The organism is Rhodopirellula sp. MGV (genome assembly GCF_002251265.1).
GTDB classification, from domain to species: Bacteria; Planctomycetota; Planctomycetia; order Pirellulales; family Pirellulaceae; genus Stieleria; species Stieleria baltica_A.
The window spans coordinates 57,672-173,014 of record NZ_NPDI01000053.1; the positions used below are offsets into that span (position 1 = coordinate 57,672).

Sequence of the window (115,343 nt, forward strand, 5' to 3'; positions counted from 1 at the left end):
TCGTTCTTCGAAGACCTCACACCGTTTGCCGAACGTGGCGATCTGTCGATCTACAGCCAAGTGGATGTCAGTTCGCAGGAGCTGAAAGACAGCTACGCAAAGAACGACGAAGCGCGACGAGAGTTGGAAAAACAGATCTACGACCTGGAGCAATCCGGGATCGTGAAAATGTCGGCACCCGATCAGCGCGCCACCGAAGGCTCGCGTCGTGACCGAAACCGAGTCTTGCGTGCGAACCTTCGCAAGCACCTCAGCGAAGCCGACTGGGACCAATACCAGTCGCTGCGAGAAGAATTGAAGGCGAATCAGGAAGCTCTCAAGCAACTGCCGCCTCGTGAATCCGTGATGGGCTTGGCCAAGTATCGCAAGATCGAAGAGCCAACCTACGTGTTGTTCCGAGGCAACCCACACTCGCCAAGCGATGAAGTCACGCCACGATTCCCGTCGCTGTTCGATCCCGAATCGCCTTCGCTGCCCGAGTTCGAACCGAGCACAGATCAGCCATCGGGCCGTCGCCGAGTCTTGGCAGATTGGATCGCAAGCACCGACAACATGTTAACCGCTCGCGTGATGGTGAACCGAATTTGGCAATTCCACTTCGGTCGTGGAATCGTCCGCAGCACTAACAACTTTGGCCAGCTTGGCACACCGCCAAGTCACCCTAAATTGCTTGACTACTTGGCAAACCGTTTTATGGAAGAGGGCTGGAGCGTCAAAGCGATGCACCGCCTGATCATGTCCAGCAAGGCATACCAAATGTCGACCGCTGGCAACAAAGAAGCGTTGGCCAAAGATCCCGACAACGAGTTGTTCTGGCGGTTCGATCCACGACGTTTGAGCGCCGAAGAAATCCGCGATTCGATTTTGGCGGCAACTGGCAAACTGAACCGCGACACCTATGGCCCAAGTATCTATCCGGAGCTGTCGCCCGAGGTGATGGCCGGACAATCCAAGCCAGGTGACGGTTGGGGCAATTCCAGCCGCGAGGAACAAAACCGCCGCAGCGTTTACATCTATGTCAAACGTTCGCTGTTGACTCCGATGTTGTCCGCATTCGACTTCCCCGATCCCGACCTGACTTGTGAAGCTCGCTTCATGACGCTGCAACCGGCACAGGCGTTGTCACTGTTAAACGGTGATTTCGCTGGCCAACAGGCGCGTAACTTGGCCGATTCGATCGGAGCGGAAAAATTGGAACGCCCTGACGTCGTTCGTGCGGTTGTTGAAAGAGTGCTGCTTCGTGATGCGACCGAACAAGATGTCGCCGACGGCGTGGCACTGATGGACAGCTTGGAAAGCAAGCATGGCCTGACGGAATCGGAGGCCAAGCGACTGTATTGCTTGAGCGTGCTGAACTGGAACGAATTTCTGTTCGTGGACTGAACTAGGAGTAACGACGATGAATAAACGAAACTTTTGCGGTCGCACACGACGGGAATTCTTGTGGCAATCGGGCGCCGGATTCGGTGCCGCGGCACTGACGTCGATGTTGACCCAAGACGGATTTTTGTCCGCAGCCGAAAGCCTGAACCCTCTGGCGGCCAAGCCACCGCACTTCGCACCGAAAGCGAAGAGCGTGATTTTCTTGTTCATGTATGGCGGCCCCAGCCATATCGATACCTTCGACTACAAGCCAAAGATGAAAGGCATGGACGGCAAGACCGTCGATGTCAAAACCTTCGGACGTGGTGGTCGCAAAGCCGGCGGTCGGATTGTCGAACCACGCTGGGATTTCAATCAATACGGTGAGTGTGGCAAGCATGTCAGCACACTGTTCCCCAACGTCGCCAAGCACGTCGATGATATCGCGTTCCTGCATTCGATGACGGCGGATTCGCCGATTCACGGGTCGGCGATGTTGATGATGAATAGCGGAAAGATCCTCTCGGGCAGCCCGGCGATGGGTTCCTGGGTCAACTACGGCCTGGGGTCTGTCAACGAAAACTTGCCCGGTTATGTCGTGATGTTGGATCCCAAAGCGGGCCCGATTAGCGGTGCGAAAAACTGGAGCAGCGGGTACATGCCGGCGACTTATGCCGGAACCGTTTTCCGCAGCAAAGGCGCACCGATTTTGAACTTGAACCGTCCTGCGGGCATGTCGCAAGCGGTCCAGCGCGAGATGATCGATTCGATCCAAGCGGCCAACGAGCGTCACTTGATTGGACGCCAAGACAACGACGATTTGGCGTCGCGAATCTCCAGTTACGAACTGGCTTACAAGATGCAATCGGCTGCTCCGGAAGCCGTTGACTTGGCCGACGAAGACGAACGCACGTTGTCGATGTATGGCATCGACCGCGAAGAGACGAATGACTTCGGCACCCGTTGCTTGATCGCGCGTCGATTGGTCGACCGTGGTGTGCGTTTCGTTCAGCTTTACAGCGGTGGCGCACACAACGACGACAACTGGGATGCGCACGGCGACTTGGAATTGAACCACAACCGCCACGCAGGCCGCACAGATTTGCCAATCGCAGGTCTGTTAGCCGACCTCAAGCAACGCGGAATGTTAGACGAAACGTTGGTCATTTGGGGTGGTGAATTCGGACGTCAACCGACGGCCGAGTACGCACAGGGCTCCGGACGTGACCACAACTCGTTCGGCTTCACCATGTGGATGGCTGGCGGCGGTATCAAAGGCGGCATGTCGTACGGCACGACTGATGAACTGGGTGCCGCGGCCGTTGAAAACCCGCTCGAAGTCAAGAACATGCATGCGACGACGCTGCAGTTGCTCGGCTTGGATCCAAATCATCTGTCGTACTTCTATGGCGGGTTGGATCAAAAGCTGGTTGGTGTCGAGCACGTCGAACCGATTCACGATATCATCGCGTAAGCGGGACCCCCAGATCCTGTTGCGGCCGGTTGGATTCCAACCGGCCGACATTCCTCCAGGCTGGCCGCATCATCTTCGTCATGGCCAGCATTCTCCTCTGGCTCACCCTCCTCAGGCTCACCGGCGAGATCATGCAGCAGACTTTGAAATTGATCGCGGCAACCGTTCTGTGCATCGGGGCGTTCGCCTCGCAAGCACTCGCGGCAAAGCCCAACGTCCTGATCGTCATGGCCGACGATTGCACGCACAATGACCTGCCGATGTACGGTGGTGAAAATGCGAAGACGCCAAACCTGGATCGTCTTGCCTCGGAAGGTTTGGTCTTTGACCGTGCCTACCTAGCAGAAGCGATTTGCCAGCCCTGCCGTGCAGAGCTTTATTCGGGGCTTTATCCGATGAGCAACGGTTGTGCTTGGAATCATTCGGCAAGTCGTCCCGACATCCAAAGCATGCCGCACTACTTGGGCGCCGAGGGCTATCGAGTCGGAATCGCTGGCAAGGTTCACGTCCAGCCCAAGCAATCGTTTCCTTTCGAAGCCGTCGACGGTTTCGACGACAACTGCGTTCGCGACCCGACTAAGCCGCACCAATTGAACTCGGTCAAAGAGTTCATGTCGCGCGACGGCGGACCGTTCTGTTTGGTCGTCGCCTTGGTCGAACCGCACGTGCCTTGGGTGATGGGCGATGCGAGTGCTTACCCGCCTCGATCGATCAAATTGCCACCGAATATCGGTGACACTCCCGAGACACGACGTGCTTTCGGTCGCTACTTGGCCGAGATCACTTACATGGATTCGCAGGTCGGTCAGATTCTAGAGACGCTGGAAAGCACCGGCCACGCCGAGGACACACTCGTTCTGTTTACGTCCGAGCAGGGATCACAGTTTCCCGGCAATAAATGGACGAATTACAACACCGGTGTTCACACCGCGTTGGTCGCTCGCATGCCCAATGTCGTGCCATCTGGCAAACGCACTGACGCGCTCGTCCAGTACGCCGACGTGTTGCCAACGATCATGGAAATGGCATCGTTGTCGTATGAACGCGATTGGTTCGATGGCGAAAGCTTTGCGGATGTTCTGAAAGGCAAATCGGATCAGCATCGCGAATTCGTGTATGGGACGCATAACAATGTCCCCGAAGGTCCCTCGTACCCAATTCGATCGATCGGTGATGGCCAGTACCACTACATCCGCAACTTGACCAACGAAAACCTCTACATCGAGAAACACTTGATGGGGGTCAAAGGCGACGGCAAGCTGAACAACTTGTATTGGCAAACTTGGGTGTTCGATTCGTTTGACAAGCCAGAGGTCTATCGCCTGGTTCAACGGTACACGCTCCGTCCGGCCGAAGAACTCTACGATTTGGAAAACGATCCTTATGAGTTGAACAATTTGGCCGGCAGCCAGAGTGTTGCCGAAGTCCAGCAGCGTTTGTCAGGTGAACTGGATCGGTGGCTCGAATTGCAAAACGATCCGGGAGCAGAACAAGACACCGTCGAATCGCTGCGGGCAGCTCGTCAAGGCAAACATCGGTTCGGTCCAGCAGCCGACTGACGGAGGGGATAGAATGGCGGGTGCAAATTCTTCCTTTGCTCCCTCCTTCCTGCCTCCCCACCATGCCCTCTCGATTTTTAGCACTGCTTTTCATCCTCGTCGGTAGCGTTTGTTCTGCCGGCGAGTCTTGGCCCGAGTTCCGTGGCCCGCATGGCAACGGTGTCGCCGATGACGCCCATCTGCCCAGTACCATCGACGCCTCTGTCGTGCGCTGGCAAACGCCGATCCACGGAAAAGGTTGGTCGTCGCCAGTTGTCTGGGGCAATCAGATATGGTTGACGACTGCGACTGAAGATGGCAAATCCATGTCAGTGATCTGCGTCGCACGTGACACCGGCAAAATCGTTCACGATGTCGTCGTGAAGACAAACGAGTCACCTGCGTTCTGCCATCCGATGAACAGTTACGCCTCGCCAACGCCGGTGATCGAAGCCGGTCGGTTGTACGTTCACTTCGGCAGTTACCTCACCGCGTGCTTGGATACCAAAACCGCCGAGATCCTTTGGCAACGGACCGACTTGGAGTGCGATCATCATCGCGGTCCAGCTTCGTCGCCGATTGTGTATGACGGCAAGCTGTTTGTCGCGTATGACGGATTCGACGTTCAGTACGTAGTCGCATTTGACAAACAAACCGGATCGACGGTTTGGAAGCATCAACGCGCGATAGATTATGGAACGGACAACGGCGATGCGAAAAAAGCCTACGGCACCGCTCAGATCATCAAGGTCGATGGCCAAGCCGTACTTGTCTATCCAAGTGCTGTCGCGACAGAAGCATTCGACCCGACCAGCGGCGAGTTGCTGTGGACGGTCTACCACGGCGGCATGAACGCTTCGGTCCGGCCACTCTACGAAGACGGCTTACTGTTGATCACCAATGGCATGGGCTCGATGGTGGCCGTTGATCCACAGGGGCGTGGAAACCTGACCGAGACACAGATTCGTTGGTCGTCACGAAAGTCGGTCGCGAAGAAATCGTCGCCACTTTGCGTCGATGGGCTGCTGTATATGGCCAGCGACGATGGGATTTTGTCGGCGCGAGAGATCGAAACTGGCGACGTGCTATGGCAAAAACGTGTGGGCGGTGCTTTCGCTGCGTCACCGATTTTCGCCGATGGACGCATCTATGCGATGAATACCGATGGAGAAATCGTCGTCTTCAAGCCCGGTCGTGACTTTCAACCAGTTTCACAAACACAACTGGGCGACGGCTACATGGCATCGCCAGCGGTTGTTGGCGATGAAATGATTTTACGAAGCAAGTCGACGTTGTATTGCATCGTGGAATGATGCTGCTCGTTTAACTGCAAATCGCTAATCGTGTTAGGCTGCACGGCGCTGGTTCGATTGACTTGGTTCGATGTGATCGCCAAGTGAATCGATCTCCAGTCGGAGCAGCGTTTGCACGACCTTTGATGCTTGTGGACGAAGCCGTGGCGATTCATCAGCCATCTGTTCGACCAACTCACAGACCGGGCTCAGCAATAATTCGTTTGTCGTTTCGACGTTCGCCAACCAGTCCCACAAAATCCTTCCCGCAGCATACAGATCGCTCGCCGATGTGGCGGCGGATGGATTCGACAGTAGCTCCGGTGCCGCATAGGCTGGAGTCCCACGAAATGGAGAGGCCTGATCCAGCGTTCCTTCGAACGCGTAACCAAGATCGACAAGGGTGACATGTCCGTTCGCCGAGATGATCAAGTTGGCCGGTTTGACGTCGCCGTGTACCCAACCCGTTTGATGCATCTTGTCGAGAGCTTGGCAAAGTTGCCGTACGAACCAGAGCGCCACAGGAAGAGGACGCCCCGAGCCTCGCTTCAAATTCGCTTCCATCGACTCGCCAACGATTCGTGGCATCACTACATAGGGCGTCTCACCGATCGGATCGCCGTCCAAAATGGTGATCAGATTTGGATGGGAAACTTCCGATGCGGCGGCGATGCTGCGGTGGATCCCATCTTGCGCCTGCTGCGTTTTAGCGACTTTGATGGCATAATCCCAGCGAGGGCTTCCGGCTGCGTCAATCGGTTGCGCATGACAGACCACGTTGTCGATTCCGTCATGAATTACAGGGCCAAGACGCCAAATACCCAGTTGGCTTGGCAAATCGCTGTGTTGCAAATCACGGTGTGGTTGACGAGTCGGCATCGGTTTCTCTGCTGAAGAGTCAAAGTTGCGGAAGTGTACTTCCAGGGAAGGTTCATCGACCATTCCGCGGTTCGGCTGGCGACTGGCGACCGTAATCCGCAAAGTCGACATGTCTTGCCTAGTCTTGGGGCAGGACGATGGGCGGGTTTGCAACAAGGTTCGATCAGCTTGTCGGCTTGTTCGAAAACCGCCCATGCCTGGGTAGTCGAGGCTTACTAAAATGAACGGACTCGAATCGGGTCAGAGAAGTTCGCTCCCTCTAATGGCAAATTGGGTTCTCCATGCCACAACGCCAAACGTTTCCCCGGTCGCGACGCAACCTGTTGCGGGCCGCCGGAATTACAGTCGCCTTGCCAGCGTTGCCATCGCTTCGCAGGCCTGCCAAGGCGGCGGAGCCGAATCAGCCGGAGCAACTTGATGATGGTCCTCGGCGTATGGTTTGCATCGGAAATATGCTTGGGTTCTACCCGGGAGCGTTCTGGCCGGATGCTCTGGCAGGAAACAAACATCCGTCTGGCGAACGGCGCCCCGGCGGGAATGAACCGATCGAAAAAAAGACGTTGTCGCCGACATTGGCCAGCCTCGAGTCTCGCTTGGCCGAGCTTACGATCATCGGCGGGTTGGATCATGGACTGAAAGGCGGCCACTTTGCGATCCACGGTTTTCTAAGCGGGCTGAAGCATTCTGATGCGAAAACGATGCCTGATGGGAACATCTCAGTTGACCAGTACGCCGCAGAAAAGAGTGGTGGGCAAACCAGATTCGCATCCTTGACGGTTGGCAGTGATTCCGGGATCCATGGCGGTTGTCAGATGTCATGGAGTCGAGCGGGGACACGTGTGCCGCCAATCACAGGTCCTAAAGAGCTGTTCGACAAGCTATTCGTCGGAACAAAAGCGTCCGACAAGCAGCTTGCCGAAGATCGCATCCGATTAAAACAGTCGATCCTTGATTCGGTGAACGGCGACGCAAAGTCGATTGCCAAGTCATTGAATCCACGCGACCGGCAAAAGTTAGACGAGTACTTGTCATCGATTCGCGACGTCGAGAAACGGTTGGACAACCAACGCAATTGGATTGATGTTCCGAAGCCGCCTGCGCCGTTCGACCCGCCGCGCAACAGCAACATGGTGGATGATTTGCCGATGTTGTACGACTTGATCACGATCGCTTTACAAACTGATTCGACCAGGATCGCGACACTCGAAATCGGTGGTGACTTCGAAGCACGTGACTTCGGTTTCAAGTCCGGCTATCACGCTTTATCTCATCACGGTATGCGCGAAGATGCGATTGCCGCACTAAAGGTAATCGATGCTTACCAAGTCGAACAGTTTTCCCGGTTCTTGCAAAAACTGAGTGATCTCGAATCCGGGGAAACAAGTTTGCTAAGCCGGACTTCGGTTTTGTTCGGCAGTGGAATGGGCAACGCCAACTCGCACACCAATTCCAACCTGCCAATCATTTTGGCTGGTGGTGGTTTCAAGCATCGAGGTTTTTTGGCGTTCGACCAAGCGTCTAACGATCGGCCGCCACTGACGAATTTGTTTTTGTCGATGCTGCAGCGTTTTGGAATCGAAACTGATCGTTTCGCAACCAGCACCGGCACGCTGACGGGATTGGAGTTCGTATGATCGACGACGTTTTCCGACGCCTGTCTTGGTCGATCACATCGGTTTTTGTGGGTGTTGTGACTCTCGCCGCGCCGAGTGATAGCGTGGTGGCTGACGAAGGAACTGCACAGGTACATGAGCTGCGTCAGTTCATTACGACGTACTGCGTTGAGTGCCATTCCACTGACGATCCGAGTGGTGAGCGAGACTTCGAATCATTTGATTTGGAGAGTGTCAACGATGACGCGCTGATCCTGACGCAAGAGCTGATCGACCAACTGAACCTTGGTGCGATGCCACCTGACGATGCGGCGCAGCCAACGCTCGCCGAACGCGGCGCGTTTGTCGATGCAGTGACGGAACAATTGGCACAGCGACAACGTTCGGCTCGCAGCACCGGAGGACAAACCGTGCTTCGCCGCCTCTCACGCCGCGAGTACTTGGCGACGATCGGTGATTTGTTTGCGATGGACATGTCGATGTTCGATCCAACCACCCGGTTTCCAAGTGACAACACGGTAGAGCACCTCGACAACATCGGCGACACGTTGGTGATGTCAGGATATTTGCTGGAGCAGTACTTGGATGCTGCCGACGTGATCGTCGAAAAGGCATTGTTTGATCTGGATAAACCTGCAGAACGCAAATGGAATTTCAAAGGCCGCTTTCCCACGCAACCAGAACTCTCGATCGCTCATCGACGAGCGTTTGATTATCGGTATCTGTGTCTGTACGACTGTCCGTTGGCAGATAAACCCGAAGGCGCATACGGATCGATCAAAGAATTCGAGGACGGCGTGCCACATGATGGTGAGTATGAAATCAAAGTACTCGCACAGGCACTTCATCGAGACAGTCCCTATGACGTTTCTCAATTGAAGATTGACCTTGAGGAGCCTTTCCGACTTGGAATTCGGCCCGGAAAACTGGCGGCCGGTGAGCTACACGTGATGCAGCCGATTCAACCGCTGCTCGCCGAAGCGGATGTTGCCGACAATCAGCTTCGTTGGTACACGTTCCGCGTGCATCTGGACCGCGGGATGACACCTCGGTTCACGTTTGAAAACGGCATGAACGGGATGCGATCCTTGCATACGCGATTTCATCGTCAGTACAACGCCATGCTTCCACCGGAGGCACGTGGGGGAGCAGGAATCGTCGCAGGCCGCAATGCGATGCTGAAACATGGTCAGATGCCGCAAATACGGATCCACGAAGTCTCAATCCGTGGGCCTATCACCGATCGCTGGCCCAGTCCAGCGGTCGCATCGATCTTGCCAGATGGTGTCTTTGATGGGCGGCAAGCGGAACAAGTCATCGCAAATTTTGCCGACAAGGCGTTTCGTCGACCGCTTCGAGAAGATGAACTAGAACGGTTGATGGCGATCTATCGAATGCGGATCGATTCAGGTCGTACGTCGATCGGTGCGATGAAAGATTCCTTGAAAGCGATACTTTGTTCGCCTGCGTTTCTTTATTTTGAGTCCCGTGGCGATTCGGGGCAGCTATCGCAGCATGCACTCGCCGAGCGACTTTCGTATTTCTTGACCGGATCGATGCCAGATTCGCGGCTGCGACATCTGGCCGATCAAGGGAAACTTCATCACGAGCAATTGGTCAACGAAACGCGACGATTGATGGATAGCGAGCGAGTCGCGGGGATGGTCAATGGTTTCACCGACGCTTGGCTGGGGCTGCGTGCTTTGGGCGAAATGCCTCCCGATCGGAATGCATTTTGGCAGTACTATGCGAAGGGGCTCGAAGCGGAGATGAAGTCCGAGTCGCGGTTATTCTTGCATGCGATGATCAATGAGAACTTGCCTCTGACGGAATGGTTGCAGGCCAACTATTCGTATTTGAATCGAGACCTCGCGCGACACTATGGGATCATCGAGAAAGTCGATCCCCAAAAAGGGGAAGTGTTCCGTCGTGTCGTATTCGACGACCCACGACGTGGCGGCTTGCTGGGCCAAGCGAGCGTCTTGACCGTTTCGGCAAATGGGATCGAAACGTCGCCAGTAGTTCGTGGCGTGTGGATGCTTGAAACGGTGTTGGGGACGCCTCCGCCTCCTCCGCCCGATGACGTTCCACCTATTGATCCTGACGTCCGTGGTGCGAAAGGTATCCGGGAATTGCTCGACAAGCATCGAACCCTAGAAGCCTGCAACCAATGCCACCGAAAAATTGATCCGATGGGGTTCGCGCTCGAGTGTTTTGATCCCGTCGGTTCGATTCGAAGTCGTTACCCCAACCGTTCCGCGATCGATACATCGGGAAAGCTGCCTGGCGGTCAAACCTTTTCAGGCCCCGCTGAATTAAGGCAGATCCTGGTCGAACAGAAAGCGTTCTTCGCACGAGCATTCACCACCAAGTTGCTCGCCTACGCGACGGGGCGCCGAACGGAGGCCGCCGATCGTGCAGCGATCAATCAGATTCTGGCGGAGCTGGACGCGGACGATTACCCAACTCGCACGCTGATCGAACGGTTGGTCCTGAGTGAGCCTTTCCTCACACGTTAGGCTTCATCACTGTCGACATCACGACAATTGGCAAACTTTGTCGGTCAAATTGAATGTCGTGAAGGAAACGTTTCTTTGTACCGAACTCAACCGATGAGACCCATTCACTGCGCTGAGCCTAGCTCAGTCGCGATGGCAAATGCGCGGTGAAACCATCGGAAGACTAATGAAACGGATTTCATTGCTAGCATTGGCGGGGTGCCAAGCGTTTTGCGGCACCTTGTTGGCAGATCAGCCGCATGAGAACAACCCAGCCCGTGTGCAGCTCGCCGCGGCGCTGCAGCAGGATGACTTGACGCTTCCCGAGATCGTCGTTCGTCCACCCGATACGATGGACGAATCGAATTCGGCCGAGCAACCCACCGAAGGCAGTGGCGGGACTTCATCACTCGGATCGAATCAGTCGACAACGTTCAATCCTTCGAGCAACTTTAACTTCGATTCGGATGCTCCGTTCAGCGAGTCATTTGAATCGTTGTCCGAGCAGATGTTCGGCGGATCGATGAGCAATCCGACCGGCCTGAACAGTATCGATCGCAATCAAACGAGTCTGTTTGATTCGCCACGAATGGGATCGATCGCGGATCGAGCGGAGTTGGACCGCCGCCAAGCGACAACCATGTACCGGGCGCTGCAAAACGAAGTCGGCGTGATGTTGCAGCAAACCGGAAACGGACAATTATCGCCGTTCATTCGTGGTTTGACCGGCCAACAGATTTTGATTTTGGTTGACGGCATCCGGATGAACACCAGCATCCTGCGACCAGGACCAAACCAGTATGCGGCAACGATCGATCCCGGGTCGATCGACCACATCGAGATTATCCGTGGGGCCGATTCTGCGCTCTGGGGCAGCGACGCGATGGGCGGTGTGATCAACGTCGTCACTCGGTCAGCCGATCCGCTGCGTGGCAACTACTTCAGCCCGATGTTCACGCAGACCTACAGCACCGCCGAGGCGTCTTCCTACACTCGGACCGGGTTCAGTGGTTGGTCTGGTGCGACCGGTATCACTGGCGGCATCTCGTACCTCGATGTCGGGCAACTTGATCGCGGTGGCGATTTCGGACGTCAGCCGGGAACAGACTACAAGCAGTATTCCGGCGATCTGAAACTGCAACGGATGTTGACGGAGAATCATCTGTTTACATTTGCGATGCAACACTTCGAGCAATATGACCTCGCCCGCAGCGATCGTTTTTTGCCTTTCGTGCTCGGCCCGGCGAGTGATGGGACCGTTCCCACACAGCGGCCGACCTACTTCGATCCGCAGCAACGCGATTTGATCTATGGCCGATTGGAAGGCTTGCTGCCGGATGATGCGCTGTTGGCAGATTCATATTCCGTCACGGTGTCTGGTTCGCGAACCAAAGAAGCGACGGTTGTTGATCGTTACAGCGGAAACGATCCCGCTGCGACGATCACCCGACGCGAAATTGGTGAGTTTGACGATCTGGGGTGGGGCACGACGGTTTCCTTCGGCAAGAACCTCGACGACTACGGCCGTTTGACCTACGGCATGGATTACTACAACGAGTCAATCAATTCGCAGCGTGTTCGTATCGACAATCCCAACAACCCCGGGGCGACACCGACGACCGTTGATCCACAGTATCCCGATGACGCGAAAGCGGATCGCGTTGGCGTCTACAGTTCTTGGTATGTGCCGCTGACAGAGCGTTTAGATGCGACAACTTCGGTTCGCTACGAGAACATCAACGTTTCGGCGACGCCAAACTTTGACACGATTGGTGAAACCCATTTTCAACGTAGCTACCAAGACTGGATCGCGAACCTGGGATTGTCGTACCGTTTGAACGACGACGTTCGATTGGTCGGTGGGTACTACGAAGGTTTTCGCGCTCCAACGATCGACGATTTGACCGCGAACAAAACGTTTTTGCAGAACGGCCAGTCCACACCGTTGGTTGGGAACTTGAACGTCGAACCGGAGCATAGCAAGACGTACGAAATCGGATTGAAATTCAACTACGACCGATTGCGATTGCAAGTCACTGAATTCTGGACCGACTTTGACAGCTTCATTTCACGTGAAGTGATCGGCGGAGAGCGATTCTTGACCAACCAAGAAGCTTACTTGAACGGTACCGAGTTGGCCGGACAGTACCTGATTGATCGCAACATCGCGTTGTACGGCAATTTCTATTACACGTATGGCGAGATCACCACCGCCAATGACTTCATCTCACGGGTGCCGCCAACACAAGGCATCCTGGGACTGCGTGTGACCGAGCCCAGCAACAACGGCTATGTGGACGTTTACACTTGGATGGTTGATCGAGCGGATCGCTACAGCGAATCCAACCTTGGCGACGTTCGCTTCATCGCCGGAGGCACACCCGGCTATGCGACGTTGAACCTGCGAACCGGTCGAAGTTTTGGTCAGAGCAACCAGCACCAAGTATCCTTGTCGCTGGAAAACATCACCGACAAATACTTCCGTGTCTTGGGAAGCGGTGTTGACGGCCCCGGTTTCAACGCGGTCTTCGGATACCAGTACTCGCTCTAAAACACGCGTTCAATTCTGTCTGTCGCAAGCGGCCGTGATTCGTACCGGATCACGGCCGTTTAACGTGGCTTGCTCATCATCAAGCGGTAACATCCCGATCCCAGCAAGTCATCCAAACGCGTACGCATTTCCGGAGTGACGTGCACTTTCATGCTCGACTTCAAGTGTACCGTTTCGCCTTCGTTGAGACGCATGTTGAACAACACTTCCTGGTTGCCTGGATAGCCACGAAGAATTTCGCGGAGCAGCTTCAACGTTTGTGGCTCGTGTTTGGCTTCTTCCAACAGAATTCGCATTCCGTGCGTGTAGCGGTTGTCCAGGTCGTCGATCGGGATCAGTTCGTCGATCACCAAGTTGGCTTCGTCGCCGCCGCCTCGACGGTCGATTTTTCCTTTGGCGAGCACGACGGCATCCGGTTGGACCTTTTCACCGTGATCGGCAAAGTTACGTGGCCAGAGGATGCAGCGGATCGCGCCTTGCATGTCTTCCAGGTCAAAGTTCGCGTACTTCGATGGCTGTCCCGCTTTTGGGTTTTTGGTGTGCGCGATTTTGATCGAACTGATCATGCCGCCAAGGATGACTTCACCGCGGTCTGGGATATCGGAAAGGCCGTCGGTTTGGTGTGTGCGGAAGGTGGCGAGTCGTTGTTCGAATTCGGCAAGCGGGTGTGAATCGAGGTAGTAACCGAGGACCTCTTTCTCGTTGCTCAGTTTTTCGCGATCCGGCCATTCGTCCATGTCAGGCAAGGTCGGCTTGACGTCTGCCGCCGCGTCTTCTTCGAACGCACCGAAGAGACTCGCTTGGCCGCTTTTCTTATCCGCTTGAACTGCGATTCCGGCTTGGATCGCTTTTTCGATCACCGCAGCAAGCTGGCTTCGTTTTGCACCAAAGCAGTCCATCGCGCCCGCTTTGATCAGCGTTTCGATCGCGGACTTGTTACAGGCCTGCAAGTCGACTCGTTCACAGAAGTCGAAGATGTCCTTGTATGGGCCGTTCTTTTTGCGTTCCTGTTCGATCGTAACCGCGGTGGAACCACCACAGGATTTGATCGCCGAAAGTGCAAAGTGGATACGTCCGTCGGCGACGCTAAAGTCTTTTTCGGAGTGGTTGACGCAAGCGGGAACGACTTCGATCCCCATTCGATCGCAGTCTTCCATGTGCTCGATCAACGCGTCTTTGCGTTTGAAGTTTCGGCCGTCGATATCGCTGCACAACAGCGACGCCATGAACTCGACCGGATAGTGCGTTTTCAGATACGCGGTTTGGTAAGCGACCAGTGCGTACGCGGTACTGTGCGATTTGTTAAAGCCGTATCCGGCGAACTTGACGATCAGGTTCCAGATGTCTTCGGCGTCTTTTTGGCTCAGGCCGGCTTCAACGGCGCCCTTCAAGAAGACTTCTTGGTTCTGGTTGATCAGTGCTTCTTTCTTTTTACTGATCGCCTTAATACAGGTATACGCTTTCGCCAGCGGTACCCCGCCAAGACGGTTCAGAATCCGCATCACCTGTTCTTGGTAAACCATCACACTGTTGGTTTCCGACAGGATCTCTTCGAGTACGGGGTGTTTGTACTCGGCTTCTTGGCGACCGTGCTTGATATTGACATAGTCGTCGACCATCCCGCCTTCCAGCGGTCCGGGACGGTACAGTGCGGCGGTCGCGATGATGTCGTGGAACGAGTCGGGCTTCATCCGCGTCAGAAGGTCACGGATACCTCCCGATTCCAACTGGAACACACCTTTCGTTTCACCACGTTGAAGCAGCGCATACGTCTCTTTGTCGTCGAGCGGGAACTTCAGCGGATCGATCGTTTTTCCGGTCGTCTGTTTGACCAGAATGACCGAGCGGCTGAGCATCGTTAAGTTGCGAAGCCCCAGGAAGTCCATCTTCAACAGACCGCTGGCTTCGACGTCACCCATCGACCATTGCGTGATGACGTCTTGCTTACCAGGGACGCGTGTTAGTGGGACGTATTCGGAGAGCGCCTTGTCGGCGATCACAACCGCCGCCGCGTGCGTACCGACGTTCCTGGCGAGACCTTCGATTTTCATCGCCAGGTCTAGCAACTCGCGGATTTCGGGGTCGCCGTCGTAGGTCTGTTTCAAGTCGGCGCTTTTTTCCAGCGACTTCTTGATCGTGATCTTCAACTCGTCGGGAACCATTTCGGTGATTTGGTTCACGCGGGCAAGTGGGATCCCGAGTGCACGGCCGGTGTCTTTGATCGCCGCGCGGGCAGCCAGGGTTCCGAACGTCCCGATCTGGCAGACATTGTCGGCGCCATAACGCTCTTTCACGTATTCGATGACTTCGACGCGCCGTTCTTTTTCGAAGTCGATATCGATATCGGGTGGCTCCGTACGGCTTTCGTCGAGGAACCGTTCAAACAGCAAGTCATATCGCAGCGGACAGACGTGCGAGAGATACAGCGCGTAACACACTAACGCGCCGACACCGCTACCCCGAGCAGTCGCGGAAATGCCACTGCGGCGGGCGTGGACCACAAAGTCCCAAACGATCAAGAAGTACGTCGGGTAGTTGAGCTTTTCGATGACGCCCAATTCGCGATTCAAACGCGCGATCACCTCTTCGGACAATTCGCCGTCGATGATCCGTGTGTCATCGCCTTCGTACCGCTCCATCAAGCCTTCGATGCAAAGCTCACGCAGGTAATCGATGGGCGGCTTGTTTTCCGGGCATTCGAAATTTGGGAAGTAGTATTTGCCGAGCTGCAGGTCGATGTCGACCGTGTTGGCAATCTCTTGGCTGCGCGCGACAGCATCTTCCATCTGTGGGAAGTGCTCGTACATCTGTTCGGGGCTACGCAAGAAGAACTGATCGTTCTCCATTTTCATCCGTGAGGTGTCCGTACGGAATCGCCCGGTGTTGATGCACAACATGATGTCTTGTGCTTCGGCATCCTCTTGATTGACGTAGTGGCAATCGCTGGTCGCGACGAGTGGCAGGCCCATCTTTTTCGCGATGTCGACGGCGCCTTCCAGCTGCATTCGTTGGATGTCCAAACCGTTGTTCATCACTTCGATGAAATAGCGATCATCGAAGATTTTATGGAACCAACTGGCGATCCCCATCGCCTCCTTTTCGGCCTCTTCGGTATCGGTGCCCTTCATCACCGCGCGGCTGAATTCGCTGCTGACGCAGCCCGAAAGGCAGATCAACCCTTCGTTGAACGTTTCCAGGATCTCTTTGTCGATCCGCGGTTTGAAGTAAAAGCCTTCCAGCGACGCCACACTGGCAAGCTTGATCAGGTTCTTGAAACCGGTGACGTTCTTGGCGAGCAGTGTCAGGTGATAGCTCGCGTCTTTACTGCTGCTCGCACCGCCTTTTTCGAAGCGACTTCCCGGCGCGATGTAGGCTTCGTACCCGATGATCGGGTTGATGCCAGCGTCTTTGCAGGTTCGGTAGAACTCCAACGCACCGTGCAAGTTGCCGTGATCGGTCAAGGCTAGCGCGTTCATCCCATGGTCGACCGCCCGATTGACCAGCCGCTTGATATCGCTGGCACCGTCCAGCAAGCTGTAGTGGCTGTGGCAGTGGAGGTGGACGAAAGGGCGTGTGTTGGCTGGTTCCGTGACGAGATCCGACATGGTGTGGGAAGTCCTCCTTGGTGGCAATTCCGCGCGGGTGAAACGGTGGTTTCATCCTAACACAGACCGGCCCCAAACAGCAGGCACACCCCCGGCATTTCCGGCCTCAAATCGGCCTCCCAGAAACTGGTCAAGACAAGCGTATTTCGGGATCATTTGTACGGATGCCGACAAGCAAACCAATAAAAAACGGACCGACCCACCTGGGACCGATCCGTTGCACTGAAGGTCGCTTGATTGCGATTAGTTGAACTTTTCCGTGATCACTTCGCCGGACGCTCGGGTGCCGAGTGCACCCCACAAGCCATAGGGGCTTTGTGAGCCGACGACGGAACGGCCGGTACCGCCGCTCCAGACGTTGGTGTGGTGGATGTCACCCGCTTCGATCGAATCGGTGATAAAGTTGATTGACCCGTCGCCAAACATCACATGCACACCGCCGACGTGGCGACTGCTTGGCGGAGCGACACCCATCGACGAAGCATCGCCAGTTCCGTCGCCACCGAGACAGATCTCTTTGTTCGGAGGCAGAATCGTGTTCATCCCGGTGAAGGATGTTCCACCGGACGCCCACCGAAAACCACGGCCGGAATCGAAAGCGGCAAGCGTTGGAGCCACTCCATTGGTGCCATCGGACCAAAAACCGGGACGCGATTGGTCCAAGTAGTTTTGGTGTTCACAGTGATCCGGCTCATCCCGAATTTCGACCGATTCGTTTTGAATCGCCGCAATCGTTCGGCGGTCACGGTCACCCAGGTCGGTGGTGATTTCCGCAGCAAAAATCGTGTTGGAAAGTCCGTCGATGATGTCGCGGAATCGAGTTTCTCGCCGCGCGATGAATGGCCCACGACAGCTGGAGTTGGTCTCCATTGCGATCGCAGCCGAAATGTTTTTTACCAGGACAAAGTTGGACTGTTGAAAGTTCCCCTGGTCCATCGCCCAAGCCGAATCGCCAAGACATGTCGCATAGTTCGTGCGGCCATACGCCGGTATCCCCACTCCCGGGTCACTTGGGCAACGCATCGCCGGAATCTCAGTTCGCCATGGCGGGTAATTGGCTTGTGAGGTCGGCGGTCCCATTGGGGGCCACGGCGGCGTGCGAATGGTGTCCGAGTCGTATTGCTTCGTATTGGGGCTGGAGATCTGGTCCCAGAGTCCTTGTTGCTCAAGAAACGGCGTGATGCCAACCCAGACCGACAGATCCATCCGGTTGTCTTTGTTGTCTGAGCCGTCTGAACCGTTGGACCAGGTGCCGCCCTTGTACATCGGCAGTTTTTTGTAAGCAGAGTGGTAGTTATGCAGCGCCAATCCCAACTGTTTGAAGTTGTTGCTGCAGCTCATTCGCCGGGCGGCCTCACGTGCGGCTTGGACGGCTGGTAACAGTAGCCCGACAAGGATGCCGATGATCGCGATCACCACTAGCAATTCGACGAGCGTGAATGCGTTTCGACGGTTTGAAGGACGTCGGGGCGGACGCGCTGAAAAACGAGACATGGTAAAGTGCAGGCTTGCTGGCTGGTGTAGTTGAGTGAATCACGCCACTGATAAGGCGTCGGTCGATCACCGAATCGAACCGATCCTTGGATCTTCAATGGGTCATAGGTCGTAAATTCAATCGCGGCAACCGAGGTTCGCGTCGGGCGACGAATCCTCTTCAAAACGTCGCTTTTACCAGTGGAGATCTGCCCTGGTTGTCGGAATCGGCATGCCTCATGACGGTGCTCCCCGCTTCCCCGCTGATGGAGTGGTGCGGGCTGTAAGGCGACATCAATGGCACCATCGCGGTGGCGTCATCCGCCGCTTCAACTGTAGCCGGATTTGGCTGTTCTGGCGCGTGGCTGCTGTGATCATGCCCAGGTAGATTCTCAATCGCAAACGCGGTCGTGATCCCGAATAGAAACATCGCCGTTAATTTGCCTCGGTCATGGTCGTGGAAAGCGACCTCTGGGAGGATATCCGCCAGGGCGATTCCGATGAAGAATCCGGCCGATACCGTCAATCCCCAGCCAAGCACCCTCGGGTCCCCAGTCAGGTAATCAAAACCAAGGTAAAACACGGCCGCACCGACCGGACAGGCCAAGGAAAACAAGATGCTGGCAATGTCTTGTGCGTTGAAAGACCATTTCTGTTTGTTCATTACTGAGGTGATCGCAAACGCATCGAGCGGTTTGTGCACCAAGATTGCCAGAAACGTCCCCAACCCACTGAGGCTCAGCCACGCGGTGTGTGAGGAGTCAGCGAGGACGCTGCTTGCCAACGCAATGCCGTCGACGAGTGTGTGAAGTGCCATGCCAATAAACACGCCTGCCCAACCGTACGCGTTGCCATGATGGTGATGGCTGTGGTGGTGGGCACAGTGGCTATGCGAGCCGTGGTCGTGGCGATGCAAGTCATGGCTTTCTGGCTCATGATCGTGTCGATGAACATCGTGATCATGGTCCGAATGGTCGTGATCGCCACATTCGACGTGGTCTGCCGGGGTGATCGGCAGTTCGTGATCGTGGGTATGGAACAGTCGGATCAGCAGAAACATTGCGACCATGCCGACCAAGGCCGCGAAACCAGCGTCGCGATGCGAGCCAAGGATTTCACCGCCGTGGGGCAGCAAATGCAGCATCGCGATGCCCAACATCAATCCGCCCACGCCGCTCATCAAAAGCTGCGTGCGGAGGTGCGTCATCTTCAGCAACGTCGCTAATCGTCCGCCGAACAGCGAAGCGAGCGTGATGAGGACGCAGTAGATGATCAGTATGATCGCGGGGGGCATTTAGGTTTCCAGAAGAATTGGCAACGTAAACCGCGAACCATAACTGAATCGAATCGTGATGAAAATCACACGGAGGATTGCTCTTCCATCAATCGCTTGAATTCGTCGCGATAATCTTGGTCATCCGTCGGAAAGATCTTGCGGAAGCTGTCTTGATCGACCGCGCCATGTTGGAAGCGACGTTTTTCGAAGACTGGCATGTCGACGCCGGTGACATGTTTAATACCGGCAGCGACGATCTGGCCTTTCAAGTCGTACAGTTTTTTGTGGTCCCAATCGGTCAACGCGACGAACGGGACGGCCTCGGCAATTTCGATTACGTCGGGTATCGCGTAGGGACTGAATCCCATAAATCCGAACTGTGCCGCTGGCATGCTGGTGCGGCTGTGACCACGGCTTTGTCCGCCGCTGTAGACGAGCGAGTGTTTGACGGCGTCGACTCCCCAACCCTCTTGATACAACATCCGGTTGCCCAGCACGCTGCGGATGGTCAGTTCTGGGTTTTCTTCGATGGGGTAGTCTTTCAGGTTTTCGTCACCGCCATCGCCATCGATCAGGTACTTCCAGTCTGGATATTTCTTGCGCAGCCCACGGAGCAGTGCAAAGCCCATCGTTGCCGACTGGACGTCCAGCGGTTTGTAGTCTTCCATCGCGCGATGCGTCTTGCCAGCGGACTTGCTCGGCCGGGACCTCGATCGGTTCCAGCATCATTTCCAAATTGACCGCTTTCAAGAATCGGCGTGCCTGTTCGATGTCACCGGGTTGGCCCTGAACGGCCAGCGTGAATGCTTTGATTCGCGAGGGGGATTGCCCGCGGCGACGCATTAAATAGTCGACAAGCACCAAGACCGATCCGCTATCAATTCCACCGCTGAACATCACGCCGATCGGTTCTTTCTCGTCGATCGAGATGAGGAACTGGTCGATCACTTCGGCGAGTCGCTCGATATACATCGCACCGATCGCTTCGATGTCTGCTGGCAATCGGTTTCGTTCAGGTGCGAAATAACGCGACAGTTTGGGATTCGGATCCGGGCAACCAACCAATTGAAGTTCAAGCAGGTAATGCGCGGGCACCATTCGTGTGTACGAAGGGTGGAATTGATCCGCCAAGCCTTCTTTTTTGAGTTGATCGATGATCTCGCTGATTCGCTCGGCGATGATCAACGCGGGGCCTTCGGCGCGTTTGGCGAGGAAGTATCGCATCGGGCGGCCAATCGATCGCGCCATGCGAATGGTCTTGCCACTTTGTTGACAGATCGCGAACTGGCCACGAATTTTTCGAACCGCTTCGGGGTCACCGCTCTGCACCGCTTGTTGAGCCTGCTCGGCAGACATGTTCAACAAGATGTCGCCGGCGGGATCCATCAAATTCACGACCCGTTCCAGGAGAGCCGGTGCTTGACCTTCAAATGCCAAATCGGACGGCCGTGGAGTTTGTTCTGACATGGAATTGCGGAGATAGGCGTGGCGATTCGTCGAATCCCAATGATTCGGACATCGCCAGTTTACCGCGTTTCGCCGTGACCGCGAAGCCTGTCGAACTCCTATTTGTCACTTGGCAAATCCAGATCCAGGGGGGGAAGGTTTGGCGCAGCCGCCGTTGGCGATGCCGAGGGATCGACATAGCGAATTTCGGGCAGTGTTTCGGGGCGATTAATCACCTTGGCTTCGATGATTCGATCCGGGGGAAAAGTGATTTCGTTTTTCTTTTTCGCTTTCGACGGATCAACACGTTGTAGTGAACCGAGTACATCGAAGCCTTCAATCACTCGGCCGAATACCGTTTGGCTGCGTGCGATGTGTGGCAGTGGGCTATAGAGGATCGCGAATTGGGTGCCCGCCGAATTGGGAACAAAGTCACGCGAATCGGGGATCGGTAGTTTCGCCATCACCAGCGATCCATAGAGGGGCATGCGAACGGTCGGCCGATCGTCTTCATCGACGATGAATTTCTCCGGCATCGAACTTCCGTCTCCCAAGGGGTCGCCCGAAATCGCAAGCACGTCGTCAACGACTTGAAAGAAATCAAGTCCGTCGTAAAAGCCGTCTTCGACCAAGCGGATAAAGTTTGCGACTGTCGATGGAGCTTCATTGGGATATAGCTCGATCAGGACGTCGCCACGGGTGGTCGACAAGCGGACTTGGGGCAAGTCGGCGGGATCGGAATCGCGAAGCAGTTTTTCGGCTTCGTATTGTTCTTTCAATTCATCGAGTGTGGCGAACAATCGCTTGTCGAGCTCTTCGAGTTCCTTGTCTGGCGTCAGTTTTTCATAGATGAATTTCGCCATTTCGAAATCACCGGTCATAACAGACGCACGTGCGGCGGCTTGGGCGAGGTGCACGTAACGTGCGCCGTAGTTGTAAAACAATTTGGCCGCACCGATCTTCGTTGATTCCTCGTACACGCCATGTTGAATCCGGTTTTGGACCATCGTGTTGACGAATCGAATGGCGTCGGGGAGCGAGAGATAGTCAATCAAGATCACCGCCGAGTCGTACGTATCACGAATTTCCTGGCGAGCGCGATTGCGAAGTTCGTAGTAGAGTGCGTCATCGTCGATCATCTTGTTGCGTAGCTTGGTATGAACTAAACGCATCTCCGTGACCGTTTCCTTCATCTTCGCCGACTTCGTTTTAAAGTCATCGAGTGCCTTGGTCGCCTCCGCATAGATCTCCGGTTCGACTCGTCCTCTGAGGTCCTCGAGCAACTCTTCTTCCGAAGGATCTTCTTCGCGAAGGTCGATCGATTTGCCTTCCCCAATACCCAGGCCTTCTTCATTCGAATGGTCGTGGCCATCATGAGAATGATCGTGACCGGTGTGGTCTTGCTCCATGCCGGATTCGGGGTCCGGGATGGGCTGTGGGAACGGGATCGCCGGCGGGGTGCCAGATTCTGCGGTTTGGGCTTCCGATTGGTCGTTTGACGTGACCTCTTGGGAGAATCCGTTCGATGTGACGCAGCCAATCAGGGTTGCAGCGAGGAAGGTCAAAGATTTCGACATCGGGAAATACGCAGAAGATTGCGGGGAATGGATCGTGGTTGCCGGATGTGCTCGGATCTGCCAAAGCAGACCCAAGGCTTGGTTACGCAGCGACTGGCGATCTGGTTTGGCAAAACTTCAGCCGTTGTCTTGACCGCTGCCTTGTTTCGGACCTGGGCAAACCCTGCGGGCCTCGTATACTTCGGGGATGAATCGCCGCAGAAAAAACAAATCTGACAACTTCCGCCGCTCCTCAGATGATACCGGGGCGTCACAGGACGATCGAAGCAAACCAGGGAAACCGGCCAAGCGTCGCCCCATCAAACTGCGGATCATCGGCGGCCACATGCGTGGCCGAACGGTTGTCTATCACGGTGCAGACTTTACCCGCCCGATGAAAGACAGTGTTCGCGAGAATTTGTTCAATATCCTGGGGCAACGTGTCCGCGGCAGCGATGTGGTGGACCTGTTTGCCGGGACCGGTGCGGTGATGTTCGAGTCGCTTAGCCGTGGTGCGAGTTCTGCGATTGCGATTGAAAGGAGCCGCCATGCTTGCTCGTTCTTGAAATCGAGCGCCGAAACACTCGGCGTCGCGGACAAGCTCCGTGTGATCAACTCGGACACCTTCCGAATCGCTCCCGGATTGTTGGGCCCACCACCTGCAGATGCCCCCCTGAATGACACTCCCAGGGTGGTTTTCTTCTGTCCGCCCTATGAAATGTGGGAATCACGTAACCAAGAACTTCGTGATCTGGTGAACCTGGCGATCGCCCATTCGCCACCATGCAGCGTGATCGTTTGTGAAACGGACAAGCATCAAGAAGAGTCGCTCCTGCCGACGGCCAATTGGGACCATCGATGCTACGGCGGGACCCGGTTGTCGATTCTTGAACCTGAGCTCGTCTGTGGTCTTCAGTAGACAACGATCTGATCGAAAGTGATTAGATCGACGAACGCATGCGATTGACGAAGTTGAGAATCTCGGCGACGGCCTGATAGAGCTCGAACGGAATCATCTTTCCGATCTCGACGTTTTTGAACAAGAATCTTGCCACCGGTTTTCGTTCGACAACCGCGACCCCATTCTCTTTTGCGATCTGAATGATCTTCTTCGCGATGTGATCGGCACCTTTTGCGACGACCACGGGCGCGTCCATTGTTGCGCGATCGTATTTCAATGCGACGGCAAAGTGAGTTGGGTTGGTAACCACGACGTCGGCCTTGGGGATCTCGGCAAACATCCGTTGTCGGCCCATTTCGGCTTGCAATTGTTTGATGCGTGCACGCATCATCGGATCGCCTTCCGTCATTTTCTGCTCGTCTTTCAAATCTTGCCGACTCATCTTCATGTCTTGCAAGTGTTTCCATTTCTGAAAACCGAGATCAATCAGGGAAAGCACCGTGATCGTTGCCGCGACGGCCACCGATGTGTGTAGCAGCAGTCCGCCAAGATAGCCGAGCATTTCCTTGGACGTGCTCGCACCCGTGGTGGTGATCTCTGCGATTCTGCCCCATCCGACAAAAATGGTGATCGCGATAATCACCGTCGCTTTGGCCAGGGCCAGCACACCGCGAACTGCCGCACGGCTGGAGAACATCCGTTTGAAACCCTCGATCACGCTCAGTTTGTCGAGCTTTAGTTCCAATGGTTTCGAACTGATGTTGAAATTCGTTTGCAGCAAGCCTGACGTGGCGGCGACAGCGGCAACCGGCAAAATCAGCGCCAAGACAGCGGCTCCGATCGTGGACGTCTCTTCGATGATGACACGGATGATCATGCGTGGGTCGAGCAGCACGAGTTCGAAACTCGTCAACCGTCGCGAGATCAAACCGGTGATCGTTTCGAAGAACCAAGCCCCGGCGAACCAAAAGAAACCCGTCGCCATCGTGAGGATGACAGCGCTGACCAGTTCGCTACTGAATCCGATTTGGCCATCCTCGCGGGCCTTGCGTAGGCGCTGCGGGGTGGCGTCTTCTGTTTTCTGATCTTTCTCCTGTCCCTGTTCAGCCATCGTCTTGGTTCCTTACCCGGCAAGTAGGGCCAAAATCGATTCGATGTCTTCTTGTACGCGATAGAAATACATTTCCATCGCGCCAAAAATAATCGGGCTAAACACAAACAGCAGCATCACGCCGAAGCCGACGCGGAGGGGCATTCCGATTGAAAACAAATTCAGCGAAGGTGCCGCACGATTTAAAAACGCGAGGACCAGTGTGACCATCATCAGCATCACCAGGACGGGCGCGATGATCAGCAATCCGTAGTCATCCGAATTGCCAAAAGCGGTCACAAACGCTTCGGTCGGAAGCGTCATCATTCCGACCTGCGTCAACATGTAATGGAAAGAAAAGTGCAGCGTCAGGATGATGAAGTGGTGCAGGTTCAGTGCAAAGAAAACCAGGATCGAAAACGATTCAAAGACACGCGAAACCAGTGTGGATGAATCCTGGCTGCTGGGGTCGCTAATCGCTGCCAGCGACAACCCCAATTCCTGTGCGATGTAGGAACCTGCAATACGGCTTGGCCAAAAGAACAAGCCGAGCAACAGGCTGAGCAAGATTCCCGTAAAGACTTCCTTGAAGACGAGAAACGTAAAGACCCAGCCTCCGATGTCGTCGAGCTCGGGAACATCAATGACGTTTTTGGCGTCTGCATACCAAAAGAACGACAGCGCGGCCGCAAGGCCCGCTTTAACATGCGAGGGGAGTTGTCGTTTGGTGAACAGCGGGAAGAACGCTACGAAAACCGAAACACGCGCCATCACCAAAAGGAATAGGGCGATGTCACCGGTCATTTGATCAGGTCAACCATCTGGACAAAGAGGCTGATCGTGTAGTTCTGTAGCGTTTCTAAGTACCACGTCGCCATGAACATCAGGACGCAGACGACGGCGATGATCCGCGGCGCAAAAGACAGCGTTTGTTCTTGAACACTGGTGACGGTCTGGCCGATGCTGATCAGCAAACCGACGATCAAGCTGACCGCAACAACGGGGGCCGAAAGCAGCAGGGCGAGCGCAAAAAACTCGCGGCCGATGTATACGGCGTCTTCAATATCCATGACAAAGTCCAATCCATGGTGCTTGTCAGAGGTTCAACAGCGTCCAATACCACTATCCATAGCGGTTTTGGGGGCCGCATCGCAAACCTATTTTCCGAGCGCGTCGATGAGTTGGTCCACCAAAACTGGATCGTTCATCGCGGCAAGGATTTTGGATTTCTGGCGGTCTGGCATTTTTTGCAGCAATGATGCCGCAAAGCTGAGCTTGCCATTATTGGCAAACTCCCGAAGGTAGTCGGATGCCTGTTCGGGAGCCAGGTTGGCGAACCAACTCTTGACGTCTTCGACGCGGTCATCCATCGGTGCGGTCTCGGCCTTCTCAGCCGATTCGATCTTCGCCTTCGTTTTGTCTAGCTCTTCCTTGCGTTGATCGAGCATTGCGAGAGAGGTCGAAACCTCATTCTTGAGTTGCTCCAAAACGGCAAGCTTTGTCTCGATGCCTTCGCTGAACGCCTTTAGTTCGTCTTGTTCGGTGGTCAGGTCATCGAACATCAATTTGATGCGGGCTTCGTCACGCTTGACCTTTTTCTCACGTTCGGCGAGCTCCTGTTCCATGCGTTTGATCGAGTCGCTCATCTGTAGAACCGCTTCGACCGAAACATCATTGTCTGGGCGAAAGGAGACCGGCATCGGCTCGCCGGGGAGGACTTCTTCGGTATCGCTCGGGGGCATGCTTTCGCCTGACCCATCGGCAAGTTCTTCTGGCGGTTCAGCAGGGTCCGACTGCATCAACATGTGTGTCGCGCCGGCAGATAGTCCAAATATGATGATGCATGTCAGCATCGCTGCGATGATCGCTTTCATCGATTAGCCCTCAGCAAAGTCTCGTATGGCCTGTTCGTCGGCGAGTGTGAATTGTTGTGCTTGTTGCTCGGATTTGACGGCCAGTCGAAGCTGGTCGACAAGGATCTCCATCCCACGCAGTCTCGTACGCTGCTGCAACACTTGTGACTGAAGTTCCTCACGTTGCTTTTGAAGTTCCCGGCAACGCTCGTGTTCGGTGTTGATCTTTTCGTCCAAGCCGTCGATCCACACGTGTGATTGCGTCAGTAGCTCAAGTGTCGGTTTTGTGCCAGAGGCAAATGAGTCTTGATCACGTTGGCGAATCAGTTGAGCAATGTTGTTGCGGATCGCGTTGATTTGGCTGTCGAGGATATTTCGTTTGCCGACCAACGCGTTCAGGCGGTTGGTTTCGACCTTGCAAATCCTTTGTGTGCGTTTCAGTTTTTGCTGCGTACTCATCACGCGGGCCTCGTGATCAGCTCATTCAGACGCGCCAGTTCGGCGGTCGTGTGTTCCAGGTCACTGGGCTGGTTCATTCCTTGACGCAAGAAACGGTTCAGCTCGGGTTGCACTTCGATGGCGCGGTCAGATTCCAACATCGAACCTTTTTGGTAGGCGCCGATTTGAATCAGGTCTTCGACTTCGACATATTTGGCCAGGGCGCGGCGGACTGCGCCGGCGTGTTGACGGTGGTGTTCATTGGCAACCTCGCCGAATAGTCGGCTTGCGCTGCTGAGCACATTGATCGCGGGGTAATGGTTTTGGTGAGCCAGTTTGCGATCGAGGACGATGTGTCCGTCAAGGATCGAACGCGCCGCATCGGCGACAGGTTCGTTCATGTCGTCACCGTCGACCAAGATGGTTAATAGTCCCGTGATCACACCGCGATCGCTGGTTCCGAGTTGTTCCAGAAGCCGAGCCATTTTTTGAAACACGCTTGGAGTGTAACCGCGCGATGTCGGTGGCTCGCCGAGCAGCAATCCGAGTTCTCGCTGTGCATGCGCGAGGCGAGTGAGCGAGTCCAACATGAACAGGACGTTCATGCCTTGCATCCGGAACCAGTTCGCGATGGCTACGGCCGATTCGCTGGCCCGGATCCGTGCGAGTGGCGGTTGGTCGGATGTCGACACAATGACGATCGAACGTTTTAGTCCTTCGGGGCCGAGTGTGTCTTCGATAAAGGGGCGAACTTCGCGTCCGCGTTCGCCAATCATCGCGACGACGTTGATATCGCAGAGCGCGTGTTTTGCGATTTCGCCAAGCAGCGTGCTTTTACCGACACCGCTTCCGGCAAACAGTCCTACGCGTTGTCCCTGCCCCATTGTCAGCATGCCGTCAATTGAGCGGATACCAGTCACAAAGGGTTCGCGGATCAGCGGGCGCGTCAGTGGGTCCGGGGATTCAAAGTGCAGGTCTGCGAATTCGTTGCAATGGATCGGGCCCTTTGAATCAATCGGACGGCCCAGCGCATCGATGACACGACCGAGCAGTTCTCGGCCGACGGGTATTTCTAAACGGCGACGTGTGGAGACAACGACGTTGCCACGCTGGAAGTTGACGCCGGCGTTGTAGGGCATCAACTGTGCCTTTTCGTCATTGAAGCCGATGACTTCGGCGAGCACATGTTGGTTGTTGGACGTCAGGATTTCGACCATCTCGCCGACTGCGGCATCAATGGTCGCGCACATTTTTCCTTCAACACTTTGCAAGCGTCCTGTCGTGCGGATCCAGTCACGGTTCTCGAGCATGCTGGTGGTCATCGGATGCCTCCTGCTTCTTGCCGCAATCGCAAGCTTGCCGCATCCAAGAACGCGTCGAGCGATGCGAGCAGTCCTTTGCCTTCAATTTCAACTCGGCAGTCACCGGGTTGGACGGTCGTGTCGGAAACGATGTCGATCGCGTCGTGTTGACGTAAGGTTTCGTTTTCGGCCAGGGCGTTAACGACGGTTGGATGGACGAAGATCACGGCGTCTTTACTGGATTGCAATTCGCTGAGCAAGCAATCTGTGAAGTGTTTGACGCGGGTGGCGATCAGTTCGTGATCGTCGCCGAGTGCTTCCCGGGCGATCTGGCAAGCTGTCGAAATCAACTTCGCTTCGATCTGTTCGAATTGTTCCTTGCGACTTTGTTGCAGTTCCGCGATCGCGGCGGTCATCACGTCGATCGAGTTCACCACGTCATCGAATGGGTTCTTTGCCGGTTCGGCTTGGATCTGTGTGACGTGACCCGTGGTGGTTGATACGGTTGACAGATTCTTTGGAAAGGGAATTTGAATTGTTGGCATATCAGTCGATGCTCACCTCTCCGGATTCGCAAAGCGTGCCGAGGGTTTTGGCAACGCCGGTACGCGATTCTTCGATATCTTCGTCTGCCGCGTTGGCCTTGAATTCGATTTCTTCTTGCAGCGCTTCTTTGGCACGTTTGGACATGTTGCCAAGCACTTTTTCGAGCAGCTCGGGTTCGACCTGTTGAAGTGCCAGGACCAACTGATCGGTTTGGCATTGTCCGAGCAGTTTTTGCATGTCGCGGTCGCTAAGCCGGTTGAGGTCTTCGAAGCGGTACAGTTGGCTTCGCACGGATTCGCAAAGTGCCTTGTCGCGTTTTTGCAGTTCGTCCAGCATCGGTCCACGGAGTGGCCGCGGCAGCGAACGCATCATGTTGGCCATCTTCTTCGAGCATTCGACTTCGATTTCTCGTTCTTCGACGCTGAGCGCAATCTCCAAGGTCTTGGCGAAGATCCGTTGTTGAATCATCAGCGTGACTTTGGACGGACGCGCGAGCTCCAAGAAGACCTTGGGGCGTACGAGTTCGGGAAGAAACTCCAGCGTCTTGGCCGCGTGTTCGTTGGCGAGCTTTCTTAGCACGATCGCGGACGCCGCCGGCAATTCGTCTTTCAGCGCTTGGGCGACCTGGTAGGGGTGCATCTGGTTCAAGTCACGGATCACGTCGCCGGACAGTTTGGGCCGTTCAAATTTTTTGATTGGCTCCAGTTCGACGTCAAAGGATTCTTCGGCGATTTGAAAGATGCGAAGACCTTCTTCGTCTTCGCCTTCCTGGTCTGGGGTTTGGGCCTTGTTTTGAAGTGCCAGTCGAAAGTAATTTTCAAAGTCGTCGACGACCAATTCGATCTCGTCGTCACTTGGCGGGTAATCCCTAAAGTCTTGCAGGGCTTGGTCCAGTTCCGCGCGTGCCGGACCGGCAATTCCTTGACGAGCCATTTCGGTGGCTTCGTCACCCATTAGATAGAGCAGAAGCGCTAGGCGTTCCTGTCGCGTTAGCATCGTTTTCATCGCGGCAACCTCGCTCCGCTAATCACGCGGCATTCTGTTTACCAGAATCTTTAGCCCCATCGGCGCCAGACCATGCCTTGACGACCTGTGCGAAGACCTCCGGATTTTCTTTGATCAATCTCGACAATTCGCTGACGCTCTCACTGCGAGCGCCCGCGGCTTGCCCCTCCCCGCGTCCGGCGCGGGAACTGCTGCTTGGCCCAAACTTCCGCAGCAACATAAGACCTAGCACAAACGCCAAAAGCGCGGCAATTGCAAGCGACCCCTTTTCGACAATTGAGGTGATCTTCGTCCAGTCAAACGATGCGACCGGTTCAGCCTGAGTGAACAAAGGTTCGGAAAACGGAACAATCTTGACCGAAATGGTATCTGAGTCATCGCGGAATCCGACGGCGTTCTTGACCGTCTGGTTGATCGTCTCTGCCAAGTCTGGCATCAGCGTGCCGTCTTCCTGTTTGACACCGGGGGCTTCCGAGTTCACCAGTACGCTAACGGTCAAAAAGTTTCGAATCGGCGTCGAGTTCGCAGACGTCTCTTCGGTGATCGGAACGAGGTAGGTCGTCTTGATATTTTCTGATTTGCTTTCAACGCCGTTCTTTCCATTGGCGCCTGCGGATGCGTTCAGGTTCGAAGCCACACCGGCTGGCCCGACCGGGGCGGGCTGGACATTCGTCGTTGTTTCGGACTGCAGGTCTTCTTGACTCGGGACGGCACCTTTGGAGTCATACTTGGTGATCTTTTTGGAGCCTTGTGTAAACGTCATGTCCAGGCTGACTTGGACGCTGGCGTTCCCATAGCCGAGGAATTGCAGCAATTGCGATTCGGCCTTTTCGGCGAGCTTACGTTCGGCCTGTGCGATGTATTCGACTTGGCTGGCGATCTGGCCGACCTGTTCGTCTGGAACGGTGTAGCTGCGCCCGTCGCGGTCCGTAATTTGAACGGATTCGGGGGCGAGGTCTTCGACAGCAAAGGCGACGAAGGAAGCGATCGATGACGCCTGTTGGTCGGAGAGTTGGCTGCCATCGCGAAGCGTCAGTAGGACGCTCGCCGACGGTGGGCTGGATTTCCGTTCGAACGGGCCTTTGTCAGGGATGTTCAAGTGGACGTCAGCATGATCGACGATCGCGATCTTTTCGATCGTTGCGGCGAGGCTGAGTTGTTTTTGAATACGAGCGACGTTGTCGCGTTCTTTAGGGCTGCTGAGCGCGCCGCCAAACATAGCGCCGCCTTCTTGGGATGCGTTTGCAACACCATGGGTGCGGGCCAGTCGTCGCGCTTTGGCAAAGTCTCGTTTATCGACCAACAGGTTCCCGCCGGCGCCGGACAGTTGGTACTCGATACCCTCTTTAGCGAGGGCGTCAATGACACGGTCCATTTTGTCGCTGTCGTCTTGACTGACCAGCACAACGAAGTTGGGCTGCACAGACCAGTAGCCGACACCGCCGATGGTGACCGCGCAAAGCACTGCTAACAACAGGATCCCGACGCGAGCGGCGGGAGAGCTCTGATGCCAAATGGACAGCAGTGAGTCGATATAGGGTTGGATAACGTTCAAGGTTCGTCAGTTCTTGTTCGCGTGGGGAGAACAGCTGTGACGCTTAGAATTGCATACGCATCAATTCGTTGTACGAATCAACGATTTGGCTGCGGACTTCCATAAACACTTGGAAGGACATTTCGGCTTTGACAACTTCCATGACGACTTGTTGGACGTCTTGGGTTTGTCCGGTGACCAGGCTTTCGATTGCCTGTTCGCTGCGTAGTTGGTCTTCGTTGGCTTGTGACATCAAGTCCAAGAAGATGTTTCGGTCGCCACCCTTTTCGGTAGCTGGCGCGGCCGGGGCGGCTTGGGTTGGATTGGTAAACCCAGGGGACTGGATATTCACCGATGCAACAGGCGGCAAAGCAGACATCACTGGCCTCCTTGAAGAAGCGTTAAGGTTTGTTCGACCATCTCTTTAAAGACGCTGATCGCTTTCGTGTTCGCTTCATACGAACGACTCGCGGTGATCAGGTCCACCATTTCCTCGGGGATTTTGACGTTCGACAGTCTGACGAAACCGTCCGCATCGGCGTGCGGGTGCGAGGGGTTGTAGACCGTCGGAAATTCGGTTGCATCGGGCTGCACTCCCACGACTTGGACACCGTGGAGTGCCGCGGCCGATTTCGGGTTGGCCATCGAATCTGCGGCGGCGGCGAACACGACCGCTTGGCGGCGATAGGGATCGCCGTTGTCGGTCATGGTGGTCGACGCATTGGCCAGGTTGTTCGCCGTGACTTCCATGCGGAAGCGTTCTGCGGCGAGGCCAGAGGCAGCGATATCGATCGTGGGGAAGTTAACCATGTCGGATGTCCTTATCCTGAAATTGCTCGTCGCATCGTCGAGACACGGGACGCAAGTAGCTGGGTATACGTTTGGAACGCAAGCGCATTCTTCTTCAGCTGTGCGACTTCCTGTTCCAGGTTGACGTTGTTGCCGTCAAGACGTTCTTCCAAGCCTTCTGGCATTTCGATTGCGCGCTCGATGTCACTTTCGCTGACGCCTTGACCGGCATTCTCGGCCGTCGCCGCGTCGGCGTTCGTTTGTTGCATCTCGAGCATCTTTTGAAAATCCAAACGCTTGGTTTGGTAACCAGGCGTATTTACATTCGCGATGTTCTGGCTGACAACGCGATGCCCTTTCTCGCTCGCATTGACTGCAGAGCTGAGTAAATCGATTTGGTAAAATATTCCGTTCATGCCAGTTGTATCGGCCTGAGAAGCTATTCCCGTTAAGGACATCTTTCGGGGATATCCCGCGAAACGCCGTGATTGGGCGATCTGAGCGTGAGGGTGTTCCCTCAATTGCCTCATGACGACCTGCCTTTGCAGGGATGTTCAAGTCGATCTCTATCGATGAACTAAGAATCGAGTGAGGGCCTGTTACGAGACCGCGCCGTGATACCGATGACGATCACACGCGCCCCTTCCAGTTGTCTCGTGGCCAACGGAATGTCGCACGGGTGGGTGCGTATCCTTGCTAGCCCTCGACATTGGTGCATCCCAATTCCATGGTGGCGGTAGCCCGCAAGATACGATTCAGAAATTATGGATATAGCGACAATCATCGGATTGATCATGGGCGCCGGCCTGATCCTCGCGTCGATCGCGATGGGCGGCGGTGGCCTTGGTCCCTTCATCGATGTTCCCAGCGGAATGATCGTTTTCGGTGGAGCGATCGCTGCTTCGCTGATCAACTTTCCCTTGAAAGCCAACTTGGGTGCGTTCGCTGTCGTCCTCAAGGCTTTCCTGTTCAAATTGCCATCCGCGCAAGACACCATCGCGCAGTTCAAAAAGTTTGCCGAGGTGGTTCGGAAGGACGGCTTGCTTGCGCTCGAAGACCAAGCGTCTCAAGTCTCCGACGATTACATGAAACGCGGATTGGAATCATTGATCAGTGGCGTTGCGGCCGAGGACGTTGCCCGGTCGCTCGAAACCGAGTTGGGCTATATCGAACAGCGGCACGCCACCGGTAAGAAAATCATTGATGCCGCAGGTGCGGCAGCGCCCGCGTTCGGGATGATCGGAACCCTGATCGGACTCGTCCAGATGCTTCGATCCCTTGACGACCCTAGTCAGATCGGTGGTGGTATGGCGGTCGCGTTGCTCACGACGCTCTACGGTGCGTTGGTCGCTAACGTGGTCTGTATTCCGATCGCCGGAAAGCTGGAAACACGGAATGCCGAAGAAAGCATGATTCGCGAACTGATGATTTGCGGAATCACATTGCTTGGCGAAGGCGAAAGCCCGCGTGTCGTGGAAGAAAAGCTACTCAGCTTCCTCGCGCCGAAGACGCGAAAGGCTGTCGCGAAGGGATAGTTGAATGGGCAAGGATAAACCGCCAGATCCGCCGGCAGATATCCCAGCATGGTTCATGACGTACAGCGACGTGATTACGTTGCTGATGACGTTCTTTATTCTGTTGCTGACATTCGCGACCACCGAACCCGAGCGATTCGAAAAGGTAACGGTCAGCGTGTTCGGTGCCGCCGGCGCGACCGGTGTCGCGGGGCACAAGCATGAACAGTTGGACAAAGACTCGTTCACGACACGGATCCGTCCGCGTGTTGCCCGACTCGCAGTCCAAGGTGCAGAGATGCCACCGATCGAAAAGGAAGTTGCCAAAGCAGCTGTAGGCAAAGGACTGGAAGGTCCAACCGAGGCCGAAGCAAAACGCGACGTGATGAAGACCTTCGCTTTCGAGTTGCCGATCAAGCGGATGGTCGAAGACAACATGACCGTGAACCGCCAAGGTGCTCAGGCGGCGGCCAAACTTGCCGAGCAACTGCGTTCGCTAAGTATCCATTGCGTGCTGGAATTCGGCGAACGGGATTTAGAGGACCGCGTCTGTGCCTTTGCCGATTACCTGTACCACGTCGAAAAAGCTCGACCCGGTCAGATCGGAACTGCGATCTCCGAAAATGTCACTTCAGGGATGGTGCGTATCGTCATTGAACAATACGAGAGTGGGCGATGAGCAAGAAGAAGAAACCGCCACCAAGTGCGCCAAGTAAGGCGTACCTCGTTTCGTTCGGTGACACGATGACCGCCCTCCTGGCGTTCTTTATCGTGCTCAATTCGTTGGCAAAAGAGCAGACCGGCGCCAACATGTACGCCGGGACTGGATCCTTCGTGAACGCATTTACCACTTCGGGTAAGCCAGGTCGACTGGGCGGTGACCGTTCGGCGGACGTGATTCAAGGCGAAGCGAACAAGCCGCTTTACGCACTCGCTGAGAACTTGGACAAAAATGAGAAGCAGGAGAATGTCGGGCCCGACGAGAACAACAACAACGAGCGAGTGGTTGACCGAGATCGGGAGCAGTTTCAAAAATTCTTAAACGATCTCGAAGAAAAAATCGATCTGAAAACGCTTCCACAAATCGAAGGTCAGGTCGTCTTTGATTCGTTCCAGCCGGCCGACCCCAAGACCGGTAAGCTCAGCTTGCATGCAACTCAGTTGATCTCCGAAGCGATTGCAAAGATGCGCGACGAGAAGATGGTCATGGAAATCGTACTCTGGGCCGACATGCCCAAGGCGTCGAGTTTGAAACGAACGCTGGACAAGTCCGCTGCGATGCGTAAAGAGATTGAGTCCACGTTTTGGATGGATCAATCGACGCGGTCGCGGATCAAGTATCGGGTCAAGCCCTGGCTGTTCGCGGACGCGAAACGTCCTTACCTTTCAGTAATCTTGGGACGGCAAGCGTCTCCTGGCCAAGCGCCGTCGCAGTAGCGTTCGATTATTCGAAGGTTGGCAATTCGAATGCGACACCGCGTTGCAATTGATGCCCGCGCATCCATTGCTCACCAGACATTTGGTTCTTCCCCGCCGGTCGTAACGAGTCGATTCGCAGAAGCCCGTCACCGCAGCAGACGACCAAGTCCTTGCCACCGGTGACTTGTCCTGGCACCAAGCCATTTGAGCCGTCTTCGATGTCGGCATCCTCAACGTTCGAAACCGCCAGCACGGCGATCCGCTGAGCGGGTTTACCCGATCGCACTTCGATCTCCGAGTACGCGATCGGCCAAGGCTGCATGCCACGCACATGGCAATCGATCTTTGCCCGCGGCCATGTCCAATCGATTTGTGCTTCGCGTTTGTTCAGTCGTGGTGCCTTCGTTGCCAGCTCCGGATCTTGGATCTCGCCGATTGTCTGTTCGCCGTCCCATTGGCGAAGCTGGTCGATCGATTGAATCACCAGTTCGACGCCTAGTTCGGACAAGCGTTCTTCGAGTTCGCCCGCGGTCTCGTCCGGCGTAATCGCTGTCGCGGTTTTGGCGATCACCGGCCCACCGTCCAAGCGGGGCGTCATGTGGATGACGCAAACACCCGTTTCAGGATCACCGCTCAGCAGTGCACGTTGGACTGGTGCGGCACCGCGGTAGGCTGGCAGTAATGAGCCGTGCAGGTTGATGCCACCTAGGCGAGCGACACCTAAGGCCTGTGGTTTCAGGATTTGTCCGTAGTCGCAAACGACCAGCAAGTCCGGCGCGAGTTCAACCAGTTTGCGGACCGCTTCATCGTCGTTGATGATCATCGGATCGAAGATCGGCAGTCCGTTTTCTTCTGCCCAGGTGCGCACCGGCGCGGGCGGCGGGCCTTTGCGGCTTTTTACCGGCGGTTCCGGTTTCGTCACGACGGCGACAATCGAGTCACCGGATTTCCGGATGGCTTCAAAGCTAGGGACGGCAAATGGGCCCGTCCCCATAACAACAATTTTGAGTGCGTTCGGTGTGCTCACGATTCAAGCGCTGCGACAAATGGAGAGGTGCGGCGAAAGCTGGGAAGTGGGGCGTGCGATCAGCAGTATTTGTCGGTCCACTTGCTCAGTCTTGCGACCAGTTCTTCGTCGGACGGAATCGCGCCGGTCGATTGTTTGGAGCGAAAGTCCGTTTCGAACTCTTCCAGTTCTGGGAGCAGATCCTGACGCGACTGATCTTTCATTCGGTCGAAGAACATCATGCCGTCCAGGTGATCGATTTCGTGCAAAAAGACGCGGGCGAGGAACCCTTCGATCGTCGTATCAATTGCATTGCCGTTGATATCGTACGCGCTGATCCGGATCGATTTCGGCCGGATCACTTCACCGGTTACGCCAGGGATACTCAGGCACCCTTCGGAGGATGTCTCGTTGCCTTTGGGACGCTGAACCTCTGGATTCAAAATCACGTACTCTTCGCCTTCGCCGCGTTGTCCGGTCGGGTTTGCGACGAACATTCGCAAGGGCAGGTCGACTTGATTGGCAGCCAGTCCGACACCGTTGTGTTCGTACATCAGGTCCAGCATCTCCTGAGCGATCTGTTTCAGCTCGGCGTCGACCTTGCGAATCGGCTTGCTGACGTAACGCAACGTGGGGTGGGGATAATGGATGACTTCGAGCGGCATGACGTTCCAAATGAGAAAGAGTGGTCGGTTTGGGATCGTCTATAATGACCGATTGATGCCGTCTTGTCAGTCGGGTGAAGGCAAGATCGCAGCTTGAAATCGCTTCCCATTTGGTCTTGACCACGGCATAGGTGCCCCCTCGACATTCCGACTCGCATTTGCCAGGATCGGTGCAACCGCATTTTGCCTCGGTCAAGGTCCACGCCCAAGCGTACGATCGGCGGCTATATTGTCGGTTCCCTCCTCCACTCTGCTGATCGACCGCCCGCTTCTCGATTTACCGCTCAGACCGTCCATGCAAGTGTCACCCAACCAAAATGCGATCGGATTGCTGCACCGGCTCGTCGCCGATCCGATCAGCCGGGTGTGCACGCGCGAAATTGGCGGCGCGACGGTCTATGACTTTGGCGTGGAAACACTCGGATCGGCGCGTGCCGGTCGTGATCTCGCAAGGGTTTGTATGGGGGGGCTTGGTCATGTGCGCATCGCAGCCTGTGACTCCGAAGTCTTTGCGTCCTCCAATCAAGTGCTAGTTCAAACCGATGCGCCGCTGATTGCCTGTTTGGGATGTCAGTACGCGGGTTGGCCAGTCCAAGTGGATGACTACTTCGCGATGGGAAGCGGCCCGGCTCGCATGCTGCGTGGGCGGGAAGCCGTTTTGGAAAAATACAATCTTCGCGACACCGAAGCATCGATCGCGATCGCGGTACTCGAATCGGAAACGTTGCCAACCCCTGCGGTAATCGACCATGTCGCCGATCAGGTTGGGATTTCGGTGGAGCACCTCAAGGTTTGCATCGCACCTTGCACGACGCTTTCCGGGTCGATCCAAGTGGTGGCCCGCAGCATCGAAACCGCGCTTCATAAAATTGACGAGTTGGGATTCGACGTCGCGTCAATCGTCAGCGCTTGTGGATCTGCGCCGTTGCCACCGCCAGCCAAGCGTGGTGACATCGTTTCTGGAATCGGCCGCACCAACGACGCAATGTTGTATGGCGCGGAGGTGACGCTTTACGTTGATGCCGACGATGATGCAATCGAAGCTGTTTACCGGCGAGTGCCCAGCGGTTCGTCCGACGACTACGGTCGACCGTTTGCAAAGATCTTTGCGGATTACGATTTCGATTTTTACAAAGTCGATCCATCGCTGTTCAGTCCCGCCGTCGTGACGATTTGTAGCTTGCAAAGCGGACGTTCGTTCCGGGCTGGTAAACTTGCCCCCGAAGTGCTGCGTGAGTCGTTTTTGAAATGACCGATTCAGCTCAGGCGGCCCACCGAATGGTCGCCGTGAAGTCGGCTCGGTTTCTAATGTTGGGCCCGGAATCTGGTTGGCACGTGAATCAGTTGCGTGCCGCTTGTGATCGCCATGGTTGTGATTTTCAATCGGCGACCTATGAATCGCTCCGTTCCTCGATCGATCGACAAACTTACAATCACTGTTCCGCCGGGCGGATCGATACGTTCGATGGCATTTTGACCCGTACGATGCCCGCGGCGTCAATGGAATTGTTGACGTATCGGTTGGCAGTGCTGCATGGAATCGTTGACGGCGAGTGCGGACAACAAGTCGCGATGATCAATCCTCCTCGGGGACTTGAGTGGGCGATCGACAAGTTCGCCACAACGATGCGTTTGGCCGCGGCCGGATTTCCGGTTCCAGAAACTCGTGTCGTACAAAATCGCCAAGACGCGTTGGAAGCCTTCGCTGAACTGGGGGGCGACTGCATCGTCAAGCCGGTCTTTGGTGGCGAGGGGCGGGGGGTGATGCGGGTCCGCGACCGCGAGCTTGCATGGACTTGTTTTTCCACACTCGAGCAATTGAACGCGATCATCATCGTTCAGCGATTCATACCGCCAGGTGGTCGTGACACCCGATTGTTGGTGATTGGCGAACGGGTGCTAAGCTTCCGTCGCAGCAACGACCAGTCTTTTCGAACCAACGTTGCCAGCGGGGCGAAGTGCGAAGCGATCGAAACGGATTCTTTGCTCGCCAGCCAAGCCGTTGAGATCGCCCGAAAGCTTGGCTTGCATTTTGCTTCCGTCGACATCATCGACAATGTGGCAGGGCCGCCGTTATTCTTGGAAGTCAACGCGATCCCCGGCTGGAAAGGTGCCCAGTCGGTTTGTGGCGAAAACATCGCCGAACTGATCGTCGAATGCCTTCGTCACCTTTCCAGTCAAACACGCTAATGGCCAGCCAAGTTCGAGACGGAAATGTTGCTTCGAGGTTAGAAGTGATCGCTTCGCTAGCACCCGGCGGAATCGCGATCGCAGAACCTTGTGGGCCGCGGACCAAAGAGGGGACGCGAAGCTATTCGCTGACAACGTTCGATAATCTTGAAAAACAAAGCGACGCGATCGCGGCGGGATTGGTCCGTTGGGGACTCCGTCCCGGGATGCGCGTCGCGATGTTGGTCCCGTTCGGTGCGCAATTTATCGAGTTGGTTTTCGCGCTGTTGAAATCTGGCGTGACGGTGATCTTGATCGATCCGGGCATCGGGCGGAAACACTTGATCAAATGCTTGTCTGATGCAAAACCCGATGGCTTTGTCGGGATCACCAAGGCTATGGCGATCCGGACCGTTCTGAAACGCAAGTTTCCAGCGGCGAAGTGGAATGTCACCGTCGGTCGGCGATTGTTCTGGGGCGGAAAAACGCTCGATCAAATCAAGCAAATGGGGCAACCCGGCGAAGGTGAATCGCGAAAGCAAGTGCTACCGCGGGTCGAACGTGCTGACCCTGCCGCGATCATTTTTACCACCGGAAGCACCGGTCCGCCCAAAGGCGTGCTGTACACGCACGGGACGTTCCACGCACAAATCGACCGGATCCGCGAGCGGTACGACATCCATCGCGGTTCTCGTGATCTAGCGTGTTTTCCCTTGTTCGGTTTGTTTGATGCCGTGATGGGCGTCACCACGATCATCCCTGACATGGATCCGACGCGGCCCGCCGATGTCGATCCGGTTCGTCTGATTGAAGCAGCCGAGCAATGGGAGGTTGATCAATCGTTCGGTTCGCCAGCGCTCTGGAACACGGTACTCCGTTGGTGTGAGCAAAATGGGGTGCAAGACCCGTTCCCAAGCATGCGGCGAATCCTTTCCGCGGGTGCACCCGTCCCGGCATCAACGATGCAGCGGTTGAGGCGACTTCTGCACGAGGACGCTGACATCTACACGCCGTATGGTGCGACCGAGGCGTTGCCGTTGGCGTCAATTGAGTCGCGTCAGATTATCGAAGAAACTGGCCCAGCGTCGGTGCGCGGTAAAGGCGTTTGCGTCGGGACAAGGTTTGATGACGTGCAGTGGAAAGTGATCGCGATCAACGACGGACCGATCGCGTCGATGGACCAGGTCCAGGAGCTGCCACAAGGCAAGACTGGCGAACTGATGGTCAGCGGCCCAATGGTGACGACGCAGTATGTCGTGCGTGCTGATCAAAATGCGCTTCATAAAGTCACCGATGGCGATCGCGTTTGGCACCGCATGGGTGACGTCGGATACTTGGATCGTCAGGATCGATTCTGGTTTTGTGGTCGAAAAGCCCACCGCGTCACGCAGGGCAAAAAGACGTGGTACACCGTTCCTTGCGAGGCAATCTTCAACGCGCACCCCGGTGTCTATCGCTGTGCATTGGTTGGCCGTGGGACGCCAGGGAATCAAACGCCGGTGGTGTTGGTGGAGCCGGTCCCAGAAGCGTGGCCGAAGACGGAAGCTGAAAAAGAAAAGTTGTGCGAGGAACTGCGTACACTGGCTTCGTTGAACCCGATCACCTGCCGGATCGCTGACGTTGTGATTCGTGACCAGCCTTTGCCAACAGACATTCGGCACAACAGCAAAATCTTTCGCGAGCGTTTGGCGGCGGAATTGAACGGCGAGCAATAGCTTTCGGAAAAAGCAGGTCGATTGCCAAAGTCCCGCGCCAGATTGGTGTACGATAAGTGCCGAGGTGGGGTGCCCGTAGTCCGATCGCTGATGATCGTGGGCGTGGACGCTCCGATACGCCGAGGCCTGTGATGATCATTCCGTATAGCACCGATACGCCGCTTTATCATTGGCCGATCGTCACCGGCAGCGTGATCGCGATCAACGTCATTGCGTTCTTCACCATCACCATCGGCGTTCTCTCGGGATCGCTAAGTTTCGAAGACATCCAATGGTTGATGCTGATGCCGGATCAGATCAACCCTCTGCAGTGGATTACCAGCCTGTTCATTCATGCGCATATCGCGCACTTGATCAGCAATATGTTTTTCCTGTTTGTGTTCGGTTTGATCGTCGAAGGCAAAGCAGGGTCGCTGCGGTTCTCCGCGATTTTCTTCGGTGTGGGCATCGCAGTCGCCGCGATCACTCAGGTCGGCCTTTATGTCACCGGGAGCGAAATCCCTGGTGTGGGAGCTTCGGCCGCGATTGCCGGATTGATGATGGTCGCGTTGCTGTTTGCACCCGAGAATGAAGTTTATTGGTTGCTATTCGTCTGGCGAATCGACACGCCGATCGCGGTGTTTTCGATGTACTTTATCGCGCTCGATGTTTTGGGGGTCGCGATTTCTGGATTCGAAGTCACCGCCGCGACGGGGCACGTTCTCGGCGCCACGCTAGGGTTTCTGGCCGGGGCGTATTTGTTGCGGACCGATCAAGTGGACTGTGAAGGATGGGATGCGGTGTCTCGCAACGATTGGTTGAAGCAGTATCCGATTCTGTATAGCGACAAACAGCGGCAGCGAGACAAGACGCGCACCGTTGACGACTTCGACCCGGTCACCAGTGCGTTGGCACTCGAGGGCGGCGACGTCGAAAACGCTGTTCGATATGGTTCAACCACCATCCCAGAAGTCGCAAAGTCGTACCAGGAAGACCGCAAGAAACGTCAGGAAAAACGCAAGCTGCAACGCGGCAAGCAGCAGCGAAAATACAAGCGGGTGCATCAAACCGTCGCCGAACAGTTGACATTGAAGTGCCAAGCCGATCCCGAATTTAATCGGATGGCGTTTGTGTTTCGCGAAAGTTTGAAAGCCGGCAACATGATCGAGGCGCAACGGCAATTTCGAGCTCTCGATTCGGCCAAGCTAATTCACGGTATCGCTGAGCAAACACTGATTGCCTTTGCGAAACAGCTTGGCAAAGCGAATCAGTGGACCGATGCAATTCGCCCGCTGATGGTGCTGATCGAAAAGCAGGGTCCGATGATGGATGAAGGTCGAATCACGTTGGCACAAATTCAAGCCAAGGTGATGAAACGGTCGGACTTGGCAATCAAGACACTCGAGCAAATCGAATCGCCTCCTCCACCCAGTGAGCCAAATCAGCCAGTTGTGGTTCCTGAAGTGATCCGCCGCCGTGACGAACTGCTTTGCAAGTTCAAGCAGACCGTTTAAGGGGCTGTTTCAAAATAACAAACGCTCGCCGGAACCCAGCGAGCGTTTCGATTGAATCATTTGAAGAAGCGTCGAATCGCTTACTTGCGGCGCCGACGACGGACAGCGCCGAATGCGCCAAGAACGCCCAAAGCCAGCATGGAGCTGGGCTCAGGAATCGCGGTCACATGGGAGACGATCAAGTTGTCAATCGTAACCGATTCATTGTTCGATGAAGTCGATTGACGAAGTGCAAAGGTGTTGATCGGAAGTGCTGCATCGCCAACAAGGCCCGTTACCGTTTCGCCGCCAACCGTCAGCGAAGCGGTGAGCGTGTCCAAGTTGTAGTCGACTAGGACTGATACAACCGAGCCAAATGTGAAGCCCTGTGCAGTCGTGAAGTCTGCGGTGCTTTCGGCACTTGAAATGCCAATTGAAAAGTCGCCCGTGCTTGTTGGAGCGGTGATATCCAGTCGTGCGGAGAAGCTTCCACCGTCAACTGTCGTTCCACCATCTGGCGTGTTACCGAAGTGAGCGAAGTACTCGAAGTCGGTGCCGCTGCCAAACGGTCCACTGGAGTCGACGACCATGTCAAATTGGTAGCTGATGATCCCAGTGCTGAAATCAGCGAAGTTCCAGTTGACGTCTTGTCGTGAACCAGAGCCGTGATTGATCACGGCAGCTCCGCTGACGACATCTAATGGGAGAGTACCGCTGTGGCCAACCCAGTTGCCGTTTCCAGCAAGTGGGCCATCGGCGTAGCTGAAATCGTCACTGAAGACAACTTCCGCGGACGCGCTTGTCTGCAGGAGAGCCGCAGCGATGACCGCGACGCAAATTCGTTTGAGCATTTCTGAACCTGATTGCTGCGTAAAAGGCAGTTATTTTTAGAACAGGATCAGATATTAAAAAGTTGGATTGCCAATTCAATCATTACAATCCAACGAAATTATTTGTTCACTAAATCTTAACGCCAGCCGTGGTCAAGGGGCAGCAAACGTCCCTTGGTTCCCGGGGGAAAGTGGCTGGCATCGAAACTTTGACGGGGCACCGTCACGCTAAACCCAATCTGGGACGCCCGAGTGATTGGGTGGGGCGTCCGGATCCTCTTCGCTCTCCTCAATGATGAGACCAAAAAAGGCTGCCAAAATACGGTGGAACTTTAGGTACAGCGAGTAGAACACCGGGACCAAAAACAGCAGCAACGTCGTGCCCAACGCCAAGCCAAATGCCAATGACGCGGCCATCGGAATCAGCAGTTGGGCTTGGAATGAACGTTCCAGCATCAGAGGGATCAGGCCTGCGATCGTCGTCAGGCTGGTCAGCATGATGGGGCGGAAACGTCGGTGCCCTGATTCGGCTAAGGCTTCGAATGGGGGATCCCCCGCGCGGACACGGGCGTTGATGAAGTCGATGAGAACGATCGAGTCATTGATCACGACCCCGGATAACGCGACCAGTCCAAACATGCTGAAGAACGTCAGCGGCAACCCGAGCAGTGCGTGTCCCCACACCGCACCGATCATTCCGAAAGGTACGATCATCAAGATCAAGATCGGCTGGATATAAGAGCGGAACTGGATCACCAGCAGCACGTACATCACCACGACTGCCACCGCAAAACCCTGCATCAAGCTGCCGACTGATTCGCGGCTTTGTTCCGCTTGGCCTTCCCAACGAACGTCGACACCAGGATAGGTCTTGGCCATCTCTGGCATGTAGTTGTTTTGCAGATCTGCGATGATCAAGTTCGCGTTGGCACGTTGCCAATCCAGGTCGGCGGTGATCGTGATCGAGCGTAATTGATCGACGCGGTTGATTTCGCTGAAGCCGCGTTTCAATTCGACGTGGGCCAGTTCTTCGATTGGGTGTTCGTTTCCGGCAGGATCCGGAACGCGGATCTCACGGAAGTTAACCAACGAGCGTCGTTCGTCTTCGGGGTACCGCACCATCAATTTGACTTCGTGACGTCCGCGTTGCAGTCGCATCGCTTCGGCACCGAAGTACGTATTCCGGACGGTATTGCCCAAGTCGGACGCCGTGATCCCGGTTGCGACCGCGTTGTCCTTGACGCGGAATTGATATTCCCATTTGCCAGGCGTGTTGTCGTCGGCGATGTCGAACACGCCGTCGTATGTCGCTAACTTTTCTTTGACCGCTTCGGTGGCGGCCATCAGGCTTGCTTCGTTGGCGCTATCAGCGAGTAACTTGAATTCGATCGCTTTACCGCCAGGTCCGACGCCGACACTGCCGTAGGTGACACTTTCGGATCCGGCAAAGTCGCCTGCCTCTTCACGCCACATCGCCAGCAACGTTTTGCTGTGGATGTCGCGGATTTCGGTGTCGTAAAGCTCTGCAAAAATCTGTCCAACGTTGCTGCTCGATCCTCCGCCGCCGCTGACTGGGTTTTGCGTGTTGGTTTTGTTGCCAACTTCACGGAATGTCAAACGCACTGGGCCGGCGATCACATCGCTGCTGCTCGGATAAATCTCCTCGATTGTCGTGCCTTCCTCTTTTGCACGAGCCATTCCGATACGACGACTGACGCGGCGAATCGCTTCTTCCATTCGCCTCGTCGCGCGGTCGGTTTCGATGCCCGGCGTGCCATCGGGGAAAGTGATCGTCGCTTGCAAAAAATTGTTGTCGGTTTCGGGGAACAACACCGACGGAACGATGCCGCTACGTACGATCCCGGCGGTGGCGATAGCCAACATGATTGCCGCGGCAATTGGAACGACCGGGTGACGAAGACTAAACCGAAGCGCTGGGACATACAGACGTTCGCAGACCCAATCGAGTGCAGCCGCAAACCGATGTCCGAGCCAACCGAGCAGCAATCCAATCGGTCGCAACGGATAAACCAGGATCGACATCAATCGGAAGAATCCGGTGTGCGTGTGCGAGAGGTGGCTGGGCAGCACAAACATGCTTTCCCAAAGCGAAATCAGCAGCATCGCGATCACGGCAAGCGGAATCACCGCCATGAATTTCCCCATCACGCCGGATACAAAGAACATCGGTGCGAAAGCGATGACGGTTGTCGAAACCGAAGCGGTCACAGACGGAAAGACTTCCAGGGTTCCGTCCAAGGCAGCTTGCTTAAGCGGTTTACCCATCGCTTTGTGCGCGTGGATGTTTTCGCCAATCACGATCGCGTCATCGACAACGATTCCGAGCGCCATCAGAAAGCTAAAGAGCGACAGCATGTTGAGCGTTTGGTCGCCTAACGCAAGGACCGCGCCCGAACCTAAGATCGAAACAGGGATTCCCAACGCGACCCAAAACGCGAGACGCATTTCAAGGAACAGCGTCAGCACCAAAAACACGAGTGCCAGACCTTGCAGGCCGTTGCGTTTGAGCAGGTCCAACCGACCGCGGACTTCGGTACTGGTGTCATTCCAAACTTCGAATCGGTAGCCGGCCGGGAGCTGTTTTTCGGCGGCGTATTTGTAAACATCGTCGACCATCGCCAACAAGTCTTCGCTTTTCGAACGCTCGACGTTGACAACCATCGCCGGCTCGCCGTTGATTTCGCCGACCTTGGTGGAGTCTTCGAATTCGTCACGAACTTGGCCGAGGTCCCCAATGGTCAGGACGACTCCGTCGGCACGCGTGACCAACGGGATTTTACGAATCTCATCGCCAACGCGGCCTTTGCTTTTCGCCCGCAACAAAATCTCTTGGCCTTCGGTTTTCATTTGGCCGCCAGGCAATTCAACATTGCGTTGGCGGATAATGTTGGCGACTCGGTCCAGCGTCAGGCTATGGCTGCGAAGAGTCGCTTCGGGGATTTCGACATCGATTTGGTAGGGACGCGTTCCCATGATCGACGCCGTCGAAACCGTTGGTAGCATCAGCACGTCGTCGCGGACCTGTTCGGCGATTTCACGCAGTTGCAATTCGGCTTCACGGGAGCGGATATTCGGGCCGACGATTCCGATGCGAATCGCAGCATCGCGAAAGGTGATCTGTTGGACTTGCGGATCTTCGGCAAGGTCGGGAAAGCTCGGGATGCGGTCGACTTCACGGTCGATTTCCGACATGACCTTCTGAACGTTGCGCACGTCCGATCGCAACTCCGCCAAGACATACGCGCCGCCTTCGCGAGCGATCGAGGTCACTTTTTTGACGCCGCTGATTGGGCGAATCGCTTCTTCGATCTTTTGACAGATTGCTTCTTCGCTGTCCTTGGGCGTCGCACCGGGATAGGGAACCGAAACCATGACGACTTCGAGTTCGAATTCCGGGAACATTTCGCGGCGCATGCGGAGCAGGCAAATGCCGCCGATCGCCATCAAGGCGACCATCAGGACGTTCATTCCGGGCGCGTTGCTGATCGCCCATTTGACTGCGGTTTTCATTGCGTCAACTCCGCCCTCACGGCAAGTCCGTCTGGTGGGATGGAATCCAGTGGTGACACGACGACGAAGTCTCCGTTGTCGAGGTCCGAACGCTTGGCTTCACAAACCCAGTATCGATCGGCCGTCTGCAGCGATGGCGCTAAGTTCGGGTCGCGTTTCTTCTTTTCAGCTAACCGCAGTGATTCGATGGGGAAAACTGTTTGCGAATAGGCGACCAGTCCGGGAGTCCACTTCTTGGGATCGAAGGCTTCGCCGGCTTCGGGGGCGTCTTCGGCTTCGGGAACTTCGGTGACAGCGGCGGTCGTCGCCGTGTCGGCTTCCGCTTCCTTCGCCTTCTCTTGGGCGGCTAGAACGGCTTCATCCAGGACGCGTGGGTCGGGGCGGAATTTCCAGACACGGTTTCCCGGACGCAGAGCACGCGCCGGTATCACGACGAGCTCCGCATTCGGCCGCAGTTGTAAACGAACGCTGACAAACATCCCACGCAACAAGTTTGACGTTCGATTGGTTTGTTTTTGCTGACCGTCTTCGTCGAAATAGTGAGCCGGGTCATCAACGACGATACGAACGGGAACGGTCCGGGTACTGGGGTCGATCCCAACGCCGTCGTAAGAAACCAGTGTGCCGGACCAGCGATGCGTCGCACCTTCACGCCCCGCGACCGAGTATTCGATGATCGCTTTGGTGTCGGGCAAGTCGTACCCGGTGAGTGTATTTGGGTCGTCGCCAGAAGCTGAGTTGTCAGCAGGCTTTTGATCGATCACCCATTGAAGCTGGTCCATTCGCATGTTGGCGATGACTTCGGACTTGCTCACGTTTTCGATCGTGACAAGAACGTTGCCGCGGCTAACGAAGTTATTCACGTCGGCTTGTTCGCTCACGATCACACCGTCAATCGGTGCGGTGACGTTGCAGCGCGCCAAATTGACTTCGGCGACCTTCAGTTGCGTGGCCGCAAGTTGCTCAGTCGCCTCCAGTTTCGAGCGTCGCCGACGGAGTGTTTCGATTTGGTTTTCGTAGCTGAGCAATTGCTGTGTCGCGGTCAACAAGCTGCTTTTCGCACGATCGAGTTCGCTTTGGCTTCCGAACTGACTCAATCGTTGTTGGCGTTCGACCTCTTGTTGTTGCAAGCGAACTTCTTGGCGGGCAACATCAAGCGTCTTTTGCGTGTTGATGATCTCTTGGTCCACTTCTCCGAGCGCACGATACTCTTGTTCCCGTTGGCGGGTCAGTCGCTCGACATCCAGTTCATAGTCCGTCGAATCGATCTGCATCAGCAAGTCGCCTTTGCGGACCTTTTGACCGGCCTCGCACGTCTCGCTTTTTAAGATGATGCGTCCTGCGACTTCGGCCGAAATCTGTGCTTCTTGATAGGGAACAACCGTGCCATCGATCACCAGTTCCAACTGTTGCCCGGTGGCTTCGAGCGATTCGATCTGTTCGGTCGCTACCATCGGCAGGCTTTCGAGCACAGCGTCCGGCGACGTATTTGGTGGTGGAAGCGGTTTGGCTGTTGCTTCGCCCAACACCTTGAAAACGAATACGCCTCCCAAAATCAGCAAGATTGGGATGGCGATATTGAACAGGACCCATTGGTCGATGCGAACCGGTTTGGTTCGATCGGATTGGTGGGGCGTGTTGATCCCCGGTGTTGTCGGTTCAGACATTGGGGTTGGTGCGTTGTTGTTCGGTTCGGGAGACTCGATCGTGGATCGGTGCCCGGCGTCGGAATCGTTCGTCGCTGGATAGTCCATCCGGTTATCGCTGATGTGCGTCAATAGCTAGAAATTCGTATTCGATGTCGACACATCCCGTGTCGGTCGTTCAAAAGTTCAAGGTAATCGAACCCACCACCGTCTCGGTGATGAGCATCTTTATTCATACAGATTGTTGCCAGTTGTATGGCATCCCAAGTTCGGGATTGCTCGTTAACTTCCCGAGAAACTTTGTTCTGCGATCTGGCGGATATCTTGGCAGGTCAAGCCATTTTCCTCTGCCAAGCGGTAGGCGTCATCGGATTCGACTTTCATGCGTTCGTCACCGTTGGGCAATCGAACAACTTTCGCGGCGATTCGACCAAGTGGTGTTTCGATGGACACGTTCCGTCGCGGCAGGATGTCGCGTTCGGCGATTCGGCGGCGGACTCCGATTGCCGAAGTGTGCCGGAAGATCAGTTCTTCCATCAAGCCTAGTCGATCCGGTTGTGCAATGACCGACAACAAAATGCCACTGCGACCTTTCTTCATCGTGCAAGCGGTTTGGGTGACGTCGAGGGCACCTGCTTGAAGCAACCGTTGTGAACAGTTCGCGATTTGTTCGCCCGTTGCGTCGTCAAGATTGGTTTCCAATACAACCACGTGGTCATGTTGGAGCGACTGGTGAGTTTGCAGCGAGGGTTGTGTTCCGCATTCTCCCACAAGCACCCTCAGAATGTTTGGTTGTCCGTCCAAGTCCATTGTCCCGGCGCCGTAGCCGATCGCCTCGATCGTCATGTCGGGGACGGGGCCGAAGCCAACGCACAACTCCTTCAGGATTGCCGCGCCAGTTGGTGTTGTCAGTTCACGGGCAATCGTGGAACTGGCAATTGGAATTCCTCGCAAAATTTCTGCGGTCGCTGGCGCAGGGACCGAGACCGTTCCGTGGTCGATTGTGATCGTTCCGGTCCCTGTTGGGACGGGCGATGCGAGCGCCGAGCGGATACCAAGCGAGGTGATTGCGATCGAGACGCCGACAATGTCAGCGATTGAGTCAATCGCGCCGACTTCGTGAAAGTGGACCTTCTGAAGGGTCGTCCCGTGAACCTTTGCCTCGGCGACGGCGACGTGGCCGAAGATTCGTTTAGCGAGCGATTTAGCTTCCGCATCGATTTCCCCGGCCCCATCGATCATGTCGTGGATGTGATGGAGGTGCCGGTGGGCCTTTTGGGGTGGGTGCCCGATCGTGATCGATTTGCTGCGGAAACCACATTTCTTCACGTCTTGTGCCGTCAGAGACAGATCGGGAAGTCCCATCGATCGCAGTGACGATTCGATTTGCTCGACCGAAGCCCCCAGGTCGATCAATGCCGCCAAGGTCATGTCGCCGCTAATTCCGCTCAGGCAATCAAAATAGGCCGTTTTGGTCATCGAGCATCCGTTCCAAAAGAGTGCACCGCCAGGTTCTGAAGATGCGGGACAGATTAGAAGCTGTGTCAAAAAGGGGAAGTCCCCCCATGCGACGGAGTATGGGGCAGGTAGGTTCAGGCAAATAAACCGACATTTGCAGTCACTTTGCGCCACAAGACGCGTGTTTGCCGTTGAACCTATTTTTAAGACCGCTATACTCTGCGACCTTCACAATCAGCCAATTGCTGCGATTTTCACCAACGAGGAATGTGGTGAAGGTCGAAATCGATTTCGAAGCGTCCGATTCAATTGCGATGGACGCGATTGACAGGAACCAGGCCCAATGAAAGTTGTCAGCAGCATCGGAGCTCTCAAGTATCGTCACCCCGACTGCCAAGTCGTCAAACGACGTGGTCGCGTCTACGTGATCTGCAAGAGCAACCCTAAATTTAAAGTTCGCCAAGGTGGAGCGAAGGTCAAAAAGACCCGTCGCTAATCCATCGCCAGCGTTCAGCAGAACAAGCAAACCCGGGTGATTGACTGATTCAGTCGTTCACCCGGTTTTTTGCTGCGCTATGCAGTCATCGCCGCGATCGCCTGTTCCAGCATTTTGTCCATGCGGATCCGGCGTTTGCTGAGGGTCGCTTGTTGTCCCAGGAGTGCGATCAGCGTGCTTTGGGCAGCTTGTTCGATTTCGATTCTCGCGTCGCCCTCGGCAATTGAATTCAAGAACGCGATTTGCTGAGCTTCGGTGTTTGCTTTAGGCGTCGACTGAACGTGACTTTCCCAAATCAAGTCACCGTTTCGGCGGTACGCTTTTCCAGCAGCTAAGTCCAGTGTGCCTTCGGTGCAATGGATCGATTCGCCAACTGCGTTCCAGCCTTTGGAGACACGGCGGCATTGGGAAAGCAGCGTAACGTCGCCGAAGTCAAACTCGACCGTTTGGTGATCGAAGACTTCGGTTTGTGCGACCTGCTGTTCGGTTCGTGATTCGGACCAACCGCCTTGGCCTTGTGCGGCGATCGGCGTTCGGCCGAGTGCCCAGTGGACGACATCAAGTCCGGCGACGTGCTGTTCGACCAAGAAATCACCGCCAGCAGCAAGGAAATGATTCCAGTTCTTGAGGCGATAGTCTTCGTCGGATTCGCTCGCTTGGTTCGAGCGTTTTCGCAGAGGGCCCCCGTTGCAGTAGGCTTTGGCAAAAACAGGTTCGCCAATCAGTCCGGCATGCAATTGCCCAATGGTTTCGACGAGTCGCTGGTCGTATCGACGCTGCAAGCCGGCGAAGACCGTTAATCCTTGTCGTTGGGCTTGGGCGGCGAGCGGCGACATCGACAGGACATCCGCAAGGTCACTGCCAAGCGGCTTTTCGAGAAACACGTGCTTTCCGGCACCGATCAACTGGCGAACGACTTGGGCCCGATCGACTGGTGGTGTTGCAACGTAAACCGCTTGGGTGTCGGATTGGAGCAGTTCGTCGAGGCATTCCGGCCCCGATGCACGAACGCAATTCGGGGCGACTGCGGATGCATGACGCCCTTTCAACATACGAAACATCGATTGGGTTTGTGATCCGAAACGGTCAGCTAAACCGGTCACGACAGCGGAAACTTGTGATTGTCCCAGAGCGGCGTCTGCCAATTCCTTCGCCCGACGTCCACAGCCATAGAAACCGATGCGTATTGGCTCAAGCGTTGACGAAGTGTTCGGTGTCTTTGCGGCAGCAGTATCGGGAGCGGAAATCGAGGTTCCGATCGCCCCGCCGGCAATCATCAACCCGCCGTCTTTGATAAAGCTGCGGCGTGCAAAATGAGACGCGTCCTTGTTCGTTGCCATTGGGCCTAAGCACCCTCTCGCATTTTTTGGCGTGCGCGTGTGAGAAGCGGTCCGATCGAGTTTTCTGCGAGCCCCACGACTTGGCTGATTTCGTGGTAGCTCTTGCCTTCCAAGTGATACATGCGGACGACATTCGATTCCTGAGGATCTAGCCTTTCAAGAAGGCGTTCCACTTCCTCGCGGTTTTCGATCCGAGTTGCCAGCGACGCGATCTTTTGATGTCCAGCGTCGACCTCGATCTCCTGATTACCGACCAAATCGAAAAGTCGGCGAGAAATCACACGGCGAGCGATCACGGTCAGGTACGTCGCAAGCGAACTGTTGCGGCGGAATCGACGAAGCACGCCACGGTCGTTTGAAATCAGAACCAAGAAAACTTCTGCGACCAGATCGTCACGCAGCGATTCGTCCAACTTGATGCCCTTCGCTTGGGCGGTGTGGTTGGCGACGTGGATGACCAGACCGAGAAAACGCTCGACAAAGTCCTGCCAGGCGCGCGGAGCTCCATCGATGCATTGTTGAAGCAGTATTCGATCTATCTCTGAAAGACTCACGGTGCCGGTACCAAAGGAGAGGCTCGTCAAAAGCCGGGGTGCTGCGTATCTCTCCGGCGACATCCTTCGCCCAGCAGACTGCTTCTATCCTAGGTACGCGAGGGGCGAATCGCAACCTTTTCGATCGTCATCCGACGGTGATCTGACACCTTGGCACGATCGGGGGGATCCGGTTATTCCGATTAGCGTGTCGGCGAGGGCTAACCCCCAAAAATGAAGCAAGGATTTGGGTGTGACCTATGTTTTTTCATTAGGAAATCCAGCCGCATTGTTCCCTTGTTTGACCCGATGAATCAACCAACCCGACTGCAAAGTACCGGCATGTCCGCTGACGACATGAACCCCGGCGGAGGCAGCCCCACCATCGAACCGTCTGCCTATTCGTCCGCAGCACCGGATATCGCTGCGATGCTCGCAAACCTGCAATTCGCCGCGAATGCCGTGTCGAGCGAGGCGGGCACAGCGCCTGGTGACGACCCGATTTTGATCGCCGAAAATCGTCTGGCGGCAGTCCGACTTGGGGTCGCAACGTCACTGTACTTCGCACTCCGATCAAAGCACTCTGCAACGGCAGCTCACGGTTTGCGAGTGGCGCTATTTTGTAGCAGCTGGGCCGAATCCATGCGGTTGGACTCGGATCAGCGCGACCGAATCGAAGTCGCGGCATTGCTGCACGACATCGGCAAAATTGGCATCCCCGACCGGATCCTGCGGAAGCCAGGAAAATTAACCATCGACGAGCAGCTCGTGATGGACACTTGCCCTGCCTTGGGCTGTCAAATCCTGCAAGGCTGCACCAGCGACGTCGAATTATTGGACATCGTTCGCTACGGAAATGTCTGGTTCGACAGTCGTCGCGACGATGAGGCGCCCCGTGGAGAAGCGTTGCCCTTGGGTGCTCGGATGCTCGCGATCGCGGACGCATTCGACGCGATGACAACTGAACAAGTTTATCGAGCCGCGATGAGCCGTGATGGCGCGTTGACCGAACTCGTCCGCAACAGCGGCACTCAATTTGATCCGACGCTGGTGGCAGACTTTAGCCGTCTCTTGGAACTGAAGCCTGAGATTCTGCAAGGAACGATGGTTCATCGTTGGTTGCAGCAGCTTCGTCCGGAAGTTTCCAGCGAGTATTGGACCGGTTCGACTTCGTTTTCGAGTGAGCCGAAAAAGCGAAACAAAGGCGAGACGGTTCGGCGAGAAACCTTGTTCAATCACCAACTGCACAAATCGCTCAAAGACGGCGTTGCCTACACCGACAACGAAGGCAACATCGAAATCTGGAACGGTGCGATGGAACGCATGACTGGGTTTCCTGCCGAAGCGATGGTTGGCAAACAGCTTTCCGCCTCAGTTTTACGAATGAGAGATGCAGATCGGGATCGCGACGAAGAATCCGTCTGCCCGCTTCAAGAGTGTCTGCAAACTGGCGAGCCTGTTCGCCGTAACATGGTGATCGAGTGTCCCGGCAACGAGCCACTTCCCGTCCATGTCGAGGTTGCCCCGGTCAGCGGGTTGCAACCCGGTTCGATCGGTACCGTTGTCGTGATCCACGACTTGTCCGACCGCAAAAACTTGGAACGGCGGTTGAGTTCCCTGCACATGCAAACACGGCTCGATCCGTTGACGCGTGTCTCCAACCGAGCACACTTTGATGAAACACTCCAGCAGCTCGTTGAGCAGACCGCCAAAGGCGGCGCAACCTTTGCTCTTGTGATCTGTGATATCGATCACTTTAAACGAATCAACGATACCTACGGTCACCCAGCCGGCGACGATGCGCTCAAGGTATTCGCCAATATCTTGCGGGCACATAGCCGCGACGGAGACTTGGTTGCACGTTACGGCGGGGAAGAGTTCCTGTTGTTGGCGGCTTCCTGTGACAACGCGACGGGGGCGAAGCGAGCCGAAGTGATCCGTCAAGCTCTTGAGGAAACCGCTGTCGATTCGCTGGGTGGCGAATGCATCACCGCCAGTTTTGGTGTGACGGAGTTTCAATCTGGCGACAGTCCCGAGACCATCTTGGCTCGCGCAGATCGCGCGCTGCTGAAGGCAAAAGACAATGGGCGAAACCGAGTCGTCCAGCTTGGACTCGGCAAGATGTCTGAATTCCAATCGGAACCGCAGAAGAGCGGCTGGTTTGATTGGTTGACAGGTGCCGACGATAGCACTTCGACGAACGTTGACATCCTGATGCCTGTTCCTGTCGACTTGGCGATCGAAAAACTACGCGGCTTTGTGTCCGATCACCAAGCCGAAATCGTCAACGTTGCTGAAAACCAGCTGTCACTCAAAGTCACATCTCGTCCGGCGCCAGGCGGTCGGCGACGAATGGATCACAAGATCACTTTCCATGTCGTGCTGACGCTTAGCGGTGCACAGCAAGAGAGATGCTGTCTCAGAACGCAAACCAAGCGTGCTTCACAAAAGTGCATATCGAACTGAAGCCTGTACGGAACCGTGATCGTCGACGCCGTGATTTGAAAGACGCCGCAAAAGAATTGATCGCAAGCTTTCGTTGCTACCTCATGGGCGAATTGCTGCCGAGCGAATCCTGATCCAAGCCATCAACAAAAATCGCTGTCATAAGTCAGCGATTTGCGGCTTCAGCGTGCGGCAACCTCAGCGACTAAGTTTTCGTAGCTGTCGATCATCGCATCCCATCCGTAACGCTGCGTGACATTTCGACCTTCGTGACCAAAACGTTCGCGCGTCTCGTCATCCGCGATCATGCGTTGCAGTCCCGCCGCCAAGGCCTCGCTTTGGTCCGGGACCAACAAACCGTTTTGTTCGTGATTGATGATCGCACGGGGCCCGCTTTCGCAATCCACGCTGATACTCGGCACACCGACGGACATCGCTTCCAACAGGACCGACGGGAACCCTTCGTAGCGACTGGACAAACAAAAGATCGACGCTTGTGCGAGTTCGGGGGTTAAGGGCTGAACCCAACCCGGCATTTCGACGCGGTCGATGATGCCAAGCGTCGCGGCAAATTCTCGCAATTCGTCGCGCAGCCGACCGTCGCCATAGATTTTCAAGGTCCAGTCTGGATGCGTTTTTGTAGCGACCGCAAACGCACGGATCAGTCGATCGAAGCCTTTTTCATTTTCAAGTCGCCCAGCACCAACGATACATCGATTCGCTTGTGCCGTTTTGCGATCAGAAACCAAGTCGGGTGCTCGGACCGCCGATGGGATCACGACGACGCGAGGAGCGAACGCTTCCAGGTAGCCAGCGGATGCCTCAGTCAATGCAACAACACAACGAGCTTTCGCATAGCTCTTCCGTCGCATTCGTTCCCAGAAACGCCCCAGCGATTGCGCCGACGGATCACTGCGTTCACAGGCGATCACGGGAGGGCCGTCTGGATGACTGGCAAGCAGTACATCGATATTCGTTCGGTCGCAAAACGAAATCACCACATCGGGTTTGATCCTGTCAATTGCATCGGCGATCGAACGATGCCGTTTTCGTACCTGTCGGATCTTTGCGAACAGCGAACATGCGTTCGAGTCGACATCCAGGCAGTGGCGCTGAACCTGCGCGATTGTCTTGTGGTTCCGATCGCTGTCTGGAGTCAACGTGACGAGCGCCACGTCGTGTCCGCGCAGGGCGAGGTCATTAGTCAGGCCAGCCATCACCCGTTCGGCGCCACCACCGGAGAGCGAGTGGATAAAGCAAGCAATTTTACGAGGCTTCACGAACGAAGAAGGTTCCAAAACTAGATCGGTTCGCTTTCCGTCGGCGTCGGAATTGGTTCGGGCAATAACTCTTCGCCCAATCGGGGATAAGCCGTTGGTGAGGTCGGCGGTTGGGGTTCCGGAGGCACAGTCTCCGTGCCGCGGATGGGTTTCGGCATGGATTGATCTACGGGAGTCGATTCGAGCGGTTCGTAGGCAACCCATTGATTGAGCAGACGGTAGGTCGAATCGAACCCAGCTGTCAGTTGCATCCAACGTAACTCAGGGTTTCTTGATACACCTTCGAACCGATTCACCGTCTCGACGAGTTCTGGAGTGATTCGGCCCACTTCCGCAGCATCAATGATGGGATCAAGACGCAGGTAATCAATCCAAATCTGTCCCTCTTCCCCTCGTGATCCGAGCTTCGATCGCAAGGTCATCGCCGATTGACGAAGGCTATCCAAAGAAGATGCTTCGTTCGGGATCGCGTTCGGTGTCACCGGTTCGATCGGCCCAAGTGGAACTTCTGATGGGACGAGGCTCGGGTTGGTGCCATCATATGGCGGAAGGTCAGTCGAGTAACCGTATTCAGTTGAGTAACGGTAAAACGTATCCGGCGTTCGGTAGTTGGGCGGATACGATGGCGGAACGTGGGTGTATTCGTACCCGTATCGATAGGCCGGTCGGTAGCTGTGATAGCTCGGTGAGTATTGGTACCGCGGCGGCATTGTCGAATCAGGAGCGACGTTCAGTGAGAAAAACGGCGTCTGAACTCGCACGCCGCTTGGCTGCGATGGTAATGGAGGTGACACCGGCAGTTGTCCGAAGTACATCCCGGGGCCAATGTATCCTCGATTAGGTGGTCCGAATCCACGTCGATAACGCTGTGCGTCCGCGTTGGTCGAGCACGCACACAAAATTGCGGCAGCGACTAACAATTTCTTTAGTGACGAAACGTTTGCAAATCCGAATGTAGTTGGCATCAGGGCACCTAACGGTTTGATTGACTGGCCATCCGCGACATGGCCAAAGGCAATTGTAGCGTAAGCCGCCAAAAATCCAGGTGAACGCGAAAAGCTACGCGAATCGAGGCACTGTGGAATTGTCGTCTCGCCCCAACGTTTAAGGCATAAAATCGTTGCATTCCGATCGGGAATTGGCTGATCAAAATTCGCCCGTGTGACGGTCGTAAATTGGCATCGGGAAGTCTGGTTCGACCGTTCGATCCTCTCGGAATGCCGCTTCCAGTCGCTGGACAACGTCTGGGTTTTGCGTCGCCACATTGTCGGATTCCGTTGGGTCGGTTTCCAGATCGTACAGTTCCCAATCACCGGGCTGTTTGCGCAGCAGGTCCTTGCGAATCGCTTTCCACTTGCCTTCACGGATGGCGACGATCCCACCGTAGCCGTTGAAGTTCCAAATCAATGGCTTTGCCCGTTCCATCGGCTGACCTTCGAGCAAGCTGACCAAACTGATCCCATCCAAAAGCTGGGTGTTCGGTAGCGGGGTCGACGCGATCTCGGCGAGCGTTGGGAACCAGTCGGGAAAGTAGCTGGGTAAATTGTTGGTCGTGCCAGGATGCACATATCCGGGCCAACGGACGATACATGGCACCCGAATGCCGCCTTCATCAGCACTGCCTTTGAAACCTTTTAGTCCGCCGTTGGAGTTGAAGAACGTGCACGCCGCGCCACCAATGTGGAACTTTGGGTTTCGCCCTCCGTGGGTTGGGCCATTGTCGGAAGTGAAGATCACGATCGTGTTGTCAACCAGATTGTGCCTCTCCAAGCGGTCGAGCACTTCACCAACGTGCTCGTCCAGATCAGAGATCATCGCGGCGTAGGCGGCGCGTGGTCTGGGGTGTGGCAGGTAACCATTGTCACCTCGATAAACGCCGTTGTCCGCATCCCATTCCTCGGGGTAGCGATCGATCCATTCTTGCGGCGGTTGCATCGAGACGTGCGGCTCGACGAAAGGCAGATACAGAAAAAACGGCTTGGCTTTGTTTTGGTCAAGAAACTTGAGGGCCTCGCGAAGGATCAAGTCGGGGGCATAGTTTGCCGAGCGGTAGTCATCCGCAACAACGTCGCCTTCTGGTTTGGTGTCGTGGCCAGGAATCGCATACTTGTTGATGCGGACTTCGCGTTCATCGCTATCAAGAAACATCGGGTAATAGCTGTGCGCGTTTCGTTGGCAGTTGTAACCATAAAAACGGTCAAAGCCTTGTTTGATTGGTGAACCGCTGGTGTTCGATGGCCCAAGCCCCCATTTCCCAAAAGCGCCGGTCGCATAGCCGGCTTGCTGCAAGACTTCGGCAATCGTCACGACCTCTGCGGTGATCGGGAATTGTCCTGGAAAGATTCTGCCGTTGCCCGAATCTCGGTTGCTGCGGATCTCGGCGTGGCCAAGGTGCTGGCCTGTCATCAATGTGCAACGAGCCGGAGCGCACACGGGCGCGCCCGTGTAGTGATGAAGGAATCGCACGCCTTCGCCGGCCAAGCGATCGAGATTCGGCGTTTTAATTTTCTCTTGGCCGTAACACCCCAGTTCTCCGTAGCCCAAGTCGTCCGCCAAAATAAACACGATGTTCGGTGTTGCGGCATGCAGCTGAGTTCCTGCACATTGCAAAAGCAACAGACAGGCGACGATCGCGGTCAGGCTCGGAACGTGGAGTCGTAATCGTAGGGAGACGTTTCGCATGAAGTGGTCCTAGGGATCAAGCTGCTCAATCGAGTTCGCTGCAGTGTCCGCGTTTGCGATGGAGCTGTCAAATTTTTCACATGCGAAGACAACTCTGCGATCGGACACATCACCCGTCCACTGGTTTCGTGGGTGGTGCAATGCCGCTCTGAAGTGATCTTGGGAGTGGTTCATGGGCAACGCTTTGCGTCATCGTGAAGCGAATCGGAAACTGATTCGAAAAAGTCTGTAGCCCCTTGACGAACCAAAGGAATCTGACGAACGTATGCTCTCTCAACGTCCTTGGTCGGACCACTCTTAAAACTTGCCCTTCCGCCCCCGAATCAAATGATTTCGTTCGGCCGACCAATTATTGTCAGCTTGCTCTGTGGCTTGGCCATTTTCGGCCATGTCCCAGCTTGGCTGCACGTTGGCGGGTGCGAACATGAAGGGCATAGTCACGTCAGCAGTCGTACTGCTTCGATCGAACTCGACGCATGCCAACACCACTGTTGTCATCATGCCAGCGAGCAAACGTCTCACGACGGCGATCAGCAATCAACCGATACGAACACCGCGAATTCCGGTGATGGTCATGACTCTGATTCATGTCCGATCTGCCAATCCTTGGTCGCTCCCAATGGTGTGATCTGGCGGTTGGATCTGCCCGAATTTCAGCAACTGCAAACAGAGCTCGCACAGACTCTGAATGCGACTTCTCCGCAATCGACCGACGCTTCGGTCCATCGACTTCGCGGACCACCCGCGAGCCATCTGTAGTTCGTATCCGCCTGTGTGAATTGGTGTCGCGATTGATCGTGGCGCATCAATGCTCACTGTGCATCGCACTGGACTAACCAAGCCAACGTGTCCTGCCGTTTCGGTGGAGTTGGTCAACGGTCCGACCAAACCTGATTGACTTCAGCGTTGCGGCGGGATGCGTCTTTTTACATCTGCGAAAGCTCCTGTCTGGTTCTGCGCGTACTCGTGATGCAAGCGTCAGTCCTGGGATGTGAGCGTTCGCACTGAACGAAACTTTCGAGAACAAGACACCGGATGGTAGCGGGCCAAGTATTGGTCAACTTGCCTTCGATGCGATCGTGACGGTTCTCGACCGCACGCAGTTTTGCTGGCCGCTGCTGCGCGCGGACTTGGTCAGGCGGCTATCCCTTTTTAACACCCGTTTTTCTACAAGAGAGAAACAATCATGCGTAAGTTGCTTCGTAACAAGAAAGGTCAAGGTCTGGTCGAGTATGGCATTCTGGTTGGCGGTATCGCTTTGGTCGCTTTGGCTGCCACCGCGATCCTCGGTCACAAAACGACCGACCTGATCGCCACGGTTGCCGGTGCTCTTCCTGGTGCTCACAGCGACGACACCGGCCCAATCGTTAGCGGCAAATTGGTCGCCACGACCACCAATGCGGCGGGCGCGCTGATCCTTGATGCAACTTCCCCAGGATCGATTGAAGGCAACCTGGGAATCGAAAACATCAGCAGCCTCGTTGTTGAAGCAGAGTAAGTCTGACGAGACGCCAATCGGCGTCACACAGACGTACCTTTAACGCATTGCCTGCCTTCGTGATTGACGTTGGCGGGCAATGCATTTTAGGAGACAGAGCTTGTCACCTTGGATCGATCTACTCCCGGTTGTGATGTCGGTCATCGCGTCGATCGTTGATCTACGTCGTCGCGAGATCCCAGACACGATTTGGATCGTCATCCTTGTGATGGTCCCAATCCGAATCTGGTTTCTGTGGCCTGCGGTTTCACCGTGGCACCTCGTGATCGGTGCGATCGCCGCACTGTTGCTTGGTTGTTTGGTAGGCCGTGGCGATCGATTCGGTGGTGGCGACGTCAAATTGTTCGCGGCATTGGGAGCATGGTTTGGAATTGCTGCCGTTGTGCCGCTGGCGCTGTGGGCAGCAGTCGCAGGGTTGCCGCTGGCAATCATTGCCGCCTGGCGTGGACAGACGGATTTTGCGTATGGGCCGGCCATCGCCATCGGCGTCCTAACGCATTGGCTCTCGCCGAATTTGCTAGGGCAACTGGGAGGTTGGGCCTAGCAGCAAGTTGAGTTTCAGTGTCACCGTTGACGTTGCGAAACGAGCGTACACAGTGTCGCATTAAACGCCGCGAAAGCAGCGTGCACATTGTCGCCTTTCGCTCCGCGAAAGAAGCGTTCCCAGCACTGCTTCCGCAGAGCAAATGGCGACATTGATTTTATAGGAAGGAGATCGTTGCAAAGGAGTGCGCCGAGATTCATGGATTCAATCCACTGCCGTTTACATGCAAAGCACTTCGGTGCTGATGCAATTGCGGTGGTCAAACCACAACCGTTTTTATCATGGCTCGTTCACGTCGCAACGCTTACCGAAGCTCTTTGTTGCCCACGCTGTTCATCGGCGGGACCGCGATCGGCATGCTTGGGTTAGCCGGATTGTTCGTCGCTTGGTCGATGGGCATGTTCGAGAGCAAACGCGAACTGGAAATTGACCGTACGGGGCAGTTGGCTTTTCCTGCGTTGGCGCAGCCGGTCCCAGCTTTCGAAGCGATCAGTCGGGAGCATTTGATCAATCCGCGTACCGGCCAACTGAACGTCGTTTGGCTTCCAGAAAAAACGGCAGAGGTGGCTTCTCGAAATCTCGGCGACATCGTCGGGCGAGTCCTCGGCCGCGACAAAGGTGCGGGGATGGTGCTGACCGAACATGATTTTCTGCCGAAAGGAACCAGTCCTGGCATTTCCGCCGGCGTTCCGCCTGGCAAGTTTGCGGTCACGATTGCTGCCAAGGAAATTCCTGGGCTGGAGCAGCTACGCCATGGCGACCGTTTCGATTTGATGATCGCACTGAAACCCAGTGATGTCGAAAAACACGAGTTGATCGGGAACTCCGAACCGGCCGCTGTCTTTGGTGGAATCAAGCCACCTTCCCTTCGCGTTGGGATGCTCTCGCGCCAGCATGGTGTCAAACGTTTGGTTGCCGGCGGTCAACTGATCACGTTGCTGCAAGGCAAACAACAATCGACTAAAGGCAGCAGTGGATTAACGGTGAAACCGTCCAGTCGCCAAGCCACCGCCTTGACCACAACGTATGCGGAGATCGCGATCGACGAAGAAGAAGTGGGGCCGCTCACCGAAGCGATATCGTTGCACACCCCAATGACCTGCGTTGTTCGCAGTGGCCGTCCCGATTCAGAAATTGAAGCGTCTTTCTCGCGAGAAGGCTTGGTCGCGGTGATCACCACTGCGACTGACGTCGATGCCTATAGCGAGCTGACCGACGAGACGCTAATCGACAACGCGACGGGGCAACTTCATTACTACTATTTTCCGCCCGATCGCGTGCCGGAGCATTGGTTGACGGACCCAACGGCCGTCTATGGCCGAGTCGTTTCCAGGTCGCTTCGGAGGGGTTCGCCGATCACCGAATCGGATTTGCTGCCAGTAGGAACCAAACAAGGCATCTCAGCAGGTGTGCCCGAGGGGATGGTCGCGATGGCAATCAAAACCAATCAGCTTTCTGGCTTCGACGACTTGATGCAAGGAGACCGCTTTGCGATCCATGCCAATATTCCGGATGTTGCTGTGCGGCCGATGGACAGTTCCTGGATTACCTTGCAAGGTGGTTCATTGGCTCCCGAAACCGAACGCTTCGAGCGAATGCTCAGTTCGGGGATTCGCGAAGTCGTACCAGAAGCGGTCTTGCTTCGTCGCAGTACCGATGACATGGCAACCATCGCGGTGCCCGACGATCGAATCGCAGAAGTCGCCCAATTGATCCGTGATGACGCGGAAATGTTCGTGGTCGCGCGAAGTGCGACAGAAAAAGACAAGCTGCCGTCGCAGTTGCGGAAATCGAAACTGAAGTCCGTATCACCCGATGACTTTGTGGAAATCGGATATCAAACCGACAAGCCAGAACCAGCTCGAACGCCGTTCGCAACTGTTGCGAACACCGTTGGCGAATCCGCCGAGACATTGGTTTCGCAAATCGAAGCCGCGACCGACGAAAAGCCTGTTGAAGTCCCGGTTTTGACACGCAGCGTGAAGGCGTTCGAGCCGCTATCGATCGATGACTTCGTCGACCCAGCAACCGGGCAAATTCGCTATGTCTATTTCCCGATCGGAAAGATGCGTGACGATTGGCAAACGGACGTGAGCCAGTTGATCGATCGCGTTGCCCTGCGTGATCTCAAGGCGGGACGGACTGTGTCAATGAATGATCTTGCTCCCCCAGGCACACCCGCTGGCCCTTCCGCTGGCGTGCCTGCAGGCATGGAAGGGATCCTGGTCGATTCGAATCAAATCGTTGACCTTGATCTGCTCCGTCCCGGTTCGACCTTCGACATCGTTTCCGGCCGAGTGTTGGAAGCGGCACAACTTGGCGATCAGGTTCGCAGAACGCTCTCGTCATCCGATGCGATCGCAGAAGCGGATAAGCTGCCCGGTTTCGGAGCACCTTTGTCGCAAAGTATCGTGACCGGGGCGATTTTGTTGTCAGAGTTTGGAGCTTCCGATCGCACACGTCAGGATGTGCTGACCCGACGCACGACGACTCGAACCACAACGGCCGGTGGAATCGAAGAAGTGCAAACAGCGGAAGAACCCGATGTGCGGACGACGACACAGACGGTCCAGCGTTTCGCCATCGCGGTTCCTGAACGGATCGCCAGAAACTTGATTAGTTTCATCAACCGTGGCGTTCCCCTTCGCGTCGTCCTCAGTTCCGTACAACCGGACGCTGATCAGGCCGGCGTTGACAAAGCATCTTCCCGTGGGAATGGCGACATGCCAGACGACGATTTGGTGCGGACGTTCGTGCGTGAACATTTCATCGGCAGCGAAAAGCCTGTCACCGAAGTCTTCGTCAGCGATCGTGTCTATTCGATGCCCGCCGAGTCTCCTTCAGCGATGCGAGCGGTGCCGCGTGATTGAGTCATTGAGTGCAATCAAACTGCTCGTATTCGCACGAAACGAAGCGACCGGTCAAGGAATCGCTGACGCTTGCCGCGGGGCCGATGAGGTCGCGCCGCAATGTTTTGTCACAACGGACTTGACCCGTGCGGTGGACATTTCGCGAGACCGTGAGCCCCAAGCCGCTTTGATCGAATTGACCGGCGACGTTGAAACCGATCGCCAGTCGATTCGCGAGCTGCGTGCCGTCACCCCAGAGACGGTGTTGGTCGGCGTTCATGCTGGCGAAGGCGATCCCGGCGGTGTGTCGTTAGCGATGATCGTACAGCTTGTGCGAGAAGGCGTCGCCGATTTTTTGCGGCTGCCGATTCCGCAACGGGAACTTCGCCAGCTGTTTGATCGCCTGCGTCCGCGCGGTCAATCCACCCGGCGTCAACTCGGACGCTGCATCGCTTTTATGAGCAACAAAGGTGGCGTGGGGAAATCCACCTTAGCGGTCAATACAGCCGTGTCACTTGCGTCACGGTACCCCAACGAAGTGCTGCTAATCGACGCATCGCTGCAAATGGGGGTCTGCGCGGCGATGTTGAACTTGGAGCCCAAAACGACATTGCTCGATGCTTTCCAGCAACGACAACGACTGGACGAAACGCTGATCCGCCAGTTGTCGATTCCACATGAATCGGGACTGCTGCTGCTCGCCGCACCCATGGATCCCGTTGCGGCCGCTGACATTGACGACCAGTCGATGACGCGATTGCTGAATCTTTCACGCCGTACGTTTCGCTACGTCGTGGTCGACACATTTCCGTTGTTCGATCAAATCGTGATGACGGTGTTGGACATCGTCAGTCGAGCGTACGTGGTGCTGGACAATGTTGTGCCAACGGTGCTCAGCGCGGTTCAGCTACTCAAGCTGCTCGATGATCTGCAGTACCCACACGAACGCATCGGTATCGTCGTCAACCGGTTCCAGCGAATCACTGGCAATCCGTCGATCGAGGATATCGGCCGCGCACTTCGGTTGCCCGTTGATTCTGTGATCCCATACAGTCGTCGGGCGATTGTCGCAGCCAATTCTGGCCGGCCGTTCTCGTCAGACTTTGTCAGGTTTTCGAAACTGCACCGAGCGATGGCGGACCTTGTGGCCTCGGTCGATCAGGTCTCTCTCGAATCGCCTGCCGTCGAAACGAGTGGTGCAGACAATGAGTGAGTTAAACCCATCGAACACCGAAGACACATCGTCTTTAAGCGACGCCGGGGCCTCACGCGACGCTGTGGCTTCACGCGACGCTGGTGAAGTACGTTCGAAGCTGGGACGAAAGCGGTTTGATGTGCCTCGCGATCGTGTCCCGGTCAAAGAGACCGGCGAGAACGCGTTCAGTTTGTCGCCTCGCGAATCGTCACGTCCTTCAGTCAGCGATTACCTGTCGGTCAAAACGTCTCTTCATTCGCGATTGTTGGATCTGCTCAACCAGCCCCAGTTCCTGGTCGCTTCGGACGAACTCCTCGAACAAACGGTCGAGGACTTTGTTGCCGATGTCCTTGAAAACGAGGACTTGCCGCTCAACGAAACGGAACGTCGGCAGCTCGCTGAAGACTTGATGGAGGAGACGCTCGGCGTGGGGCCGCTCGCGCCGCTTCTGGGTGATCCGGCGGTGACTGACGTTTTGGTCAACCGATACGATCAGGTCTATGTCGAACGTTTCGGTCGCCTGGAAGTCACCGACGTCCAATTTCGAAATGCCGAACACCTCACGCGGATCATCCAGCGGATCGCCGCTCGTGTTGGCCGACGGATCGACGAAAGTTCCCCGATGGTCGACGCGCGATTGACCGACGGTAGCCGTGTCAACGCGACGCTGCCTCCTGTGACCATCGACGGGCCAACGCTATCGATCCGTCGATTCGGAAAACGTCGTCTCAGGCGTGAAGATCTGCAGCGATTGGGAATGTTCTCCGATCCGGTCCGACAGTTTATGCAGTGGATGGTGATCGCCCGCAGCAACATCATCGTGTCTGGCGGAACGGGCGCGGGGAAGTCGACTTTTCTGGGCGCTGTGTGCGAAGCGATCCCGGATCACGAGCGGATTGTTACGATCGAAGACGCGGCGGAGTTGCTGCTCGATCAAGTGCATGTGGTGCGGATGGAGACTCGGCCAAGAAACCTCGAAGGCACCGGCCAAATCACCGCGCGAGACTTGCTGGTCAACTCGCTGCGGATGCGGCCCGACCGAATCATCGTCGGCGAAGTTCGCTCTGGTGAAGCACTCGATATGCTGCAAGCGATGAATACCGGTCATGACGGGTCGCTGACCACCGTTCACGCTAACAGTCCACGGGACGCCGTTTCGCGGTTGGAAACGATGGTGCTGATGGCGGGTGTCGAACTGCCACAACGTGCGATTCGTGAACAGATCGCTTCGGCAGTTGACTTTATCATTTCCGTCCGTCGATACGATGACGGTGTGCGGCGTGTCGAATCCATCGCCGAAATCACCGGGATGGAAGAGTCGATGCCACAGATGCAAGAAATCTTTGTATTCCGTCAAACGGGGCGACAGGAACGGCGAATCGTCGGTGAGTTTGTGGCGACCGGAATCGTGCCTCGGCGGGTTCACCAATTGCGCGAACGCGGTTTTGACATTCCGCTCGAGATGTTCCGCAGCGGAACGAACGCCTCTGATGCGGCAGGGGCGTAGGTCATGGCGGGTGTGTTATTCGCAGTGTTCGGGCTGATCTTGGTCGGCGGATTGGCTGGCATCATCGTCGCGCTCTATCGAAGCCAATCGGCCGCGGCATCAAGGGCTCGTCTACAGCTCGGTTCCGAACAGATTCACCAACGTGACGACGAACTTGATCGCCGGTCGCCGATCAGAACGCGTCGCAGTCCGGTGCTGCGCCGCTATGCGTGGATCGGATTGATCGTTGCCGCGGTTGTTTCCGCCGTATTGCGTTTGACCTTGGGCATTCCTTGGCCCTACCTAGCCGCCATCTACGTCATGACATTCCTATGCTGTTGGCAACTTGATGGAATCTGGTTGCAGTACCGGATGGACCAATTGCAGCAGCAGCTTGCCGACACGATTGACATGATGGTCGCCGGCGTCAAGTCAGGCAGCAGTTTGCAAGCGGCATTGGAATCAGCCGTTGCCGACGCGGCCAAGCCATGGCGTGTCGAAGCCGAGCAACTCGTCAGCGCGATCCGCTATGGGCAAGACCCTGTCGAAGCGGTGATGGACTTGTCCGATCGATTGCCGCTGGAAAGTCTCACGCTGTTCTGCCAAACGTTGGCGGTCAATTGGCGTGTTGGAGGCAAGCTTTCGATCACGCTTGCCAATGTCGGGCGGACCATTCGCGACCGAATCGAGCTGTCGCGTCGTATGAATGCGATGACGACGCAGGCTCGGATGTCGGTCGTCAGTGTGATTGTGGTGACATACTTCATCGGCGCGCTGATTTGGCGAAACGATCCCGAACGGATGAGCGGTTTTTTAACCAGCCTTATCGGCCAGATCATGGTCTCGGTTGGGATGGTGATGCAGGCTGTCGGCATGATGTGGATCTCTTGGATGAGTAAGCCGAAGTTCTGATGGTCACCAAGTTTCTGCCACTTGTGCTTGCCGCCATCCCGCTGATCGCCGGAACCTTCATGCTGCGCTGGATGTGGGCATGGATGGTCAGCAACCAGCGACTTGCGACTGCCGTCGAGTTGCCAGAATCGGATGAGGTGTCCCGTACGAAGTCACGTGGCTGGATCGGACAATGGCTGTTCCGTGCCGGCTTTCGCAGCCCCAACGCAACGGTGTTGTTTCTTGCCGCCAATGCCGCCGCGCTGTTGTTCGGATTGCTCGTCGCGTTTTTGCTTTATCAATCCGCCGTGATCACACTCGGCGGCACGGTGCTGCGAGCGATTCCGGGTTCGGTCGGCGAAGTGTTTCTGCCGTTGCTTTGGATCAGTCCCGTGATGGCCGTCGCAGTCGTTGTCGCGATGCCAGCCATCGTGGTCCGCGGCCGTCGACGCAAACGAGTTCGCATGATCGAGCAAGATCTGCCCTTGTCGCTGGACCTGTTGGCAACACTGGCAGAAGCTGGGCTTAGTTTCGATGCGGCACTGGAACGCGTGCTAGAGACGCAGCGGAATGATCGTCCGTTGGCGGAGGAGTTTCGGTATTTTTTGAGAGACATCTTAACCGGGCGAGGTCGGATCGATTCGTTGCGGCGGCTGAAAGACAACGTCAGCGTTCCCTGGTTTTCGATCTTTGTGTCGGCACTGATCCATGCCGAACAGATCGGCGCGTCGCTCGCCACAACACTGCGCGCTCAAGCGGATGATTTGCGCAGCCGCCGACGGGAACGGGCACTCGCACAAGCGATGGCGGTGCCCGTGAAATTGCTGTTCCCGTTGATCATCTGTTTTTTGCCCGGAATCATGATCGCGTCACTGGGGCCGATCATCCATCAAATTGTTCAGATGCTCGATCAAGTCATCGGCAACGGATTCGGAGCCTCATCGTGAGCGCTGAAGAGCACGCTGAACGAATTCGCTGGATGACGGCGCGGGGCGAACACGTTCTTGCCGATCAGCTTGTTGTTGCGGATACCTATTGGAAACGGTTGTGCGGATTGCAATTCCGCAGCGGAATGGCTGATGGCGAGGCGCTGTGGCTAAAAGATTGCGTTTCCATTCATACCGCTTGGATGCGATTCGCAATCGATGTGTTCTTTCTGGATGAATCGCTGCGTGTGGTTGACATTCGACGCGGAGTCCAGCCCTGGCGCATTGCTAGGACGAAGTCGAAATCGGCAAGGCATGTCATCGAGGCAAAGTCGTTAAGCAATTCAACGATGATCACCGAAGGCCTCGAGACCGTCATCAAACCGATTTCGTAAACGCATGCCATGTGCATCTGCAGCATGGTCAAAAGTATCAACCGCCAACCAATTCACCAATGTCGCCTTTCGCTCCGTGAAAGTAGCGTTCGCCCCGCCAACAACAAACAACGTTGAAATCACTTAAGCGAAACCGACAGACATCCAAAGCCGTTGTCTGAATAACAGATGCATCAAACCCAAGACCAACATTCCGTAGTGCATCGAAAGACACATCGACTTCGGATGATCAATGCAATCATCGGTCTACTCGGTGTGGTAGGCATTGTCTATGCATCGAGTTTTGATGGCACGTATGTGCTCGATGATGACCTGATATTGGAGCAACGTTACGTTCACCCGTACTCGTCTTGGGGCCATTTTCTGCGAGATTCACGCCAGTTGGTCGATCTCTCTTTCTGGGCGAACTATCACTTCAACGGCTTCGATCCCTGGGGATACCACCTCGTCAATTTGCTTGTGCATTTGGCAAGCGTGTTGTGCGTCTTCTCGATTGGGCTGTGGGCAACTGAGCTTTGGGCAACCCACGAATTTGCGAAGCCTGTCGAAAGCAATCTTGAGGATAAAGGAAACCACCAAACTTCAATCTGGCCCGCCTGGTGGATAGCGGTTCTCTGGGGTGTCCATCCACTGACCACCGAGTCGGTGACCTACATCATTCAGCGCTACGAATCGGTCGCGGTGCTCTTCATGCTGCTGACCCTACGGTGCTGGTGTGGTTTGCTTGATGGAAAGCGTTCTGCAGCGATCGGTGTAATTTTCTTCGCATGGTGTGCGATCCTTTCAAAGCAAATTTCGATCTCGTTGCCGTTTTTGATTTTCGTCTGGGATTTGTTCTTCAGCCGTTTACGAGGCGGGGCAGCGATTGGCAACTTTTCGAAACATCGATTGAAGGCGTTACGAACCATCGCTTGGGGCGGGATCCTCTCCGCGTGGAGCTACCTTGTCCTGTGTTTGTCAGGATACCTCTTCGCAATGGTTCCGACTGTTGGAAGCGAATATGCGGCTCGATCAATTCACCACGAATTGTCGCCGCTGCAATACCTACAAACTCAGTCGGTCGTCATCCTGCACTACATGAAACTGGTGCTGTATCCAAGAGATCTGCGATTGGATTATGGGTGGATGCCGGAGCATGACCCGTTGCGATACATCCCCGCAATGTGTTTACTCGCCTCGCTTGCGTTGTTAGGGATTTGGCTGTTTTATCATCGCAAATGTGCCGGCATATTGATTGTCATGGTCTACCTGACGTTGGCCCCACGATCCAGTTTTGCGCCCAGTCCTGACATGGTGTTCGAGCACCGGATGTACTTTCCTCTGGTGTTTCTCGTCGCGCTGCTGGTCGTCGGCGGAGTCGCCCTGCGCAGAACGATGGTTTCGATGCGTCAAGTAATTCGGCTGATTGGGGTTGGCCTGCTGTTGATGTGGGGGATGCGCACGCACCAGCGAAACCTTGACTACCAATCAACGGTTCGGTTTTGGCAGTCAAACTTTGATCTCGAACCGAACAACCCGCGGGTCGCACACAATCTCGGCATGGCATACGCATCGCTCGGCGATTGGAAAACCGCTCGTGTCTATGCAGAAACCGCAGTGAGCCAGAACGACAAGTATGCGGGCTATTACATCGGGCTCGGCGACACGCAGCGTGAAACCGGTGATCCTGTTGCCGCGATCAAAAGTTTCAGTCGGGCAATCGAGCTAGAACCAGAAAGCGGTGAAGCGTCGCGGCTACGTTTGGGAACGTCTCGGAAAGACTGACTTTGCCGAGCAAGACTATCGACTTGCGGTGCAGCTGGACGACGCTGACGCGATGTTCAATCTTGCACTTTTGCTCGAGCGTCAGCAGCAGTATGCCGAAGCCGCCGGATTCTGCGAGAAATTGATCGCGAAGGGGCAGCATGTCAGCCGCGCGGAAGCACTACGCAACAAACTTGAACGCCAGCTGGTGGGAGGCAGTTCACCAGACGAGTAGGGCTCTTAAGCTGAATGCGTGTGATCACGCGTTCTCATCGGAGCTCTATGAGGGGCAGCCGCCAGTTTTTTGCGGTTTAGAGTCAAGTCTTGCCCGATGTACCCGGCAACTCATGAATCAGATTAAAGCGGCAATCCGGGTCTTGCCGATTAAACCGATGCTAACACCCGTCATGCGGATTGGTCACCACAGTGCCGGACTCTCCTTCAACTGCCAATGAGAAACGCATGCCATGTTCCCGATGCCACCCCATGCAAACCGAACGATAAAGATCGTGTCGGTGTGCCTGCTGTGGCTCTCCGCCAATTCCAGTCAGGCCCAAAACCTCTTTCGTGACCCCGATCTCGGCGTGGCGAATACAAAGGAATCCAGATTCCTTGTCGAACGTGTTGATCCCGCACAAACCTTGGACGTTGTCCAAGGCCGACCGACGGTGCTTCGGTTTCGGGTCCCTCCGTTTCGTGATCAGGTTGGTGATGCAAAGATCGCCGAAATCGCGAGTTTGTCCGAAAGCGAAATTAGCGTCACGGGCATGAAAGTCGGTTCGACAACGGTCAACTTTTGGTTCAAGGATCCGCAGACCGGTCAGCAAGAGGTGCTCAGTTATCTCGTGCGAGTGACTGACGATCCGGAGCAGTCTCGGCAGTTTCAAAATTTGCTCGAAAACTTGGAACGCGATGTCAACCGTGGCTTCCCCAACAGCGTCGTTGATCTGAGCAATGTCGGTAAGCAAGTCGTCGTCCGCGGCAAAGCTTGTGACATCGAAGAGGCGACGAATATCCTGCGGATCATTTCCAAGAGTCTGCCCGACGCAGGGCAGGCAGAAGACGCGGAACTGAAAAATGCGGCCGATCCCAACCTTGCACCGGTCGGATCGCCTCCCAATACGACTGCCGAATCGATCTCCGGATTCTCGATTGATGAAGTTGTCGAAGCGGGGGGCGTGAACAACATCTTCAACGGCCAGAACGTTGCGGGGGCCAACGCGGTTTCGATCAACAATCGAATCGTTAACATGCTGGAGATCGCCGGCATCCATCAAGTGATGTTAAAGGTGACGCTCGCCGAAGTGGTCCGAGACTCGGGACGCAGCTTGCTGTCGTCGGCACAGTTTGGTGTGGACCGATCCGATTCGTTGAGCAACCAGTTGTTCGATGGAGATGGAGTCTTTTACAACCAAGACCTGGGGATCGGGGAGCTCACCTTCCAAACCGATCAGTTCTTCTTGAAGCTCGATGCACTCAAGCGACTTGGGTTGGCACGGTCATTGTCCGAACCCAACCTGACCACTTTGTCCGGAAAGCCGGCAACGTTCTTGGTGGGCGGGCAGTTTCCAGTGACGACCGTTTCGGCAAACCAAGTGGCTGTTACCGAATCGGTAACTTTCATTCCCTTTGGCGTGCAGCTCGCTGTCGTGCCAACGGTGACCGACGGTGATCGAATTCGTTTGCAACTGATGGCTGCTGTGTCCGAAACAATCAATTCGAACAACAACGGAACTGGCACGGGCAGCGGAACAGGAACAGGCACCAATGCAGCGACGGGGGTCCCAAGTCTGTCGACGCGTCGATTTAATTCGACGGTTGAACTGCGTGACGGCGAATCATTAGCACTCGCCGGCTTGATCCGCAATTCGGTTTCGGCGGAATCATCGAGAGTGCCTTTTCTTGGCGACATTCCTGTTGTCGGCAGCTTGCTGTTCGGCGATCGCAGCGTCAACTACTCCGAACAAGAGCTTTTGGTTGTCGTGACACCGCACCTCGTATCGCCGCTACCAGCGGGGGCTTCGTTGCCCGTACCTGGCAGCGACACGTTCGAACCGGACGACTTGGAGTTCTTTTTGCACGGTTCGATCGAAGGAAGAATCGCAGACGACTATCGGACTCCCGTTCGGAGCAACATCCATCGAATGGAAGCCTTTCGCCGCTGCGAGCAAAAATACATTATCGGAATGCCGGGACACAGCAGCGGTCGACCGTTACCGGAACTGAGTTTACCAACCCAGACGACTGCGGAATTCATCAACGGTGAGGTGGTGCGATGAGCAAGATGACTTCACCGATTGACGCGACTCAAACACAATCCGTGCGTAGACGTGCTTTCCGGCAATACTCCAAGGCATTTTCGACTTTCGGGACGTCCGTTGCCGCAGTCACCCTGTTGTCGCTGATCGGATGCGCAAGCGATCGATTCTGCGGATCCTGTCCGGATGAATGCCCCGAGGCCTGCACGACGGATTGTCTTCCCAAGACGGTCGGGCAATCGATGCCTGTGGCGATGGTCGCGGACTGGCAAAAGTGCGTGGAAGCGATTCCAAATGACGCCGTCCCCGCACCACCGGGAACGTATCTCGAAGCATGGCGCGCCGCACAAGTGACTCGGGCACAGCAGCAAAAATGGGTGATCACTCGCAATGAATGGTTTGATCGTGGCGATCAGCTTTCACCCGATGGTCTCAAACACATCGCTCGACTTTCGGATGCGTTGAAGCTATCACCGAACTGGGTCGTGATTGAGAACGAGCCGATGCTGTTGGCGAGCGACGAAGAGTACGCCGACGCGACGAAGCGAATTGAAGAACTGCATAATCGACGACGGGTCGTCGTGGTCGAACACTTGGCTGGCCTGGGGATTCCCGATGCTGACCAGTGGGTCGTGTTTGCCGATGATCGTAGTGTCGGAGTGCGTGGCGTCGAAGCTCCCACTGTGTTCAACCGAATGTTCCAGGGAAGCGGGCGGCGAAGCCGTGGCGGAATGGGACGCGGCGGTTTTGGCAGCGGCAATTCCGGTGCTGGTTTTGGAGGTGGCGGAGGCTTTGGTGGTGGATACGGAGGAGGGATGGGCGGTGGCGGAATGTTCTAAACCTTCGATCTCTCACGTCGTTGTCGCACTGGCGGGACTCCTTTGCAGTGTCGGCTGTGGGATGGTCCCCAAGTCACTGCCGACGGTTTCAAATCGTTTCACAGCATCGACGCAAGCGACCGATCTGCCCTCGCAGCAACCGTTGGCTGATCCTACGGGCAAGTCAGCTGAAATCGCTTTGCAAACGGCGCTGTTGGCCGAATCACGTGGAATGGATCGTGAAGCGGTGGTGGCCTATTTAAATCTGCGCAAACAACGACCCGACCAGGCTGGTTTGGCCCATTCCTTGGCAGTGCTCTATGATCGGTTGGGGCGTGTCGATGATGCTGCGATCGAGTATCGACGTGCCTTGAAAGAGACGCCCAATGACGTCGATTTGCTTTGCGACCATGGCTACTTTCAATACAGCTCCGGTGAATTGGAGGCTGCGGCAAAAAGTTTTGTCCGAGCCTTGGAAATCGATCCCGAACATCGTCAAACGAAAATCAACTTCGCGGTGCTACGTGCGCATCAAGGTGACGACGCGCAGGCGATGAACTTGTTTGCAGAGTCGATCGGACCGGCGGCAGCACGTCACAATCTGGGCATGATCAAGCTGCAGCAAGGTGACATGAACGCCGCGCGAGCGTTGCTAACCGAAGCAGCCGCCCGCGACCCGAGTGTTGCTAAAAGGTCGAATCAGGTGCTCGCTTCACTGGAACATTCGACGACCAACATCGCGGGGGGGGAAGAGCCGGATTCAACCACCGTTCGACCCGCCGGATTCTTGCGAAATGAAGACACGGACTTTAAACTAGATGCACATTGACTGCATTTAGGGTGACCTCCAAAGCGGAGGTCTCCGGTTCGTCCATTTTCGGAATTCGCTCCCGTGATTCGCGTTACTTCACACAGCACCCGCGGCTTGTCTTTCAAACGATTGCAACGCCAAGGCCAAGCTCTTGTCGAATTCGCAATCATCTCATTCGTGCTCTCGGCAATCGTGGCAGGATTGCTAGGCATCCTAGTGCTAGCCCTCGGCTCGTTCCAGAACAACATCGCTGCGGAGAACGCCGGGCGATTGCTGGACAAAGAGCTTTCCTCCGAACTAACTGGAAGTTCGGCGAAAGACGTCTATATGGCTTTGAAGGATGGGGGATTCTACAACGAAGAGTACTTGGTTCTTTCAGAACAACAGTTTTTCGACAAAGCGTTCTTGAGTACCCTTCCACAAATTAATCAACTGTTGCTTCCGAGTTTTATTCATGATACGGATCATGAGCTTTTTCGATATCCGGGCACTTTGGTCACAAATGCGGAAGGCGACAATACGATTTTGGTTCCACTGCTACCTGACTTTGATAGCGGGTTTGTTACTGGGATTTCACGTGCTCGTGAACTGAATACCAACGCATACCCGTCGGCAGACAATTGGGTGGCTCCTGTTTCGATCATGGCGACAGGAGATCCAACTCCATCTAAGTTCAAAATCGTTATTTGCTATCCATCTCAGCCTGGGTCGCTGATCCAATACAAGGTACTTCGAGATGCACAGGGTGAAGTTATCCAACAGTCACCCGTGGAAGCCGATGATAGTGCTCTGTCACTTGGTGATTTGCCTGCCAGTTACTCTCTTGGGAACAACGTGCCTGAGACCAACAAGTCTCCTGCGTCAAGTGGTCTGTATGGTCTTGGTGAGCTCTATGCATACCAGATGAGCGTACGTCCTTATCGCTTGGTATTTGAGTCAGGCAGTATCTTTGCACTATCTGAGTAGCATAAACGGCCTTTTCCTCTAGCGCATGTCTCCAATAATCCCAGATTGCTGCAGGCTCGTCAGAAAACTCTGATTGATTTGATCCGCGCCGCGGGCGGATTCAGGAGCGGCGGGCTTGGCTCCGGAGGAGTCCGCGTCGGTAGCTCGGGGTGGCAACCCCGAGATTGCGACGCCAACCACAGCCTCGCCCCGGAGGGGCCGGCGGCGCGAATTCCCGAGCTCGAAATCAAGCCCACCAATCACTTCTTCGCGTGCCTACGGTATGGGCACGGGATGGACTTCGGCGTCTTCAGAAAAATTGTCGAGTTCAGTTTCGGGGGCTGGGCAAAACGTCGCGACAGATGCATCCCCCGCTCTGATTCTTGCTTCCTTGCTTGGGTTTCTCACGCAGTTCATCGACTGGTGTTTCGCGATCCTCCCTTCCCGCCTCTTCCGTGCTAACTGGCTTGGGGGCAAACGCGACGGATGGGATCTGCTCGCCACGCGCTGATTTCGTTTGATCGCAAGCACTTGTGTGGAGACGTTGGCCGGGACTCTTGCCATCGCGGCGCGGGCCTAATTGAGATCAACGTACAAGACGCAGGCCAACAACCCAGCCTCATCCACAATCCGCTTCGCTTTGCAGCGTCCTTCCCGAAATCGCCCCGTGCGATCGGTTCTGACAGGTCACTTTCCCGCGGCACCCAGAACCGCTTGGCGTTTCGATCATTATTATTGCCCGCGTCCAATGCCTGCCAACCAAAAGGACCGTGGTCCTCATGGCTGCATCGTGCCGAGAGACGTCAATCTTCTTCGCTGCCAGACGAATCAATCAGAGTGGCACAACGCCCATTTTGGTTGCGGTTGAAGATGATCGAGTTCAGCAGTCAAGACGTGCGTCCGCCGACGGAAGACCCCTTAAAGAGTCCTCCCACTTTTATCCTTCCCCACCTTTGTCCTTCATAACGACAACTATGTCTGGGGCACAACGAATATTGGAAAGTGGAACTAGATTCTGCACTCCTGAAGACGCAATCAGCTCGGAGAGCTGAGCGACAATGTCGCTCGGTTCTCCGAACCGTCCGCGAGTCGAGTTGCCACGTCGCCCAATCGTTTCCACGTTGCCTGAAGCGGGTTCATTCAGCGGCAGCAGGCTTGACTCCGGAGGAGTCCACGTCGGTAGCTCGGGGTGGCAACCCCGAGATTGCTTGAGACCGGCCTCGCTTCGGTCACCACAGCCGACATCTTTCACAAACCGGAAGACTTCGATGTCTTCGAACGCGTTCTGGCCGAGGGACGCAGGCTCTACTCCTGTCAGCTCCTCGCCTACCAATTGATGGACAATCATTGGCAGGCTTGACTCCGGAGGAGTCCGCGTCGGTATCTCGGGGTGGCAACCCCGAGATTACGACCCCAACGAAATGCTCGCCCCGGAGGGGCCGGCGGTGCGGATGCAATGGTTGGTGCCATCCATCATCCCGGAAATCGATCCTCCCTCCCCGCCAAACGAATCAACTAGAGTGGCAAAGCGTCCCTTCGGTTGGGGCGGAAGATGATCGATTTCAGCAGTCAAGACGTGCGTCCGCCGACGGAAGACCCCTTAAAGAGTCCTGCCACTTTTATCCTTCCCGTGTTTTCTGGATGGCACCATCCGCCCCACAGATTTCGCCACCACCTACAAAGCGTTGCCTCAAATCGGATCGCTTTTTATCTGCAAGCTGTCAAAGTCAATCTCCTTTAACAGTTGATCGAACTTGCGTTCGAAATCTCTTAGCCTTCGGTATTCCTGCCACCTAGCGATCAACATCGGCGAAAAGATAGCTAGGAATAGCGCAGCGGCAGCCGTGGCAAATAACAAAGATCGAACCGAGAATTGCAATCGATTGGTTTTGCCGTGCGTCATCGTGGGAACAAAATGGTCGGTTTTGGGTTTGGGTCGTACGATCAGCAATTCAAGAGTACCAAGGCGAGCAACCAATCCTAAGCCTGTGTTTCGCGGAGACAGGCGTACTTACTGCGGCGATGCCGCACAGAGCAGCAAGCACAGAGCAGCAAATTCGATTGCACCGTCGCTCTGTTCGCCTTGCGACCGTCGCTTCGCTGATTTCACTGCAGCAAGCGATGGTCGCGTGCATTCGCTTCGTTCGATACGATAGCGGACGCGAGTTGATCAAGGCGTGAGCTTGCTTTCGCATCGCTCGTCGTCTGCCTCGCAATGGCCCATCGATGTGACAGAACAATCTTATGAAATCAGACGCTAGCCGATCAAATTCACTGCCTCCCCGTGACGCGCATGAGCGGGGATTGCACCGGACCATGACGCTGGGCGGGCAGTACGCTCTGCGAAACCACACGATCAAACACCTGCAAGATTTGAAAGGCAAAACGGTTCTCACGGAAACGATGCCGTTCACGGTCCGTGAGGCGGTGGCTGCCGAAGAAGCCGGGATCGACACACTGAAGGTCAAGTTCGATCCCGCCAATCCGGCAAGTGCGTTGGAACTTCGCCAAGCCGCGCCAAACACTTTCATGACGTTTTGTATCGGGCTGACAAAAATCGCCACTGCAGCCGAAGCAGTCCGCGCGGGCTACGTTGCAATGGAGGCCGGCGCTGATGGGATCATGTGCCAATGGGGACCGGAATTCATTCGTGCCGTTTCCGATGCCGGTATCCCTGTCGAAGCCCATGCCGGACTCGTACCCCGTTTAAGCACTTGGACGGGAGGACTGAGAGCGGTCGGTAAAACCATCGACGAGGCACTTTGGGTTTTTCAGCAAATCAAGTCCTTTGAAGAAGCAGGCGCCTGGGCGGTTGAGGTCGAAGTCGTCCCGGCTGAGCTGCTTGCGCAGATCTCTCGCCGGACCCGCTTAGTCACTTCGTCGATCGGTGCGGGCAGTGGCGGCGATATCCAGTTCATGTTTGCGGAAGACATTCTTGGTAATCACGCCCCGCCCTTTCCTCGACACACCAAGCAGTACCGAAACCTCTACAAGATGGAGCAGGCGATTCAAGCCGAACGAGTCGAAGGCTTTCGTGAATACATCGACGATGTCAAAAACGGACGCTTCCCCGGTCCCGAGCACACCGTCAAAGCACCGCAGGGGTTGATTGACCAGTTTTTAGCCGCCGTCGACAACGGCTAGCTGCCGATTGCCCATCTCATTGCGGCGACACCTCCCGCAAACGCGATCAGCCCTAACGCTTGCAAGTGAACCGATCAAAACGCGAATCGATGAATATCGAAATCGATCACGAACGTTTGATCGTCGTGCCGTACACAAACTTCGCCGCGACGTTGCTGTTGACCGGTTGCATCAGTGCGATTGCCGCGGTTGGAGTGCTGATCGGTGCGTTCGCGGAAATGGCGATGATTTACTTTGTCATTTGCGCGGGGCTGATCGGAGTCTCAACGCTGGGATTCTTTCTCTACACACGCCTTGAGGAACGTTATCGATTCGAGCTTGGTGAGCGAGTCCTCTATTTCGACCGTTCGTTTTTGGGCGTTCGTCGTTCCAAGAAGATTGCTGCGGCACAGGACATCAACTGTGTCATCGCCCAAGGTCATGCGTATTCCGTGGGTCGCAACAGCCGACGACCGCCGAGATTCAAGTACGCTGCCTTGTTGGTGACATCCAACGGCAAACGCTATGAACTGTTGCCACCGAATGAAGTTGACTTTTCAGCAGCACTTTCAAAAACTCGCCAGCTCGCTCGCATCTTCGGCTGCAACGCTTTAGGTGAAGCCCGCAAATTGACGGTGGTGCGAGGCAAAGCTCCGCCAAGAATCGAATTCGAGAATCATCGTAACGAACGGTAGTCGGCTTAGAAGGGAACGAGCATCAGCGACGAAAAAGGTGACGCCGGCCCGTCCGAGGCGGTTGTCTGGTGTGGTGTTTAGAACTCGGGGCTGCCGCCCCGAGCTACCAAAGCCGGCCCTTCCGGGGCGAGCCAGGAGTGAGGCAATGCTCTTTCCCAACGGAACGACGACGGAGCACGGTGCGTGATTGCACTTCGGTTGACGGGGACGCAAAGGCACTGCAGGCTGGTTGGAAAATTCAGATTGGTGTGAATCGCGTCGCCGGCTCATTCAGCGTCGGCAGGTTTGACTCCGGAGGAGTCCGCGTCGGTAGCTGGGGGGGCAGCCCCGAGATTGCGACGCGAATCATCGACTCGCCCCGGAGGGGCCGACGGTGCAAGTTTTGCAACTCCAGAACAAGTCCCACAATCAGTTCTTCGCACGCCAAAGATTCTGATACCTGGACGGTGGTGGCGACCTTGCTTGGGACTCGTCGCCTCGTCCACTACGTTGGGGCTTGGCATGGGACTCGTCGCCTCGTCCACTACGTTGGGCTTGGCATGGGACTCGTCGCCTCGTCCACTACCTGGGGCTTGGTTGAGGAGAGTTTGGGGTTTGGCGGGGAACCCTCTTGTTTGGTTCGTTGGCGATGGAGGGGAGTCTGTTTGGAGTCGGGATTCGGTTGCTGCCGAATGTAGGTGATGGGCTTGGAGCGTTTGTTCGAACGGTGCTGCGTCGAACTCTGCTCGCTAATCACTTCTGAATGAACGAACGGGACGATGGGAAAAAGTCATTCGAAACCGAAGCGGTCACGCGGTCGTCGACAATCAACACGAGCGACGGACGGGGCATCACTGGCTGAGTTGATCGCCACTGCTCTTGAGCTACAAAACCAAGGCAAGCTTGCTGAGGCAAAACAACTCTATTGCCAAGTCCTCGCCCAAGACCCAACCAATGCTGATGCGTGGCACTTGCTTGGGATGACGTTGTATAGCGGTGCAGCGTATGCCGAAGCACTTGAGTGCATCCAAAAGGCTCGCCAGTTTGGCGAGGACCGCGCGGACTTGATCGGGCATCTCGCTTTGATCCGGCACGCGATGGGGCAGTCCGATCAAGCGATCGAAATCATGCGGGCTGTCATCGATGCTGAGCCTGCGAATCCAGAGCACTATAACAATTTGGGTGTGATGCAACTTGAGTCCGGCAAGGTTGTCGATGCTCAGGTCGCTTTCGAACAAAGTCTACAACTTGCACCAGGTGACGCTCAGGCGGCAATGAACCTGGGCAATTGTTTAATGAGGCAGAATCGATTAATTGATGCCGAGTCGATGTTTCGCACACTTCTCGCTGACAATCCCGCCAACTGTAATTTGATCACGAATCTGGGTGAGTGCCTGCGCAGGCAAACGCGGTTCGAAGAAGCGTTGGAAGTCCTGGAACAAGCGATCGTGCAAAATCCCCACGATCAAGTCATGCGAGTCACGCACGCCAGGGTCTTAGAAAAGCTTGACCGATTGGAAGAAGCAAAGAAATCGCTAGTGTCTGTCGTCAACGACTTTCCGTCGAGTGCGAAGGCATACCATTATCTTGGTCACACCTTGATGCGGTTGGGAGAAGTCGAAGCGGCGGAGGAAAATCTGCGGCACGCGTTGCAGTTGTCACCCGACAACCCGCATGCACTTTGCTCACTCGGGTTCACGCAAATCGCCGCCGACCGGCGACAAGATGCGTTGGAAACCATGAAGGAAGCGGTTCGGATCGATCCAAGCCACAGCGAAGCCAATGGCTGTGTGTTGTATCTGATGACCGGCGACCCAAGTTTCTCTCCCGAAGAAGTTTTTCAAGAACACCTTCGGTGGGGCGAGCGGCATGGCAGCCCCAACCCGATTGACAACCATCAGAACGATCGAGATCCGAATCGTCGACTTCGGATTGGCTATGCATCGGCAGATTTTCGAAAGCACGCCGTGTCGGTGTTTTTTGAACCACTGTTGCGACTAGCGGATTCGTCTCAGTTCGAAACGTTCTGCTACTACGAGTACGGTGTCAGCGATGAGGTAACCCGGCAATTGAAATCGTATTCCGACCATTGGCGGACCACTGTCGGGTACTCCGATGAGCAAGTTGTCCGCCAAGTTATCGAGGACAAGATCGATATCCTGGTTGATCTTTCAGGCCACACGTCTGGCAACCGCTTGACGGCCTGGTCCAACAAACCGGCACCGGTGCAAATTTCATGGCTCGGGTACCCCAACACCACGGGGCTGAAGGCGATGGATTACACGCTGACTTGTGAAGTGCAAAACCCGCTCGACGAGCCTTCATACCATAGCGAAGAGTTGCTGCGGATCCCCGGCGGTTCGTTCTCCTTTCAACCACCAGGCGACGCACCCGAGTTGACACCGTTGCCGGCGCTGCGCAACGGATATGTCACATTCGGTTCGCTCCATCGTCCATTCAAAATCTCAGAAACCACGCAAGACATGTGGGCTGCGGCGATGCATGCTTGTCCCAATTCAAAACTGCTGGCCACCAACACTTGGTTCAATGAGCGATCGAAACAAGAGATACGCGACGGGCTAGTGGCTCGCGGAATCGATCGTGAGCGAATTGAGATTCGCGATACGTTCGAAAGTGGCAACTACTTGACCGCCTATTCCGAGATCGACATCGGCTTGGACGCGACGCCCTGGGCTGGCGGAACAACCACGATGGGCGCGTTGTGGATGGGCGTTCCCGTTGTCGCGATCTATGGAAAGAATCGACCGTCGCGTGGGACAGCGGGGATCGTTCATCACCTTGGGCATCCGGAATGGATCGCACGATCGCAAAGCGAGTATGCTGAAAAGCTACGTGCTTTGTCTTCGGACGTTGACGCGCTCGCAGCCTTGCGGCAGACGCTGCGTCAACAGACCAGCGATACCATCGCGAATGAACAGCGTTTCGTCACGGAGGTCGAAAAGGCGTATCGCTCGATTTGGAAACGTTGGTGTGAGTCCAAAACAACGTCGGTGCCGCTCGCGGTCACGTCGACTGTGGCAGCGAACGTGACAGCGAATTCTGCGAGCACCACGAACTGACTCGGACTAGCTCAGCTCCAGTTTCGCTGCGGCCGTTCGCGAAGTCGGTTGGCTTCGTCGTCGCCGGCGAACAGTTCGGTCTTGGGGTCCAATCGCAGGGTTCGGCCGAGAATCCATGATAGTGCCGCGGCATGACATGCGGTGTGGGATCGTCGCATGACGTTGTGATTGGCGTTGGGCAGTTCACGTGACTTGATGCAGTCGAGCCAATTTCGTGAGTGGGCTTCGACGTCCAGTCCACGTTCTTTGTCGGGAAGCGGAGCCAAGCCACTGGCGAGTGATTCTGGTTTCGTCACGATTCCGCCACTATCGCCGACTTCGACGGACCCGGCGGTCCCTTCGAAACGCACCGGGCAAGTGCCAAGTGATTGCACCCAGCCTGGACGTTCACCAAAGGGTGTTTTCAAGAAGTGAATGCGTAGCGGTGTACCGTCAGCGTACTTGCAGGTAATGCCTTTGTCGTCGGCGGTGTATTCGACCGGCATCGTGTCGTCGGCTTGTTTGGCCCACTGGCAAAGGTCGACGGTGTGGGCACCCCAGTCCAGCAGTCGTGCGCCGGAATCGAAGTCGTGGTAACCACGCCAGCCTCCGTTCACATAGGTTTCGTTGTACGGACGCCAAGGTGCCGGGCCAAGCCACAGGTTCCAATCGCACTGTCGAGGATCCGGTGTCGGTTGGCCTGGGAGCCATTCGGTTTTGATTTCAGGGACGTAGACGGTCGCGTGCATCGATTGCAGTTTGCCGAGCTTTCCGTCGTGGACCATGCCGACGGCTTGTTGAAAATTCGTCACGGTGCGGCGCTGCGTTCCCGCTTGAAAAACTCGCCCGGTTGTCTTGATCGTCTCTGAAAGCCGGCGGCACAAATCGATCGTGATGCCGCAGGGTTTTTCGCTGTAGATGTCTTTGCCTGCTTCGGCGGCAAGCATGGACGCGTTGGCGTGCCAGCGATCACCGGTCGCGATTAAAACTGCATCGATGTCTTTGCGGTCCAGGATCTCGCGAAAGTCGATATGGGTTTCGCAATTGTTGTGGCCGGCCATCGAGTCGACGAGTTGTTTGCCTTCGTCACGTCGCGCGGATTGCACATCCGCGATTGCAACACATTGGACATCCGCGTGTTTCAGCATTCCGCCAAGCACATACCGGCAGCGCGGGCCGATGCCGATGACGCCAAGGCGGATCCGTTCGTTGGCAGCGGCAGAGACTGACTGTGCAGAAAGACTTGTGTGGACGGCCAATGCGGTCGCTGACGTAGCGACGGCCGATTTGATCATTTGGCGACGGTCGATCATGGCGGGATGGGAATGGCAGGAGGGACGTTGTCGATCTCAAATCGCCACTGCGAACGGCAGGTGAAAGCCATCGAATGCGACTGGGGAGAGATCGTGTTTGGGGGACTGTAAACGCACCACCCATCCTATCAGAACAACAAACCGCGATGTCGCAGCAAGTCGTTATTGGGGAACGGTGCGGCCGATTTCTGGCAACGCAGCGAGCGGCCCGGGTTCCCAGACTCGGATTGAAACCTCATCGATAATCGCTTCCCCATCTCCGATGATTTCGAACATCGCCCGGATGTCTTGTTGGCTGGTGTTGTAGCGGTACAGTCGAACGCGTTTCCATGAATCCGCATGATGCACCAGGACACCAAGTTCCTGCCCACCCAAGCTGTCGTACACGAGCAGTCCTTGATGAGGCTGGCTAAAGCCGACCGTGCGAACCATGACGTCGATACGGATAACCTGCTTCGGGGCAATCCGCACCGAGGGGCTCGACAGCATTGCGATCGTTCCGGCGTAGCCGCCGCCCAGTGGTTCGCTTGTTGTCGATGCGGCCGTCAAACGCATCGCGCCCGATCCGCTGAAGTATCCACGTGAAATCCACACGATATCGCTTTCCGCACGATCGAGATTCCGTTTCCCGTAGGTCCAATTCTCTGGTCCAAGTGCATTCGGTTGATCAAGTCCTCCGAGTGCGATCAAGTTGTTGCTCCAGCCGCGGTCGAGCATCAGCGGACGCCAAAGCGCTTGCAATGCCAAGTTGCCTTCGTCAAGTGGAGGAATGCTTTGGTAGCGAACGTCGTCGACCGCTTCGAGCGGGACCAGGCTTTGTCCCAATTGGATGTTCGCTCGTGTCGCCCAGGCGTCGGCTCGACGTGCCAGTCGTAAGGTGTTGTGAAAGTCACCGGCGCGGTATGCGTCTTCGGCACGAGCGTGTGAGTCCATCGCGGCATTAAGTAATCCGACTGGCATGAGCGCTTCGCTTGCCCCGGAACTGACAGCGTTTTGCCAATCCGTTTGCGCGTGTCGAGCTTGGTCGCCGGAGAGTTGCCAACGATCCGAAGCCGCGCGGTTGGCGAATTGCCGCGCGGACTGTTCCAGTTGAGTCCCCAGCCTGGCGTCGGCGCTCAACACGATTACTTCGGCGATGTCCGGAGAGACAACCTGCAGTCGCGTTGTGCCACCCGCCGTGCGAATGGGGAGACGTTCGGCCGTGAAATCAGTCATTCGCCAAGCGGTGAAGCCTGCCATGGCGGGCGGAAGATTGATTTCGACGGTGGTTCCGTCGCCGGCGAGAATCTGGTCTCGAACGCCCGCATCACTGGTCAGCATCAGCACTTGAGTCGATCCGGATTTCAATACGCCGCAGTGATACGCCGATCCGGTGACCGTGTAGGGAGTCGCGCGTTCGCCCCAGGCCATCCAGGGTGACATCATCGCAACCATGCCGTTGAGATAGCTGAGCGCTAGGGAACGCTGATGCGCATTGCTTGTCCCAGAAGTCAGTGGTGCAGGCGAGTGAAACACGATTGCTGAGGGGGAGTGCTCAAGCAATTGAAAGACTTGGATCAACAGGCTATGCCAACGAAAGACTCCCTCGCTGGGAGCACCGGAATTGGCCGCGATCGCATCGTTCATTTGCGATAGACCAATGGGGGCCGATGACTCAACCGAAACCGCGATGTCAATTCGGTCTGCAATACGCGAGCAAGAGTTCCAATACGATTTGACTTGTTCGTCCGAAGAGAGACCGCGAGACCGAAGGGCCGCATCATAGACCACTGCGTCCGCGAACGAGGCATAGCGGTTCATCGCTTCGACCGGAGCAATCACGATCGGTCTTTGCCAGATGGTTGGAAATCCGCGTAGGCGTGTGACCGTTTGATCGGTTTGTGCGATGCGTTCTTGATCCAAGGCAACACCGCCGCCCAGGTACCAAGCCATCACCGGGTCGAGCAATGTTTGTAGTTCTGGATCGGGGGCCATTGGAGGCGGAGAATAGACCAACATGCCCGTCCGGATGGCTTCGCGAAGAATCTCTGCTGTTGGGGGATGCGAAAGCAGGACCGCATTGAAGCCGAGCGAGCGGAGCCAAGCGAGAGGCTCGCCGCGATGTTCAATGATGCGAATGATCGAAGACTTGGGAAACGCCGAGGGAAGTTCATTCGATTCGGATTGCGATTCGCGGTTCGTTTGCAACGGTGATGGCACAAAGAGTCCATTTGCCATTGATCGCGTGACCGTTCGCGTTTGTTCTGATGAACGATTTTGGGACTGCTCCAAGTCACCAACACTGACCATTCCCTCGATCGACAACTCGTCCAGTCGCAACGTTGTTAGTCCGGCTCCGCTGTAGGCATTGATCGCGACGGCATCCACGTAAGGATCAGCGAGGTTCGCTTCGGACCCAAGTTGTCGATGAAGTTTCGCGATGCAGATTCGCAAGTCACTTTCAATCTTGCCGATTCCAAGTCGCTGGAACTTGCCGGGGCGTTCGTAAGTGGCGCCGTAGATCACCGCGGAGATCGGGCGACGAGTTTCAGGATCTCGAACGTAGGGAAAGCGAAGACGCAGGCCGACGCGTGCGCCAGGCCGAGCGCTCAACACATAGACGCCTGCATTCAAATCGTCGATCGCGTGGACTGGTTCAATCGGATAAACGATAACGGCTTCGCTGCCTAAACCGGCGTGAAACGTAATCGTTTCACAACCTTCTCCGTCGAAGCCACTTGCTGGCAACACGCGTTGTTCGGTGAGTCGTGCATCGCAATCGGAAGTGTCCAGTGACCAACGCGGCGGATAGGCATCGAGGCGGTCGTAAAATTCGCCCCATGCTGACCCGTTGCCCAAACCTAAAATCAGGACCACAAGCAAACCGGCAAGGTACCGACCGGGTCGGCGAATCGCCGAGTGATTCGGACCGTGATTCGGCAACGGAAAGGTTTGCCGAGGCCGAACGACTGGCGGGAATAACTGTCGTGCTCTCCTGAACTGTCTCATCAATGATTGACCCAATACCGTTCTGCCAAAAGAATCACATCAGCAACGGGGGAGGCGAAGGTGTCGTCTGGGATTCAGCCGATGGCTTGCCGGGAACTCGTCAACAGAGTGTGTGGTAGACGCGACGATGTTTAAAAATTTCAACATCGTGTCGCAACCCGCAACTCGAACCGTAAGCTGTTGCTATATCAAGATTTAGGGCGGCGTGGCTAGGCGAGATGGTGTTGTTTTTTTTCACCGTTTTGTTTTGACAACGCTGGCATTTGGATCAACCTAAGTCAAACGACAGTAACCACTTACGTTGTCGATTGGAGACGAGCCATGAGGAACTGGCATCGTGAATGCAATGGAGGGCCATCAAGCAAATCACCCCAACGTTTCACTCTTCGGAGCCCTGGCGCATGCAAAAGACGACGATCGGATCGAACAAGCAACACGACGAGATTCCACAAGAATTGCGTGAGCTGAGCAGCGCGATCGACGCACTCCCTGCTCGTTACCGTGACACCGTTGCCCCCGCGTTGACGCGTGCGATCGAATGCAGCACCCGCCGCCGCCGTATCCTGAACTTGGTTCAAGAAGCCCTGTCGCAATTGCGATTGGATATGAAGTACTTGGTCTTCGACTTGGAAGCGACGCGTCGCGAACGAGATCAGTACCGCGAGATCTTGGACAAAGAAGGCCTGCTGTAAGGAACCGCGTGTTCCCGATGGCAACCAGCTTCACATTGATTGCCGCATCGCCCCATGCGGCGGACATGTGACCGTCATTCGAAAGCGGTGTGTGGTTGTATGACACGCCGTTGAAGTGACAAACAGATTACTGTCGAAGGGTATGTCGATAGTAAGTTTCTAAACAAAGCGTGGCCATGGCCGTTGTATAGATCGGTCCGCCATAGCCACCCCACAGTGACGTGTTCGGCCAGCTTCCGTCAGGACGCTGTGTTGAAAGCACACGTTGCTTGAGCGAGTCGTTCCAAGTGGTCCACGCTTGATCTTGAATCTGGTGCAACGCAAGTGTCGCGTAGTACCAATAGTAATAATTGTCTTGCCCCATTCCGGGGCGTTGCTGCAACAGATAGCGTTCAGCTTCGGCGATCTCGTGCGAAGCGACTGCTTCCCCGAGTAGCAAGCGAATCGCGAGCGCTTCGGCGGTCATCGTGCGACTGATATTCTCGCCCGGTCGGTAGCACGCGAGTCCGCCGCTTCCGACTTGAACGCTGCGCAGGAAACGTTGGATACCAGAAAAGACATCCTGGTTAATCTCAATGCCAGCCCGTCGGCCCGAGTGGAGCATCATTGCATGCCAACCAAGTTGGCTGAGGTCACCAGGGTCGCCACGCGTGTATCGCCAGCCACCCGTGATTGGGTGTTGCATCCGTGTGGTGTGGGCAATCGCCCGGCGTGCGCACTCGATCGCCGACGCGTCACCCGTCATCACAGCGTCTTCGCAAACCGCCAGGGCGGCCATCGAATGGCAATAGCTTGCCGCGTACAGTGTCGCGTTGCCTTCCAGTGAACCGTTGGGATGTTGGTGTTGGATCAAGTAGGCGAGTCCGCGATAAACATTTTCGGCGTAGGGGCCAGACTGATGAGTGTTTCCGGCGCCCATCATGGCCAGCAGCGACAATCCCGTCAGTGCGGTCGTGCATTTCTTTCCCGCACCGAAACGTTGTTCGCCAAGAGGCCGTCGCTCTTCGCCAGCACCCGATGTTTGTGGATTCCAGCTGCCATCTGGATTTTGTGTCTCGGCGAGAAAGCGAAGGGCCGCACGAACGGCGGCTTCGGTCTGCACATCGCCACCGGTCTGTTCGATTGCGACGTCTTTGGCCCGTCCGGTTCGGTTGGCGAAGTCAGAAGATCGTTGGCCAGCGACGTTTGATGGTGCCGCAGGCGGGCGGGCAGGCGGTGCCGCAGGCTGAGGTACGGCGTCAAAGGTTTCGTGTTGGCGTACACTCGCGGTCATCGCCATCGCTTCAGGAAGTGGGCCGGGTTCCGCAGGAGGTGGTTCTTGAAAGGCGGTTGTTAAATCGGCGACGTCAGCAAGCGGTTGTTCTGGTGCAGACATTTCGCCTTCGTCAACGGCCGGGGCAGACGCTGCTAGGTCGTCGAGTTGAGCTTGGAGTGCCGCGTCGAGTGCGGCGAGGGCATCGTCGGCGATCGATTCCAGACTTTCGTCAAGTTGTTGCGGTTCCAGTTCCGCGATTGAGCTGAGGTCGGGAGGTTCTTGATCGGCGGGGTCGCTTGACGGTTGAGGTGTTTCGGGTGTTGCCGATGCAGGGGCTGGATCGACGAGGTCCGTCAGTTGGTCGACGGGGAGTGGCATGAACGGCGTTGCGTTTGACTTGGCCGACGAATCATCGAATTGCAGGTCGGGATCGAAGGTTGAAAGTTCGATCGAATCGAGTCCGACGGTGTCCCCGTCGCTTGATTGAGCGGTGCCGTGTTGTTGCGGTTTGTAGGGCACTAACCAGACGAGCACGCCATGCAGCAGCACCGACAAGATCAGGCAGATCGTCCCGGCCGCGCGGCCTTCGCGTTTGGTTCGCCGGAACAGCCAAATGGTAGCAACAAGCAATACGACCGCCGAAACCGCGACCGCATAGACGACTCTTGGATCAGACCAAATCGTGTCGATGCTTGCAGCAAGAATCAACGGCGGTAGCCTCCGCTTAGATCCTCTTTGACCGCCATCGAAATCTTTTTGATTCCGGCTTGGCGTACCAAAAGGGCGATCGAAGCGTAGTGGCGAATGGAGGTATCTTCGTCGGCGCGTACGATAACACTGAGTGCGGGATACCGAGAAAATTCGTCGGTCAACCGCTGCACCAATAGTTCTTGGGTGACAGGTTCGTTGTTCAACATGATCTGACCATCCTTGGTCAAGGAAACGACACGGTCATCCGGAACGCGTGAAATGGGATTCGCCGGGCCCACGGCAGGGACCGAGACTTCGATTGCGCTTTCCGATTCGCTGAACTTGCTGCCAACCATAAAAAAGATGACGAGCAAGAACACCACGTCGATCATCGGTGTCAAGTTGATCGTGACATCTTCACTGGATCGATTGCGTTTACCCATCACGCCGCCTTTCGCCTTTTGCTACGGGTTGCGTTGGTCGTTTCGAGTCCTTCAGCGGAGATGCAGTCGATCACGCGTTGGCACAGTTTTTCGATCTCGACTAAATAACGATCGGATTTACTGCTGAAGTACATGTAGGCTAGGTAAGCAGGAATTGCGACGGATAGCCCTCCGGCGGTCGTCATCAGCGCCATGCTGATGCCGCTTGCAAGTAATTCGGGGCGTCCCAAGGAAGCTTGGTCGCTGATCACTTCAAAAGCGTCAATCATTCCGATCACGGTTCCTAGCAATCCAATCAACGGTGCGACGTTACTGATCGCATGAAACACGCGTAGGTATTTTTTCAATCCATCGGCGACACGGTCGCCTGCGTCCATGACCGCTTGTTCGATCTCAAACATTGGGCGTCCCCAGCGGCGAAGTGCTGCCCGAAAGACCTCGCTGACGGGACAGTCAAACTCCTTGCACAGTTCGGTGGCTTCGTCATAGCTGAGCACGCCGTCCTCGACGCATTCGGTGAAGCGAAGGACAAATGGTTTGGGGATCACGCGACTGCGACGGAGCGCGATCAATCGTTCGAGCGACAGTGAAAGGACGACCAGTGAGCAGATTGCCAGGGGCAACATCAGCCATCCGCCCGACATGATTTTCTGGATGAAACCAGGCGTCTGCAGGCCACTTGCTTCCTCGGCTTCATCGGTGCCGTCACTGCCAAGCTCGTCGACCGCAGTCTCGGTTGAATCGATGGGGACCTCCGGGATCCCGCCCTGTGACGACATCGAGCCGTCCATCCCGGTGGCCATGGATGAATCGGCGGTGCGGTACATCGGCTGTGACGCGGGAGCCGGGGAGAATTGTGCGGGGTAACCGCTGCTGTAGGCTTGGGGTTGTGGGGCGTTGTTCGTCCGCGGGTATTGGGCCTGTGCGGAATCAAGCATGCTCATCAAAACGAGCATGCCGATGGCCAGGACACAAGCGGGCAGCAATCGCGACATCAAGCCGGCGATATGGGCCGGTCGATTGTCGGGGCGGAGTTTAATAGAGGAGCGTGATTGGGGCTTCTCGTGCGTCATCGTTTCGTCGTTCGAGTGATGGCGATCGCACCGTTGCGTCTTAGCGGCAATGCAGTGTGTTCACGGCAAGGCGGCTAGCGGCGAGTGCGAGAGGGTGTATGAGTTGGTAGTGATGAGAGTCGGTGGCGAGCTTCGGACGCATATTTGCTGTCTGCGAATCGCTCCAACAGCGTTCCGTAACAAACACTGGCTTGGCGTGTCCGCCCCAATTGTTCAAAAGCTTTGCCGGCTTGGACCAAAGCGGCGGCATGGTATGGCCCGCCGGGGTCGAGTCCTTCGACCATTCGATAGGCGTCGATCGCTTCGGTGAAATTTTCTTGCAGCAGATGTGTTTCGCCGATCATCCATTGGGCACGGGCACGAAGGTTGGGGGGCGAGTCCGGCGCGCGGACCACGGATTCCAACCGCGTGCGAGCTTTGTCAAATTGCAGTTTACGTATCGCCAGGTCGGCTTCGAGTAACTCGACCAATGGTCGTTCGGTGGCAGCGTGTTCGCCAGCTTCTGTGATGCGCTGGCGGATCGGCTCCAGACGCCGATCGGCTTCCTCGGTTTCGTCTGCCAAGACGGCGCATTCGGCGCAGCGGAGCAGCGTGGCGAAGTCGTCGGCGCCGCGTGTGTCAACGACATGTTTCCAGTAGGCGAGTGCTTTGCTCTGCTGGCCTGAAAGGTAGATCGCCTCTGCAAATAGCCGATCGACATGGACCGTGCGGCCCGCGAAGTCGTCTTGAAGGTCAATGTTCTCGGCGGCGTGAAGGAGCATTGACCAGCGACTTGTGCGTCCTGCCCAGCGGGCGGCCGATTCGATGCTCAGTTCGGTTGCCTCGGCGATTCGCCCGCCGATCACGGCGGCCGCAATCAACTCGGAGATTGCCGATTGGTCATTCGCATCACAGTTTTCAAGCACTTGTGCAGTCCATGTTCCCGCGCGGTCTTTTGCGGTCAGCTGAGTGACAAGTTGATCGAAATCGGCCGGGGCGAACTCGCTACCGAATTTCGCTAACGCGGTCGCGATGAGCGCCGCCGGCCATTGCTCAGCCGATTTTCCTGAAACGAGCCAGTCGTGAATGGCTGGGGCGAGGGGCGTGTCGAGACTCGCGAGTTCGATCACCAGCGAAGGCGTTTCGGGGGCGTCTGGAAAATCGTGGAAGTGCTTTTCGCAGGCGGTGACAAGCTCGTCGGCGTTGTTGGCCGCAAGCAAGCAGCGGATCCGGAGACCGCTTGCCTTGGCGGCATCGCGATGATCGGGGTAAAGGCTGGTGAATTCTGCCAAGCGGTCGGCAGCGATCTGTTTTTGTTCTGGATCCAACGCCGTGGCCCATGCAAACCCAAGTCGCACGAGTGCCAGTTGGTCGGCCGGAAGTGAGAGGAGCTCCGCGTCGATCGTATCCAACAGCGATTGATAAAGTTCGATGGCCGTGTTCGAGTTTCCGCTCGTCATCGCTTGCCAGGCGGTTTGCATTGTCAAGTTGACGAAACCTTCCGTCGGCAATTCGGACGCGTTCGAAGGGTCCGCAGATTGGAGCGAATCGAAAATGTCTAGCAGCGACCGTTTTGCCTCGTCGAGTAACCCGCGCGTTGATTGGTGTGTCGCAATGGCGGTTACGAGGATGATTCGCTGTTGAAGCGTCGGCTGTGGCGTTTCTTCTTGGCTTAACCAATAGGCGGCCGATGCGAATAATTGGTCGACTGTTTCCTGGGGAAGCTTGCTGGTCGCTGCTCGTGCTAGCAGCACATAGTCAGCGGCCAGCTGCAGTTGCCCCGGGTGATGTTCGGTGACGTAGTCGTCGACTTGTCGGAGCCGTTCGACTGATTCCGACAGATCGCCCTGTTGGCGCAGGCGACGCACTTCCGAAATTGCGTCTCGAATGTTCAGTTTGGTTGGCGAATCGGGCGTGCTCGCCGATTCTGTTGTGGCTTCGTCGGCACGCAGTTCGCCGATTTGGCATGGCAAAGGCAGCAATCCGCTGATCAGAAGCAACGCCAAACCGTACGAAGCCAACCGGGCGGTGGGCTTCACGATGGCGCAGCAGTCCTTGTGACGCTGTTTGACTGCGGATCCTTTGCAGGGGGGCAGACAACCAAGCGATTGTTGGAGGTGCGTTTCGGTGAGTTGTTGATGATAAAGCGCAAACATGACGGTCCGGAATAATCGGAATATCCCGGATTACTGGAAAAGTCGTTCCCGTTGCAAGGTGAGCCTGCGTCCCAGCTTCTCCAGAACCCTCGGTTTACCAATAAAACCAACTACCCGATGAAGGGCGTTTCATCTACGCTAAGAGCAGTTGCTATCGGAATGATAAAGCGGATTTTGACGCCCTGAATTGATCCGGTCCAACTGCATCCGTCCCTCGTTTCTCGGTCCGACTCCACGCATGCTGAAAGCTCTCGAACTCGCCGGCTTTAAGAGCTTTGCGGATCGGACGCGATTCGATTTTCCGGATGGGATCACGGTGGTTGTCGGTCCCAACGGAAGTGGTAAATCCAACATCGTTGACGCGATGAAGTGGGTGTTGGGTTCGCAAAGTCCGAAGGGACTGCGCGGCAAAGAGATGTCCGACGTGATCTTCAAGGGCTCTCAGACACGTCCCCCCGCGGGTGCCGCCGAAGCGACAATCGTGTTCGACAACTCGCAAGGCAATTTGCCGATCGACGCACCGGAAGTCCACGTGACGCGGCGTGTTTACCGGAGTGGTGAAAGCGAGTTTTTGATCAATGGCGACTCCGTTCGCTTGAAAGACGTCCGTGACCTGATTCGTGGGACGGGCATCGGGATCGACGCCTATAGCTTGATCGAGCAGGGCAAGGTCGACCGGATGTTGCAGGCCAACGCGAAAGACCGCCGGGCAATCTTTGAAGAGGCTGCGGGCATCAGCCGCTTCAAGGCAAAGAAGCTGGAAGCAGAGCGACGCCTTGCCCGCGTGCAAACCAACCTGACTCGGCTGAGTGATATCGTCGAAGAAGTCGGCGCCCGTTTACGAAGCGTTCGCAGTCAAGCGGCAAAGGCCGAGCGTTATCGTCAGGCGTCCGAGCGGCTAAAAGAGCTGCGAACGGTGATCGCATGGAACGATTGGGCGAACCTGAATCACGAGTTCGAGACCTGTGAAAAAGAGCTGACACAGGCGAGCACTCGTTTGCGCGAACTGGAAGCAGAACGCGAAGAGATTTCGGCGAAGCGTCAAGCGGCGGACATGGAGCTGCAGACGATTGCTGACGAAGCGCGTGAGCTGGAACAACAGCGGCACGAATTGCTGGCTCAAGCGGCAACGCTCAGTGGCCGCAAAGACGCCGACCAAGGTTCCGTCAGCGACGTCCGGCTATCTATCGCCGATGCCTTGCGCCGTTCGCGTGCACTCGTTCGCCAAGCTCGCAAAGCGGACGATGAACTGGACCAGGCGATCGCCGATCACGCCAAGGGTGATCAGGAGCTCGGTGAAGTTCGCCAACGGAACACCGAGCTGGTCGCCAAGCGAGATCAGATCCAAAACGAAACGGACGAAGTGCTCAAGCGGCGTGAGTCGATTTCCAAACAGCACCTGGAATCGATTCGACGAGTCTCCGAGATGGAGGTCAAGCTGCAGCGATCGGAAACCCGATTGTCCGAGTCCGAACGGCAATTGGTCAGTTTGGAAAAGCGGCTGACTGATTCGGCAGCGATGCTTGAAAAGGCGACGACCGAGTCCGAGATGGCTGAGGAGCGTCTGGGGCAGCTCGAGCAACGCATCAAGACATCTGAAGCTGAGCTAAAAGTCCAGAAGAAGAAGACGGACGAGCATCGCGAAGTCCTCGACCGTCGAAGTGGCGAAACCGCTGAATTGCGTGCCCGATTAGAAGGCGTGCGCCAGCGATATTTGGTGCTCGAGGACTTGGTGAAACGTCACGAAGGTGTATCAGGTGGCGTGCGAGCGGTCTTGGAGCATGTCGCCGATCCGGACCATCCGCTGGCGACTAGCGTGATTGGGATGGTCGCGGCGATGGTCAATGTGGATGTCGAAACGGCACCGATGATTGACGCGGCGCTTCGTGATCGGGCACAGTTCATTGTCACGCACGACGGTCAACTCGCTGATGCGATCGTTAGCGGCGAAATCAAAATCGATAGCCGCGTGGGCATCATCCGGATGGATCACCTGCCCGAGCCGCCGCGAACGAACCGGATTCAGTTGGAAGGTTTCCAAGGTGTTATCGGCCGCGCCGATCGTGTGATCGAGTGCGAAGGAGTCGGCGAAAAGCTGATCGCTCATTTGCTGAGCTCGTCATGGCTGGTCGAGGACTTGGACTCGGCAACGTTGGTGCGGCGTCTCTGTGGGCCGGATCAACAGATCGTCACGCGGCGCGGTGAAGTGCTGATGGGCGACGGCAGTTTGATCGTCGGACCTGCCGGTGCGACCACCGCGCTGGTCAGTCGGCGTAGTGAAATGAACGCTGCCGCTGAAGAGATCGAGCATTACACGTTCGAGATCTCCGAGAACGACGAAGCGATTCGCGAATTAGCTGCGCTGGTTGACGAATGTGCGAGCACCTTGGGACGCATGGAGATCAGCCACCGAAATCTGGTCACCGAAAAAGCTGCCGCAGAAGCCGACGTGCGTCACGCCAAGGAGCGTGCGAAAGCTCGCAAGTCTGCGTATGACCAAATCAACAACGATGTCGAATCGACTCGTCAAGAACGCGATACGGCAAAGCAAGAAGCAGGGACGCTTTCCGAATCGATTCTTGAATCACGCAAGGTGATCGAGCGATTGGAAACCGAAGCCGCCGATGTCGAAGAGATGCTTTCCGGTTCACAGCAAGCGTTGCAGTCGGCATCGAGTGCCGTGATGACCGCAAGCGTCGAACTCGCTCGATCAGAGCAACGGCAAGAGGCGCTCGCGGCACAGATCGAATCACAGCGTCGCGAGCAAGAAGAACGCCGCAAGTCAGTCGACAGTGCAACCGTGACGGCGGAAACCGGTTACGCCAGGCAAACAGAGCTGAAGCAGCGGATCAAGGAGACCGTCACGCAGTTGGCAGCACTGACATCGCAAACTGACACACAAGAAACCCAGTTGCGGACGCTGGCTGAAAAAGCACAGTCGCTACGTCAGTCCAATCGAGCCATCGCCGAAGCCAGTGAAGCGACGATCAAGGCAGTTGCCGAAGCGAGTGAGCAGGTTCACTCGGTGACCAATCGTCGCGAATCGACGATGATGCGGCGCGGTACACTGGCCGAGCGAATCGCCGAGGACTACCAAATCGATCTCGAAAATGACGAGCCGCCCGAAGAGCTGGCTGAGATCGAAAATCGCTCCAAGATGGACGAAGAGATCAACCATTTGCGTGAGCAGTTGCAGCGGACGAGCAATGTCAATATGGAGGCGCTCGCCGAATTGGAAGGCTTGCAAGAGCGTCATGATTTATTGAGCGGCCAGTACGAAGATCTTGCTGCCGCAAAGGAATCGTTGCAGCGGATCATTGGTCGCATCAATGCCGACAGTCGGCGATTGTTTCTTGATACGTTGGAAGCGATTCGGCAGAACTTCCAAAAGCTTTATCGCAAGTCGTTCGGCGGCGGGCATGCGGACTTGGTGCTCGAAGAATCAGAGGACCCGTTGGAAGCCGGCGTCGAAATTGTCGCGACTCCACCCGGTAAGCCCAGTTTCAGTAACTCGCTGCTTTCCGGTGGTGAGAAAGCGTTGACGGCGGTCGCGCTGCTGATGTCAATTTTCCAATACCGGCCCAGTCCGTTTTGTGTCCTAGACGAAGTCGACGCGCCATTTGATGAAGCCAACATTGGCCGTTTTGTGATGGTGCTCAATGAGTTCTTGGATCACAGCAAGTTTGTAATCGTCACTCACAGTAAGAAGACGATGACTGCGGCGACGACGCTGTATGGCGTGACGATGCAAGAATCGGGTGTGAGCAAGCGTGTCTCGATTCGCTTCGAAGATGTCAGTGAAGACGGCGAGATCACGGAAGGCGAAGCTGCCTAGTGATGGCAATTCGTGCGGGAAAAATCCGCGAGGGTCTATCCGCTCGGACGAGTCCATTCCCTTGGAATCGCCGAAAGCGTTTTTGGATCGATTGAAAGAACCAATCCTAGGAAACGACGGGTGGTGTTTCGATCTTGGTCGACAAGATGGTGTCAACGCGATCGAGCAAACGCTGTGCGTCGTCAATGCGGCCGGCTGAGTCATCCGTTGCCATCGCGACAAACTTCGCGTTACAGTGTTGGCAAGAGACCTCACGACCCAGCAGAGATCCACGGATTTGAATTCGACGCCCACAAGTCGGGCACGAACGCGTGAACCGAATCAGACTGTTGGATTGCATCAGCCACTCCTTTAAATTGCATCCATCGAACAGAAAAGGCTGCTAGGGGAGAAATCTACCCCTACAAGTGGCCCTTATCAAGCTTAAAGTTACCAAGTCAAGTTCGGCGGTCTATACGTATGCTCAGGCTGCTCTGTCCAAACACCGCGTTTTGCGGGGCCGAACTGAGCTTTCGACCGCCTAGAAAAGTGTGGGATTTTTCCCTCAGCGCCCAGAAATGTCCAACCCTAAATCCGTTTTCATCGCCATCGACGGGATCGACGGTGTCGGCAAGTCTACTCAGATTGCCTTTCTCAGTGACCTGCTCACTGATCGTGGTCATCGCTGTTTATTAACGCGCGACCCTGGTTCGACGGAGATCGGGAAGCGGCTGCGCGAACTGTTGTTGGAGAGTGATCTCACGATGAATCGTCGGACCGAGGCAATGCTGTTTATGGCGAGCCGCTGTGAGATGGTTGAAACAACGATTCGACCAGCGCTCCGTGATGGAATCAGCGTGATTTCGGATCGCTTCTTGCTGGCAAATGTTGTTTACCAAAGCATCGGCGATTCACACGCGCCGGGTGTCGATCCGTCTCTGTTGTGGGAACTCGGCGGTTTGGCCAATGGCGGTCTGCGACCCGATTTGACCGTGTTGCTTGACATGCCAGCAGCGCGATCGATGGAACGCATCGAAGGTCCACGGGACCGCATGGAAGCACGGGGCGAGGCCTACATGGAACGCGTCCGCCAAGCGTTTCTTGAGCAGCTTCCCAAGGCAAGTGAAGCGACGGTTGTGGTCAATGCCGATCAACCCGTCGAAGCCGTCTCGGCTGAGCTCAAGTCAGCAGTACTGGAGCAGCTGGCTCAATACGGTTGATCGATCAGGATCTTGCCTTGCACTCGTTTTTCACCAAAGAAGGCGTTTGGCCTGAAGTACAGCGGGCCGCCGCCGAGCTGCTTGGTTTCGATCGTTAGTGTGGCGTGATCCTGATCGGCGGTTGCCAGCACTTTGCCGAAGTGGTGGATTTCAATTCGGTCAGCGCCCTCGCAGCTGACTTCGATTTCAATGGGTGTTGCGAGGGATCCGTCGTTTGCTAGACCTTCAACGTTCTCACGTGACTTTGTGATCGTTGCCGTCGGGGTTGGCTGTTCGCCCAGCGAATCGATTTCGGCCGCGAAGGTCATTCGTGGTTCGGTGCGATCAAGCCCGGTCAACGTGGCACGGATGTCAAAAATCCCTGAGGCATCGTCTGGCCAATTGAGTTCGATATTGGGCGTGGGAGGGATGGTTTGCATCAGTTTCCCGTTGATGGAAAGTTCGATCGAACGGGTGCGCGTTTTGGGGACGTCTAGTTTGAGCGACCGACGTTGAAGTTTGATTTTCTTTTGCTCGCCTTGGACCATTGAGATTTCGACGACTTCATCGGGGGCACGAGCAAAGGGCTGGGCCAAAGGGTCGCCGACGATCAGCAGTTGGTAGGGTGACTGCACCGATTGGTAAAACGACTCCATCGCGCTCAGGCCTTGAGCGTAGTAGCCATACATCATTGGCGTAGGAAACTTAAATGGCAGTGAGTAAGGCTCGGTAACGGTTCCACTGCTCATCGCCGCGCCGGCGGCAAGAAACTCGGTGCACTTAATTTGGGACGTCGAGTCAAACACCGCGCCTGAGCTGGTCAGGTTTTCTGCGATCGAGCCAGGCACGAGATCAAGCGGCGTGTTAGCCAGAGGGGCGTTTGCGGTGCCAACCATCATTCCGGCAATCGGATCTTTTCCGTCAGGCAAAACGCCCCGAAAAATTTCCGTTTGATAACCGAGTTCTTGTAGGTAGACCGATGCGTCGGCGATCACGGGAAAGCGAGTTTTCGCACGGACGCCAGCGCCACCGGCAAATGTGAACCTTGCTTTTGGAAAGGTGTGATCGGATTCACTTGCGCGTTGTAAGATCCGAACGGCTTCGCTGGTGGATGAGCCATTGGGGTGAACGACGGCCAACACACAAGACATCATGTAAGGCGTGCCGCCGTCTTTAATACCGACACGGCGTCCGGTGATCGCCCAGCCGACGGATCCCGAAAAAGCTTCCGGGCCTTGCCAGACGATTGGGCTGTCGTCCATCAGCGGCAGTGCTTTTTGTAGATCCGGATCGTCGAGATATTTGCTCAGTGCGGAACGCTCTCGCAAGTATCGAGATGACCACCAGCCCGCTTTCAACGCAGCTTTGATCATTGCGACTGCCTGTGCGTCGTCTCCAGAAAGCGAATAAGCTTCGGCTGCGTTGAGCGCGACTGCCGGCATCTCGGGGTGCTTCTTGTGCAGTGCGGACCAAATTTCAGCAGATGCTTTGTTATCGTTTTCGCCATCGAGTTTCGAGGCTTCTTCAAAGCGTTCTTTGTCGTCGCCGGTGAACGGATTGGAAAAGTGGCGAGAGAACTTGCCACGCGCATACTGGTTCGAGCCAAAACTGAGGTACGCGGGACTGTCTGATAGCACGTAACGATAGAAGTAGGTCAGTCCGTTAATCGACGCGATGGGGCGTTGGTATTTTTTGACTGGTCCTTCGGGAAGTTCATTGGTGTGCGCGCCAATTTTGACCGCATACGGAATATCAGCGGAGTACGCGATTGTTCGTGCCAGTGGAGACAGTTTTCGCTCGTCGATTGTCTTTAAGACAGGATTCAAAATCTGGTCGCGGAACTCGTCCAGTCGCATCGTCGTTTTTTTGGGAATCCCTTCAAGAACGATCACATTGTCGATCGGGATCTTTCTCAGGTGGACGTAGTGATTGGCGATCGTTCGTGAGATCGTCGAATCACCGTTGACGACCACAATGACATTTTCGCTACTCAGTCCGGCTTGGGCTCGCCCCTGCCATGTCGCGATCGAGATAAAGATTGCGACGGCGCAAAACATATCACGCGACCGCGTCGTTGTTGGACGGGTTGAAGACATTGGGCGATCGTTTGGGGCGGTGAAATTGAGTAAAGAATGGTCGGGTGGAACCGACCGGCGCTGGAATCAAAGCGGTGCGCTGCTTGAGCGACACAGAGATAGTTTATCAGGGACAGTTTAACAGTCCGTGATCCCCACGTTCGGGATCGTCTGAGTGCCTTGCATTTTCTGTTCACCGCATGAACCGCAATGTCAATTCAGTCTTGCAGTGCAACGGATGGACGGGACCAGTGAATTCGACGTTGCGGTGGCGGGAATGAACGGGTGAGCCGAGCTTCGCGAGTGAGCCGAGCTTCGTGGGGCGCAATGGTCTATGCACGGAAACCGGTAGTTCGATTCAGGTCGCTGTTTCTTTCAGTCTTCCTTGCCGGTCGGTTTGCCAGACTTGGCGAGTATTCATCTCCATCGCCGTCAACCAACCTCCGCCGTAGCAGTACGTGTCGATACAGACGAGGTGTCCCGCATCGAGGACTTCGCCGTCGCGATTTGCCGTATGCCCGACGACCGCCGTTTTTCCGCTCAGGTGCCGTGGCGGTATCCCATCAGTCAAAGAGTACCAGCGAAGCATTTCGATTTCTTGATTTTCGAATTCTGCTTCGGGGTCATACGCCGCATGCGTAAAAAAGAAATCGCCTTGTGCGTAATAGTCGCCGAGTGAATCGAGGAACTCTTTGTGCGTATCAGGAAGGAAATCGAGATCGCCATTGAAGTTATAACTTTCGAGCGTTTCGACGCCCCCGTAACGCAACCACGCATGGTGCGCCGCACCATGATTGAGAACCTCGAGCATCATTTCTTCGTGATTGCCTAGGATTCCCACCAATCGTGTACGTTGGGCCAACTGAATCAAGGTGTCGAGAACACCGCACGAGTCAGGGCCGCGATCGATGTAATCACCGAGTGTGACGATGGTGTCGTTTTCGCGGGGTTGGATTGCTTCGATCAATCGTTCCAGAGCCAGTCGGCAACCATGAATGTCGCCGATCGCGATGAGCCTTCCACTCACAGATGAAACCTAGCCAAGGGTCGGGGATTTGAAAGGGAGATGCCTACGGGGCGGTTCGCTCGGTTCAGCGAACGCATGCTGGTAGCGTCAGGCTAAATCGTTTGAGTGTGAAGTGTAACCCGAATACGGGTGTCGCTTGAGGGGGCGTCCCAATCGATTGCGTTGTATCGTGCGGAGCGTGTTGGGGGGATTAATGATGGCCTGATGGTCCGCGTTGTGTCAGTTAATCGATGCGGTCCGGTTATCACTGCTCGTATCCATTTCCAAATCGTCATTGGAGGGGTGGGGGGCGTCGTGCAACGGCAAAAGCTTGCCGGTGGGATGTGTACAATTGCGGTCCCTAAAGCGTTTTGATCCTAGGCGGTCGAACCACCCAGTGGTCTGAGCTAAACTAAGAGTCGTTGACATTTGTATCGCCTGGTAATGCCTAGGTGGCCTGTCAGCGGCGCAGATGATCCGAAATCGAAGGACTGCAAAGGTCGGGACAGCAATGGGACTCAGTGATATGGATTCGAGCGAAACCGACGACCTCCGTACCGAAAGTGATGCCCTCCCCCAGGATGGCCAGGTAGATGCTTGGAGCGAAGAGGAGCTCGAAGAAGAAGCGGTGCTGCAAACCGACGAATCGGCTGCTTTGTTTGGCAGTATGGCTGTCCATATCCTGATCATTGTCGCTCTGGCGATCATGCCGACCCAGTTGATTGAGGAGGACGATGCGGTTGTCATCGTCTCTTCGCCCGTCGAAACAGAATCAGAAACCATTATCGAGGAAGTCGTTTACAGCGAGATTCCCGAGTTGGCTCCTGGGGCAAACAGCACTGCGGAAGCCGACATGGCCGAAGCGTCAGCTGAGATGTTCGCCGAGGTCGCCGAAATCCCCAGCCCGGTCGAAATCGAAAAGTCAGATCTCGGTGATATCGAAGTCAATCGGATCTTTTCGCAACCGATGGCGCCGATGGACCGCTTGGTCGACCAAAAAGGCAACGTCGGCGAAGGTGCGACCGGAGCTGCTGGTGCTGTCGATCGGTTGACCTACGAAATTTTGCAGTCAATGGAAGAACGGCCCACTTTGGTGGTTTGGCTGTTCGACCAGAGCGGTTCACTGCACCGGCAGCGGCGCGAAATTCGTGATCGGTTTGATCGAATCTACGACGAGTTGGGCATTTTGCGGCAAGACAAGGGCGCCCAATCGGAAGGCGACAATCTTGCCTCCGCCAAGAAGCCACGCGGTATCAACCACGACGCGCAGTTGCTCAATTCTGTGATCGGCTTCGGTGAAAACATCACGCTCTATACGGAGACGCCGACGGAGGACGTGAATGAAATCAAGTCGATCGTTGACAAAATCGAAACTGACACGTCAGGTGTCGAACGCGTTTTTTCTGCCGTCAAAATGGCTGCCGACAAGTACAAGCCATTGCGAGTTCGTCGTGGCGGACAGGACCCGGCGAGGAACGTCTTGCTGATCGTTGTGACTGACGAAAAAGGCGACGACGAAATTCAGGTAGAAGAATCGATCGATATCTGCCGGAAATACGGGATTCCCGTTCATGTGATTGGGGTGCCTGCACCGTTTGGACGCGCCGAGACCTTGGTGAAGTACGTTGATCCAGATCCGAACTACGACCAAACGCCACGTTGGGCCTCTGTCGATCAAGGTCCCGAGTCGTTCATGCCGGAACGTGTGCAGTTGCCCTTCACCGCTGACTTCTCACAAGAACCCACAATTGATAGCGGCTTCGGGCCGTATTCGCTGACCCGGTTAAGCTACGAGACCGGCGGCATCTACTTCAACGTTCATCCCAATCGAAACGTCGCTCGCAAAGTACGCCGCAACGAGCTTTCTGCTTACGCATCGGACCTCGAATACTTCTTTGATCCGTCGGCGATGTCACGCTATCGCCCTGACTACCTATCGCCGCGTGACTACATGACCAAGGTGCAGTCAAGTCCGTTGCGAAAGGCACTTGTCAGCACGGCGCAAATGAAGCCCGCAACCGGAATCTCCAAACCGCGATTGGAATTCTTGGGGGTCGATCAGGCTCGCTTGGCAAGCGATTTGACGGAAGCTCAAAAACAGGCTGCCCGGTTGGAACAGCCACTGAACATGATGGCAATCGCATTGCAGCCTGGAATGGACTATCGCGAGAAAGAGGAAAGTCCGCGCTGGAGTGCCGGCTATGACCTGGCGATGGGGCGTGTCTTGGCCCAGAAGGTCCGAACCGAGACTTATAACGCGATGCTTGCAAAAGCCAAGCTGGGGATGAAGTTCGAAGGCGAAAAGAACAACACTTGGGTCCTTCAGCCGAGCGACGAGGTCAGCGTCGGTAGCCGTTGGAAGCGGGAGGCCGAGACGGCTCGCGAGCTGCTCGAAACCGTTGTCAACAATCACCCGGGCACCCCATGGGCATTGCTGGCTTCAAAAGAATTGGAGGTGCCAATTGGCTGGAAATGGACCGAGAAATTCACTGACCTGTCACCTCCGGCACCGCGAAATCCGGGCAATAACAACAACGCTCCTCCGCCACCGTCGGACGACCAAAAGCGGATGATCGAAAAGAAGGCCCCCCAGCGTCCGATTCCAAAGCTGTAGCCGGAAATCGTTGTTGCTCGAAGCGAAAGGCACGGGCAATGACTTCGATTCTTGGACTTCGATTCTTGCGGAACGCTCTTTCGCAGGAGGCGTTGCATTTGGTACTGCCAAACGAGTTGTCAATCCATCGACTCGTTTTCAGGGAACCTCCGATGTTGCGTCTTTCACGACGAACACTTTGCCTGCTATCGACGACGTGCCTGAGCGTCGCCCTTGCCGCTCCCGTCGGTGTTGCTGCGCCGCCTAGTTTGCTTCGACTGTTTGGCAAAGCTCAGCCGATCGAAAAAGTAGATTCGTACGTGTTGACCGAGGAAGACGGTCCCTGGTTGTTGCTCGCGACGACATTTGTGGGTGAGAACTCCAAAGACAAAGCGCAAGCCGCGGCGATCGAAATTCGCGAAAAGCTGCGCCTGCCAGCATTCATCTATCAAGAGAGTTTCGATTTCACCGGCACCGTCGACCACGACGCGACGACCGGTCGTCGGATGAGATACGCAAACCCCCATCAATACGAAGCCTACGCGGTTCTCGTCGGCGAATACGATTCGGTCAAACACGAAGGGATCGAGCGAGATTCGGAGAGGCTTCGCAACGTTCAATTGGATATCTTCAAAGATCCCAACAGCGTGAAAGACGAGTACGGAACCGACAGCCCTGCGTCGATGATCAAGGCTTTCGGCCAGCAAATGTTTCGTTCGGCAAAAGGGCGGACGCGAAACCCAATGGGCAACGCCTTTTTGACTCGCAATCCGTTGCTCCCGGAAGACTTCTTTCAGCAACCCGAAGTCGACTCGTTCGTGCAAGAGTTGAATGAGGGCATGGACTACAGCTTGCTGAAATCGGATGGCAAGTTCACGGTGGTCGTTCGCACCTTTGGCGCTTGTGGCACCATCGAAGGGGCGAAGAATTCTGATAAGTTCAAGCCTAGCGCAGAGCGAATGGACCAGTTCGCGTTGCAGGCGGGGAAAATGGTTCGCGCCCTGCGAAAGCAAGGGCACGAGGCCTATCAGTACCACGATCGCGATCGCTCGATTGTCACGATCGGCAGCTTTGACAGCTTGGGCCGGGAGTTGCCTGATGGCCGATTCGAGTACGCGCCGGAGATTCGACGCGTGATGGTCGAATTCAGTGCTTTGAACGCTCCAAATTCACGCTCGCTCAATGGTGGTGCGGCTTACATGGCCAACCACGTCGCAATGATCCCGTTCGACGTGCAGCCTGCTCCCATCGCGATTCCCAAAGCAAGCAAACGAAGTCTGTACAGTGCGCTGCGCTAAATAACTCGCCAGCAAAGCTCGTCCGATGCGTGCTCTATCGCAGCCTTGTGCCTCCGGGTGCAGGGCTTTTTGCATTTGGCGGACAGGGTTTTTTGTGCTTGGAAGACAGGGCTTTTTGCGTTCGGTACCCAGGTTAGGCAGCTGGGCTTTCTCCGCATCTGGGCCGGGTTAGTCCGGTCCGAGAAATTCTGCGGGTTCTGCCGAATGTATCAAGAATCACGGTGCAAACGTCGATGATTGAACCGTGAGAGGTCTGCATCGCGGTTTGAAGGTCGTTTCGATGCGTCCGGCACTGACTTGACGACGGCCACTGCGCCGCCTATGCTTTCACCCTTAACCTCAAGGGCGGTAAAGGGTTACAGCGTTTACCCGGAGCCCCATGGGATCCAGGTGTAGCGACAATGGGAGTCGGGAGTGACCAAGAAAGATATCGTCCGAACGATTTCTGACGAGGTGGGCCTCACACAACAACAGACCAAGAAGATTGTTCAAAGAACCTTTGATTCGATCATCGACACGCTGGTGCGTGACGGGCGGATCGAGCTAAGGAACTTTGGCGTGTTCGAGGTCAAGCCGCGGGCGGCTCGCCGAGCGAGAAACCCGCGGACGGGCGATGAGGTGATCGTGCCTGAAAAGCATGTGGTGACCTTTAAGCCTGGTAAGTACATGGAGGCCAGGGTGCAGGAGGCTGATCTCGAAGGACAAGAACCATTGGGTTCGAGCGACGAGATCACGCAGACGCATTTTGGAGCCACCGACAACTCCAATAAGATTTCCGGTCGCTGGGACGAAGACTGAACAGCGTCCGACAACCGGCACTGCAATAACGAGAAACGTTCACGGAGGAACGTCCCATGCGTCGTCTGTTCCAGATTACATTGCTCGCGGTTTGCGTCGGCAGTACCGTTGGGTGCATGTTGCCGATCTACTCGCCCCAGCCCGAGCGTCGTGTTCAGCAGTTGCTCTACACCTCGGAAGACATGCGATCGATCTTGGCCGAATGGGAACGGTTCTGGTTCCTTGATTCGCCTAGCCACCTGACTCCGATTCGGACTCACGGCGGCATTATGTAGTGATCGTTTGATCGCGAAGCCGGCGCATTCGACACGGCACGGACACGGTCCAACCCGACGGTATCTTACCGAGTGGTTTGTTCGTGTTCGTGCCGCTGTTGTTAAGATGCCGGCGCAAAAAAAATCGGGATGCGATCACTCGCACCCCGATTTCAATTGCTAAGGCGATTATCGAATGATGTTGGTCAGTTCTTCGAGCATTTGGTCGGCAACCGTGATCGTTCGTGCGTTTGCACTGAAACCACGCTGTGCGACGATCAATTGGGTGAATTCCAATGCGATGTCGACATTCGATCGTTCAAGTTGGCCGCCCATGATTTGTCCTCGAGGGCCGGTCGCACCAAGACCGAGTGCAGCGTCACCGCTACTGATCGACTGTTTAAAGTAGTTTGCACCGATTGACTCCAGAGCCGCGGAGTTCGGGAAACTAGCGATCGCCAGCTGTGCCAATGGCAGTGCGCGACCGTTTGACGCCAAGCCCGTCAGTTCGCCCGAGGTCGAGACGGCAACGGAAGAGAGAGCTCCCGGTGGAATGCCGTCTTGAGTTTGCGTCATCAAAAAGTCACTCGCCAGGTGACTGATCTTGCTGAAGTCGAGTTCGATGGTTTGCGGATTGGTGATGCCGTTGATTTGAACTTCGATATTCGCGTCCCCGATACCGTTGATACCGGCAATCGCGTAGCTACCGTTTTCATTGAAGGTCAAGTTCAAGACTTGGTCGTCGATCATCGTTCCTGATGAAGCTGGAATGCTGGCGGATACGGACCAGTTGTTGATGGTGTCTTTGGTGAACGTAAACGTCATTCGGTGACTTTCACCACGTTCGTCAAACATATCGGTTGACACGTCGAATGAGTCCCCGTTGGTTCCTTCGGTACTGATAAACATCGAGTTGCCGGAGAAGTTCGTTGCCCCGGTGTTGCCGGCAACGTCTCGCAGGGTCAAGCTGAGGAATGCTTCGCCCGTATCGTCAGCCGTGACAGTTAAGGTGCCGTCCGCTTGAAGCGACGCGACGGCGTCGACAAGGTTCGCATTCAACGTATCGACGATATCTTGCAACGTCGAAGTGTCGGCAGGCAGTGCGACGGTAAAGGTTGAACCATCGGGGTTTGTTCCTACCAATTCGAATGTATCGCCAGGGGCGTAAGGGGCCGTATTAATCGTCAGGTCGTTCAGTAGCGTTGTTCCATCGGCCGGTCCACCCGAAGTCGCAAATCCACGGAACGAGGACAGCACTTCCGCTTGCGGTGGCGACGATGTCGATGGCAAGTTACCAGTGAAATCGATGTTGGCCGTTTGGGTTCCGGGGATTGCCGAACCGATCGGAACAAAGATCGAATCTTCGCCTTCGGTTTGGAATTTCACTCCGCCGTCGGCAGCTTCACCCAGGTTACCGATCCGTTGGACAAGGTAGCCTGTCGCCGGGTCAACGAGGCGACCACGGTCATCAAGGGCGAATGCACCGGCGCGAGTGTAGGCGGGCTCCTCGGTCGGCGACATCAAGGTAAAGAAGCCGTCGCCTTGGATCGCAAAGTCAAATGTCCCACTCGTCGTTTCGAGTGTTCCTGGACTGAAGTTCCGGGTGATCTGCGCGGTTTGCACCCCAGTACCGATCGCTTGTGGGTTGATACCGCCGGCTGTGTCGGATGAGGCCGATCCGCCACGGTCGACGTTATAGACCAAGTCACTAAAGATCGCCGACTGTGACTTGAAACCGATCGTGTTCATGTTGGCCAAGTTGTTGGCCACGACGTCGAGTTTCTGTTGGTGTGTGCGCAGACCGGTGATACCGGTCATCAAAGCTCTTGACATTCGTAGTGCCCCTTTATGTAAATCTCAGAATTGAGTGATCGTTGGAGTGGTGGTTCTTGTTTTCGCTTACGCCGCAGATTCACTGACGCGCGTGATCGCACCCATGCCGACTGCTGATCCGTTGACAATTAGTTTGACTTCATCGCCAGAGTTAAACACATCGGTGACGACGCCGGTGTGCAGTTGATTGGTGTTGGGATCGCGATAGTCGACCGATTTGCCAATCATGTTGACGCTTTCGGAGAGTTGCTGCATTTGCATGTACTGACCGAATGAGTCATTGAGATCTTCGATGCCTTCAAGGATGGAAAACTGGGTTAAGTCGTTGACCATCTTTTCTTGGTCAACTGGGTCCATCGGGTCTTGGTTTTTCAGTGTCACGGTGAGCAATTGCAGGTAATCGGTCCGTGCCGATGTCGAAGAAATTCCGTCCATGTCTCTCTCCTCTAAGCGACAATATCCAGGCCGCTCGGTCGGTCCGAACGGTAGCTGGTTAGTGGGATGGTTGGTGTTGAAGATCGCGTTGGTTGGAACGACGATCGTTGTTGGTTTTGTTGGGGATTCGAGTCGTTCGATGAACGTTGCTCATAAGAGATGTTCACATCGAGCGACTCATAGCCGAGTTGGTTCAAGCTCTCAACGAGCTGGCTACGATGGTGCTGCAGGATCTCGCTGGTCACTACTTCACTTGCGACGATCTTGGCATGAACTGCATCGTCGACATGTGAGACCTCGATCGTTAGAAATCCAAGTTCTTTCGGATTGACTTCTAAGTAAACCGACTTGTCGTCGGTGATCGCTGATTCGACAGCCTCACCGATCGATTCGCTGACCAAGCCAATTGCCGCAGCGTCAGGAGCTCCGTTGAGGAAATCTTCGAGCGATATCACGCCATCGAATTCCGACGGAACATCGGGTGTCGCGAAGGTGCTGCCAGATGCGTTGAGTGACGCCAGCGAATCAAGTTCACTTGCCGATCGCTCGACATCGAAATCGAAGGAGTAAGACGCCGCTTCGGGTTGCTGATGTACTCGTGGCTGCCACTGCTGGACTGCAAAGGAATTTGCAAACGAACCATTGTCAGTTGGCTCATCTTGCGCGGTCAGTTCTGCTTTGGCGGCGTCACGTGCTGCGTGATCCCCTTTCTGGGAAGCTTGCGAGTTTTCCTCAATCGCCTCCTCAAAGTTGCGTTTGTACTTGTCCGCTTCTTCGTTGGCTGCCGCGGCGCTGATTGTCTGCACATTGCTGTTTGCCGCATCGTCCGTCGCTAGATCGATTGATTCTTTTGTCGCGGCATTGGAATCAACAACAGACTTTGCAATCGCTTCTGAAACCGCTTCATCGTTCTGTGCAGCGTCTTTCGCGGCGGAGGATGATAGTTCCTCGTGATGCGTCTCTGCGGCGATAGAGTCCGCAACTAAGCTGCTTTGGAAGTCATCTGGATTTGTCGGTGAACTTGTGACCGAAGTCCCGACGGTTTGCTGAACCACCCCTTCCTCTGGATTCTGGTTGGGTGTCGCTTCGATGGTAGATGCTTCTGGCAATGATCGATCGTCCAGATTAGCTGATGTCGGTGGCGTGGCGTCAGATGACGCTCGCGCTGAACCGGCATCACTACGACCCTGTTGCGATGTTTCGACCTTGGTCGCAATATCAGCGGTCGTCGCACGGGGGTTGGACGATTCGGCAGATGGAATCGTCGTTGCTTCAGGCGTTTCCGTGCCGGAATCGGTTGGTGTCTCGCCGGATTTATTCGAATTCATACTCAGCGGCTTGAGGTCATCTAGCGTCGCTGTTGGCTCTTCCGGTTCTTCCATTCCGGCCAATGCGAATTCATTTGAGACACCGGATTCGTTGACCGTCTGCCCAACCGCGTTGGTGAGTTCTCCCTCAGCTGAAGACGACATAACGTCTTGAGGGGTTCCGGTTGCTACTTCGGCAACACTAGCCGTCGTGATTTGATTGGCGAAGAAGACTGGGGTGCTGACGTCCGCTCCATTCGACGGGGCCGAATGAGGAACATTTGCAACGACGAGCTCGGCAACGGACAGCATGCCGTCTTCGTTCATGCTCGCATCAATTTGCAGTTCGGTTGTTGATGCCACGTTTTCCGAATCGAGGATCGCTTTGGCGCCAGGCTTACTTGGAAATTCTGAACTTCCAGCGGAGTTAACCAACTGCTGCAGCGATTCGACATCAACCGAAGCCGACGCGAGCAATTCCTGTGACGAGATTGCAGCTGAAGTTACTTCTGCAGAAGCTTGCGCAAAGATTGATTCAAAAGATTCAGTGGCACCATCAGGGAGACCGGAGAGTTGGTCAGTACCATCCGCTGATTTGCCGGTCGAATAACCAGCGCCTGCTGAGAGGTTCAGCAGGAGATTGAAAGGGTTTGGCATCGTGTGATTTGAAAGAACGCGTTCCGAACAAAACGTGTGATTTCAAACCTAGGCAAACAGTGTGCCAATCGTTTCCAACCGGCAATTTTGCTGAGAATCAGCCGGACGATTTTTGCATCTATGACAAACGGACTTTTAAAGAAAAGTTAAAGTCTGCGGTCGGAAAGAATTGCTTTGCAAGCGAAGCAACTATTGCCGTCTAGCGTCCTGCGGAGACGCCATCCTTGAGTGGCTTTTAGGCGGCTTCCGGCTCACTGTCTGCTTCGCGATAACGGCGGATTTTGTTGGTCAAAGTGCGGGGAGAGATGCCAAGCTTGTCGGCGACGACTTGACGGTTTCCAAATGCTTCGATCGCAGCGGTGATTATCTTGCGTTCGACCTCTTCGAGGTTCATGTGAAGCCACTGGCTGGGCAGGTTTGGCTCCTGCGGTGGAGTCTTTCCCTCGACAGGTTGTTCCACAGCCGACGACTCAAGCCCGAGGTACTCGGCAGTAATGCGTGGCTGGTCGGTGAGTACGCAGGCGCGGTGAATGACGTTGCGCAATTCGCGGATATTACCTGGCCAATCATGTTTGGCGAGTGTCTTCATTGCAGTCGAATCGAAGCCTTCGATCCGAATTTGATTTTCTGATCGGAACAGATCCAGAAAATGCATCGCAAGCAGAGGGATATCCGAAATCCGTTTTCGTAGCGGCGGAATTTCGATGTTCAAGACGTTGATTCGGTGCAGAAGATCGAGCCGAAATTCGCCTTCTTCAACCGCGAGTTTTAGATCTCGGTTGGTCGCCGCGACAATACGAACATCATGTTCAAGTGTTTGGCTACTGCCGACACGTTCGAACGTCTTGGATTCCAAGACACGTAAGAGCTTGGATTGCAGGGGCAGCGGTATTTCACCGACCTCATCCAGGAACAACGTTCCGCCTCGTGCGACTTCAAACCGTCCTTCACGGGTCATGATCGCTCCCGAGAATGCACCTTTCTCGTGTCCGAACAATTCGCTTTCGAATAGATTCTCAGCGATAGCGGCACAGTTCACCGGCACGAATGGATGCTCGGAACGCGGGCTGGATTGATGAATCAGCTGTGCGAAAAGTTCTTTGCCCGTTCCACTTTCACCCGTCAGCAAGACGGGCGCCGTCGATCGCGCAGCCCGCTTTGCGAATTGAATGAGCTTCTCGACCTTCGTCGATTGAGTGATGATCATCCCCATTTGCCCCAAGGATGCAGATAAATCGTTTAGTGACGGTGTCGAAACACCCGTGCGGTTGCAAGTGCGGAATGCACCATCACAAGCTGTTAACTGTGATTGTTCGTGCGATAGGCATTTTGCATTTGGATCCCACGCACGCTTCCTTGAATCCGTGGGAAAAGACGTCGAAGCGAATCGACGGAGACCTTCTCAAGTTGAGCCAGTTTCGGCATCAAAGATTTGACAAGGTCGATGGTTTCGTCGGTGATTGCCTGAAGTTGCCCTGACAATTCACGCGACTCGCCAAGGTATGTTTCTCGAATCGGTCGAAGCTTTTCTTCGGTCTGTTTGACCAGCGCCATCTGTTCGCGAATCGGTTCGATAGCCCCGTGCGAATCGTTCGCATGCTCGTCGATGATCGCGTTCAGTTTTTCGTAGTGGCTTTTCAGCTCGCTGGTGTAATTGAACAGCAGCGTTTCATTGAGGTCCGACATTCTTTTCAACCCTCTCGACAATCATTTCGATTTCACCAGACAATTGTTCCATCGTTTCCACGCGTTTTTGTTCTGCCTCGGCATACTTGAGGTACCACTTCGCGGCTTGCACGGGATAGTCCGTGGACTTGTCGTTGGCAATGTCGCGTAGCGTTCCGATTGAACTTTCAAACGCTTGGGATTTCTGTTCGCATAACGCCGTCAGCAGTTCAAGCCACATCCGGTCTGATTGAGGAAGACCTTCTGTTTTGACTTCTTTCAATGCACGCAAAGCGGCGACATAGTTCCCGGTTCGGTACAGGCTTTCGCCAAGGGCGAGCGTATTGACAGGTTGAGGCAGCAATTGTTCGGCGCTGATATTTGGCGTACCGATGACCGACGCAGTCATCTCTTCTGGCTGCGGAGTTGTGGATTGCTCGGCAGCAGTCAACGATTGGTCGACACCGGGGTGAACTTCCGGCGTCATCGGGGCAACCGATTCGGTTGGCGGTGTCGGTTGCATCTTATGGTCCAGCGGCGATGGCCCACCAGCCCCGGCCATCTTTTCATCGCGACGAAGCTTCTGGAGGACTCGGATCCGATCACGGATCTCTTTCAGTTCTAACGCTGGGTCAGGACGCAACCCAGCGACTCCGTCCAGAACAGCGCCCGTGGTTGGAGATAGCGTCCCTGCACTAGTTGACATCGAAGGCTGGCTCAACGCATCACTGCCAGCCGATTCACGCGATTCTGCGGCTTGAAGTTGCCGCATCCGCTGCAGGCGTTCGGTTGCATTCACCAGGTTTTTCAGCCGACTCTGCAGGTCGTTTTCGGTCGACGCCGGCGTGGTCTGTGGTGTGGCTTGCGGAGCGGGCTCGATCTGGGGCGCGGACAATTCGGCCAGTGGATCGCTGCCGTCGTCAACGGATTGAGCCAAAGCAGCGCTCGTTGGCGTCAATAGACTGGCAAAGGCGGTTGCTGCCGCGAAGGTACCTGTGATCAGATACCGACTGGCAAAGTTTCTGGACGCGGTCTTGTTTTGAGGGATTTGGGTCATGGTGTGGCAACTCCCTGAGGTTCAGAGTCAGAGTTCGCTTTGATCGGTTCGGGGAGCAACCCGGCAAAACACAGGGTTGCGGCATAGTGTTGGCCTTTTTCATTAAGAACCATGCCCAACTTGTTGAGCGCCTCGGCTTGAATGGATTGGTCAACATCCAAGCTTACGATGCGGCGACAGATCGCTTCACATTGATCCAGTTGCTGAGCATCAAATTTGACATTTGCATGCAGCAACAGCACCTGTGGAAGCATTCCGAGGGTCACCTGTCCGAATCCCGCGATCGTTTCGTCCGCTTCTTGCAGCTTTTCTGCCTCGTAGTACGCCTTCGCAAGTTCCAGGCGAATCCGTTCGGACCAGAAACCGGCTGGTGCCGTCGCGAGTGCTTGTTTCAGGCTTTCGATCGCTTTGGTTTTGATGCCGACCAGCGCGTAGGCTTGCGACACGATCAATGCGTCTGCAAAACCTTTGGGGTCATCGGGTTTCATCATCGCAAGGGCCATGACCAATCGTTGCCCCTCGTCTTGCAGACCACCACGCGACGGGTTCCGCTGGTAGCGAGCGAAGCTCGAAAAGACGCTCGCCAGCCGGCGTTGCGAATCTCCGATGATCGCTTGGGATTGGTCGAACAGCACTTGATTCGCCGAATCTGGATCGTCGTTCAGCAAATAGGCTTTGGAAAGCGTCATCGCACATCGACTGAGGACTTCAGGGTCTTGAGCGCGGCGCAGGCCACGTGATCCGGCCGTGATTGCTTTTTCGGCCTGCCCGAGTTCCAGTTCCAATTTGGCGATCATTGCATAGACATCACCTTGCAGCGATGCGGTCAAGGTTTGGTCCAATGCCATGTAGCAAGCGTTTAGTGCGTCAAGCTTCTCGCCGTCCGCCAATTGCAGCGAAGCTTCGTTGAAATACAGCTTCGCACTTAACTCGTTGGTCGGAGTTTGCTCGCGAGCCATCTTGTAGCTTTCACGGGCTTCGTCCCAGCCGCCTGACAAACGCGAGTTGTTGCCTTCGTTCATCATTGCCGCGGTACGGCGAGGGCCTTCTGCTTCTTCCAGCTTTACCTGTCGCAGCATTCGCTGCACACGGGCCAAGTCATACGAGGCGATGTCTCGCGGTGACAGTTCATCGCGGTGCATGATGTTGACCTCGGAGGTTCCTTGGCTCCATGACAATACGACGGGTTCAAGGACGCTGTCGAGCACAAAAGAGAGCGGCATCGCGGTCGTTTGAATGTTGCACATACGTCCGACCAAGTCAGACTTCGCACGTTCGGTCAATGTGAAACGCAATTCTGAACCGCGTTCCAGTTCGCTAAGCAAACCGAGAACACTGAGTCCACGCACGTTTGCGGCAATCAAGATCAGCGTCGCATCAGGGCGAGGAGCCTGTAACACTTTCAATTGGCTTGGTTCGACCGACATTCCTTCTGCCGGGGTCTCCCAGTCGATCAAGGTCAGGATGTTGTCGACGACCAACGATGGCCAGAAGTATTCCATCGGCTCTTTTTGAAGTGCTTCGATGACAACTTCGCTGGACAGCAATCGCTTTTGCAAGCAGTCCGACAGTTGGGAAACGAGTTGTCCGCGGAGCAGCTTTGGATATTGCTCGCCGCCATAGAGCAAGAACAGTTCGCTCAGTAGTGAGCAGGAGTCTTCGAATTGGCCTCGGTTCTCCCAAACGCGTGCGATTCCTAAAAGACAGTTCGCTTGTGCAACAGAGCCTTTCTCGGAGACTCGAATCGCGCTGCGGTAATGCTTGATCGCATCGTCATGCAATTCGGCGAGTTCGGAAGCGAGAGCCAGTCGCATCAGCACCGCGTTGTCGGTGGGGACGTTCGAAGTCTTCCACAGTTTTTCGTAGTGCTTGATCGCACCGGTGTAGTTGCCACCGAGAAGCAGACGGTCGCCCAGTTCAACGATGTTCCAATCGACCGATTGGGTGCGTTTCATGGGAGGGCTGATCTCGCTCCAGACATCCTCGACCGGTGCGGTTGGGGTGTCGGTGGGAAGCGGTGTTTCTTCTGCGGTTTCGGGTTGAGGGTTCTCCCTCACTTCGTCTTCGAAGGGCCATGTTTCGTCGATTTCGTCCTCATCGAGAGCGGGCGAGTCGCCTACTTCGGTCGCCACGATCTCATTTTCGGCAACGGAATCAGCGGCCGGATCAGGCCAATTGTAGACCAGCCCGCCGATCGCACCGACCGCGAGAAACACGGTAATCCAGACGATTTCCGCTCGAAACACCAGTAAAAGCCCCGTTTTTGGATGGTTCGTTTCACAGTCAACGAACTCTGTATTTACTTCGGGACCGTTGTAATCGGAATATCTTTCCTGGTCCCTGTAATCGCTACCGGTGTATCGACTTAAAAAGCTTTACGGCTTGAAGATTTTGTACGCAAGTTGGTACTGGACCTCTCGACAACCACTTGCAGTCACTCACCTGCGGAGAAATCCAAATGAGAATCAACCCAACTGGTAATTCGTTGCCGTCTGATATTAAGCGGCTCGATCCTAAAGGTCCAAGCGGACAATCGGCATCGCGGGCCGAAGAGTCTGCCGCCAGTGTTTCGACATCGGCGGATTCAATTCAATTGGATTCCATTCGCGAACTGTCACAGGTCCTCGAACAAGCAGCTGATGTGCGAGAGTCCGTGGTAGAGGATGTCAAACTGAAACTACAAAGCGGTGAATACCTGACCCGAGAGGCAGCCGTCAGTACGGCCAGGTCAATTCTCGACTTGTAGTGCTCGTGTGATCTCCAGTTTTTCGCCCGAGGCGCCACGGATGCACTGATTGACATGGAAGTTCCGTTGATCCCCTAATCCTGAGTTAGCAAGAGATGACCTTAACTATACAAAACAATGTCGGTGCACTGAACGCCCGCAACAACCTCAACCGTTCGAGCAGCGCTTTGAACAAGTCGATCGAGCGATTGTCGACCGGCTTCAAAGTCAACCGCGGTGCTGACGGCCCTGCTGCGTTGGTTATTTCGGAAAAACAGCGAGCTCAAATTGCTGGTCTGAAAACCGCGATTGCCAACACCGAAAAAGCTGTTTCCGTCGTTCAAACCGCCGAAGGTGCATTGAACGAAATCAACAGCATCCTGATCAAAGTCCGTTCGTTGGCTTTGGATTCGGCTAACTCGGGTGTCAACGACGCTGACGCGTTCGCTGCCAACCAAGCCGAAATCGATAACGCCCTGGATACGATCAACCGTATCTCGTCTAACACCCAGTTCGGCGAGAAATCGCTGCTGGACGGATCGGCTGGCGTAACAGGCACTGCGTCGGTCCCAGCGACCGTGACCTTCCTGAAGGGTACCGGC

90 protein-coding genes (2 of these 90 cut by a window edge) are annotated in these 115,343 nt (G+C 55.5%); 44 read left to right on the forward strand and 46 right to left on the reverse strand.

Annotated features, from left to right (window positions below; translation table 11 throughout):
• From CGZ80_RS19565 to CGZ80_RS19580, 4 genes are all read left to right on the forward strand, one after another.
• Positions 1 to 1,383, forward strand: the 3' portion of a protein-coding gene (locus CGZ80_RS19565) for a PSD1 and planctomycete cytochrome C domain-containing protein (RefSeq protein ID WP_233148544.1). 960 nt of this gene lie to the left of the window's left edge; only the last 1,383 of its 2,343 coding nucleotides appear in the window; its start codon lies beyond the left edge, outside the window; it ends in the stop codon at positions 1,381 to 1,383.
• A 16-nt stretch (positions 1,384 to 1,399) separates the two neighbouring features.
• A complete protein-coding gene (locus CGZ80_RS19570; RefSeq protein ID WP_094417369.1) occupies positions 1,400 to 2,836 on the forward strand; it encodes a DUF1501 domain-containing protein in 1,437 nt (478 codons plus the stop codon).
• 80 nt (positions 2,837 to 2,916) lie between these two features.
• On the forward strand, positions 2,917 to 4,395 hold the full coding sequence (locus tag CGZ80_RS19575) for a sulfatase (RefSeq protein WP_233148535.1): 1,479 nt from the start codon (positions 2,917 to 2,919) through the stop codon (positions 4,393 to 4,395).
• Between the two features lie 62 nt (positions 4,396 to 4,457).
• On the forward strand, positions 4,458 to 5,687 hold the full coding sequence (locus CGZ80_RS19580; protein WP_094417370.1) for a PQQ-binding-like beta-propeller repeat protein: 1,230 nt from the start codon (positions 4,458 to 4,460) through the stop codon (positions 5,685 to 5,687).
• A 33-nt stretch (positions 5,688 to 5,720) separates the two neighbouring features.
• On the opposite strand, the gene CGZ80_RS19585 is transcribed toward CGZ80_RS19580, so the two are convergent.
• On the reverse strand, positions 5,721 to 6,656 hold the full coding sequence (locus CGZ80_RS19585) for a serine/threonine protein kinase (RefSeq protein WP_158222782.1): 936 nt from the start codon (positions 6,654 to 6,656) through the stop codon (positions 5,721 to 5,723).
• A gap of 170 nt (positions 6,657 to 6,826) precedes the next feature.
• Here CGZ80_RS19585 and CGZ80_RS19590 point away from each other — a divergent pair, with 170 nt between their 5' ends.
• From CGZ80_RS19590 to CGZ80_RS19600, 3 genes are all read left to right on the forward strand, one after another.
• The gene (locus tag CGZ80_RS19590) at positions 6,827 to 8,179 is read left to right on the forward strand and encodes a DUF1552 domain-containing protein (protein WP_094417372.1); all 1,353 of its coding nucleotides are present in this window, start codon (positions 6,827 to 6,829) and stop codon (positions 8,177 to 8,179) included.
• The gene (locus CGZ80_RS19595; protein WP_094417373.1) at positions 8,176 to 10,677 is read left to right on the forward strand and encodes a DUF1592 domain-containing protein; all 2,502 of its coding nucleotides are present in this window, start codon (positions 8,176 to 8,178) and stop codon (positions 10,675 to 10,677) included. The genes CGZ80_RS19590 and CGZ80_RS19595 overlap by 4 nt, the downstream gene beginning before the upstream one ends.
• Positions 10,678 to 10,843: 166 nt before the next feature.
• The gene (locus CGZ80_RS19600; RefSeq protein ID WP_158222783.1) at positions 10,844 to 13,207 is read left to right on the forward strand and encodes a TonB-dependent receptor; all 2,364 of its coding nucleotides are present in this window, start codon (positions 10,844 to 10,846) and stop codon (positions 13,205 to 13,207) included.
• A gap of 59 nt (positions 13,208 to 13,266) precedes the next feature.
• Here CGZ80_RS19600 and dnaE read toward each other — a convergent pair whose 3' ends face one another.
• The 6 genes from dnaE to CGZ80_RS19625 all read right to left on the reverse strand — a co-directional run bounded on the left by dnaE (position 13,267) and on the right by CGZ80_RS19625 (position 22,584).
• Positions 13,267 to 16,812, reverse strand: coding sequence for a DNA polymerase III subunit alpha (gene dnaE / locus CGZ80_RS19605; protein WP_094417375.1), 3,546 nt, complete (start codon positions 16,810 to 16,812; stop codon positions 13,267 to 13,269).
• A 243-nt stretch (positions 16,813 to 17,055) separates the two neighbouring features.
• A complete protein-coding gene (locus CGZ80_RS19610; RefSeq protein ID WP_094417376.1) occupies positions 17,056 to 18,306 on the reverse strand; it encodes a DUF1559 domain-containing protein in 1,251 nt (416 codons plus the stop codon).
• Positions 18,307 to 18,466: 160 nt separating this feature from the next.
• Positions 18,467 to 19,579, reverse strand: a complete 1,113-nt coding sequence (locus tag CGZ80_RS19615; protein ID WP_094417377.1) for a ZIP family metal transporter — start codon at positions 19,577 to 19,579, stop codon at positions 18,467 to 18,469.
• 65 nt (positions 19,580 to 19,644) lie between these two features.
• Positions 19,645 to 20,190 (reverse strand): hypothetical protein, encoded by a 546-nt coding sequence (locus CGZ80_RS28760; protein WP_233148536.1) that lies wholly within the window; start codon positions 20,188 to 20,190, stop codon positions 19,645 to 19,647.
• Positions 20,114 to 21,028: an asparagine synthase-related protein gene (locus tag CGZ80_RS19620; protein ID WP_233148537.1), complete on the reverse strand. Its 915-nt coding sequence runs from the start codon at positions 21,026 to 21,028 to the stop codon at positions 20,114 to 20,116. Before CGZ80_RS19620 ends, CGZ80_RS28760 begins: the two co-directional genes overlap by 77 nt.
• Positions 21,029 to 21,126: 98 nt before the next feature.
• A complete protein-coding gene (locus CGZ80_RS19625) occupies positions 21,127 to 22,584 on the reverse strand; it encodes a peptidylprolyl isomerase (protein ID WP_094417378.1) in 1,458 nt (485 codons plus the stop codon).
• Positions 22,585 to 22,771: 187 nt separating this feature from the next.
• Between CGZ80_RS19625 and CGZ80_RS19635 the strand changes: the two genes are divergently transcribed.
• Complete coding sequence (locus tag CGZ80_RS19635; protein WP_094417380.1) at positions 22,772 to 23,482, forward strand: RsmD family RNA methyltransferase; 711 nt, start codon at positions 22,772 to 22,774, stop codon at positions 23,480 to 23,482.
• 22 nt (positions 23,483 to 23,504) lie between these two features.
• Here CGZ80_RS19635 and flhB read toward each other — a convergent pair whose 3' ends face one another.
• The 12 genes from flhB to flgB all read right to left on the reverse strand — a co-directional run bounded on the left by flhB (position 23,505) and on the right by flgB (position 32,436).
• Positions 23,505 to 24,575: a flagellar biosynthesis protein FlhB gene (gene flhB / locus CGZ80_RS19640; RefSeq protein WP_094417381.1), complete on the reverse strand. Its 1,071-nt coding sequence runs from the start codon at positions 24,573 to 24,575 to the stop codon at positions 23,505 to 23,507.
• Positions 24,576 to 24,587: 12 nt separating this feature from the next.
• Positions 24,588 to 25,358: a flagellar biosynthetic protein FliR gene (locus CGZ80_RS19645; protein WP_094417382.1), complete on the reverse strand. Its 771-nt coding sequence runs from the start codon at positions 25,356 to 25,358 to the stop codon at positions 24,588 to 24,590.
• Positions 25,355 to 25,624 (reverse strand): flagellar biosynthetic protein FliQ, encoded by a 270-nt coding sequence (locus tag CGZ80_RS19650; protein ID WP_094417383.1) that lies wholly within the window; start codon positions 25,622 to 25,624, stop codon positions 25,355 to 25,357. Before CGZ80_RS19650 ends, CGZ80_RS19645 begins: the two co-directional genes overlap by 4 nt.
• Before the next feature lie 87 nt (positions 25,625 to 25,711).
• Complete coding sequence (locus CGZ80_RS19655; protein ID WP_094417384.1) at positions 25,712 to 26,428, reverse strand: hypothetical protein; 717 nt, start codon at positions 26,426 to 26,428, stop codon at positions 25,712 to 25,714.
• Positions 26,429 to 26,431: 3 nt separating this feature from the next.
• The gene (locus CGZ80_RS19660; protein ID WP_094417385.1) at positions 26,432 to 26,866 is read right to left on the reverse strand and encodes a flagellar FliJ family protein; all 435 of its coding nucleotides are present in this window, start codon (positions 26,864 to 26,866) and stop codon (positions 26,432 to 26,434) included.
• Complete coding sequence (locus CGZ80_RS19665; RefSeq protein WP_094417386.1) at positions 26,866 to 28,167, reverse strand: FliI/YscN family ATPase; 1,302 nt, start codon at positions 28,165 to 28,167, stop codon at positions 26,866 to 26,868. The genes CGZ80_RS19660 and CGZ80_RS19665 overlap by 1 nt, the downstream gene beginning before the upstream one ends.
• Complete coding sequence (locus CGZ80_RS19670; RefSeq protein ID WP_094417387.1) at positions 28,164 to 28,691, reverse strand: FliH/SctL family protein; 528 nt, start codon at positions 28,689 to 28,691, stop codon at positions 28,164 to 28,166. The genes CGZ80_RS19665 and CGZ80_RS19670 overlap by 4 nt, the downstream gene beginning before the upstream one ends.
• Before the next feature lies 1 nt (position 28,692).
• On the reverse strand, positions 28,693 to 29,697 hold the full coding sequence (locus CGZ80_RS19675) for a FliG C-terminal domain-containing protein (RefSeq protein ID WP_094417388.1): 1,005 nt from the start codon (positions 29,695 to 29,697) through the stop codon (positions 28,693 to 28,695).
• 22 nt (positions 29,698 to 29,719) lie between these two features.
• Complete coding sequence (locus tag CGZ80_RS19680) at positions 29,720 to 31,252, reverse strand: flagellar M-ring protein FliF C-terminal domain-containing protein (protein WP_094417389.1); 1,533 nt, start codon at positions 31,250 to 31,252, stop codon at positions 29,720 to 29,722.
• A gap of 43 nt (positions 31,253 to 31,295) precedes the next feature.
• Positions 31,296 to 31,610: a flagellar hook-basal body complex protein FliE gene (gene fliE / locus CGZ80_RS19685; protein WP_094417390.1), complete on the reverse strand. Its 315-nt coding sequence runs from the start codon at positions 31,608 to 31,610 to the stop codon at positions 31,296 to 31,298.
• Positions 31,610 to 32,041, reverse strand: coding sequence for a flagellar basal body rod protein FlgC (gene flgC, locus CGZ80_RS19690; protein WP_094417391.1), 432 nt, complete (start codon positions 32,039 to 32,041; stop codon positions 31,610 to 31,612). Before flgC ends, fliE begins: the two co-directional genes overlap by 1 nt.
• A gap of 11 nt (positions 32,042 to 32,052) precedes the next feature.
• Positions 32,053 to 32,436 carry a flagellar basal body rod protein FlgB gene (gene flgB / locus CGZ80_RS19695; RefSeq protein WP_158222784.1) on the reverse strand — a complete coding sequence of 128 codons (384 nt, stop codon included), beginning with the start codon at positions 32,434 to 32,436 and terminating at the stop codon, positions 32,053 to 32,055.
• A 348-nt stretch (positions 32,437 to 32,784) separates the two neighbouring features.
• Between flgB and CGZ80_RS19700 the strand changes: the two genes are divergently transcribed.
• Genes CGZ80_RS19700 through CGZ80_RS19710 form a run of 3 tightly spaced genes read left to right on the forward strand, consistent with a single transcriptional unit; the run spans position 32,785 to position 34,971 of the window.
• Positions 32,785 to 33,555, forward strand: a complete 771-nt coding sequence (locus CGZ80_RS19700) for a motility protein A (RefSeq protein ID WP_094417393.1) — start codon at positions 32,785 to 32,787, stop codon at positions 33,553 to 33,555.
• Positions 33,556 to 33,559: 4 nt separating this feature from the next.
• Positions 33,560 to 34,213: a flagellar motor protein MotB gene (locus CGZ80_RS19705; RefSeq protein WP_094417394.1), complete on the forward strand. Its 654-nt coding sequence runs from the start codon at positions 33,560 to 33,562 to the stop codon at positions 34,211 to 34,213.
• Positions 34,210 to 34,971, forward strand: a complete 762-nt coding sequence (locus tag CGZ80_RS19710) for a flagellar motor protein MotB (RefSeq protein ID WP_094417395.1) — start codon at positions 34,210 to 34,212, stop codon at positions 34,969 to 34,971. Before CGZ80_RS19705 ends, CGZ80_RS19710 begins: the two co-directional genes overlap by 4 nt.
• A 7-nt stretch (positions 34,972 to 34,978) precedes the next feature.
• Here CGZ80_RS19710 and fmt read toward each other — a convergent pair whose 3' ends face one another.
• Both fmt and def read right to left on the reverse strand, forming a co-directional pair.
• Positions 34,979 to 35,980, reverse strand: coding sequence for a methionyl-tRNA formyltransferase (gene fmt, locus CGZ80_RS19715; protein ID WP_255407720.1), 1,002 nt, complete (start codon positions 35,978 to 35,980; stop codon positions 34,979 to 34,981).
• A 59-nt stretch (positions 35,981 to 36,039) separates the two neighbouring features.
• On the reverse strand, positions 36,040 to 36,624 hold the full coding sequence (gene def / locus CGZ80_RS19720) for a peptide deformylase (protein WP_094417397.1): 585 nt from the start codon (positions 36,622 to 36,624) through the stop codon (positions 36,040 to 36,042).
• Positions 36,625 to 36,919: 295 nt separating this feature from the next.
• Here def and mch point away from each other — a divergent pair, with 295 nt between their 5' ends.
• From mch to CGZ80_RS19740, 4 genes are all read left to right on the forward strand, one after another.
• Positions 36,920 to 37,876, forward strand: a complete 957-nt coding sequence (gene mch, locus CGZ80_RS19725; RefSeq protein WP_094417398.1) for a methenyltetrahydromethanopterin cyclohydrolase — start codon at positions 36,920 to 36,922, stop codon at positions 37,874 to 37,876.
• Positions 37,873 to 38,814, forward strand: coding sequence for a RimK family alpha-L-glutamate ligase (locus CGZ80_RS19730; RefSeq protein ID WP_094417399.1), 942 nt, complete (start codon positions 37,873 to 37,875; stop codon positions 38,812 to 38,814). Before mch ends, CGZ80_RS19730 begins: the two co-directional genes overlap by 4 nt.
• Positions 38,781 to 40,508 (forward strand): fatty acid CoA ligase family protein, encoded by a 1,728-nt coding sequence (locus CGZ80_RS19735; protein WP_233148538.1) that lies wholly within the window; start codon positions 38,781 to 38,783, stop codon positions 40,506 to 40,508. The genes CGZ80_RS19730 and CGZ80_RS19735 overlap by 34 nt, the downstream gene beginning before the upstream one ends.
• A 131-nt stretch (positions 40,509 to 40,639) precedes the next feature.
• Positions 40,640 to 42,001 carry a rhomboid family intramembrane serine protease gene (locus CGZ80_RS19740; RefSeq protein ID WP_094417401.1) on the forward strand — a complete coding sequence of 454 codons (1,362 nt, stop codon included), beginning with the start codon at positions 40,640 to 40,642 and terminating at the stop codon, positions 41,999 to 42,001.
• A gap of 80 nt (positions 42,002 to 42,081) precedes the next feature.
• Here CGZ80_RS19740 and CGZ80_RS19745 read toward each other — a convergent pair whose 3' ends face one another.
• The 4 genes from CGZ80_RS19745 to larC all read right to left on the reverse strand — a co-directional run bounded on the left by CGZ80_RS19745 (position 42,082) and on the right by larC (position 49,466).
• A complete protein-coding gene (locus CGZ80_RS19745) occupies positions 42,082 to 42,831 on the reverse strand; it encodes a PEP-CTERM sorting domain-containing protein (protein WP_094417402.1) in 750 nt (249 codons plus the stop codon).
• Positions 42,832 to 43,038: 207 nt separating this feature from the next.
• Complete coding sequence (locus tag CGZ80_RS19750) at positions 43,039 to 46,341, reverse strand: efflux RND transporter permease subunit (protein ID WP_094417403.1); 3,303 nt, start codon at positions 46,339 to 46,341, stop codon at positions 43,039 to 43,041.
• Complete coding sequence (locus tag CGZ80_RS19755; RefSeq protein WP_094417404.1) at positions 46,338 to 48,095, reverse strand: efflux RND transporter periplasmic adaptor subunit; 1,758 nt, start codon at positions 48,093 to 48,095, stop codon at positions 46,338 to 46,340. Before CGZ80_RS19755 ends, CGZ80_RS19750 begins: the two co-directional genes overlap by 4 nt.
• A gap of 174 nt (positions 48,096 to 48,269) precedes the next feature.
• Positions 48,270 to 49,466 carry a nickel pincer cofactor biosynthesis protein LarC gene (larC, locus tag CGZ80_RS19760; protein WP_094417405.1) on the reverse strand — a complete coding sequence of 399 codons (1,197 nt, stop codon included), beginning with the start codon at positions 49,464 to 49,466 and terminating at the stop codon, positions 48,270 to 48,272.
• Positions 49,467 to 49,788: 322 nt separating this feature from the next.
• Between larC and ykgO the strand changes: the two genes are divergently transcribed.
• Positions 49,789 to 49,941 (forward strand): type B 50S ribosomal protein L36, encoded by a 153-nt coding sequence (ykgO, locus tag CGZ80_RS19765; RefSeq protein WP_094417406.1) that lies wholly within the window; start codon positions 49,789 to 49,791, stop codon positions 49,939 to 49,941.
• Positions 49,942 to 50,018: 77 nt separating this feature from the next.
• On the opposite strand, the gene CGZ80_RS19770 is transcribed toward ykgO, so the two are convergent.
• Together CGZ80_RS19770 and CGZ80_RS19775 are read right to left on the reverse strand one after the other, a co-directional pair.
• Entirely contained in the window at positions 50,019 to 51,281 is a 1,263-nt protein-coding gene (locus tag CGZ80_RS19770) for a Gfo/Idh/MocA family protein (protein WP_094417407.1), read from the reverse strand.
• 5 nt (positions 51,282 to 51,286) lie between these two features.
• Positions 51,287 to 51,835, reverse strand: a complete 549-nt coding sequence (locus tag CGZ80_RS19775) for an RNA polymerase sigma factor (protein ID WP_094417408.1) — start codon at positions 51,833 to 51,835, stop codon at positions 51,287 to 51,289.
• A 288-nt stretch (positions 51,836 to 52,123) separates the two neighbouring features.
• Here CGZ80_RS19775 and CGZ80_RS19780 point away from each other — a divergent pair, with 288 nt between their 5' ends.
• On the forward strand, positions 52,124 to 54,280 hold the full coding sequence (locus CGZ80_RS19780; protein ID WP_158222785.1) for a diguanylate cyclase domain-containing protein: 2,157 nt from the start codon (positions 52,124 to 52,126) through the stop codon (positions 54,278 to 54,280).
• Between the two features lie 161 nt (positions 54,281 to 54,441).
• On the opposite strand, the gene CGZ80_RS19785 is transcribed toward CGZ80_RS19780, so the two are convergent.
• The 3 genes from CGZ80_RS19785 to CGZ80_RS19790 form a co-directional block, all read right to left on the reverse strand.
• On the reverse strand, positions 54,442 to 55,539 hold the full coding sequence (locus tag CGZ80_RS19785; RefSeq protein WP_158222786.1) for a glycosyltransferase family 4 protein: 1,098 nt from the start codon (positions 55,537 to 55,539) through the stop codon (positions 54,442 to 54,444).
• A gap of 20 nt (positions 55,540 to 55,559) precedes the next feature.
• The gene (locus CGZ80_RS28090; RefSeq protein WP_158222787.1) at positions 55,560 to 56,504 is read right to left on the reverse strand and encodes a hypothetical protein; all 945 of its coding nucleotides are present in this window, start codon (positions 56,502 to 56,504) and stop codon (positions 55,560 to 55,562) included.
• Positions 56,505 to 56,685: 181 nt separating this feature from the next.
• A complete protein-coding gene (locus CGZ80_RS19790) occupies positions 56,686 to 58,221 on the reverse strand; it encodes an arylsulfatase (protein ID WP_094417411.1) in 1,536 nt (511 codons plus the stop codon).
• A 327-nt stretch (positions 58,222 to 58,548) separates the two neighbouring features.
• On the opposite strand from CGZ80_RS19790, the gene CGZ80_RS19795 reads away from it, so the two are divergent.
• The 15 genes from CGZ80_RS19795 to CGZ80_RS19860 all read left to right on the forward strand — a co-directional run bounded on the left by CGZ80_RS19795 (position 58,549) and on the right by CGZ80_RS19860 (position 74,601).
• The gene (locus CGZ80_RS19795; protein WP_094417412.1) at positions 58,549 to 58,980 is read left to right on the forward strand and encodes a hypothetical protein; all 432 of its coding nucleotides are present in this window, start codon (positions 58,549 to 58,551) and stop codon (positions 58,978 to 58,980) included.
• A gap of 427 nt (positions 58,981 to 59,407) precedes the next feature.
• Positions 59,408 to 59,719 carry a Flp family type IVb pilin gene (locus CGZ80_RS19800; RefSeq protein WP_103296499.1) on the forward strand — a complete coding sequence of 104 codons (312 nt, stop codon included), beginning with the start codon at positions 59,408 to 59,410 and terminating at the stop codon, positions 59,717 to 59,719.
• 100 nt (positions 59,720 to 59,819) lie between these two features.
• Positions 59,820 to 60,263: an A24 family peptidase gene (locus CGZ80_RS19805; RefSeq protein WP_158222788.1), complete on the forward strand. Its 444-nt coding sequence runs from the start codon at positions 59,820 to 59,822 to the stop codon at positions 60,261 to 60,263.
• Between the two features lie 281 nt (positions 60,264 to 60,544).
• The gene (locus CGZ80_RS28095) at positions 60,545 to 63,133 is read left to right on the forward strand and encodes a hypothetical protein (protein WP_158222789.1); all 2,589 of its coding nucleotides are present in this window, start codon (positions 60,545 to 60,547) and stop codon (positions 63,131 to 63,133) included.
• Positions 63,126 to 64,325, forward strand: coding sequence for a CpaE family protein (locus CGZ80_RS19810; RefSeq protein ID WP_158222790.1), 1,200 nt, complete (start codon positions 63,126 to 63,128; stop codon positions 64,323 to 64,325). Before CGZ80_RS28095 ends, CGZ80_RS19810 begins: the two co-directional genes overlap by 8 nt.
• Complete coding sequence (locus tag CGZ80_RS19815) at positions 64,318 to 65,814, forward strand: CpaF family protein (protein WP_094417416.1); 1,497 nt, start codon at positions 64,318 to 64,320, stop codon at positions 65,812 to 65,814. Before CGZ80_RS19810 ends, CGZ80_RS19815 begins: the two co-directional genes overlap by 8 nt.
• A 3-nt stretch (positions 65,815 to 65,817) precedes the next feature.
• Positions 65,818 to 66,705 carry a type II secretion system F family protein gene (locus CGZ80_RS19820; RefSeq protein ID WP_094417417.1) on the forward strand — a complete coding sequence of 296 codons (888 nt, stop codon included), beginning with the start codon at positions 65,818 to 65,820 and terminating at the stop codon, positions 66,703 to 66,705.
• Positions 66,705 to 67,631 carry a type II secretion system F family protein gene (locus tag CGZ80_RS19825; protein ID WP_094417418.1) on the forward strand — a complete coding sequence of 309 codons (927 nt, stop codon included), beginning with the start codon at positions 66,705 to 66,707 and terminating at the stop codon, positions 67,629 to 67,631. The genes CGZ80_RS19820 and CGZ80_RS19825 overlap by 1 nt, the downstream gene beginning before the upstream one ends.
• Positions 67,628 to 68,005 (forward strand): DUF192 domain-containing protein, encoded by a 378-nt coding sequence (locus tag CGZ80_RS19830; RefSeq protein ID WP_094417419.1) that lies wholly within the window; start codon positions 67,628 to 67,630, stop codon positions 68,003 to 68,005. Before CGZ80_RS19825 ends, CGZ80_RS19830 begins: the two co-directional genes overlap by 4 nt.
• 225 nt (positions 68,006 to 68,230) lie before the next feature.
• Positions 68,231 to 69,769 carry a tetratricopeptide repeat protein gene (locus CGZ80_RS19835; RefSeq protein WP_094417420.1) on the forward strand — a complete coding sequence of 513 codons (1,539 nt, stop codon included), beginning with the start codon at positions 68,231 to 68,233 and terminating at the stop codon, positions 69,767 to 69,769.
• Positions 69,726 to 69,983 carry a hypothetical protein gene (locus tag CGZ80_RS19840; protein ID WP_094417421.1) on the forward strand — a complete coding sequence of 86 codons (258 nt, stop codon included), beginning with the start codon at positions 69,726 to 69,728 and terminating at the stop codon, positions 69,981 to 69,983. Before CGZ80_RS19835 ends, CGZ80_RS19840 begins: the two co-directional genes overlap by 44 nt.
• Positions 69,984 to 70,257: 274 nt before the next feature.
• Positions 70,258 to 72,027 carry a type II and III secretion system protein family protein gene (locus tag CGZ80_RS19845; protein ID WP_158222791.1) on the forward strand — a complete coding sequence of 590 codons (1,770 nt, stop codon included), beginning with the start codon at positions 70,258 to 70,260 and terminating at the stop codon, positions 72,025 to 72,027.
• Positions 72,024 to 72,845 (forward strand): hypothetical protein, encoded by an 822-nt coding sequence (locus tag CGZ80_RS28340; RefSeq protein WP_094417423.1) that lies wholly within the window; start codon positions 72,024 to 72,026, stop codon positions 72,843 to 72,845. Before CGZ80_RS19845 ends, CGZ80_RS28340 begins: the two co-directional genes overlap by 4 nt.
• On the forward strand, positions 72,829 to 73,653 hold the full coding sequence (locus CGZ80_RS19855) for a tetratricopeptide repeat protein (RefSeq protein WP_143544043.1): 825 nt from the start codon (positions 72,829 to 72,831) through the stop codon (positions 73,651 to 73,653). The genes CGZ80_RS28340 and CGZ80_RS19855 overlap by 17 nt, the downstream gene beginning before the upstream one ends.
• Positions 73,654 to 73,716: 63 nt before the next feature.
• A complete protein-coding gene (locus tag CGZ80_RS19860) occupies positions 73,717 to 74,601 on the forward strand; it encodes a hypothetical protein (protein WP_094417425.1) in 885 nt (294 codons plus the stop codon).
• A 916-nt stretch (positions 74,602 to 75,517) separates the two neighbouring features.
• Here the strand turns inward: CGZ80_RS19860 and CGZ80_RS19875 are convergent.
• Entirely contained in the window at positions 75,518 to 75,928 is a 411-nt protein-coding gene (locus CGZ80_RS19875; RefSeq protein ID WP_094417428.1) for a hypothetical protein, read from the reverse strand.
• An 896-nt stretch (positions 75,929 to 76,824) separates the two neighbouring features.
• Between CGZ80_RS19875 and CGZ80_RS19885 the strand changes: the two genes are divergently transcribed.
• The 3 genes from CGZ80_RS19885 to CGZ80_RS19895 all read left to right on the forward strand — a co-directional run bounded on the left by CGZ80_RS19885 (position 76,825) and on the right by CGZ80_RS19895 (position 81,457).
• Complete coding sequence (locus CGZ80_RS19885; protein ID WP_198953740.1) at positions 76,825 to 77,724, forward strand: 3-methyl-2-oxobutanoate hydroxymethyltransferase; 900 nt, start codon at positions 76,825 to 76,827, stop codon at positions 77,722 to 77,724.
• Between the two features lie 89 nt (positions 77,725 to 77,813).
• Positions 77,814 to 78,398, forward strand: a complete 585-nt coding sequence (locus CGZ80_RS19890; protein ID WP_094417430.1) for a hypothetical protein — start codon at positions 77,814 to 77,816, stop codon at positions 78,396 to 78,398.
• Between the two features lie 758 nt (positions 78,399 to 79,156).
• The gene (locus CGZ80_RS19895; RefSeq protein WP_094417431.1) at positions 79,157 to 81,457 is read left to right on the forward strand and encodes a tetratricopeptide repeat protein; all 2,301 of its coding nucleotides are present in this window, start codon (positions 79,157 to 79,159) and stop codon (positions 81,455 to 81,457) included.
• A gap of 11 nt (positions 81,458 to 81,468) precedes the next feature.
• Here the strand turns inward: CGZ80_RS19895 and CGZ80_RS19900 are convergent, their stop codons facing one another.
• Together CGZ80_RS19900 and CGZ80_RS19905 are read right to left on the reverse strand one after the other, a co-directional pair.
• Positions 81,469 to 82,749 (reverse strand): Gfo/Idh/MocA family protein, encoded by a 1,281-nt coding sequence (locus CGZ80_RS19900; protein ID WP_094417432.1) that lies wholly within the window; start codon positions 82,747 to 82,749, stop codon positions 81,469 to 81,471.
• A 162-nt stretch (positions 82,750 to 82,911) separates the two neighbouring features.
• Positions 82,912 to 85,671 (reverse strand): hypothetical protein, encoded by a 2,760-nt coding sequence (locus CGZ80_RS19905; protein ID WP_094417433.1) that lies wholly within the window; start codon positions 85,669 to 85,671, stop codon positions 82,912 to 82,914.
• Between the two features lie 467 nt (positions 85,672 to 86,138).
• On the opposite strand from CGZ80_RS19905, the gene CGZ80_RS19910 reads away from it, so the two are divergent.
• Positions 86,139 to 86,429: a transcriptional regulator gene (locus CGZ80_RS19910; protein ID WP_094417434.1), complete on the forward strand. Its 291-nt coding sequence runs from the start codon at positions 86,139 to 86,141 to the stop codon at positions 86,427 to 86,429.
• Between the two features lie 127 nt (positions 86,430 to 86,556).
• Here CGZ80_RS19910 and CGZ80_RS19915 read toward each other — a convergent pair whose 3' ends face one another.
• The 4 genes from CGZ80_RS19915 to CGZ80_RS19930 all read right to left on the reverse strand — a co-directional run bounded on the left by CGZ80_RS19915 (position 86,557) and on the right by CGZ80_RS19930 (position 92,025).
• Positions 86,557 to 88,392, reverse strand: coding sequence for a prenyltransferase/squalene oxidase repeat-containing protein (locus CGZ80_RS19915; RefSeq protein ID WP_233148539.1), 1,836 nt, complete (start codon positions 88,390 to 88,392; stop codon positions 86,557 to 86,559).
• Entirely contained in the window at positions 88,389 to 88,817 is a 429-nt protein-coding gene (locus CGZ80_RS19920) for an ExbD/TolR family protein (protein WP_094417435.1), read from the reverse strand. The genes CGZ80_RS19915 and CGZ80_RS19920 overlap by 4 nt, the downstream gene beginning before the upstream one ends.
• On the reverse strand, positions 88,817 to 89,890 hold the full coding sequence (locus tag CGZ80_RS19925) for a MotA/TolQ/ExbB proton channel family protein (RefSeq protein ID WP_233148540.1): 1,074 nt from the start codon (positions 89,888 to 89,890) through the stop codon (positions 88,817 to 88,819). Before CGZ80_RS19925 ends, CGZ80_RS19920 begins: the two co-directional genes overlap by 1 nt.
• 74 nt (positions 89,891 to 89,964) lie before the next feature.
• A complete protein-coding gene (locus CGZ80_RS19930) occupies positions 89,965 to 92,025 on the reverse strand; it encodes a tetratricopeptide repeat protein (protein WP_094417437.1) in 2,061 nt (686 codons plus the stop codon).
• Positions 92,026 to 92,263: 238 nt separating this feature from the next.
• Between CGZ80_RS19930 and smc the strand changes: the two genes are divergently transcribed.
• Both smc and tmk read left to right on the forward strand, forming a co-directional pair.
• On the forward strand, positions 92,264 to 95,860 hold the full coding sequence (gene smc, locus CGZ80_RS19935; RefSeq protein WP_094417438.1) for a chromosome segregation protein SMC: 3,597 nt from the start codon (positions 92,264 to 92,266) through the stop codon (positions 95,858 to 95,860).
• Between the two features lie 557 nt (positions 95,861 to 96,417).
• Positions 96,418 to 97,059 (forward strand): dTMP kinase, encoded by a 642-nt coding sequence (gene tmk, locus CGZ80_RS19945; protein WP_094417440.1) that lies wholly within the window; start codon positions 96,418 to 96,420, stop codon positions 97,057 to 97,059.
• On the opposite strand, the gene CGZ80_RS19950 is transcribed toward tmk, so the two are convergent.
• Both CGZ80_RS19950 and CGZ80_RS19955 read right to left on the reverse strand, forming a co-directional pair.
• A complete protein-coding gene (locus tag CGZ80_RS19950) occupies positions 97,047 to 99,134 on the reverse strand; it encodes a hypothetical protein (protein ID WP_094417441.1) in 2,088 nt (695 codons plus the stop codon). The two genes, tmk and CGZ80_RS19950, sit on opposite strands and share 13 nt — an antisense overlap.
• A 337-nt stretch (positions 99,135 to 99,471) precedes the next feature.
• On the reverse strand, positions 99,472 to 100,140 hold the full coding sequence (locus CGZ80_RS19955; RefSeq protein ID WP_094417442.1) for a metallophosphoesterase family protein: 669 nt from the start codon (positions 100,138 to 100,140) through the stop codon (positions 99,472 to 99,474).
• 490 nt (positions 100,141 to 100,630) lie between these two features.
• Here CGZ80_RS19955 and CGZ80_RS19965 point away from each other — a divergent pair, with 490 nt between their 5' ends.
• The 4 genes from CGZ80_RS19965 to CGZ80_RS19980 all read left to right on the forward strand — a co-directional run bounded on the left by CGZ80_RS19965 (position 100,631) and on the right by CGZ80_RS19980 (position 105,083).
• On the forward strand, positions 100,631 to 102,733 hold the full coding sequence (locus CGZ80_RS19965) for a vWA domain-containing protein (RefSeq protein WP_094417444.1): 2,103 nt from the start codon (positions 100,631 to 100,633) through the stop codon (positions 102,731 to 102,733).
• A gap of 152 nt (positions 102,734 to 102,885) precedes the next feature.
• Complete coding sequence (locus CGZ80_RS19970) at positions 102,886 to 104,010, forward strand: hypothetical protein (RefSeq protein ID WP_143544045.1); 1,125 nt, start codon at positions 102,886 to 102,888, stop codon at positions 104,008 to 104,010.
• Between the two features lie 414 nt (positions 104,011 to 104,424).
• Positions 104,425 to 104,808, forward strand: coding sequence for an HU family DNA-binding protein (locus tag CGZ80_RS19975; protein WP_094417446.1), 384 nt, complete (start codon positions 104,425 to 104,427; stop codon positions 104,806 to 104,808).
• Between the two features lie 56 nt (positions 104,809 to 104,864).
• Positions 104,865 to 105,083: a hypothetical protein gene (locus tag CGZ80_RS19980; RefSeq protein ID WP_094417447.1), complete on the forward strand. Its 219-nt coding sequence runs from the start codon at positions 104,865 to 104,867 to the stop codon at positions 105,081 to 105,083.
• A gap of 168 nt (positions 105,084 to 105,251) precedes the next feature.
• On the opposite strand, the gene CGZ80_RS19985 is transcribed toward CGZ80_RS19980, so the two are convergent.
• From CGZ80_RS19985 to CGZ80_RS20015, 7 genes are all read right to left on the reverse strand, one after another.
• Positions 105,252 to 106,895, reverse strand: coding sequence for a flagellar hook protein FlgE (locus tag CGZ80_RS19985; protein WP_094417448.1), 1,644 nt, complete (start codon positions 106,893 to 106,895; stop codon positions 105,252 to 105,254).
• A 66-nt stretch (positions 106,896 to 106,961) separates the two neighbouring features.
• Entirely contained in the window at positions 106,962 to 107,330 is a 369-nt protein-coding gene (locus CGZ80_RS19990) for a flagellar hook assembly protein FlgD (protein WP_094417449.1), read from the reverse strand.
• An 11-nt stretch (positions 107,331 to 107,341) separates the two neighbouring features.
• Positions 107,342 to 109,294: a flagellar hook-length control protein FliK gene (locus CGZ80_RS19995; protein WP_094417450.1), complete on the reverse strand. Its 1,953-nt coding sequence runs from the start codon at positions 109,292 to 109,294 to the stop codon at positions 107,342 to 107,344.
• A 235-nt stretch (positions 109,295 to 109,529) separates the two neighbouring features.
• Positions 109,530 to 110,501 carry a sigma-54 interaction domain-containing protein gene (locus tag CGZ80_RS20000; protein WP_158222793.1) on the reverse strand — a complete coding sequence of 324 codons (972 nt, stop codon included), beginning with the start codon at positions 110,499 to 110,501 and terminating at the stop codon, positions 109,530 to 109,532.
• Positions 110,502 to 110,593: 92 nt separating this feature from the next.
• Positions 110,594 to 110,980 carry a hypothetical protein gene (locus tag CGZ80_RS20005; RefSeq protein WP_094417452.1) on the reverse strand — a complete coding sequence of 129 codons (387 nt, stop codon included), beginning with the start codon at positions 110,978 to 110,980 and terminating at the stop codon, positions 110,594 to 110,596.
• Positions 110,964 to 112,016: a hypothetical protein gene (locus tag CGZ80_RS20010; protein ID WP_094417453.1), complete on the reverse strand. Its 1,053-nt coding sequence runs from the start codon at positions 112,014 to 112,016 to the stop codon at positions 110,964 to 110,966. Before CGZ80_RS20010 ends, CGZ80_RS20005 begins: the two co-directional genes overlap by 17 nt.
• Positions 112,013 to 114,262 (reverse strand): hypothetical protein, encoded by a 2,250-nt coding sequence (locus CGZ80_RS20015; RefSeq protein ID WP_094417454.1) that lies wholly within the window; start codon positions 114,260 to 114,262, stop codon positions 112,013 to 112,015. The genes CGZ80_RS20010 and CGZ80_RS20015 overlap by 4 nt, the downstream gene beginning before the upstream one ends.
• 212 nt (positions 114,263 to 114,474) lie before the next feature.
• On the opposite strand from CGZ80_RS20015, the gene CGZ80_RS20020 reads away from it, so the two are divergent.
• The gene (locus tag CGZ80_RS20020) at positions 114,475 to 114,762 is read left to right on the forward strand and encodes a hypothetical protein (RefSeq protein WP_094417455.1); all 288 of its coding nucleotides are present in this window, start codon (positions 114,475 to 114,477) and stop codon (positions 114,760 to 114,762) included.
• A 95-nt stretch (positions 114,763 to 114,857) separates the two neighbouring features.
• A protein-coding gene (locus tag CGZ80_RS20025) for a flagellin (RefSeq protein ID WP_094417456.1) crosses the window boundary here: on the forward strand, positions 114,858 to 115,343 show its start. The gene runs 930 nt beyond the window's last position; the window shows 486 of its 1,416 coding nt (coding positions 1–486); its start codon is at positions 114,858 to 114,860; its stop codon lies off the right edge, out of view.

Excerpts from the sequence above, each read along its gene's own strand:
- CGZ80_RS19570 (WP_094417369.1), top strand. The coding sequence starts at position 1,400 with ATGAATAAACGAAACTTTTGCGGTCGCACACGACGGGAATTCTTGTGG.
- CGZ80_RS19575 (WP_233148535.1), top strand. The coding sequence starts at position 2,917 with ATGGCCAGCATTCTCCTCTGGCTCACCCTCCTCAGGCTCACCGGCGAG.
- CGZ80_RS19580 (WP_094417370.1), top strand. The coding sequence starts at position 4,458 with ATGCCCTCTCGATTTTTAGCACTGCTTTTCATCCTCGTCGGTAGCGTT.
- CGZ80_RS19585 (WP_158222782.1), bottom strand. The coding sequence starts at position 6,656 with ATGTCGACTTTGCGGATTACGGTCGCCAGTCGCCAGCCGAACCGCGGA.
- CGZ80_RS19590 (WP_094417372.1), top strand. The coding sequence starts at position 6,827 with ATGCCACAACGCCAAACGTTTCCCCGGTCGCGACGCAACCTGTTGCGG.
- CGZ80_RS19595 (WP_094417373.1), top strand. The coding sequence starts at position 8,176 with ATGATCGACGACGTTTTCCGACGCCTGTCTTGGTCGATCACATCGGTT.
- CGZ80_RS19600 (WP_158222783.1), top strand. The coding sequence starts at position 10,844 with ATGAAACGGATTTCATTGCTAGCATTGGCGGGGTGCCAAGCGTTTTGC.
- dnaE (WP_094417375.1), bottom strand. The coding sequence starts at position 16,812 with ATGTCGGATCTCGTCACGGAACCAGCCAACACACGCCCTTTCGTCCAC.
- CGZ80_RS19610 (WP_094417376.1), bottom strand. The coding sequence starts at position 18,306 with ATGTCTCGTTTTTCAGCGCGTCCGCCCCGACGTCCTTCAAACCGTCGA.
- CGZ80_RS19615 (WP_094417377.1), bottom strand. The coding sequence starts at position 19,579 with ATGCCCCCCGCGATCATACTGATCATCTACTGCGTCCTCATCACGCTC.
- CGZ80_RS28760 (WP_233148536.1), bottom strand. The coding sequence starts at position 20,190 with ATGGGCTTTGCACTGCTCCGTGGGCTGCGCAAGAAATATCCAGACTGG.
- CGZ80_RS19620 (WP_233148537.1), bottom strand. The coding sequence starts at position 21,028 with ATGTCAGAACAAACTCCACGGCCGTCCGATTTGGCATTTGAAGGTCAA.
- CGZ80_RS19625 (WP_094417378.1), bottom strand. The coding sequence starts at position 22,584 with ATGTCGAAATCTTTGACCTTCCTCGCTGCAACCCTGATTGGCTGCGTC.
- CGZ80_RS19635 (WP_094417380.1), top strand. The coding sequence starts at position 22,772 with ATGAATCGCCGCAGAAAAAACAAATCTGACAACTTCCGCCGCTCCTCA.
- flhB (WP_094417381.1), bottom strand. The coding sequence starts at position 24,575 with ATGGCTGAACAGGGACAGGAGAAAGATCAGAAAACAGAAGACGCCACC.
- CGZ80_RS19645 (WP_094417382.1), bottom strand. The coding sequence starts at position 25,358 with ATGACCGGTGACATCGCCCTATTCCTTTTGGTGATGGCGCGTGTTTCG.
- CGZ80_RS19650 (WP_094417383.1), bottom strand. The coding sequence starts at position 25,624 with ATGGATATTGAAGACGCCGTATACATCGGCCGCGAGTTTTTTGCGCTC.
- CGZ80_RS19655 (WP_094417384.1), bottom strand. The coding sequence starts at position 26,428 with ATGAAAGCGATCATCGCAGCGATGCTGACATGCATCATCATATTTGGA.
- CGZ80_RS19660 (WP_094417385.1), bottom strand. The coding sequence starts at position 26,866 with ATGAGTACGCAGCAAAAACTGAAACGCACACAAAGGATTTGCAAGGTC.
- CGZ80_RS19665 (WP_094417386.1), bottom strand. The coding sequence starts at position 28,167 with ATGACCACCAGCATGCTCGAGAACCGTGACTGGATCCGCACGACAGGA.
- CGZ80_RS19670 (WP_094417387.1), bottom strand. The coding sequence starts at position 28,691 with ATGCCAACAATTCAAATTCCCTTTCCAAAGAATCTGTCAACCGTATCA.
- CGZ80_RS19675 (WP_094417388.1), bottom strand. The coding sequence starts at position 29,697 with ATGAAAACGATGCTAACGCGACAGGAACGCCTAGCGCTTCTGCTCTAT.
- fliE (WP_094417390.1), bottom strand. The coding sequence starts at position 31,610 with ATGTCTGCTTTGCCGCCTGTTGCATCGGTGAATATCCAGTCCCCTGGG.
- flgC (WP_094417391.1), bottom strand. The coding sequence starts at position 32,041 with ATGGTTAACTTCCCCACGATCGATATCGCTGCCTCTGGCCTCGCCGCA.
- flgB (WP_158222784.1), bottom strand. The coding sequence starts at position 32,436 with ATGAACGGAATATTTTACCAAATCGATTTACTCAGCTCTGCAGTCAAT.
- CGZ80_RS19700 (WP_094417393.1), top strand. The coding sequence starts at position 32,785 with ATGGATATAGCGACAATCATCGGATTGATCATGGGCGCCGGCCTGATC.
- CGZ80_RS19705 (WP_094417394.1), top strand. The coding sequence starts at position 33,560 with ATGGGCAAGGATAAACCGCCAGATCCGCCGGCAGATATCCCAGCATGG.
- CGZ80_RS19710 (WP_094417395.1), top strand. The coding sequence starts at position 34,210 with ATGAGCAAGAAGAAGAAACCGCCACCAAGTGCGCCAAGTAAGGCGTAC.
- def (WP_094417397.1), bottom strand. The coding sequence starts at position 36,624 with ATGCCGCTCGAAGTCATCCATTATCCCCACCCCACGTTGCGTTACGTC.
- mch (WP_094417398.1), top strand. The coding sequence starts at position 36,920 with ATGCAAGTGTCACCCAACCAAAATGCGATCGGATTGCTGCACCGGCTC.
- CGZ80_RS19730 (WP_094417399.1), top strand. The coding sequence starts at position 37,873 with ATGACCGATTCAGCTCAGGCGGCCCACCGAATGGTCGCCGTGAAGTCG.
- CGZ80_RS19735 (WP_233148538.1), top strand. The coding sequence starts at position 38,781 with ATGCCTTCGTCACCTTTCCAGTCAAACACGCTAATGGCCAGCCAAGTT.
- CGZ80_RS19740 (WP_094417401.1), top strand. The coding sequence starts at position 40,640 with ATGATCATTCCGTATAGCACCGATACGCCGCTTTATCATTGGCCGATC.
- CGZ80_RS19745 (WP_094417402.1), bottom strand. The coding sequence starts at position 42,831 with ATGCTCAAACGAATTTGCGTCGCGGTCATCGCTGCGGCTCTCCTGCAG.
- CGZ80_RS19750 (WP_094417403.1), bottom strand. The coding sequence starts at position 46,341 with ATGAAAACCGCAGTCAAATGGGCGATCAGCAACGCGCCCGGAATGAAC.
- CGZ80_RS19755 (WP_094417404.1), bottom strand. The coding sequence starts at position 48,095 with ATGGACTATCCAGCGACGAACGATTCCGACGCCGGGCACCGATCCACG.
- larC (WP_094417405.1), bottom strand. The coding sequence starts at position 49,466 with ATGACCAAAACGGCCTATTTTGATTGCCTGAGCGGAATTAGCGGCGAC.
- ykgO (WP_094417406.1), top strand. The coding sequence starts at position 49,789 with ATGAAAGTTGTCAGCAGCATCGGAGCTCTCAAGTATCGTCACCCCGAC.
- CGZ80_RS19770 (WP_094417407.1), bottom strand. The coding sequence starts at position 51,281 with ATGGCAACGAACAAGGACGCGTCTCATTTTGCACGCCGCAGCTTTATC.
- CGZ80_RS19780 (WP_158222785.1), top strand. The coding sequence starts at position 52,124 with ATGAATCAACCAACCCGACTGCAAAGTACCGGCATGTCCGCTGACGAC.
- CGZ80_RS28090 (WP_158222787.1), bottom strand. The coding sequence starts at position 56,504 with ATGCCAACTACATTCGGATTTGCAAACGTTTCGTCACTAAAGAAATTG.
- CGZ80_RS19790 (WP_094417411.1), bottom strand. The coding sequence starts at position 58,221 with ATGCGAAACGTCTCCCTACGATTACGACTCCACGTTCCGAGCCTGACC.
- CGZ80_RS19795 (WP_094417412.1), top strand. The coding sequence starts at position 58,549 with ATGATTTCGTTCGGCCGACCAATTATTGTCAGCTTGCTCTGTGGCTTG.
- CGZ80_RS19800 (WP_103296499.1), top strand. The coding sequence starts at position 59,408 with ATGCGTAAGTTGCTTCGTAACAAGAAAGGTCAAGGTCTGGTCGAGTAT.
- CGZ80_RS28095 (WP_158222789.1), top strand. The coding sequence starts at position 60,545 with ATGGCTCGTTCACGTCGCAACGCTTACCGAAGCTCTTTGTTGCCCACG.
- CGZ80_RS19815 (WP_094417416.1), top strand. The coding sequence starts at position 64,318 with ATGAGTGAGTTAAACCCATCGAACACCGAAGACACATCGTCTTTAAGC.
- CGZ80_RS19820 (WP_094417417.1), top strand. The coding sequence starts at position 65,818 with ATGGCGGGTGTGTTATTCGCAGTGTTCGGGCTGATCTTGGTCGGCGGA.
- CGZ80_RS19825 (WP_094417418.1), top strand. The coding sequence starts at position 66,705 with ATGGTCACCAAGTTTCTGCCACTTGTGCTTGCCGCCATCCCGCTGATC.
- CGZ80_RS19835 (WP_094417420.1), top strand. The coding sequence starts at position 68,231 with ATGATCAATGCAATCATCGGTCTACTCGGTGTGGTAGGCATTGTCTAT.
- CGZ80_RS28340 (WP_094417423.1), top strand. The coding sequence starts at position 72,024 with ATGAGCAAGATGACTTCACCGATTGACGCGACTCAAACACAATCCGTG.
- CGZ80_RS19875 (WP_094417428.1), bottom strand. The coding sequence starts at position 75,928 with ATGATTGTCCATCAATTGGTAGGCGAGGAGCTGACAGGAGTAGAGCCT.
- CGZ80_RS19885 (WP_198953740.1), top strand. The coding sequence starts at position 76,825 with ATGAAATCAGACGCTAGCCGATCAAATTCACTGCCTCCCCGTGACGCG.
- CGZ80_RS19890 (WP_094417430.1), top strand. The coding sequence starts at position 77,814 with ATGAATATCGAAATCGATCACGAACGTTTGATCGTCGTGCCGTACACA.
- CGZ80_RS19895 (WP_094417431.1), top strand. The coding sequence starts at position 79,157 with ATGGGAAAAAGTCATTCGAAACCGAAGCGGTCACGCGGTCGTCGACAA.
- CGZ80_RS19900 (WP_094417432.1), bottom strand. The coding sequence starts at position 82,749 with ATGATCGACCGTCGCCAAATGATCAAATCGGCCGTCGCTACGTCAGCG.
- CGZ80_RS19910 (WP_094417434.1), top strand. The coding sequence starts at position 86,139 with ATGCAAAAGACGACGATCGGATCGAACAAGCAACACGACGAGATTCCA.
- CGZ80_RS19920 (WP_094417435.1), bottom strand. The coding sequence starts at position 88,817 with ATGGGTAAACGCAATCGATCCAGTGAAGATGTCACGATCAACTTGACA.
- CGZ80_RS19925 (WP_233148540.1), bottom strand. The coding sequence starts at position 89,890 with ATGACGCACGAGAAGCCCCAATCACGCTCCTCTATTAAACTCCGCCCC.
- CGZ80_RS19930 (WP_094417437.1), bottom strand. The coding sequence starts at position 92,025 with ATGTTTGCGCTTTATCATCAACAACTCACCGAAACGCACCTCCAACAA.
- smc (WP_094417438.1), top strand. The coding sequence starts at position 92,264 with ATGCTGAAAGCTCTCGAACTCGCCGGCTTTAAGAGCTTTGCGGATCGG.
- tmk (WP_094417440.1), top strand. The coding sequence starts at position 96,418 with ATGTCCAACCCTAAATCCGTTTTCATCGCCATCGACGGGATCGACGGT.
- CGZ80_RS19950 (WP_094417441.1), bottom strand. The coding sequence starts at position 99,134 with ATGTCTTCAACCCGTCCAACAACGACGCGGTCGCGTGATATGTTTTGC.
- CGZ80_RS19965 (WP_094417444.1), top strand. The coding sequence starts at position 100,631 with ATGGGACTCAGTGATATGGATTCGAGCGAAACCGACGACCTCCGTACC.
- CGZ80_RS19970 (WP_143544045.1), top strand. The coding sequence starts at position 102,886 with ATGTTGCGTCTTTCACGACGAACACTTTGCCTGCTATCGACGACGTGC.
- CGZ80_RS19980 (WP_094417447.1), top strand. The coding sequence starts at position 104,865 with ATGCGTCGTCTGTTCCAGATTACATTGCTCGCGGTTTGCGTCGGCAGT.
- CGZ80_RS19985 (WP_094417448.1), bottom strand. The coding sequence starts at position 106,895 with ATGTCAAGAGCTTTGATGACCGGTATCACCGGTCTGCGCACACACCAA.
- CGZ80_RS19990 (WP_094417449.1), bottom strand. The coding sequence starts at position 107,330 with ATGGACGGAATTTCTTCGACATCGGCACGGACCGATTACCTGCAATTG.
- CGZ80_RS19995 (WP_094417450.1), bottom strand. The coding sequence starts at position 109,294 with ATGCCAAACCCTTTCAATCTCCTGCTGAACCTCTCAGCAGGCGCTGGT.
- CGZ80_RS20000 (WP_158222793.1), bottom strand. The coding sequence starts at position 110,501 with ATGATCATCACTCAATCGACGAAGGTCGAGAAGCTCATTCAATTCGCA.
- CGZ80_RS20005 (WP_094417452.1), bottom strand. The coding sequence starts at position 110,980 with ATGTCGGACCTCAATGAAACGCTGCTGTTCAATTACACCAGCGAGCTG.
- CGZ80_RS20010 (WP_094417453.1), bottom strand. The coding sequence starts at position 112,016 with ATGACCCAAATCCCTCAAAACAAGACCGCGTCCAGAAACTTTGCCAGT.
- CGZ80_RS20020 (WP_094417455.1), top strand. The coding sequence starts at position 114,475 with ATGAGAATCAACCCAACTGGTAATTCGTTGCCGTCTGATATTAAGCGG.